This window comes from Paractinoplanes rhizophilus (assembly GCF_042664765.1).
Taxonomy (GTDB): Bacteria; Actinomycetota; Actinomycetes; order Mycobacteriales; family Micromonosporaceae; genus Actinoplanes; species Actinoplanes rhizophilus.
This window is the reverse complement of sequence record NZ_JBHTBJ010000006.1, coordinates 165630-278286: the sequence shown is the minus strand read 5'-3', so window position 1 is coordinate 278286 and position 112657 is coordinate 165630. Positions and strand designations below refer to the sequence as shown.

The 112657-nt window shown below is 72.4% G+C and carries 102 protein-coding genes (2 of these 102 only partly in view); 50 read left to right on the top strand and 52 right to left on the bottom strand.

Annotated features, from left to right (window positions below):
• Together ACFQS1_RS11975 and ACFQS1_RS11970 are read left to right on the top strand one after the other, a co-directional pair.
• On the top strand, positions 1-758 hold the 3' portion of the coding sequence (locus tag ACFQS1_RS11975) for a PAC2 family protein (RefSeq protein WP_378966940.1). Its footprint begins 112 nt before the window's first position; the window shows 758 of its 870 coding nt (coding positions 113-870); its start codon lies beyond the left edge, outside the window; its stop codon occupies positions 756-758.
• 82 nt (positions 759-840) lie between these two features.
• The gene (locus ACFQS1_RS11970; RefSeq protein ID WP_378966938.1) at positions 841-1632 is read left to right on the top strand and encodes a GntR family transcriptional regulator; all 792 of its coding nucleotides are present in this window, start codon (positions 841-843) and stop codon (positions 1630-1632) included.
• Positions 1633-1743: 111 nt separating this feature from the next.
• Here the strand turns inward: ACFQS1_RS11970 and ACFQS1_RS11965 are convergent, their stop codons facing one another.
• The gene (locus tag ACFQS1_RS11965; RefSeq protein WP_378966935.1) at positions 1744-2013 is read right to left on the bottom strand and encodes a hypothetical protein; all 270 of its coding nucleotides are present in this window, start codon (positions 2011-2013) and stop codon (positions 1744-1746) included.
• A gap of 243 nt (positions 2014-2256) precedes the next feature.
• Here ACFQS1_RS11965 and mshC point away from each other — a divergent pair, with 243 nt between their 5' ends.
• Positions 2257-3495, top strand: coding sequence for a cysteine--1-D-myo-inosityl 2-amino-2-deoxy-alpha-D-glucopyranoside ligase (gene mshC / locus ACFQS1_RS11960; RefSeq protein WP_378966933.1), 1239 nt, complete (start codon positions 2257-2259; stop codon positions 3493-3495).
• A 508-nt stretch (positions 3496-4003) separates the two neighbouring features.
• Here the strand turns inward: mshC and ACFQS1_RS11955 are convergent.
• The 4 genes from ACFQS1_RS11955 to ACFQS1_RS11940 all read right to left on the bottom strand — a co-directional run bounded on the left by ACFQS1_RS11955 (position 4004) and on the right by ACFQS1_RS11940 (position 7234).
• A complete protein-coding gene (locus tag ACFQS1_RS11955) occupies positions 4004-4819 on the bottom strand; it encodes an SCO1664 family protein (RefSeq protein ID WP_378966931.1) in 816 nt (271 codons plus the stop codon).
• Positions 4816-5406 carry a DUF3090 domain-containing protein gene (locus tag ACFQS1_RS11950; protein ID WP_378966929.1) on the bottom strand — a complete coding sequence of 197 codons (591 nt, stop codon included), beginning with the start codon at positions 5404-5406 and terminating at the stop codon, positions 4816-4818. Before ACFQS1_RS11950 ends, ACFQS1_RS11955 begins: the two co-directional genes overlap by 4 nt.
• 95 nt (positions 5407-5501) lie before the next feature.
• Positions 5502-6182, bottom strand: a complete 681-nt coding sequence (locus ACFQS1_RS11945; protein ID WP_378966927.1) for a histidine phosphatase family protein — start codon at positions 6180-6182, stop codon at positions 5502-5504.
• Complete coding sequence (locus tag ACFQS1_RS11940; RefSeq protein ID WP_378966925.1) at positions 6182-7234, bottom strand: LLM class F420-dependent oxidoreductase; 1053 nt, start codon at positions 7232-7234, stop codon at positions 6182-6184. The genes ACFQS1_RS11945 and ACFQS1_RS11940 overlap by 1 nt, the downstream gene beginning before the upstream one ends.
• Positions 7235-7345: 111 nt before the next feature.
• On the opposite strand from ACFQS1_RS11940, the gene ACFQS1_RS11935 reads away from it, so the two are divergent.
• Entirely contained in the window at positions 7346-8353 is a 1008-nt protein-coding gene (locus ACFQS1_RS11935; protein WP_378966923.1) for an aldo/keto reductase, read from the top strand.
• A gap of 86 nt (positions 8354-8439) precedes the next feature.
• Positions 8440-8631, top strand: a complete 192-nt coding sequence (locus ACFQS1_RS11930) for a DUF5703 family protein (protein ID WP_378966921.1) — start codon at positions 8440-8442, stop codon at positions 8629-8631.
• 29 nt (positions 8632-8660) lie between these two features.
• Here the strand turns inward: ACFQS1_RS11930 and ACFQS1_RS11925 are convergent, their stop codons facing one another.
• A complete protein-coding gene (locus tag ACFQS1_RS11925) occupies positions 8661-9332 on the bottom strand; it encodes a hypothetical protein (protein ID WP_378966918.1) in 672 nt (223 codons plus the stop codon).
• A 22-nt stretch (positions 9333-9354) separates the two neighbouring features.
• Positions 9355-10662: a M20/M25/M40 family metallo-hydrolase gene (locus ACFQS1_RS11920; protein WP_378966916.1), complete on the bottom strand. Its 1308-nt coding sequence runs from the start codon at positions 10660-10662 to the stop codon at positions 9355-9357.
• 63 nt (positions 10663-10725) lie between these two features.
• On the opposite strand from ACFQS1_RS11920, the gene ACFQS1_RS11915 reads away from it, so the two are divergent.
• Together ACFQS1_RS11915 and ACFQS1_RS11910 are read left to right on the top strand one after the other, a co-directional pair.
• On the top strand, positions 10726-11283 hold the full coding sequence (locus ACFQS1_RS11915; protein WP_378966913.1) for a hemerythrin domain-containing protein: 558 nt from the start codon (positions 10726-10728) through the stop codon (positions 11281-11283).
• Positions 11284-11383: 100 nt separating this feature from the next.
• Positions 11384-12376 carry a LysR family transcriptional regulator gene (locus ACFQS1_RS11910; protein ID WP_378966911.1) on the top strand — a complete coding sequence of 331 codons (993 nt, stop codon included), beginning with the start codon at positions 11384-11386 and terminating at the stop codon, positions 12374-12376.
• A gap of 29 nt (positions 12377-12405) precedes the next feature.
• On the opposite strand, the gene ACFQS1_RS11905 is transcribed toward ACFQS1_RS11910, so the two are convergent.
• A complete protein-coding gene (locus ACFQS1_RS11905; RefSeq protein ID WP_378966909.1) occupies positions 12406-14925 on the bottom strand; it encodes an ATP-dependent Clp protease ATP-binding subunit in 2520 nt (839 codons plus the stop codon).
• 132 nt (positions 14926-15057) lie between these two features.
• Here ACFQS1_RS11905 and ACFQS1_RS11900 point away from each other — a divergent pair, with 132 nt between their 5' ends.
• The 7 genes from ACFQS1_RS11900 to ACFQS1_RS11870 all read left to right on the top strand — a co-directional run bounded on the left by ACFQS1_RS11900 (position 15058) and on the right by ACFQS1_RS11870 (position 21555).
• Positions 15058-15441: a hypothetical protein gene (locus ACFQS1_RS11900; RefSeq protein WP_378966907.1), complete on the top strand. Its 384-nt coding sequence runs from the start codon at positions 15058-15060 to the stop codon at positions 15439-15441.
• A 105-nt stretch (positions 15442-15546) separates the two neighbouring features.
• Positions 15547-15711 (top strand): hypothetical protein, encoded by a 165-nt coding sequence (locus ACFQS1_RS11895; RefSeq protein ID WP_378966904.1) that lies wholly within the window; start codon positions 15547-15549, stop codon positions 15709-15711.
• 440 nt (positions 15712-16151) lie between these two features.
• Positions 16152-16412: a hypothetical protein gene (locus tag ACFQS1_RS11890; protein ID WP_378966902.1), complete on the top strand. Its 261-nt coding sequence runs from the start codon at positions 16152-16154 to the stop codon at positions 16410-16412.
• 1 nt (position 16413) lies between these two features.
• Positions 16414-17322 (top strand): hypothetical protein, encoded by a 909-nt coding sequence (locus ACFQS1_RS11885; protein WP_378966900.1) that lies wholly within the window; start codon positions 16414-16416, stop codon positions 17320-17322.
• Between the two features lie 131 nt (positions 17323-17453).
• Positions 17454-20081, top strand: a complete 2628-nt coding sequence (locus tag ACFQS1_RS11880; protein ID WP_378966897.1) for an FtsK/SpoIIIE domain-containing protein — start codon at positions 17454-17456, stop codon at positions 20079-20081.
• Positions 20082-20163: 82 nt separating this feature from the next.
• Positions 20164-20859 (top strand): hypothetical protein, encoded by a 696-nt coding sequence (locus ACFQS1_RS11875; protein ID WP_378966895.1) that lies wholly within the window; start codon positions 20164-20166, stop codon positions 20857-20859.
• A 525-nt stretch (positions 20860-21384) separates the two neighbouring features.
• Entirely contained in the window at positions 21385-21555 is a 171-nt protein-coding gene (locus ACFQS1_RS11870; protein WP_378966892.1) for a hypothetical protein, read from the top strand.
• A gap of 44 nt (positions 21556-21599) precedes the next feature.
• On the opposite strand, the gene ACFQS1_RS11865 is transcribed toward ACFQS1_RS11870, so the two are convergent.
• Both ACFQS1_RS11865 and ACFQS1_RS11860 read right to left on the bottom strand, forming a co-directional pair.
• The gene (locus tag ACFQS1_RS11865; protein ID WP_378966890.1) at positions 21600-22826 is read right to left on the bottom strand and encodes a cupin domain-containing protein; all 1227 of its coding nucleotides are present in this window, start codon (positions 22824-22826) and stop codon (positions 21600-21602) included.
• An 11-nt stretch (positions 22827-22837) separates the two neighbouring features.
• Positions 22838-23092 carry a BatC protein gene (locus ACFQS1_RS11860; protein WP_378966888.1) on the bottom strand — a complete coding sequence of 85 codons (255 nt, stop codon included), beginning with the start codon at positions 23090-23092 and terminating at the stop codon, positions 22838-22840.
• Positions 23093-23170: 78 nt separating this feature from the next.
• On the opposite strand from ACFQS1_RS11860, the gene ACFQS1_RS11855 reads away from it, so the two are divergent.
• Positions 23171-23911, top strand: coding sequence for a DUF72 domain-containing protein (locus tag ACFQS1_RS11855; RefSeq protein ID WP_378966885.1), 741 nt, complete (start codon positions 23171-23173; stop codon positions 23909-23911).
• On the opposite strand, the gene ACFQS1_RS11850 is transcribed toward ACFQS1_RS11855, so the two are convergent.
• The 5 genes from ACFQS1_RS11850 to secA2 all read right to left on the bottom strand — a co-directional run bounded on the left by ACFQS1_RS11850 (position 23886) and on the right by secA2 (position 29289).
• On the bottom strand, positions 23886-24758 hold the full coding sequence (locus ACFQS1_RS11850; RefSeq protein WP_378966883.1) for a DUF72 domain-containing protein: 873 nt from the start codon (positions 24756-24758) through the stop codon (positions 23886-23888). The genes ACFQS1_RS11855 and ACFQS1_RS11850 overlap by 26 nt on opposite strands.
• A gap of 68 nt (positions 24759-24826) precedes the next feature.
• Positions 24827-25243 (bottom strand): TraR/DksA family transcriptional regulator, encoded by a 417-nt coding sequence (locus ACFQS1_RS11845; protein WP_378966881.1) that lies wholly within the window; start codon positions 25241-25243, stop codon positions 24827-24829.
• 166 nt (positions 25244-25409) lie between these two features.
• A complete protein-coding gene (locus ACFQS1_RS11840; RefSeq protein ID WP_378966879.1) occupies positions 25410-26042 on the bottom strand; it encodes a nucleoside/nucleotide kinase family protein in 633 nt (210 codons plus the stop codon).
• 11 nt (positions 26043-26053) lie between these two features.
• On the bottom strand, positions 26054-26605 hold the full coding sequence (locus ACFQS1_RS11835) for a winged helix-turn-helix domain-containing protein (protein WP_378966877.1): 552 nt from the start codon (positions 26603-26605) through the stop codon (positions 26054-26056).
• Positions 26606-26997: 392 nt separating this feature from the next.
• Complete coding sequence (gene secA2 / locus ACFQS1_RS11830) at positions 26998-29289, bottom strand: accessory Sec system translocase SecA2 (RefSeq protein ID WP_378966875.1); 2292 nt, start codon at positions 29287-29289, stop codon at positions 26998-27000.
• 179 nt (positions 29290-29468) lie between these two features.
• Between secA2 and ACFQS1_RS11825 the strand changes: the two genes are divergently transcribed.
• The gene (locus ACFQS1_RS11825) at positions 29469-30203 is read left to right on the top strand and encodes an ATP-binding protein (RefSeq protein ID WP_378966873.1); all 735 of its coding nucleotides are present in this window, start codon (positions 29469-29471) and stop codon (positions 30201-30203) included.
• On the opposite strand, the gene ACFQS1_RS11820 is transcribed toward ACFQS1_RS11825, so the two are convergent.
• Both ACFQS1_RS11820 and ACFQS1_RS11815 read right to left on the bottom strand, forming a co-directional pair.
• A complete protein-coding gene (locus tag ACFQS1_RS11820; RefSeq protein ID WP_378966871.1) occupies positions 30200-31981 on the bottom strand; it encodes a hypothetical protein in 1782 nt (593 codons plus the stop codon). The genes ACFQS1_RS11825 and ACFQS1_RS11820 overlap by 4 nt on opposite strands.
• Before the next feature lie 81 nt (positions 31982-32062).
• Positions 32063-33151 (bottom strand): baeRF2 domain-containing protein, encoded by a 1089-nt coding sequence (locus ACFQS1_RS11815; protein ID WP_378966869.1) that lies wholly within the window; start codon positions 33149-33151, stop codon positions 32063-32065.
• 72 nt (positions 33152-33223) lie between these two features.
• Here ACFQS1_RS11815 and ACFQS1_RS11810 point away from each other — a divergent pair, with 72 nt between their 5' ends.
• Positions 33224-33745 carry a hypothetical protein gene (locus ACFQS1_RS11810; RefSeq protein WP_378966868.1) on the top strand — a complete coding sequence of 174 codons (522 nt, stop codon included), beginning with the start codon at positions 33224-33226 and terminating at the stop codon, positions 33743-33745.
• A 68-nt stretch (positions 33746-33813) separates the two neighbouring features.
• The gene (locus ACFQS1_RS11805; protein ID WP_378966866.1) at positions 33814-35295 is read left to right on the top strand and encodes a glutamate-cysteine ligase family protein; all 1482 of its coding nucleotides are present in this window, start codon (positions 33814-33816) and stop codon (positions 35293-35295) included.
• Here the strand turns inward: ACFQS1_RS11805 and crcB are convergent.
• From crcB to ACFQS1_RS11770, 7 genes are all read right to left on the bottom strand, one after another.
• On the bottom strand, positions 35292-35648 hold the full coding sequence (gene crcB, locus ACFQS1_RS11800; protein WP_378966864.1) for a fluoride efflux transporter CrcB: 357 nt from the start codon (positions 35646-35648) through the stop codon (positions 35292-35294). The genes ACFQS1_RS11805 and crcB overlap by 4 nt on opposite strands.
• Positions 35645-36148 (bottom strand): fluoride efflux transporter FluC, encoded by a 504-nt coding sequence (locus ACFQS1_RS11795; protein ID WP_378966862.1) that lies wholly within the window; start codon positions 36146-36148, stop codon positions 35645-35647. Before ACFQS1_RS11795 ends, crcB begins: the two co-directional genes overlap by 4 nt.
• 400 nt (positions 36149-36548) lie before the next feature.
• A complete protein-coding gene (locus ACFQS1_RS11790) occupies positions 36549-37892 on the bottom strand; it encodes a cobyrinate a,c-diamide synthase (RefSeq protein ID WP_378967052.1) in 1344 nt (447 codons plus the stop codon).
• 34 nt (positions 37893-37926) lie between these two features.
• The gene (locus tag ACFQS1_RS11785; RefSeq protein ID WP_378966860.1) at positions 37927-39543 is read right to left on the bottom strand and encodes a gluconokinase; all 1617 of its coding nucleotides are present in this window, start codon (positions 39541-39543) and stop codon (positions 37927-37929) included.
• 6 nt (positions 39544-39549) lie between these two features.
• Complete coding sequence (locus tag ACFQS1_RS11780; protein ID WP_378966858.1) at positions 39550-39885, bottom strand: VOC family protein; 336 nt, start codon at positions 39883-39885, stop codon at positions 39550-39552.
• A 66-nt stretch (positions 39886-39951) separates the two neighbouring features.
• Positions 39952-41175 (bottom strand): glycosyltransferase, encoded by a 1224-nt coding sequence (locus ACFQS1_RS11775; RefSeq protein WP_378966856.1) that lies wholly within the window; start codon positions 41173-41175, stop codon positions 39952-39954.
• A 28-nt stretch (positions 41176-41203) separates the two neighbouring features.
• The gene (locus ACFQS1_RS11770; protein WP_378966854.1) at positions 41204-41566 is read right to left on the bottom strand and encodes a nuclear transport factor 2 family protein; all 363 of its coding nucleotides are present in this window, start codon (positions 41564-41566) and stop codon (positions 41204-41206) included.
• 245 nt (positions 41567-41811) lie between these two features.
• Between ACFQS1_RS11770 and ACFQS1_RS11765 the strand changes: the two genes are divergently transcribed.
• Positions 41812-41967 carry a hypothetical protein gene (locus ACFQS1_RS11765; protein WP_378966852.1) on the top strand — a complete coding sequence of 52 codons (156 nt, stop codon included), beginning with the start codon at positions 41812-41814 and terminating at the stop codon, positions 41965-41967.
• 22 nt (positions 41968-41989) lie between these two features.
• On the opposite strand, the gene ACFQS1_RS11760 is transcribed toward ACFQS1_RS11765, so the two are convergent.
• Positions 41990-42673, bottom strand: coding sequence for a polysaccharide deacetylase family protein (locus tag ACFQS1_RS11760; protein ID WP_378966850.1), 684 nt, complete (start codon positions 42671-42673; stop codon positions 41990-41992).
• A 78-nt stretch (positions 42674-42751) separates the two neighbouring features.
• A complete protein-coding gene (locus ACFQS1_RS11755; protein ID WP_378966848.1) occupies positions 42752-44035 on the bottom strand; it encodes a citrate synthase in 1284 nt (427 codons plus the stop codon).
• Between the two features lie 164 nt (positions 44036-44199).
• Between ACFQS1_RS11755 and ACFQS1_RS11750 the strand changes: the two genes are divergently transcribed.
• From ACFQS1_RS11750 to ACFQS1_RS11725, 6 genes are all read left to right on the top strand, one after another.
• Positions 44200-45036, top strand: coding sequence for a universal stress protein (locus tag ACFQS1_RS11750; RefSeq protein WP_378966846.1), 837 nt, complete (start codon positions 44200-44202; stop codon positions 45034-45036).
• 32 nt (positions 45037-45068) lie between these two features.
• Positions 45069-47300: a putative bifunctional diguanylate cyclase/phosphodiesterase gene (locus tag ACFQS1_RS11745; RefSeq protein ID WP_378966844.1), complete on the top strand. Its 2232-nt coding sequence runs from the start codon at positions 45069-45071 to the stop codon at positions 47298-47300.
• 198 nt (positions 47301-47498) lie between these two features.
• Positions 47499-48281, top strand: coding sequence for an exodeoxyribonuclease III (locus ACFQS1_RS11740; protein WP_378966842.1), 783 nt, complete (start codon positions 47499-47501; stop codon positions 48279-48281).
• A 16-nt stretch (positions 48282-48297) separates the two neighbouring features.
• Positions 48298-49887: a PP2C family protein-serine/threonine phosphatase gene (locus ACFQS1_RS11735; protein ID WP_378966840.1), complete on the top strand. Its 1590-nt coding sequence runs from the start codon at positions 48298-48300 to the stop codon at positions 49885-49887.
• Complete coding sequence (locus tag ACFQS1_RS11730; RefSeq protein ID WP_378966838.1) at positions 49884-50897, top strand: cobalamin B12-binding domain-containing protein; 1014 nt, start codon at positions 49884-49886, stop codon at positions 50895-50897. Before ACFQS1_RS11735 ends, ACFQS1_RS11730 begins: the two co-directional genes overlap by 4 nt.
• Positions 50898-51167: 270 nt before the next feature.
• Positions 51168-51401: a hypothetical protein gene (locus ACFQS1_RS11725; protein ID WP_378966836.1), complete on the top strand. Its 234-nt coding sequence runs from the start codon at positions 51168-51170 to the stop codon at positions 51399-51401.
• A 120-nt stretch (positions 51402-51521) separates the two neighbouring features.
• On the opposite strand, the gene ACFQS1_RS11720 is transcribed toward ACFQS1_RS11725, so the two are convergent.
• The 5 genes from ACFQS1_RS11720 to gsmA all read right to left on the bottom strand — a co-directional run bounded on the left by ACFQS1_RS11720 (position 51522) and on the right by gsmA (position 60603).
• Positions 51522-52400: a LamG-like jellyroll fold domain-containing protein gene (locus ACFQS1_RS11720; RefSeq protein WP_378966834.1), complete on the bottom strand. Its 879-nt coding sequence runs from the start codon at positions 52398-52400 to the stop codon at positions 51522-51524.
• A gap of 69 nt (positions 52401-52469) precedes the next feature.
• Positions 52470-52853: a DUF6401 family natural product biosynthesis protein gene (locus tag ACFQS1_RS11715; protein ID WP_378966832.1), complete on the bottom strand. Its 384-nt coding sequence runs from the start codon at positions 52851-52853 to the stop codon at positions 52470-52472.
• A gap of 75 nt (positions 52854-52928) precedes the next feature.
• On the bottom strand, positions 52929-56879 hold the full coding sequence (gene hrpA / locus ACFQS1_RS11710; RefSeq protein WP_378966830.1) for an ATP-dependent RNA helicase HrpA: 3951 nt from the start codon (positions 56877-56879) through the stop codon (positions 52929-52931).
• A 202-nt stretch (positions 56880-57081) separates the two neighbouring features.
• Positions 57082-59391, bottom strand: coding sequence for an ATP-binding protein (locus ACFQS1_RS11705; RefSeq protein WP_378966828.1), 2310 nt, complete (start codon positions 59389-59391; stop codon positions 57082-57084).
• A gap of 60 nt (positions 59392-59451) precedes the next feature.
• Positions 59452-60603 (bottom strand): sporangiospore maturation cell wall hydrolase GsmA, encoded by a 1152-nt coding sequence (gene gsmA / locus ACFQS1_RS11700; RefSeq protein ID WP_378966826.1) that lies wholly within the window; start codon positions 60601-60603, stop codon positions 59452-59454.
• A 207-nt stretch (positions 60604-60810) separates the two neighbouring features.
• On the opposite strand from gsmA, the gene ACFQS1_RS11695 reads away from it, so the two are divergent.
• Both ACFQS1_RS11695 and ACFQS1_RS11690 read left to right on the top strand, forming a co-directional pair.
• Entirely contained in the window at positions 60811-61749 is a 939-nt protein-coding gene (locus tag ACFQS1_RS11695) for a phosphatase PAP2 family protein (protein ID WP_378966824.1), read from the top strand.
• Positions 61750-61988: 239 nt separating this feature from the next.
• Entirely contained in the window at positions 61989-62483 is a 495-nt protein-coding gene (locus ACFQS1_RS11690) for a general stress protein (protein WP_378967050.1), read from the top strand.
• Between the two features lie 669 nt (positions 62484-63152).
• On the opposite strand, the gene ACFQS1_RS11685 is transcribed toward ACFQS1_RS11690, so the two are convergent.
• Positions 63153-63944 carry an RNA polymerase sigma factor SigF gene (locus ACFQS1_RS11685; protein ID WP_378966822.1) on the bottom strand — a complete coding sequence of 264 codons (792 nt, stop codon included), beginning with the start codon at positions 63942-63944 and terminating at the stop codon, positions 63153-63155.
• A 224-nt stretch (positions 63945-64168) separates the two neighbouring features.
• Between ACFQS1_RS11685 and ppgK the strand changes: the two genes are divergently transcribed.
• A complete protein-coding gene (ppgK, locus tag ACFQS1_RS11680) occupies positions 64169-64951 on the top strand; it encodes a polyphosphate--glucose phosphotransferase (RefSeq protein WP_378966820.1) in 783 nt (260 codons plus the stop codon).
• A gap of 16 nt (positions 64952-64967) precedes the next feature.
• Positions 64968-65432 carry a PPOX class F420-dependent oxidoreductase gene (locus tag ACFQS1_RS11675; RefSeq protein WP_378966818.1) on the top strand — a complete coding sequence of 155 codons (465 nt, stop codon included), beginning with the start codon at positions 64968-64970 and terminating at the stop codon, positions 65430-65432.
• Positions 65433-65488: 56 nt separating this feature from the next.
• Here the strand turns inward: ACFQS1_RS11675 and ACFQS1_RS11670 are convergent, their stop codons facing one another.
• The gene (locus ACFQS1_RS11670) at positions 65489-66130 is read right to left on the bottom strand and encodes a hypothetical protein (RefSeq protein WP_378966816.1); all 642 of its coding nucleotides are present in this window, start codon (positions 66128-66130) and stop codon (positions 65489-65491) included.
• Positions 66131-66224: 94 nt separating this feature from the next.
• On the opposite strand from ACFQS1_RS11670, the gene ACFQS1_RS11665 reads away from it, so the two are divergent.
• The 5 genes from ACFQS1_RS11665 (at position 66225) to glgB (ending at position 74361) form a co-directional block, all read left to right on the top strand.
• Positions 66225-67007 (top strand): spermidine synthase, encoded by a 783-nt coding sequence (locus ACFQS1_RS11665; protein WP_378966814.1) that lies wholly within the window; start codon positions 66225-66227, stop codon positions 67005-67007.
• A gap of 116 nt (positions 67008-67123) precedes the next feature.
• The gene (locus ACFQS1_RS11660) at positions 67124-69088 is read left to right on the top strand and encodes an alpha-1,4-glucan--maltose-1-phosphate maltosyltransferase (RefSeq protein WP_378966812.1); all 1965 of its coding nucleotides are present in this window, start codon (positions 67124-67126) and stop codon (positions 69086-69088) included.
• Between the two features lie 31 nt (positions 69089-69119).
• Positions 69120-70889, top strand: coding sequence for a maltose alpha-D-glucosyltransferase (treS, locus tag ACFQS1_RS11655; protein ID WP_378966810.1), 1770 nt, complete (start codon positions 69120-69122; stop codon positions 70887-70889).
• A complete protein-coding gene (locus ACFQS1_RS11650; protein ID WP_378966808.1) occupies positions 70886-72214 on the top strand; it encodes a maltokinase N-terminal cap-like domain-containing protein in 1329 nt (442 codons plus the stop codon). Before treS ends, ACFQS1_RS11650 begins: the two co-directional genes overlap by 4 nt.
• Positions 72215-72255: 41 nt before the next feature.
• Complete coding sequence (glgB, locus tag ACFQS1_RS11645; protein ID WP_378967047.1) at positions 72256-74361, top strand: 1,4-alpha-glucan branching protein GlgB; 2106 nt, start codon at positions 72256-72258, stop codon at positions 74359-74361.
• A gap of 216 nt (positions 74362-74577) precedes the next feature.
• Here the strand turns inward: glgB and ACFQS1_RS11640 are convergent, their stop codons facing one another.
• Entirely contained in the window at positions 74578-75117 is a 540-nt protein-coding gene (locus ACFQS1_RS11640; protein WP_378966806.1) for a GNAT family N-acetyltransferase, read from the bottom strand.
• Between ACFQS1_RS11640 and ACFQS1_RS11635 the strand changes: the two genes are divergently transcribed.
• Positions 75110-75940, top strand: a complete 831-nt coding sequence (locus ACFQS1_RS11635) for a glycoside hydrolase family 16 protein (protein ID WP_378967045.1) — start codon at positions 75110-75112, stop codon at positions 75938-75940. The genes ACFQS1_RS11640 and ACFQS1_RS11635 overlap by 8 nt on opposite strands.
• Positions 75941-76058: 118 nt before the next feature.
• On the opposite strand, the gene ACFQS1_RS11630 is transcribed toward ACFQS1_RS11635, so the two are convergent.
• Positions 76059-76667, bottom strand: coding sequence for a nucleotidyltransferase domain-containing protein (locus ACFQS1_RS11630; RefSeq protein ID WP_378966804.1), 609 nt, complete (start codon positions 76665-76667; stop codon positions 76059-76061).
• Positions 76668-76772: 105 nt separating this feature from the next.
• Here ACFQS1_RS11630 and ACFQS1_RS11625 point away from each other — a divergent pair, with 105 nt between their 5' ends.
• The gene (locus ACFQS1_RS11625) at positions 76773-78713 is read left to right on the top strand and encodes a serine/threonine-protein kinase (protein ID WP_378966802.1); all 1941 of its coding nucleotides are present in this window, start codon (positions 76773-76775) and stop codon (positions 78711-78713) included.
• 33 nt (positions 78714-78746) lie between these two features.
• On the opposite strand, the gene ACFQS1_RS11620 is transcribed toward ACFQS1_RS11625, so the two are convergent.
• Both ACFQS1_RS11620 and ACFQS1_RS11615 read right to left on the bottom strand, forming a co-directional pair.
• A complete protein-coding gene (locus ACFQS1_RS11620; RefSeq protein WP_378966800.1) occupies positions 78747-81170 on the bottom strand; it encodes a Tex family protein in 2424 nt (807 codons plus the stop codon).
• On the bottom strand, positions 81167-82171 hold the full coding sequence (locus ACFQS1_RS11615) for a LuxR C-terminal-related transcriptional regulator (RefSeq protein WP_378966798.1): 1005 nt from the start codon (positions 82169-82171) through the stop codon (positions 81167-81169). Before ACFQS1_RS11615 ends, ACFQS1_RS11620 begins: the two co-directional genes overlap by 4 nt.
• Before the next feature lie 61 nt (positions 82172-82232).
• On the opposite strand from ACFQS1_RS11615, the gene ACFQS1_RS11610 reads away from it, so the two are divergent.
• Complete coding sequence (locus ACFQS1_RS11610; RefSeq protein WP_378966796.1) at positions 82233-82952, top strand: PP2C family protein-serine/threonine phosphatase; 720 nt, start codon at positions 82233-82235, stop codon at positions 82950-82952.
• Positions 82953-83030: 78 nt separating this feature from the next.
• Here ACFQS1_RS11610 and ACFQS1_RS11605 read toward each other — a convergent pair whose 3' ends face one another.
• Together ACFQS1_RS11605 and ACFQS1_RS11600 are read right to left on the bottom strand one after the other, a co-directional pair.
• Positions 83031-83381 carry a hypothetical protein gene (locus ACFQS1_RS11605; RefSeq protein WP_378966794.1) on the bottom strand — a complete coding sequence of 117 codons (351 nt, stop codon included), beginning with the start codon at positions 83379-83381 and terminating at the stop codon, positions 83031-83033.
• Between the two features lie 15 nt (positions 83382-83396).
• A complete protein-coding gene (locus ACFQS1_RS11600; protein ID WP_378966792.1) occupies positions 83397-83762 on the bottom strand; it encodes an MmcQ/YjbR family DNA-binding protein in 366 nt (121 codons plus the stop codon).
• Between the two features lie 507 nt (positions 83763-84269).
• On the opposite strand from ACFQS1_RS11600, the gene ACFQS1_RS11595 reads away from it, so the two are divergent.
• Entirely contained in the window at positions 84270-84515 is a 246-nt protein-coding gene (locus tag ACFQS1_RS11595) for a PspC domain-containing protein (RefSeq protein ID WP_378966790.1), read from the top strand.
• Here ACFQS1_RS11595 and ACFQS1_RS11590 read toward each other — a convergent pair.
• From ACFQS1_RS11590 to ACFQS1_RS11575, 4 genes are read right to left on the bottom strand one after another with little or no spacing between them, the layout of a single operon-like run.
• Complete coding sequence (locus ACFQS1_RS11590) at positions 84490-85338, bottom strand: cytochrome c biogenesis CcdA family protein (RefSeq protein WP_378966788.1); 849 nt, start codon at positions 85336-85338, stop codon at positions 84490-84492. The genes ACFQS1_RS11595 and ACFQS1_RS11590 overlap by 26 nt on opposite strands.
• On the bottom strand, positions 85339-85845 hold the full coding sequence (locus ACFQS1_RS11585; protein WP_378967043.1) for a redoxin domain-containing protein: 507 nt from the start codon (positions 85843-85845) through the stop codon (positions 85339-85341). It lies immediately after the preceding gene.
• Positions 85846-85862: 17 nt separating this feature from the next.
• Positions 85863-87338, bottom strand: coding sequence for an NADH-ubiquinone oxidoreductase-F iron-sulfur binding region domain-containing protein (locus ACFQS1_RS11580; protein WP_378966786.1), 1476 nt, complete (start codon positions 87336-87338; stop codon positions 85863-85865).
• On the bottom strand, positions 87335-88954 hold the full coding sequence (locus ACFQS1_RS11575) for a translation initiation factor III (RefSeq protein WP_378966784.1): 1620 nt from the start codon (positions 88952-88954) through the stop codon (positions 87335-87337). Before ACFQS1_RS11575 ends, ACFQS1_RS11580 begins: the two co-directional genes overlap by 4 nt.
• A 417-nt stretch (positions 88955-89371) precedes the next feature.
• Between ACFQS1_RS11575 and ACFQS1_RS11570 the strand changes: the two genes are divergently transcribed.
• The 3 genes from ACFQS1_RS11570 (at position 89372) to ACFQS1_RS11560 (ending at position 91312) form a co-directional block, all read left to right on the top strand.
• Complete coding sequence (locus ACFQS1_RS11570) at positions 89372-90178, top strand: hypothetical protein (RefSeq protein WP_378966782.1); 807 nt, start codon at positions 89372-89374, stop codon at positions 90176-90178.
• A gap of 53 nt (positions 90179-90231) precedes the next feature.
• Positions 90232-90777: a DUF305 domain-containing protein gene (locus tag ACFQS1_RS11565; RefSeq protein ID WP_378966780.1), complete on the top strand. Its 546-nt coding sequence runs from the start codon at positions 90232-90234 to the stop codon at positions 90775-90777.
• Positions 90778-90889: 112 nt separating this feature from the next.
• Positions 90890-91312 (top strand): ester cyclase, encoded by a 423-nt coding sequence (locus tag ACFQS1_RS11560; protein WP_378966778.1) that lies wholly within the window; start codon positions 90890-90892, stop codon positions 91310-91312.
• A 13-nt stretch (positions 91313-91325) separates the two neighbouring features.
• Here ACFQS1_RS11560 and ACFQS1_RS11555 read toward each other — a convergent pair whose 3' ends face one another.
• The gene (locus tag ACFQS1_RS11555) at positions 91326-92165 is read right to left on the bottom strand and encodes an alpha/beta hydrolase (protein WP_378966776.1); all 840 of its coding nucleotides are present in this window, start codon (positions 92163-92165) and stop codon (positions 91326-91328) included.
• Positions 92166-92191: 26 nt separating this feature from the next.
• Here ACFQS1_RS11555 and ACFQS1_RS11550 point away from each other — a divergent pair, with 26 nt between their 5' ends.
• On the top strand, positions 92192-92920 hold the full coding sequence (locus tag ACFQS1_RS11550) for a TetR/AcrR family transcriptional regulator (protein WP_378966774.1): 729 nt from the start codon (positions 92192-92194) through the stop codon (positions 92918-92920).
• A gap of 108 nt (positions 92921-93028) precedes the next feature.
• Here the strand turns inward: ACFQS1_RS11550 and ACFQS1_RS11545 are convergent, their stop codons facing one another.
• Positions 93029-96025: an NACHT domain-containing protein gene (locus tag ACFQS1_RS11545; protein ID WP_378966772.1), complete on the bottom strand. Its 2997-nt coding sequence runs from the start codon at positions 96023-96025 to the stop codon at positions 93029-93031.
• 18 nt (positions 96026-96043) lie between these two features.
• Complete coding sequence (locus tag ACFQS1_RS11540; protein WP_378966770.1) at positions 96044-98254, bottom strand: putative bifunctional diguanylate cyclase/phosphodiesterase; 2211 nt, start codon at positions 98252-98254, stop codon at positions 96044-96046.
• Between the two features lie 216 nt (positions 98255-98470).
• On the opposite strand from ACFQS1_RS11540, the gene ACFQS1_RS11535 reads away from it, so the two are divergent.
• Positions 98471-98944, top strand: a complete 474-nt coding sequence (locus ACFQS1_RS11535; RefSeq protein ID WP_378966768.1) for an Hsp20/alpha crystallin family protein — start codon at positions 98471-98473, stop codon at positions 98942-98944.
• Positions 98945-99034: 90 nt separating this feature from the next.
• Here ACFQS1_RS11535 and ACFQS1_RS11530 read toward each other — a convergent pair whose 3' ends face one another.
• A complete protein-coding gene (locus ACFQS1_RS11530) occupies positions 99035-99634 on the bottom strand; it encodes an SAM-dependent methyltransferase (protein WP_378966766.1) in 600 nt (199 codons plus the stop codon).
• Positions 99635-99727: 93 nt separating this feature from the next.
• Between ACFQS1_RS11530 and ACFQS1_RS11525 the strand changes: the two genes are divergently transcribed.
• From ACFQS1_RS11525 to ACFQS1_RS11505, 5 genes are all read left to right on the top strand, one after another.
• Complete coding sequence (locus tag ACFQS1_RS11525) at positions 99728-101557, top strand: diguanylate cyclase domain-containing protein (protein WP_378966764.1); 1830 nt, start codon at positions 99728-99730, stop codon at positions 101555-101557.
• Between the two features lie 66 nt (positions 101558-101623).
• Positions 101624-103291 carry a putative Ig domain-containing protein gene (locus ACFQS1_RS11520; RefSeq protein WP_378966762.1) on the top strand — a complete coding sequence of 556 codons (1668 nt, stop codon included), beginning with the start codon at positions 101624-101626 and terminating at the stop codon, positions 103289-103291.
• The gene (locus ACFQS1_RS11515) at positions 103288-103920 is read left to right on the top strand and encodes a hypothetical protein (RefSeq protein WP_378966760.1); all 633 of its coding nucleotides are present in this window, start codon (positions 103288-103290) and stop codon (positions 103918-103920) included. Before ACFQS1_RS11520 ends, ACFQS1_RS11515 begins: the two co-directional genes overlap by 4 nt.
• On the top strand, positions 103920-105443 hold the full coding sequence (locus ACFQS1_RS11510; RefSeq protein WP_378966758.1) for a ricin-type beta-trefoil lectin domain protein: 1524 nt from the start codon (positions 103920-103922) through the stop codon (positions 105441-105443). The genes ACFQS1_RS11515 and ACFQS1_RS11510 overlap by 1 nt, the downstream gene beginning before the upstream one ends.
• Positions 105444-105511: 68 nt before the next feature.
• Positions 105512-106681 carry a helix-turn-helix domain-containing protein gene (locus ACFQS1_RS11505; protein ID WP_378966756.1) on the top strand — a complete coding sequence of 390 codons (1170 nt, stop codon included), beginning with the start codon at positions 105512-105514 and terminating at the stop codon, positions 106679-106681.
• Positions 106682-106696: 15 nt separating this feature from the next.
• Here the strand turns inward: ACFQS1_RS11505 and ACFQS1_RS11500 are convergent, their stop codons facing one another.
• The 3 genes from ACFQS1_RS11500 to ACFQS1_RS11490 are packed head-to-tail and all read right to left on the bottom strand — an operon-like array spanning position 106697 to position 109068.
• Positions 106697-107791: a hypothetical protein gene (locus ACFQS1_RS11500; RefSeq protein WP_378966754.1), complete on the bottom strand. Its 1095-nt coding sequence runs from the start codon at positions 107789-107791 to the stop codon at positions 106697-106699.
• A 52-nt stretch (positions 107792-107843) separates the two neighbouring features.
• The gene (locus tag ACFQS1_RS11495; RefSeq protein WP_378966752.1) at positions 107844-108410 is read right to left on the bottom strand and encodes an HdeD family acid-resistance protein; all 567 of its coding nucleotides are present in this window, start codon (positions 108408-108410) and stop codon (positions 107844-107846) included.
• 13 nt (positions 108411-108423) lie between these two features.
• The gene (locus tag ACFQS1_RS11490) at positions 108424-109068 is read right to left on the bottom strand and encodes an NADPH-dependent FMN reductase (RefSeq protein ID WP_378966750.1); all 645 of its coding nucleotides are present in this window, start codon (positions 109066-109068) and stop codon (positions 108424-108426) included.
• 94 nt (positions 109069-109162) lie between these two features.
• Between ACFQS1_RS11490 and ACFQS1_RS11485 the strand changes: the two genes are divergently transcribed.
• Both ACFQS1_RS11485 and ACFQS1_RS11480 read left to right on the top strand, forming a co-directional pair.
• The gene (locus ACFQS1_RS11485) at positions 109163-110278 is read left to right on the top strand and encodes a WD40/YVTN/BNR-like repeat-containing protein (protein ID WP_378966748.1); all 1116 of its coding nucleotides are present in this window, start codon (positions 109163-109165) and stop codon (positions 110276-110278) included.
• Positions 110275-110571, top strand: a complete 297-nt coding sequence (locus ACFQS1_RS11480) for a MoaD/ThiS family protein (protein WP_378966746.1) — start codon at positions 110275-110277, stop codon at positions 110569-110571. Before ACFQS1_RS11485 ends, ACFQS1_RS11480 begins: the two co-directional genes overlap by 4 nt.
• 829 nt (positions 110572-111400) lie before the next feature.
• Here the strand turns inward: ACFQS1_RS11480 and ACFQS1_RS11475 are convergent.
• Positions 111401-112126 carry a dienelactone hydrolase family protein gene (locus ACFQS1_RS11475; protein ID WP_378966744.1) on the bottom strand — a complete coding sequence of 242 codons (726 nt, stop codon included), beginning with the start codon at positions 112124-112126 and terminating at the stop codon, positions 111401-111403.
• A 94-nt stretch (positions 112127-112220) separates the two neighbouring features.
• Positions 112221-112657, bottom strand: partial view of a DUF4142 domain-containing protein gene (locus ACFQS1_RS11470; protein WP_378966742.1) — the 3' portion only. The gene runs 340 nt beyond the window's last position; the window shows 437 of its 777 coding nt (coding positions 341-777); its start codon lies beyond the right edge, outside the window — the gene reads right to left on this strand; the stop codon is at positions 112221-112223.

Genomic DNA, 112657 nt, shown 5'->3' with positions numbered 1-112657 from the left:
AGGTCTGGGAAGCGCGGGAGATCTCGCGGATCGACCCCGAGGACTTCTACGACTTCCAGGTGAGCCGCCCCACCATCACCATGGCCGAGGGCGAGACCCGCAAGATCGAGTGGCCCACCACGCGGTTCACCGTGGCCAGCCCGCCCGGCGCCGACCGCGACGTCGTGCTGATCCGCGGCATCGAGCCGAGCATGCGCTGGCGCACGTTCTGCGAGCAGGTGCTCGAGCTCTGCCACAGCCTCGAGGTCAACCGGGTCGTGCTGCTCGGGGCGCTGCTCGCCGACGTGCCGTACACGCGTCCCCTGCCGATCAGCGGTTCCGCCAGCGACAACGACATCGCCGACAAGTACAAGGTCGTCCCCACCCGATACGACGGGCCGACCGGGATCGTGGGCGTGCTGCACGAGGCGGCCGGGCGCGCCGAGCTCGAGGCCCTGTCGTTCTGGGTGCACGTGCCGCACTACGCCAACAACCCGCCCTGCCCCAAGGCGACGCTCGCGCTGCTGAGCAGGCTGGAGGACGTGCTCGACCTGCCGGTGCCGATGGCCGAGCTGGCCGAGGAGGCCGACGAGTGGGAAAAGCGGGTGCGGGCGGCGGCCGAGCAGGACGCCGAGCTCGGCGAGTACGTGCGCGAGCTCGAGGAGCGGGTCGGCGACGAGGGGATCCAGCCGCTGACCGGTGACGAGATCGCCAGCGAGTTCGAGAAGTACCTGCGGCGGCGCGGCGGCTCGGCCGGCCCCACCGCCGGGTCCTGGTAAGCCTCTTCCGGCGTGTCGTTGCACGGCACGCCCCTTCGCTTGCGGCATCCTAGGAACCTAGGTGCTCTCCTGGAGGTCGGCGATGACCATCAACCCCGGCGCGGCGGAATTCCCGCATCGGCAGATCGCCGCGCAACTGCGCGAGCGGATCCGGCGCGGCGACTGGCAGCCCGGCGAGCGGCTGCCGTCGATCCCGGCCATGGCCGAGATGTTCGGCGTGGCCAAGCAGACCGTGCAGCGGGCCGTCGACCAGCTGCGGGTCGAAGGTGTCCTGATCACCAAGCCGGGCTCCGGGACGTATGTGCGCGGGACCCGGCGGCGGCTCAACCGGCTGTCCCGCGGACGCTACGGCGCCCACCGCGGCTACCACGCCGATCTGGCCGCCCGCTATCGGCAGCAGCTCGTCGCGGTGGGCCGGGAACCGGCGCCACCGGAGGTGGCAGATGCTTTCGGCGTACGGGACGGCACGGAGATGCTGGTCCGCCGGCACATCGTCCGCACCGACGACGCCACGGTGGAGCTGGGGGCGTCGTGGTTCCGGGTCGCCGAGACGTCGGGAACGTCCCTCGAGCGGGTCGAGGCCTTCGGGCGGCCGCTGTACCAGGAGGCCGAGGAGGCGCTCGGCAAGCGCTACACGTCGGCGACCGACACGATCAGCGCCCGGCAGCCGAGCCGGGACGAGGCCGAGATCCTGCAGATCCGGCCGGACACGCCGGTGCTGCACCTGTTGCACGTGGCCTTCGACGAGACGCGCAAGCCGATCGAGGTGGCGCAGGCGACCTGGCCGGGGCCGATGACGACGCTGACCGAGGAGTACCGGATCCCGGCGCCGACGCCCGATCCGGAGCCCGGCCCGGGGCTGGCGCTGACCTGACGCCGCCGGGCACGGGAGTCTCTGGCCGGCTCGGCGAACACGAGAAACCCGAGGGGCCTCGCGGCTCCTCGGGTTTTGTCGCCGGACTGCTTACCGCGGCTCGACGTCCTGCTACTGCGGCTCGACCTTGTCGCCGCCGAAGCCGCCCAGGTTGAGCAGGCCGAGGTCGATCAGCTTCCAGCTGTTGTGACTGTTGATGTCCGTGTGGTTCACGTAGGTGTAGTCGTCCCCGAAGTCGTGGCCGCCCCAGCCCCACCCGTCGTGGTGGCAGTGGCGGTTGTGGTGGTCGTGGGAGGGAGCAGCGTTGGCGGGTCCCGCGAGGGCGAGGCTCGCGCCGGTGGCCAGGAAGAGGCCAGCGAGGTACATAACCGGACGTCGCATGATGATTCCTTTCGGACGAAAGTATGACCTCGGTAATTCTGGACGTCTCGTCAGGAAATCGTGGCTATTTTCCGAAAAGTCCGACAAAGGTATTCTTTTCCCGTGTCCGGGGCACAAGCGGCGGTGAAGCGGCTAAGGTGCGCCGCCGCGCCCGGGGGGTCGGCACCGGTGCGGCGGGAGGCGCGGGGTGAGGTAAACCTCAGGACGAGCGTTCTGTCATAGGCGGTCGATAGGCTTCTGACCATGGACGCTTGGACCGGGCACGACGTGCCGACCCTGCCTGGTGACGCGGTGGCGCCGCGGCTGTTCGACTCGGCCCGCAAGGCCGTCGTGGCGACCGATCCGCAGGGCGCCGCGACGATGTATGTCTGCGGCATCACGCCCTATGACGCCACGCATCTCGGGCACGCGGCCACGATGATCGCGTTCGACCTGGTCAACCGGTTGTGGCGGGACGCCGGGTTCGACGTCCGCTACGTGCAGAACGTGACCGACATCGACGACCCGCTGCTCGAGCGGGCCCAGCGCGACGGCGAGGACTGGATCGTCCTGGCCATGCGTGAGACGGCCCTGTTCCGCGAGGACATGGAGGCGCTGCGGATCATCCCGCCGGAGCACTACGTGGGCGCCGTCGAGTCGATCCCGGCGATCGCCGGCCACGTCCGCGAGTTGCTGGCGTCCGGCGCGGCCTACACGCTCGACGACGGCACCGGCGATGTCTACTTCGCGATCGCCGCCGCGCCCTCGTTCGGTTACGAGTCCCACCTGTCCCGCGAGGAGATGGTCGTGCTCTCCCGCGAGCGCGGCGGCGACCCCGACCGGGCCGGCAAGCGCGACCCGCTCGACCCGCTGCTGTGGCGCGGCGCCCGCGACGGCGAGCCGGCCTGGGACGGCGGCGACCTCGGCCCGGGCCGCCCGGGCTGGCACATCGAGTGCGCCACGATCGCGCTGGGCCTGCTCGGCGACACGATCGACGTGCAGGGCGGCGGCAACGACCTGCTCTACCCGCATCACGAGTGCTCGGCGGCGCACGCCGAGGTGCTGACCGGGGCCCGGCCGTTCGCGAGCCACTACGTGCACGCCGGCATGATCGGGCTGGACGGCGAGAAGATGTCGAAGTCCAAGGGCAACCTGGTGTTCGTGTCCCGCCTGCGCGGCGACGGGGTCGACCCGATGGCCGTGCGGCTGGGCCTGCTCTCCGGCCACTACCGCGCCGACCGCGAGTGGGCCGACGACGTGCTCAAGGAGGGCGAGGAGCGGCTGGCCCGCTGGCGCGCCGCGGCCGCGGCCCCGAGCGGGCCGTCGGGCGAGGGGCTGCTGGCCGCCGTGCGCGAGGCGCTGGCCAACAACCTGGACGCGCCGTCGGCGCTGGCGATCGTGGACGCATGGTCCGAGGCGGCGCTGACCGCGACCGGCGACGACGAGTCCGCGCCCGCCCTGATGCGCACCACGGTCGACGCCCTGCTGGGGATCCGCCTCTAGACACCTCTTGCGCTGGGGATCTGGTGCGTGGTCACCGGGCAAGCGGCCCGTTGCGCTCATCCGCACCCCTCGTCAGCCCTGCCCCCAGGCATGGCCGGGCAACGCCGGCCCCTCGGCATGCGCAGGCAACACCGCTCTCGGCGTGCGCGGGCAAGCGCCGCGGGGCGATCTTGATGAATTGGCGTGCAGGTCGAGCCGATACTCACCATCCTTGCCCCGCGCCGCCAACATAGACGGATATTTCCGGCCACCCATCCCATACGGCGGACCAGTCGCCCACCAACCGGGCCACGGCGGTCGACAAGTGGAACGGAGTCCCACGCGGCGAGACCGTTCGCCACGTTGTGGGAACCCCCGCGCCCACTGGGACCACCTCCGCCCCAGGCTCAGGAACGCCGGCGCGCGCGGGTGCTCGAGCGGGTCGCCTCGACCCCGGCAGCCGCGCGGGAAAGGTGACCCGGCACATCAGCTCTGCCACGACGCTGCTGACCCCGTACCCGAGAAGCTCCTAGACCGGCGGCCAGGGAATGGCCGGCCAGTCCTGTGGCGGCTTGGGGAAGCGGCCACCGCGCAGCAGCCGGCGGATGCGCAGGCGGATGTGCTGGACCTCGGAGATGGTGAGGTGCTGCTCGAGGGTCTCGCCCAGGTCGGACTCGAGGCGGGCGGCCAGGTCGGACAGGACCTCGGTGGCCTCGGCGATCAGCGACTTGCCGGTCCAGCCCCAGAGGACGGTGCGCAGCTTGTTCTCCACGTGGAAGCTGACACCGTGGTCGACGCCGTGGATGGCGCCGCCGGCCGGGTAGAGGACGTGGCCGCCCTTGCGGTCGGCGTTGTTGATCACCGCGTCGAAGATCGCCAGGCGGGCCAGGCGGGGGTCGTCGGCGTGGGCCAGGGCGTAGGCGTCGCCGTCCTCGTCGCGGGCGTTGGCCACGGCCAGCCAGCCGGACGGCACGTCGTACGCGGGGACGAAGCCGATCAGGGACTCGGCGTCCTCGGGCTCGTCGATCCACAGCTGCAGCGCGCCGGGGCCCAGCGGTCCGTCGCGCAGGATCGTCGGCGGGACCAGGCCCCAGCCGGTGGCCTGCGAGACCAGGAAGGCCGAGACCTCGCGGCCGGCCAGCGTGCCGTCCGGGAAGTCCCACAGCGGGCGCTCACCGCGGACCGGCTTGTAGACGCAGCGGCGGGTCACGCCGGACAGGGTGATCTCGGCCCGCAGGGTCGTGTTGGAGGCGTCGACCAGACGGCCCTCGATCTCCATCCGGCCGTTGGCCAGCAGGTCGAGGGCTTCGCTCTCCGCCAGCGCGGCCGCGGGCTCGGCAGTCACCGGTGGTAGCCGTTGTGCCGGGGGCAGAGGTGGCCGGCCGGGTCGAGCGGCTGGCCGCACAGCGGGCAGGGCGGGCGGCCCGCGGCGACGACGCGGCGGGCGCGGTCGATGAACGCGCGGGTGGCCTCGGGGCTCAGCCGGACGCGGAGCCGGTCGAGGTCGTCGTCGGGCTCGTCGTCGTCATCCTCGTCATCGTCGTCGTCGGGAACGTCGGCGCCGAGCTCGATCTCGACCTCGGCCTCGCCGGCCTCGATCGCCTCGATCACCACGGTGCCGCTGTCGACGTCGAAGGCCAGGCCGAGCGTGCCGACCCGGAACTCCTCGTCGACCGGGGTGTCGAGCGGCTCGTTGTCGTGGCCGGAGAGCACCGGCGCGTCGGGCAGGTCGACCCCGAAGCGCTTGTTGGCCTCGATGAGCAGCTCCTCGAGCTTCTCGGCGAGCAGCGACACCTGCACCTTTTCCAGCGCGACGCTGATGACCCGGCCGCCGCCCCGGGCCTGCAGGAAGAAGGTGCGGTCGCCCGGCTCGCCCACCGTCCCTGCCACGAACCGCTCCGGCGGCTCGAACGCGTGCACCTGGTGGGTCATGGTGTCAACCCTATCGAGCCGCCGCCGGGATCGCTCACCCCGCGTGCCGCGGTTCGCCTAGGGCGCAACCGATGCCACCTGCCGTGACCGAACCGTCACTCCCCGGCGCCTCCGCCGACGGCGGCATCGGAGGCCGAAGTCGCGGCGGGCGCCGGAGACGGGACAAGCGACGACAGGCTCCCGCCCTCGTTGACCCGCACCACGAACGGCCGGGTCGGCGTGTACCGGATCACGCTGATCGAGGCGGGATCGGCCACGATCCGCTGGAACTGGTCGAGGTGCAGGCCGAGCGCGTCGGCGACGATGGCCTTGATCACGTCGCCGTGGGTGCACGCGAGCCAGAGCGCGTCCGGCCCGTGCTCGGCGCTGATCTTGACGTCCCAGCGGCGGATGGTGGCGATGGCGCGGGCCGACATGTCGGCCATGGCCTCGCCGTTGGGGAAGACCGCGGCGCTCGGGTGCACCTGGACCACCGGCCACAGCGGGTCCTTGGCGAGCTCCTTGAGCTCCTTGCCCTCCCAGTCGCCGTAGCCGCACTCGGTCAGCCCCTCGTCCGGGATGATCTCCGCGTCGGGCAGCGCGATCTGCACCGTTTGCCGGCACCGCGGCAGCGGGCTGCTGACCACCGCCTTGAGCGGCAGCTCCCGCAGTCGCGCACCCGCCTGAGATGCCTGTTTCGTCCCCAGGGAGTCGAGCTCGACCGGCCGGCGTCCGGCCAGCGTGCCGGTCGCGTTCGCCGTCGTCCGCCCGTGGCGCAGCAGCAGAACCGTGGCCACTACGAGGCCACGCCGGACTCTTCGTACGCCTCGGCCACGATCCGCAGGGTGTCGATCCCGCTCTTGAGGTCGCCGACGTACGGGCTGATCGACAGCGTGCCCACGCCCGCCGCCGCGTACTGCTTGATCCGCTCCTTGACCTGGATCTTGTTCCCGATGATCGAGGTGCGCTCGATGAACTCCTGCGGCACCGCCTCGGCCGCCTCGGCCTTCTTGCCGCTCAGGTAGAGATCCTGCACGCGGGCGGCCTCGTCCGCGTAGCCCATCCGCACCGCGAGCTGGTTGTAGAAGTTCTGCTCCCGGCTGCCCATCCCGCCCACGTAGAGCGACGCGTACGGCCGGATCACGTCGGCGCACCAGGCCAGGTTGTCGCCGATCACCACCGGCACGGTCGGGGCCACGTCGAAGCCGGTCAGGCCGAGCCCGCTCTTGGCCCGCCCGCGCTCGATGTGCTGCAGGTACTCCCCCGCCGCGTCGGGCGCGAAGAAGATCGCCAGCCAGCCGTCGGCGATCTCCCCGGCGAGCTCCAGGTTCTTCGGCCCGACCGCGGCCAGATAGATCGGGATCTTCGGCCGGGGCGGATGGAAGCCCAGTTTGAGCGCCTTGCCGGGGCCGTCCGGCAGGGGCAGCTCGTAGAAGTCGCCCTGGTACGACACCGGCTCGCGGGCGATGGCCATCTTCACGATGTCGACGTACTCCCGGGTGCGCTGCAGCGGCTTGGCGAAGCGGACGCCGTGCCATCCCTCGGAGACCTGCGGCCCGGACACGCCGAGCCCGAGGCGGAACCGCCCGCCGGAGAGCGCGTCGATGGTCGCCGCGGTCATCGCCGTCATGGCCGGGGTGCGCGCCGGGATCTGCATGACCGCGGCGCCCAGGTCGATCTGCTGCGTCTGGCCCGCGATCCAGGCCAGCATGCTGACGGTGTCCGACCCGTACGCCTCGGCCGACCAGGCGACGGCGAAGCCGAGCCGATCCGCCTCCTGCGCCATCGCCAGATGATCGGCGGGCGTGGTCCACGCCGCCTGATAGCCAAGGCCGAGTCCGAGCCGCACGAGTCCTCCCAAAGACTGATCCCCTGACCGGCAGCCTATCCACCCCGGCCGTCCGGTAACCGACCTGCCAGGAGCATTTCGCTACGGACACAGTCTGAATAAGGTTCACTCATGCAACAACGACCGCTCGGCCGAAGCGGGCTGGCGGTCTCCCGGCTGGCCCTCGGCACCATGACCTGGGGACGCGACACCGACCCCGACGACGCGGCCGCCCAGCTCAAGTTCTATCTGGAGGCCGGCGGCACGACGATCGACACCGCCGACGTGTACGGCGAGGGCGACGCCGAGTCGGTGATCGGCTCGCTGCTCGACCACCTCGTCCCGCGCGACGAAGTGGTGATCGCCACCAAGGCCGGCCTGACTCCGCACGGTTACCGCCGGCGCGACGGCTCCCGGGGCAACCTGCTGCGCTCGCTGGACGCGTCGCTGCGCCGCCTGGGCACCGACTACGTCGACCTGTGGCAGGTGCACGGGTACGACGCCGCCACCCCGCTGGAGGAGACGCTGGCCGCGCTCGACCACGCCGTCGCCAGCGGCCGGGTCCGCTACATCGGGGTGTCCAACTTCGCCGCCTGGCAGACCGCCCGCGCCGCCACCTGGCAGGCCGCCTACCCCGGGCGGGCCCCGATCGTCGCGGCCCAGATGGAGTATTCGCTGCTGGAGCGGGGCATCGAGCGCGAGCTGCTGCCCGCCGCGGCCGCGCTGGGCTTCGGCGTGCTGGCCTGGTCGCCGCTGGGCCGGGGCGTGCTCACCGGCAAGTACCGCAACGGCCGGCCGCTCGACTCCCGCGCCGCCACCGAGCACCTGGCGCCGTTCGTGCAGACCTACCTGGAGCCCCGCAGCTCCAGCATCGTGCAGGCGGTGGTGACCGCGGCGGCCGGTCTCGGCGTCTCGCCGCTCGAGGTGGCGATCGCGTGGGTGCGCGACCGGCCGGGCGTGGCCGCCCCGATCCTCGGCGCGCGCACGGCCGCGCAGTTGCAGGGCGCGCTGGTGAGCGAGGAGCTGACGCTGCCGGCCGAGATCGCGCGGGCGCTCGACGACGTGTCGGCGATCGATGTGGGCTACCCCGAGCGGGAGGGCGTCGGCTATCCGGCCGATCCGGCCGGGCCGGTTCTCTGACCTCGCCGCGGCCCCGCGATCCGCCCCTCGCGACACCCCGTGGCCGGGGGTGGTGCCCGGACGATCAGCGGCGCATATTAGACCGCATGGACTACGAATACGCGCCGCTGCGGTTGCCTTCGAATGTCGACAAGCTGACCGCGGCGGCGCAGCTCGCCATACAGGCGGAGTTCTCCGGCTGGGAGCTCGCCCGGGTCCAGCTCTTCCGGGACGGGACCCGCAAGGTGATGCTCCGCCGCAGGATCCAATCCACTCCGCAACCGGGGCTCAGTTACTAGAGCCCCGGTTGCCGCGTCATAACCGAAAATCAGTGGTTGTGGCCGGCGTGGTCCTCTTCCTCGTCCGGGAGGAAGGGGTGCTCGTCGAGCCTGCCCACCAGCAGGTCGCCGTCCTTCGGGGCGAACGGGCCGCTCCCGTCGGAGTCCTCGAACTCCTCCAGGTCGAGCGGCTCACCGATCTCGGTGACGGTCAGCAGGCCGTCCAGCGGTTCCAGCTCGGGGACGTCCAGCGACGACAGCGAGCCGTCGCCGGCCTGGAGCAGCTCCAGCACGGCCTCCCCGACGTTCTCCACCGCGCCGGCGTCCTCGTCGTCCGGCACCGAGTTGCGCCGGGCCACGTCGGCCACCCGCAGCAGCGCCGAGACGCTGGGCACGCGGTAGTCACGCCGCTGGCGGACGGAGACCACCTGCGGGTACGGGTCGGTGGACTCGGCCGGGTCGAAGCCGTCGGCGCCCAGGCCGAAGCGCTGGTCGGCCTCGTCGGGGTCGATCGACTCCACGTCCCACGGTGTCACCTCGCCGAACGCGTCGAGCAGCTGCTCGTCGTACGCGAAAGAGGCGTTGTTGAGAGCGACGTACGCCTGCCAGACGTCGTCGTCGTCGATGCGGCCGGCGGCCGCCTTGACCGCCGCGAGGTGCGCCCGCGCGGCCGCCACCACCTCGTCGAGGGCGGCGTCGAGATCCGCGTTCTGGTCGGTCATCGCTATGGGGTCCTTCCGGGAATCAGCTGTTTCGGAGGAGTCGGTCGAGCACACGCACGCCGAACTTTAGTCCCTCCACCGGAACCCGCTCGTCGATGCCGTGGAACAGCGCGGCGAAGTTGAGATCGGGCGGCAGGCGCAGCGGCGCGAAGCCGAAACACCGGATGCCGAGCGTCGAGAAGGCCTTGGCGTCGGTGCCGCCGGACATCAGGTAGGGCACCGTGCGGGCGCCCGGATCCTCGGCGCGCAGGGCCGCGCCCATCGCGTCGACCAGGTCGCCGCCGAACTCGGTCTCGACGGCCGGCTGCCGGTGGTTGTGCCCGATCTCGACCTCGGGGCCGATCACCTCGCGCAGCTGGGTGCGGAACTCCTCCTCGTGGCCGGGCAGGGTGCGGCAGTCGATCGTCGCCGAGGCCCGGCCGGGGATGACGTTGTCCTTGTACCCGGCCTCGAGGCGGGTCGGGTTGGCGGTGTTGCGGATCGTGGCGCCGATCAGGTTGGCGATCGGGCCGAGCTTGGCGATCGCGACCTCGGGGTCCGCCGGGTCGATCTCGATGCCCAGCGCGTCGCCGACCCGTAGCAGGAACTCGCGCACGGTCGGCGTGACCACGACCGGGAAGCGGTGGTTGCCGACCCGGGCCACGGCCTCGGCCAGCTTGGTCACCGCGTTGTCGTCGTGGATGAACGAGCCGTGCCCCGGCCGGCCGCTCGCGTGCAGGCGCAGCCAGTCGAGACCCTTCTCCGCCGTCTGCACCAGATACAGACGAAGATCATCATTGACCGTGTACGAGTACCCGCCGACCTCGCCGATCGCCTCGGTGCACCCGTCGAGCAGGTCGCGGTGCTTCCGGACGAGGAACTCGGAGCCGTACGTCATCCCGGCTTCCTCGTCGGCCGTGAACGCCAGCACGACGTCGCGCGGGGGCACGTAGCCGGTGCGGCGCCAGTCCCGGACCACGGCCAGGACCATGGCGTCGAAGTCCTTCATGTCGATCGCGCCGCGGCCCCACAGGTACCCGTCCTTCTCCTCGCCGGAGAACGGATCGACCGACCACTCGCGGGCGTCGGCGGGGACCACGTCGAGGTGGCCGTGCACGAGCAGGGCGCCGCGGGCGCGGTCGGCGCCGGGGATGCGGGCCACCAGGTTGGCCCGGCGCGGCGCCGACTCGTGCAACTCGTACGCGACGCCGGCCTCGTCGAGTCGCGCCGCCACGTACTCGGCGGCGACCCGCTCGCCGACGGTCGTCGACTGGTCGCCGGTGTTGGTGGTGTCGATGCGCAGCAGGTCACGGCAGATGCCGGTGACCTCCTCGGCGGCGGTGGTCTCCATCCGCCCTTCTTACCAGGTGTTTGGCGCATCGACGGGCCGGGTACCGGCGGGGCCGTGTCGTCAGTGAATCTTCCCCCGCTCCCCCCGGTCGGCGGCGGGACAACCGGCCGCAACGCCATCGACGTGCTGACCGAGCAGCACCGCGACCTCCTCGATCTCTGCGATCGGCTGGCCGCCGATCCGGCCGACCGCCGGGCGGCCGACGTGCTGATCGCCGAGCTTTCGCGGCATTTGTCGGCCGAGGAGCAGTACCTTTACCCCGCCGTCAAGGCCGCCGTGCCCGGCGGCGAGGACCTGGTGGCCCGCGAGCTGGCCGAGGACCGGGCGCTGCTGGTCGAGATGCAGCGCGGCACCATCGCCGACATTTCCGAGAAGGTGCGCCGGCACGTCGCCGCCGACGCCGAGGAGCTCTTCCCCGTGCTGGCGTCGATGGTGTCGATCGACGATCTGATCCGGGTCGGGAACCGGATCGAGACCGCCGAGGAGGCGGCGCCGACCCGTCCGCACCCGGGCACCCCGTCCACCCCGCCGTGGAACAAGATGGTGGATCCGGCGGTCGCGGTGGTCGACAAAATTCGCGACGCCGTCACCGGCCGTACCACGTACCTCAGCGATTTGTGACGTTACCGACGGGTTCGTTTACCGATTTGTCACAACTGTAGGATCTTTCACCAGGCAGCAGGGCTAGCCTTCGATGTCTTAAAGGTCCTAACGTCACGCTATGAACCTGGAGCTGCGCCATCTCAAGGTGGTCGTCGCCATCGCGGAGACCGGTAGCGTGACCAAGGCGGCGTCGCAGCTCGGGCTCGCCCAGCCGGCGCTGACCGCGCAGCTGCAGCGGATCGAGCGCACGCTCGGCGGCCCGCTGTTCGAGCGCGACCGCCGCGGCGCGCGCCCCACCGCCCTCGGCGAGCTGGTCCTCTCCCGCGCCCGCGTGCTGCTGCCCGCCATGAAGGGCCTGCAGGACGAGGCCGCCCGGCTGGCCGGCGCCTCCGGCACCGAGACCATGAGCCGCTACCGGATCGGGGCGCTCGGCGGCCCGGTCCTCGGCGGCATGGTCCATCGGCTGTCGATGGCCCAGCCCGATGCCCAGATCACCACCCACGCGTCGTACTACGTCGACGAGCTGGCCAACATGGTTCTCGCGGGCAAGCTCGACTACGCCCAGGTCGGCGTCTGCGGCGACGCGATCCCGTCGGCCGACTACGGCCTGGTCTGGCAGACGATCGCGGTCGACGCGGTGTGCGTGCTGATGCCCGAGGACCACCCGGCCGGCAAGGACGTCGACGTCGACCTGGCCGAGCTCGCCGACGAGCAGTGGGTGGGCAGCACCGGCGACGGCTGCTTCGCCGAGTGTTTCGCGGCCGCCTGCGCCCGGGCCGGCTTCACCCCGCGCCGGGTGCTCGAGACCGACGTGCGCGGCTGCGTCGACATGGTCGAGTCGGGCCTGGCGCTGGGCCTGTGCCAGCCGACGTTCCGGCCGCCGGCCAGCCTCACCCACCGGCCGATGCGCGGCGCGCCGCTGCGCTGGCGGCTGGTGCTGGGCTGGCACCCGGACTCCCCGGCCGCCCGCAGCGCCCCCAAGCTGATGGAGATGGCCCAGGAGTCGTACCAGGAAGTGGTGGCCCGCAACCCGTCGTACGTCGAGTGGATGGCCGGCTATCCGCACCTCGGCGGCTCGGAAACGGCACTGGCCCCGCTCAGCGGACGCTGAACAGGGCCAGTTCCCTACCACTCACTACGTCAGGCGAAGACGAGCCTGCCGTCCTCGACGTCCACCCGCACCGTCTGACCGGGCTTCAGCTCGGCCGAGAGCAGCAGCTTCGACAGCCGGTTGTCCAGCTCGCGCTGGATGGTCCGACGCAGCGGCCGGGCCCCGAACTCGGGCTGGAAGCCCTTGTCCGAGAGCCAGTCCACCGCCTCGGGGCTGATCTCGAGGTCGATCTGCTGGTTGGCCAGCCGGCGGCGGGTCTCACCCAGCATCAGCTCGGTGATCTGCCGCAGCTGGTCGGTCTCCAGCTGCCGGAAGATGATGATCTCGTCGATCCGGTTGATGAACTCGGGCCGCAGCTGCTCGCGCAGCCGCCGGTCCAGGCGCTCCTTCAGCTCCTCGTCGGCCGACGCCTTGGCGTCCGCCGCGCCGAAGCCGACGCTGCGCCGGGTGCCGCTGATGATGTCCGAGCCGAGGTTGCTCGTCATGATCAGCACGGTGTTCTTGAAGGACACCGTCCGGCCCTGGCTGTCGGTGAGCCGGCCGTCGTCGAGCACCTGCAGCAGGATGTTGAAGACGTCCGGGTGGGCCTTCTCGATCTCGTCAAGCAGGACCACGCTGTACGGGCGCCGCCGCACCGCCTCGGTCAGCTGCCCGGCCTCGTCGTACCCGACGTATCCGGGCGGGGCGCCGACCAGCCGCGACACGGTGTGCCGCTCCTGGAACTCGCTCATGTCCAGCCGGATCATCCGGTCCGAGTCGCCGAACAGCGCCTCCGCCAGTGACCGCGCCAGCTCGGTCTTGCCGACCCCGGTCGGGCCGAGGAACAGGAAGCTGCCCACCGGCCGGTCCGGGTCGCCCAGGCCGGCCCGCGACCGGCGCACCGCCTCGGCGACCGCCTCGACGGCGTCGTCCTGGCCGACCACCCGGTCGTGCAGGTGCCGCTCCAGGCGCAGCAGGCGGTCCCGCTCCTCCTCGGTGAGCTGGGCGACCGGGATGCCGGTGGCCCGGCTCACCACCTCGGCGATGTCGCCCTCGGTGACCTGCGGCACTCCGTCGCCGGACGGCGTCTGCGCCTGCTCCAGACGGGCCCGGATCTCGTTCATCTCGTCGCGCAGCTGCGACGCCTTCTCGTAGTTCTCGGCCGCCACCGCCTGGTCGCGGTCCCGGGTGAGCTGCTCGAGCCGCTGCTCGTCCTGCCGGGTGTCGGCCGACGGGGTCTTCACCCGCAGCCGCACCCGCGCGCCGGCCTGGTCGATCAGGTCGATCGCCTTGTCCGGCAGGAAGCGGTCGGTGATGTAGCGGTCGGACAGCTCCGCCGCGGCGTCGAGGGCCTCGTCGGTGATCCGCACCTGGTGGTGCGCCTCGTAGTTGTCCCGCAGCCCGCGCAGGATCGCCACGGTGTCCTCGACGCTCGGCTCGCCGATCAGCACCGGCTGGAACCGCCGGGCCAGGGCCGCGTCCTTCTCGATGTGCTTGCGGTACTCGTCGAGCGTGGTCGCGCCGACCACCCGCAGCTGCCCGCGGGCCAGGGCCGGCTTGAGCATGTTGGAGGCGTCCATGCCGCCGCCGTCGCCACCGCCGCCACCGGCGCCCACCAGCGTGTGGATCTCGTCGAGGAAGACGATCAGGCCGTCGCCCTCGTTCTGGATCTCGTCGATGACCTTGCGCAGCCGCTCCTCGAAGTCACCGCGGTAGCGGGTGCCCGCCACCAGGCCGGCCAGGTCGAGCTGGATGACCCGCTTGCCCTCCAGGGTCAGCGGCACGTCACCGTCCACGATGCGCTGGGCCAGGCCCTCGACGACGGCGGTCTTGCCGACGCCGGCCTCGCCGATCAGCACCGGGTTGTTCTTGGTGCGCCGGGACAGGATCTCCACGGCCTGCTCGATCTCGTTCGCGCGGCCGATCACCGGGTCGATCTCGCCGCGCCGGGCGAGCTCGGTGAGGTCCACGCCGTACTGCTCCAGCGTCGGCGTCTTCCCACTTCCGCCGGCCGATCCGCCGCGGCCCGGCCCGCCCGGCTGCGGCTCGCCGGCCTGCTGCTGCAGCGCCTGCGGGTCCAGCTTGCCGGCCAGCAGCCGGCCGGCCGCCGAGTCCGGGTTCAGGCCCAGCGCCATCAGGATGTGCTCCGGGCCGACGTACGAGGAGCCGAGCGCCCGCGAGATCTGCAGGCTGTCCAGCAGCGCCCGCTTGGCCTGCGGGGTCAGCGCGACCTGCTCCGGCGGGTTCTCCCGCACGCCCGCGGGGCGACCCAGGGCGGCCAGCAACTGGTCGGGGTCGGCGCCGGCGCGGCGTACGGTCTGCTTCATCGGCTCCTGCTGGAGCGCGCCCCAGAGAAGGTGGTCGGTGTCCAGGTCGGCCACGAGGCGATCGGGGTCGGCGAGCTCGGCGGCACGACGCGCGGCGGCGGAGAGCACCTCACGAGCATCGCCGCTCATGTACTTCGTGATGTCGATGCGCTGCTGCCGGCGCGGCTCGGCCGCTCCGAAGAAGCGCGCGAACAGGTCGTCCCAACTTCCGGGTCCACCCGGTCCGATCGGTCCGATGCTCATAAGTCTTCTTCTCCTGATCACCTAGCTCGTGTGCGGTGGGTTTACCCGCGCCGCACGACCCCTATCAGCGCCCTCCGGCATAGATTGATTCCCAGAACTCACGGAAACTTGACACGGGGAGACTCAACTCTCATGACGACCGTACCGCTCGTGATCGTCGACGGGGCCAACGTCGTCGGATCCGTGCCCGACGGGTGGTGGCGCGATCGCGCCGGTGCGGCCGTCCGGCTCCGCGACCGCCTGGCGGCGGTGCTCGCCAATGGCTTGCCGGACATCCCCGGGCCCGTCGAGGTCACCCTGGTCGTGGAGGGCAAGGCCCGGGACATCCCGCAGGCCGGCAACGGGGTACGGGTGGAGCGCGCGTCCGGCTCCGGGGATGACAAGATCGCCGATCTCGTACGGGACATCGCACCCACCCGGAGAACGATTGTCGTCACGGCCGACCGCGGGCTGCGCGACCGTGTCCTGGCCCTGGGCGGCGAGGTCCGCGGCCCGTCCAGCGTCCGCCGGGGCTAGTCTGTCCCGGTGAATGCCTCGGCCGCCCCCGATCTGTTGCGGCCGGCCGTGCCCCGTACCACTGCCGTTCAGCCTCTCCCGGCGGGCCGGTCCCCGGTGCGCTCTGTGTCCGAGATCACCACCGCTCGCCCGCCGCTCGGCATCACCTGCCACCAGCCCCCGTGGTCCCGGCGGGCCTCGGCGGCCGCCCTGCTGACGCTCGCCCGATGGGTCACGCCCCACCTGCCGCTCTACGGCAACGACCACGATCGCAGCGACTTCGCCCCCTGACCGCTCCCGGCCCTTCCCGCTCCCCTCGTTCCTTCTTTCTCCTAGCCGGGAGTCCGTAACGTCATGCCCGCAGCCTCCGCAGTCCTGCGCGCCCCTCAGGTGCCGCTCAGCGGCCGACCGGCCAGGTAGCACATCCCCCCGGCGCCGCGTGGCCGCCTGCCTGCTGGCCCCAGCCGGTCGGCGGTCCGCCGTGACTCAGTTTCATTCCCGTCGGATCAACGACACCGTGGCCCGGCGCGGGCCCGGCGCGGGCCACGCTTCGGGAAAGCGTCCGTACTGATCCGCGCGGCGCCGATCCGGTGGTCCGCACGGAGTCGATCCACTGTCCCGCACGGCGTCGATCCGCCGATCCGCAAAAGGGGTAGCGGGGACGGTGGGGCAGGAAGGGGGCAGTAGGCTGACGGCAGAAGTCGGGTTCCGCACAGCAGGAGGCTGCACGGGTGGCCAGTGTCGCCGAGGTCAAAGCGGCCGTGAATGCCGCGCTCCAGCAGGTCAGCGAGGGGCAGGCGGCGATCCAGGCGGCCCGGGAGAAGCTGGGCGAGGCCCAGCAGAGCCTGGCGGCGGCGCTCGACGGCAGCGGCAACGACGCGGTGAGCTCGGCGCACGCCTCGCTGTCGCAGGCCGACCAGTCCCTCGAGGAGTGCCTCGGCGCGACGTCGCTGGCAGTCGAGCAGGCCCAGACCTACACGGCCACCCTCTGAGATGTCGCTGATCCAGGATCTCGGCGCCCAGCTCCGCGCCACCTCCGACGAACTGCCCACCGGGCTGGTCACGGTGGCCATGGAAAAGCTGCGCGGCGCCACCGAGATCCTCATGTGGGTGCGCGAGACCTCGCAGGACCCGATGGGCGTGCCGCAGCTGGGCAACGCCACCGAGGCCGCCGAGCGGGCCGCCGCCGCGATCCGGGTGGCGCAGGACGCCATCGCGGCCTACCTTGCCGCGATCGGGCTCACCGGCGACGCGGCCGCCCCGCCCGACCGCGATTGGAAGGCCGGGCTCGAGCAGCGGCCCGAGGTGCGGCCGGAGGGCGGCGACGACAGCCCGCCGGCCGACCGGCTCGGCCCGTGGTGGCAGGCGCGGGTGGCGCAGCTGACCGGCGAGCCCGCGCCCAAGGACGACAGCGACCAGGCGGCGCCCGGCGGCCAGGCGAAGCCGGGGGGCGACACCGCCGACCTGCTGCGCCGGGTGGCCTCGGGCGTGCGCTCGGGCGACAAGGCCAAGGTCGGCCGCGACCTGCATTCGGCCGACGCGGCGACCGGGCTGGCATTGTCGGCGATGACCTCGCCGGTGCTGCACCGCCTGGCCGGCGACCTGCTCGGCCACGAGCCGCGGCCGGACGACTTCGAGCGCCTGCGCAGCGCGTCGGCAGGCCGGGTGCGGTCGCTGCTGCCGGGCACCTCCCCGGCCGTACTCGAAACGCTTCTCGCCCGGATCTGCCGGGTTCCGGTGCAGAAGGAGCCGGACCGGCCGGCCGGCCATCCGGCCGACAACGCCGTCACGGCGGGCGTGCTCACCGGGGTGCTCCTGGCCCGGCTCGGCCGCGACGCCTCGTCCCTCGACCCCAACGCCCCCGACCCGTTGCGCCGCCCCGAGGCCGCCGACGCCCGATGAGCTCGCCCCGCCGACCCCGCCCCGTCGCTCCGCCCCGAGACGGACGACGACCGATGACCTCGCCCCGCCACTCCCCACCCGTTGCGCCGCCCCCAGGCCGCCGACGCCCGATGAGAACGTGTTGATTCCCCATGGCTGAGTCGACCGCACAGCAGGTGATGGACATCCGGGCCGGGCTCTCGTACGCCCTCGGCGCGGCCGAGCAGGCCGTGGCCGCGGCCCGGGAGGCGCACGCGGCCGCGGTCACCCGCCGCGAGCGGGTGATGGCCGCCGCGAACGCCCGCCGCACGAAGGTGGCCGAGACGCTCGACGGGCGGATCCGCGAGATCGACGACCGGCATCGCCGGGATCTCGCCGCGTTCGCCGAGGCCGCCGCGTCCGCCGCCGACCGGGCCGCGCCGGGCGCCGCCGGCGATCCGTGGGACGACTGGCAGCCGACGCCGCTCGACAAGGCGGCCGAGCTGCGGGTGGGCCGGTTGCTGCTGCCGCATCCCGAGCCGGTGCCGGCGCTGGTGCCGCTGCTCGATCACGGCCACGTGGTGGTGCGCGGCGAGCGCCGCATCGGCGACGAGGTGGTCGCCGGGTTGCTGTTGCGGGCCTTGGGCACGGCCGCGCCGGGGGCGCTCACCATCACCGGGTACGACCCGGAGCACCTCGGCGGGGGCCTGGCGCGGTTCGCGACGCTCGCCCCGGCCGGCGTGCTCACCTTCGTCGGCCCGGGCGGGCTGGGCGCGCTGCTCAACGACCTGGTCGACCAGGTCCGCCGGATCAACGAGACGGTGCTGGCCGGCGAGTACACGTCGCTGCGGGAGCTGGCCCTCGCGACCCACCGGCGCCCCGAGCCGTGGCGGGTCGCGGTGCTGCTCGGTGCGGGTGAGCTGAGCCGTCCGGAGCAGACCCAACTGCAACGGCTGCTGCGTACGGGGGCGGCGGCGGGCGTCCACCTGATCATCCAGGGGATGCCGGTGCAGGCGGGCCCGGGTATCGAGTTCATCACGGCGACGGAGGGCGATCGCGCGCGGATCAGCAGCGCCGGTGCTCTCCCCGTACGGCTGGATGGTGGTCCTCCGCAAGCTGTTGTCGCCGCGGCCTGTCGCCGGATCGCCGAGGCCGTGGCGGCGGGTCCGGCGCCCGTTGCCCTGGACAGTCTGCTGCCGCAGCAGCTGTGGAAGGAAAGCTCCGCAACCGGGCTGACCGCTCCGCTCGGTGACAGCCCGCTCGGCGTCCCGGTCACGGTGACGCTGAGCGACTATCCCCCGCACGCCCTGATCGCCGGGCCGTCGGGCACCGGCAAGACCAACCTCATCTACGCCTGGATGGGCGCGCTCGCGGCCCGCTACTCCCCCGCCGAGCTGGCGTTCTACCTGCTCGACTTCAAGGAGGGGGTGTCCTTCGCCCGGTTCGCGCCGGGGCGGCGGGACCCGAGCTGGCTGCCGCACGTGCGGCTGGTCGGCGTCAACGTCAACACCGACCGTGAGTTCGGCCTTGCGCTGCTGCGTTTCCTCGGCGAGGAGCTGCGCCGCCGGGCCGACGCGGCGAAGCGGTACGAGGTGACGAACCTGGCCGAGCTGCGCGCCGAGGACCCGGCGGGCTCGTGGCCGCGCATCGTCGCGGTGGTCGACGAGTTCCAGGTGCTGCTGGCCGGCCGGGACGCGGTGGCGACCGAGGCCGTCGACCTGCTCGAGGACCTCGCCCGGCGGGGCCGCTCGCAGGGCATCCACCTGATCCTGGCCAGCCAGGACGTCTCCGGAATCGAGGCGCTGTGGGGCCGGCCGGCGCTGGTCGCGCAGTTCTCGCTGCGGATCGCGCTGCCCCGGGCCCGGCGCATCCTGGCCGAGACGAACACCGCCGCCGAGTCGCTGCCGCGCTACCACGCGGTGGTCAACGCCGACTCGGGCGCGCTCGAGGCGAACCGGATCGTCCGGGTGCCGGCCGCCGGCGACCGCGAGCGGTGGAACGCGCTGCAGCACCGGCTGTGGCGGATGCGCCCCGACAGCCAGGGCCCGCCGCGGCTGTTCGACGGCGACGCCCGCCCGCGGCTGGCCGACAGCCCCGACTTCCGGCGACTCGCCCCGGCCGAGGGTCAGGCGCCGGTGGTGCTGCTCGGCGAGACGATCGACGTGGCGGCCCGCTCGGCGCGGACCGTGCTGCGCCGCGCGCCCGGCCGCAACCTGGCCGTGCTCGGCACCCGCACCGAGGAGGCGTGCGCGGTGCTGGCCACCGCCGCCCGCTCGCTGGCCGCCCAGTTCCCGCCGGATGGCGCCGCCTTCTCGCTGCTCTGCCTCGACCAGGACGCCCGCCCGGCGGCCGAGGCGCTGCGCGACGAGCTGCCCGACAGCCCCCGCATGTTCTTCGCGGCCGACGCCGACTGGCTGCTCGAGGACGCCGCCAACGAGGCCGGCGCGACCTGGCCCAGCGACCGCCCGCACTTCATCCTGATCTACGCCGCCGACGCGCTGCCGGGCGGGAAGGCCGCCGCCGACCAGCTGCGGACCATCCTGCGGCAGGGCCCGGAGCGGCGCATCCACGTGCTCGGCTGGTGGCGCGGCGCGGGCCTGCTGCGCGACGCGCTCGGCGGGCCGTCGCCGCGCACCGACGCGATCGGCGCCTGGGTGGCCCTGGACGTGCACGGCAGCGAGCTCACGCCGTACTACCCCGGCGCCACCGCGCCGGTCTGGTACCCGCGGCCGTGGCGAGCGCTGCACTTCGACCGCTCGGTGCATCGAGGCGCCGAGGTGATCATCCCCTACGGACAATAAATTGAGACCTGTTCCCGACGGCCGAGACCGTCCGCATGGCCCGAGCGAAGCGCGACTCCAGGAAGGTCGTGACTGAGCCGCCATGAGCGACGTTCAACCGGCCGACTTCGAGACCGCCGACTACCGCAGCGTGCTGCGGCGGCTCACCACCCTCGACGAGGAGGCCGCCGACCTGCGCGCCGAGGCGCAGCGATGGCACGACGACCGGGTCGCCGCGGCGGACCGCGCGGTGGGCGAGGCCGACGACAACCTGGCCGCCACCGCCGAGGCGGTTTCGCGGACCCAGCGCGAGCTGGAACAGATAGACGCGCGGGCGCTGCAGCTGTGGGCCGATTACGTGCACAAGGTCGGCCCCCGCGCCGAGCGCTACGGCCGGACCATGCCCCCGGCCGCAATCCCCCGCCAGCGCGGCGACCGCGACGCGGCCGACTACCTCGAGGAGGTGGCCGCCAAGGTGCAGTACATAGCGCCGCCGCAGCCGATCAACTTCGGGGTGAAGGCGCTGTTCGTGCTCTTCGGCCTGGCCGGCGGCCTGGTCGGGGCGGGCGCGTTCCTCGGCCTGCGCGGCCTCGGCGGCACCGAGCAGACCGGCACCTGGCGGGACGCGATGCCGGTCGTGGCCCTGGTGGTACTGCTGGCCTGTCCGGTGCTAGCGGTGGTGGCGGCCAAGAAGGTGGCCGACCGCCGCAGCGCCGGCCTGGACCCCGCGACGGTGGCCACGGTCCTGGTCACCGGCTTGGTGTCGGCCGGCCTGATCATCGCCGCGGTGGGCCTCTAGCCCCCACGCCGCACCCCTCCGGCCTGCCCCTCAGCGCCGCGCCGTCGGCTGCCCGGCGCCGCGCCCTCGCGCGATCTTGATAACGCGCCGTTCCGGGCGAGCTGGAAGTCATCAACCTGCCGCGCCCTGCCCGGCGCCGCGCTCCTCGGCCTGCCCGGCGCCGCGCCGTCGTCTGCCCGCCACTGCGCCCTCGCGCGATCTTGATAACGTGCCGTTCCGGGCGAGCTGGAAGTCATCAACCTGCCGCGCCCCCACTAAGCCGCCGCCCGAGATATACGGATATTCCGGACAGACGATCCCATGATGTGAGCGCAATTCCACTAGCTAGGACGCAGCCGCCGGAATGCAGGACGTTGGTTCCGCTTCTTGAGAGTGCTCGCCACGACGCAGCATGGCAGTTACCTCGGGCTTGCAAAGCCCCGACACCCCGAGCCAAGTGGGTGATCTCCTCGCGACGGCACCCCCGGCAATATCGCGCCGATGGGTGGGGCGCAAGCGGGGTGTGCTTGCGCCCCACCCACCGGTGTGATCGCCTCCAGGCGCCGCCGCGAGGAGATCACCCACGCCCCCACCGCAACCATCGCCAGCAAGATCTCCGAGCGATGGCCGGGGTGGGGGGCGGAGCCCCGCGACTTTGATCTTCACCTGCGCGCCCCGCAGACCGCCCCCACCCCGGCGCTGGGCGGGGCCGAGTAGACCACCCGCGTACGACAAAAACGGGGCGCTGTCCACAGACGGGCTCAGGCCGGAGCTGGCGTCAGCACCGCCTCCCGCAACAAGCGCCGGGTGAGAACCAACCGGTCCTCGTCGCTGTCGAGCGGCAAGTCACCCACCCGCATCGGCCCGTCCGCGAGCAGGAGCTGCAAGGCCGGCCCGCACGACTGGGGGAAGCGCAACGTGCGGCCGGTCAGCCGGAGCACGACGTGGTCGGGGCCGTCGTCGGTCAGCCGCCAGCGCAGGCCCTCGCGGGCGGCGACCAGCGACGACGTGGTCAGGCCGGCGGCGAAGTCGAGCTGGGCGAGCGGGCTCAGCGGCGCGGGCCGGACGGCGGGCCAGTCGCGGGCGGCCAGCCGATCGGCGACCTCGGCCGGGTCGGCGCGGGCGAGCCAGTCGCGCAGCGCCTCGACCGTCTCGGTCAGCTCGGGCTCGATCGCGAGAGGGTCGGTGACGTCCAGGCCGAACGGGAGGGTGCCGCGCAGGCGGGCGTCGGCGGTGGCCATGGCGAGCAGCTCCTCGACGAGGGCGTACCGGGTCAGCGCGCGCACCCCGATGGTCAGGTGCAGCGAGCGGAACTCCTGGGCCTCGGCCGAGTGCAGCCAGCCACGCGGCAGGTAGAGGGCGTCGCCGGGGGCCAGCACCACGTCCATGGCCGGCGCGCCGAGCGCGGTCGCGGCCACCTCGTCGGCGCGGCCGCCCCAGGGCTGGCGCTCGAGCGGATCGGCCAGAACCGGTTCGTGGATGCGCCAGCGCTTGACGCCGTCGACCTGCAGCACGAACACGTCGTGGGTGTCGTAGTGGGTGTCGAAGCCCTGGCTGCCGGGCGGGGTCAGGTAGGCGTTGACCTGCAGCGGGCGGTTCAGCTCGGTGCCCAGGCGGCGGGTGAAGTGGATCAGGGGCGGCCAGATGCGGTGCAGGCCCTGCAGGACCAGGGTCGCGCCGCCGGCGTACAGGCGCATGACCTCCTCGTCGATCACCTGGTCGGCGACCTCGGCGCCGGCCCCGCCGGCGCCGGTGAAGCGGGCGGTGGGCAGCACCTTGCCCTGCTGGGCGACGCGCAGGAACGGGGTGCGCAGGCCGCGACGGCTGAGCAGCTCGTCGACGGCGTCCGGGGAGAGCAGGTCGGTGAACGGGCCGGTGTGCGACAGCAGCGGCGCGCGGCCCCAGTGCGCGGTGGCGAACTTGCCGGGGTCGAGGGAGACACAGCGGGCGAGCGCCGGGCGGGGTCCGCCCGGCGCGTCGGTCGTCATGGGCGCGATCCTCAGGCCGCGGGGCCGTCGGCGCCGCCGTCGTGACCGGCCGGGTTCGCGCCGCCGTCGGCCGGGCCCTCACCCGAGGCGCCGCCGTCCGCGCCGCCGTCGTGGCCGCCGGGGCTCGCGCCGCCGTCGGCCGGGCCTTCGCCGGTCGCGCTGCCGTCGGCGCCGCCGTCGTGGCCGGCCGGGTTCGCGCCGCCGTCGGCCGGGCCTTCGGTCGCGGCCGAGCTGGTCGAGGTGATGTCGTCGTCGCTGAGGGACATGGGAAGCTCCTATCTCGTGGACTCACCCGCTTACCCGGAGTTGATCGTGCATAACCGGGGTACTTGTCACATGTGTTGATGGTGGGTACCTCGGGCTGGCAGTACCGGGACTGGAAAGGCCGTCTCTATCCGGAGAAGCTGCCGCAGCGGCTCTGGCTGGAGCATTTCGCCGAGCGGTTCCGCACGGTGGAGGTCAACAACGCGTTCTACCGGCTGCCGGAGCGCAAGACGTTCGAGCAGTGGCGGGCACGGACGCCGGACGACTTCGTGGTAGCGGTGAAGATGAGCCGGTATCTCACCCACGTGAAACGGCTGCGCGAGCCGGCCGAGCCGGTGCAGCGGTTCCTGGACCGGGCGCACGGGCTGGGCGACAAGCTCGGGCCGGTGCTGATCCAGTTGCCGCCGACGCTCCCGGGCGATCCGGCGCTGCTCGAAGAGACGTTGAGCCGTTTTCCCGCGGCGACGAAGGTCGTGGTGGAGCCGCGGCACCCGACCTGGTTCACCGACGAGACGCGGGCGGTGCTGGAGAAGCACCGGGCGGCGTTGTGCTGGGCGGACCGCAAGGGGCGGCCGACCGGGCCGCTGTGGCGGACGGCGGACTGGGCGTACATCCGGATGCACGAAGGCCAGGCCCGGCCGTGGCCGCATTACGGGAAGGCGGCGCTACGGAAGTGGCTCGAGCTCGCGGGACAGTGCGATGAGACGTACGTGTATTTCAACAACGACCCGGGCGGCGCGGCCGTCACCGACGCCACCGAGATGATCGCGATGGCCCGCCGCCGAGGCGTCGAGGTCAGTCGGAGTCCAGCAGATCGATGAGCGTGGACGCGTTGCGCTGGGCATAGTCCGAGTAGCAATTGTTCATGAATACCTGCACTTGCCCGGCTTTATCCGACAAATCCCGCAGTTTCGGCGCCCAGGCCGCCAGCTCCTTGGCGGAGTACTCGTAACCGAACTTCTCGTGGATGTCCTTGCTGGTCCACTTGTCGGAATGGCCGTGGAAGCGGACGACGGCCAGGTCGGCGGTGGCGGCGACCACCGGCGGCACCGACGACTTGTGGCCCTGCGGCATGTCGACGCAGACGAACGGCAACTCGTGCGCGCGCAGGAAGTCCAGCGTCTCGGTCTGGTTGGCGCCCTCGAACCACGACGCGTTGCGCAGCTCGAACACCGCCCGCAACGGCTTGCACCGCTCGGCCACCTCGAGCATGAAGTCCTTGTTGGACCGGCGGATCCCGAACCAGGGCGGGAACTGAAAGAGCACGGCGCCGAGCTTCCCGGCCTGGGCGAGAGGGTCCAGCGCCGTCAAAAAACGGCTCCAGATCTCCTCGTACGCCTGGGGCGGCACATCGCCGGGATAGACGTTCTTCTTGTCCGTCTCGGGCCGCAGGTCCTTGTAGATCGCGGACACCTTGGTCGGGTGGCCGGTGAGCAGGCTGAACGCCTTGATGTTGAAGGTGAACCCGTCCGGCGTGCGCTGGGCCCACAGCTTGGTGGTCTGCTCGTTCGGCGGCCCGTAGTACGTCGCGTCGACCTCGACGATCGGGAACTGCTTCGCGTAGTACGCCAGCCGTTTCTCCGGCGTGTCCGCCGACGCCGGGTACCACCCCGAGGCCAGCAGCGTCCGGTCGGTCCACGACGCGGTCCCCACGACGATGTCGCCCATGGGATCACGCTAGCGCCGATGGCCGAGGTCCGCCGCCCGGCGGCGACGGACCTCGCGTTGCCCCTCGATCAGCCCGCCCGGCGCTCGCGGACCTGCTTGCAGTTGACACAGGTGGTGGCGGACGGGAACACCTCGAGCCGCTCCACCGGGATCGGGTTGTGGCACCCCTCGCAGTTGCCGTAGGTGCCGTCGTCGAGCCGCTGCATGGCGTGCTCGGCCTGCGTACGCCGGTCCAGCAGGGTACGCAACAGCGACGTGGCGGCGTCGCGCTCGGCCGTCTTGGACCCACTGTCGGCCTGGTCGTCGCCGGCGGCATCGCCGATCTCGACCAGCCGGAGCTTGTGGTTCTCCGCGAGGGCCTCCTCGTACTCGGAGTTCGCGTCGTCGAACCGGCCGCGCAGGATGGCCCGGATCTGCTCGACCTCCTCCGCGGTGCGCGATTTCGCGGCACCCTTGCCCGTGATCACCGCTCCATTGACGAGCATGCGCTCCCCTGCCCTTCCTCTGCCCCTGCCGGCGAGTCCCCCGGAGGGCGGACCATCGCACCGTGGTGCCGCCTGATACCCGCCGCCGGAGATCCCAAACTGGGGTCTCCGCTAAAAAAGTAACCGGAGCATAACTGTCAGTGGTCGCGTCCGCCACAGACTCGCGTCACCAACGTTGCTCGACCATCGCGGGGCGCTTCGGATCGTCGACCCGCAGCACGACGTCCGCGAACGAGGCGGGATCGACCTCCGCGGCGTACCGCTCGAAGGCCGGCAGGGTCCACTGCTGGTCAGGCGGGGTGCGGCGGCGCAGCGCGGCCGCCGAGATCTCCAGATGCACCGCGAAATCGAACGTCAGGCCGCCGCCCAGCAGCAGCGGGCCGCTGACCACGACGACCGCTCCGGGGGCCAGGGCGTGGTAAGGATCACGGGCCGCCCGGTCGGTTTCCGCGTTCCGGAGGCGGGTCAGGACGCGCCCGTCGCCGCCCGGGCCGGCCCGGTCGAGGACCTCGCGGGCGAGCCCGGCCTCGTCGAACCAGCCGGCGTAGAACGTGTCCGGGTTGTCCCGTCCGAACTCCAGGCGCAACGAGGCGGGCCGCAGGAAGTCATTCGTATTCACTCGTACGACCGGATGGCCGCGCAGCCGCAGCGGGTCGATCAGGGCGTCGGCGAGCCGGCCAGGCCCGGCGGCCTCGGGCCCGTCGATCGCCACCCGGAGGAAATTGTCGGGTTTCCGACGGTTCAGGTCGTCGGCCAACTCCTCGACGAGAACCTCGACGGACACCGGACGCACGCGCACGCCCGGAAAGGCTACTCGCGGCCGGCGACCACGACGCGGGCGTCGTCGGAGAGGCGGTAGCCGACCCCGTAGACGGTGGTGATGATCGGGAGGTGGCTGCCGAGCTTGAGGCGCAGGCGGCGGACGTGGACGTCGACGGTGCGCTCGCCGGTGTGCTCGTAGCCCCAGACGCCGGCCAGCAGCTGACCGCGGGTGAAGACCCGGCGGGGCCGCTCGGCCAGAAAGAGCAGCAGGTCGAACTCGAGCCGGGTCAGCGGCAGCGGCCGCCCGTCGAGCAGCACCTGCCGGGTGCCGGTCAGCAGGCGCACCTCGGGGCCGTTCGTGGCCTCCTGCCGCTCGACCGGCGCGGCCGGTTCGACGGTGATCGTGCCCTGGCTGATCTCGACGAGCTCGCGGACCGCCTCGATCAGCCGGTGGGCCTGCGGAGTGAGCCCGTCGGTGGTGAGCGGGATGGCGACCGTGACGGTCAGAGCCGGATCGGAAACGGGCCGGCGAGGCCCGGTAATGCCGCGTCCCCGACCGGTGAGTCGGTTGACACGAGGCGACAGCGCGCTTGCCGGCATGGTGAGTAGAGCCCCCTGATAATTGCATGGTCGGTAACCGTATATGACCGATCACCCTCCGTATATTCGCGGAGAATAATTCCGCCGAGGCCGTGGCTCGGTCAAGGCGGCAACCACAGTGTGGGAAAATCGTTCCACATCGGCTCTGACCCAGGGAAATGCATTCTGATAACTGTCTCTGACAGCCGGTTTAAGCGTGGCCCGACGGGCGATGTCCGTTCGGGCAAATGTGAGACCACCGCCACACGGGTGCGATTGTTCGGCGCCGCGGAGATCGACCCGCGACACTGTCCGAACCGAAACTCCGGGTGGTCCGGCACGACTTTCATTTCGTTGGAGAAGCAAAAATCCCGTGTGGCGTGCTCGACGCCACACGGGATCCGCGGAAAAGATCAGTTTCCGCCGGTCAGCCTGCGGCCCACGGCGGCGATCAGCCGGTCGAGCTCGGAGCCGAACGGGTTGTCGTGCACCAGGTAGGTCCAGGTGGCGCTGGGCCGCACGATCTCGGCCCGCTCCGGCTGCCAGCCGTCCGACAGGTCGGTCTCCTCGAACGTCTCGATGGTGCGCGCCTCCACCTTGGTCAGCAGCTCCTGGAAGGCCGGCACGGCGGCGCGGTGGAACTCGTCGAGCGGGTCGAGCTTGCCCAGCGCGCGCAGGTGCACGCCCTCGCGCACCTCCTGCAGCTCGGCCAGGTGCTCGGCCCAGAGCCGGTCGAGGTGATACAGCGCGATCGCCCGGGCCGCGTCGGACAGCACGTCCTCGTCGGTCTCCTTGGCCTTCTCGGGCGAGCGCTCGAGCAGCATGATCGCGGCGATCTCGGAGGTCAGCAGCCGCTCGCGGCGCTCGGCCAGCTGCAAGCGCTGCTGCTCGATCACGACGCTGTAGCGCCAGGTGTTGCGGTGGATCTCGTGGTTGACGCCCTCGGCGACCCGCTGGGCGTGCTCGACCGCGTACTCCACCTGGTCGTCGTGGACGACGCCGTCCATGTCCATCCGCGGCGAGGCGGGCAGGATGTCGCCGGCGTGCCGGGTGACCAGCTCGTCCTCGAGGCTCACGAAGAACACCGAGCCGCCCGGGTCGCCCTGCCGGCCGGCCCGGCCGCGCAGCTGGTCGTCGACGCGGCGGCTGTCGTGGCGGCCGGCGCCGATCACGTACAGCCCGCCCAGCTCGACGACGGCGTCGCGGTCGGCCTCGTCGCTGCCGCCGAGCCGGATGTCGACGCCCCGGCCGGCCATCTGGGTCGAGACGGTGACCGCGCCGAGCGCGCCCGCCTCGGCGATGATGGCCGCTTCCTCGGCGTCGTTCTTGGCGTTCAGCACGTTGGCCGGCACGCCGGCCGCGGCCAGCTGCTTGGCGAGCAGCTCCGACGCCTTCACGTCGAGGGTGCCGACCAGCACCGGCCGGCCCTTCTCGTGGGCGAGCTGGATCTCCTCGACCAGGGCCTCGTCGCGGGTGTCGTGCGCCGAGTAGATGCGGTCGGGCTCGTCCTCGCGGATGTTCTCGGCGTTGGACGGGATGACCGCGACCTCGAGCTTGAAATACTCGCGCAGCTGCTCGCCGACGTGCACGGCGGTCGCGGTCATGCCGCAGACCGTCTGGTACAGCGCGATGTACGCCTGCACCGTGATCGTGTCGAGGACCTCGCCCTCGGCGGTGGCGTTCAGCCCCTCCTTCGCCTCCACGGCGGCCTGCAGGCCGTCGGGCCAGCGGCGGCGCTGGGCGACCCGGCCGCGCATCTCGTCGATCAGCTCGACGGTGCCGTTGCGCACGATGTAGTCGACGTCGCGGTGCAGCAGGGCGTGGGCGTGCAGGGCCACGTTGACCGCGGACAAGTGCTCGACCTGGTCGTCGGCGTACAGGTCGACGCCGCCCAGCTTCTCCTCGATCTTCTTGAGGCCGGCGTCGGTGAACGCGACGCTGCGGCCGTCGTCGGCCACCTCGTAGTCCTTGCCGGCGCGCAGGTCGCGGACCAGCTCGGCGGCCTCGTGCACCGGGTCGGCCTCGGTGGTGATCGAGCCGGCCAGCACCATCGGCACGCGGGCCTCGTCGATCAGGATCGAGTCGGCCTCGTCGACGATCGCGGTGACCAGCTCGCGCTGCACCCGGTCCTCGACGTCGGTCACCAGCTGGTCGCGCAGGTAGTCGAAGCCGGCCTCGCTCACCGAGACGTAGGTGACGTCGGCCAGGTAGGCTTCGCGGCGCTCGGCGGGCGTGGACGCCTCGGTGACCCAGCCGACGCTGAGGCCGAGGAGCTTGTAGACCGGCGCCATCCACTCGGCGTCGCGGCGGGCCAGGTAGTCGTTGACCGTCAGGACGTGCACCGGGCCGTTGCCGAGGCGGACGTGCCCGTACGCCGCGATGGTGGCGGTGAGCGTCTTGCCCTCGCCGGTGGCCATCTCGGCGACCTTGCCGGAGAGCAGTGCCATCGCGCCGAGCAGCTGCACGTCGTACGGCCGCTGCTCGAGCGCCCGCCACGCGGCCTCCCGGCCGATCGCGCAGAGCTCGGTGAAGTCCTTCGCCTCGCCGGCGGCCGCGGTCAGCGCCTCGTCGTCGAGCTCGCGCAGCGCCTCCTCACGAGCGTCGATCGCCGGAAGCCGCTTGCGGAACGGCGCCAGGTCGACCGTTGTGCCCGGACGCTGCAGAAACTTGCGGAACCGGCTCTTGAGCCGCGTCGACACACCCATGGCGCGCAACGGTACTTCATTTTGCTGAGAGCCGTGTCACGACACCAGCTGATGCGGACCGCCGGCCCGAGGCTCGCCGCGGGCGCGTGCGGACAGTCGCGCCCGCGACGTTTGCCCCCCGGTGGTGCCGGGCACCAGGAATCTGCATCAAGAGGCCAGCGTGCGGGAAGGGAGCGGCGTTGCCCAGCCAGCTCGTCTGCCGGCCGGACCGGGAGCAACCCGTGGCGGTCCTGCGGCTCACCGGGACGCTCGACCCGGTCACGGGCGACGCGCTTCAGCAGGCGGTGCGGCGCAGCCTCGCTGACGAGCCCACCCGGCTGCTGCTCGACGTCACCGAGCTGAACGTCGGCGACCCGGTCGGGCTGGCCTCGCTGAGCGCCGTGATCTGCCAGACGGCCGCTTGGCCGGCCGTGCCGATCGTGCTGTGCGGCGCCTCGCACGAGACCCGGGCGGCCATCGAGGCCACGCCGGACTGCGCCGGGCTCGGCTACGCCACCGACTGCGACGCCGCCCTCAGCCAATACCGGGCCGAGCCGGAGCCCACGCGGGTGCGGGCCCGGCTGCGGCCGGTCCCCGACGCCTGCCGGCAGGTGCGGCAGCTCGTGACCCAGGCGTGCGAGGGGTGGCACCGATCGGACCTCGCGACCACCGCGGCGCTGATCGCCACCGAGCTCGTGGCCAACGTGGTGCGGCACGCCCACACGACGATGGAGTTCACCCTGGCCCTGCGCGACGGCCGGCTGCGCATCAGCGTCCGCGACGGCAGCCGCCGCCTGCCGAAGCCGGCGCAGCCCGGCCTGAGCTCGCCGGGCGGGCGCGGGCTGTGGCTGGTGCGGGACCTCACCGAGGCGTGGGGCGTGCTGCCGGTCTCGGACGGCAAGGTGGTGTGGACCCAGCTGGGCGCCGCGATCTAGTCGTTCGGCCCCTGCTCACCCTCGGTCAGCGGCCGGTTGAGCTGGCCCATCTGCGGCGGCTCGAGCGGCGGCCGGTTGCGGCGGGCGGTCCGGGCGGCCGGCTGCGGCGGCTGGTTGGGCGGCTGCTGTACGGCCGGCTGCGGCGGCTGGTTGGGCGGCTGCTGGGCGGTCTCCGGCTCCGCCGGTCCCCGGTTGGGACGGACGCCCAGGCCGCTGGGCTCGGCTTCCCCGCCACCGCCGAACCGGTTGCCGGCGGCGTGACCGGCCTGGTCTTCCGGCTGCCGGTCCGGCACCGCCGGCTGGCCCGGACCACTGGGCTGGGACGCGGCCCGGGGCTGGCCGAGGCCGCTGGGCTGAGACGCCGGCGAGGGCTGACCCAAGCCGCTGGGCTGGGACGCGGCCGAGGGCTGCCCCAGGCCGCTGGGCTGAGGTGCTGCCGACGGCTGACCCAATCCGCTCGGCGTTGCCGACGGCTGGCCGAGGCCGCTGGGCTGGGACGCGGCCTGGGGCTGACCCACGCCGCTGGGCTGAGGCGCTGTCGCGGCCTGACCCAAGCCGCTGGGCTGAGGCGCTGTCGTGGGCTGACCCAAGCCGCTGGGCTGGGGCGCGGCTGGGGGCTGCGTCGTCGGGGGCGCCTCGAGCGGGGAGGGTGGCTTGCCGATCATCGAGCCGTTGGTGGGCGCGGGCGCCGGGGCGGAAGCCGGAGGCATCGGACCGGGTGCGGCCGGCGGCATCGGGCCGGCTGCGGCCGGGGACGCCGGGCGGGCGGCGGGTGACGTCGGCCGGGAGTCGGAGGGCGGGGTCGCGGGGCGGACGGGCGAGTAGAGCGGAGCGTCGAGGGGACGGTCCTGGGGGTGATAGACGGGCGGGGCGGCGGCGGTCAGGGGGTCGGGCCCGGCCGGAGGGATAGCCGGCTCCGGGAGGCGCGGCTCGGCGTGGATCGAGGGAGTGAGACCGGTGGCGGGCCCGCCGGAGCCGAGGCCGCTGGGCGTCTCCAGCGGCGGCAGGTCGAGGGAGGCCGCGGTCGGCCCGGACAGGCTCGGCCCGGGCGGCTCGGCCTCGGCACGCGAGAAAGACGGTCCGGCCGCAGGGCGGGAGAACGACGGGTCGGCCTCGGCGCGCGGGAACGACGGCTCGGGGAGCGACGGGAACGACGGCTCAGGGAGCGACGGGGACGACGGCTCAGGGAGCGACGGGAACGACATGGACGCAGGAGGCGGAGAGGACGAGGGAGGCGGGGAGGACGGCGGGGGCGGGAAAGACTCCGGGGCGGACGGAACGGACAGGGACGGGCCGGCCGAAGGCGGCGAGATCGGGGGCAGATCGAGGCCCGGCGAGCTGAACGTCACCTCGACCGGCCCCACCGCGGGGTGGCCGCCGGAGGGGCCCGCCCACGGGGGCTGGTCGTCCGCCGGGTACGCGCCGGAGGAGCCCGCCCACGAGGGCTGGTCGTCCGGCGGGTAGGCGTCGGCGAGCGGGGCCGGCGGGGGCTCGATCGGGGAGCCGAAGGCCAGCGGGGACGCGAACGCGGGGTCGGTGCTCCCGGCGTACGCGAAATGCCCGCGCGCGGCCGTGACCAGCCCGGAAGCCTCGGCCAATCCCGCGGCCTCCACCACCTCGGCGGCGGACCGCCCGGCCGGGCAGGGCAGCGGCTCACCGCAGACCGGGCATTCCGTCATGCCCTCGCTGGGACCGGCGCCGCCGGCGTGCGCCGCCAGCATCTGCTGGGCCGTGCGTGCGAGCACGCTGTCCGGATCCACGAACGCCATCGGTGCCATGTCCTGCCCCCATCCCGCGGCTCCCGAGTCAAGTTCACCTTTCCGGGCGGCGGTTCGCGGGGTTTTCGGCAGATCGGCCGGTCAGGCGGCGGTCTCCCCGTCGCCGTAGCGCAGGATCGCGCCGATCCCGTGCGGCAGGTCGAGGTCGTCGGGGCCGACCAGCAGCAGGCCCGCGCCGGTGCCGACGACCGCGCGCAGCAGGGCCGCGTCGGCGCGCACCTGCACCGGCTCGACGCCGGACTCGCGCAGCGTGGCCGGGTCGGCGGCGATCAGCCGGGGGTCGCCGGGGCCGATCCACAGCCTGTCGGTCGACTCGGGGTGGTCGACCAGCAGCACCTGCTCGACCTGGCCGCGCCGGAGCCGGACCACCACGTCGGCCAGGCCGCCGGCGTGCGGGCCGGAGCCGAAGCGGTCGAGGGCGGCGCGGGTGTTCTGGTCGGCGACCTCGGCGACCGCCTGGACGGTGGCGTCGTCGAGCGCGGCCTCGCCGGCGTGCTCGGTGGTCACCACGCGGTCCCGCCAGCGTGGCGGCAGCTTGCCGACCACCAGCGGCACCTCGTGCGGGTCGCCCGCCACCACGACCACCTCGGCGCCGATCTCCGCGGCGGCGTCGGTGACCGCGGCCGCCACGTCGCCGGCGTTGCGCTTCCACGTCTCCTCGACCGCGTGCAGGTAGCGCAGGTGGGACCAGCCGCCCGCGCGCACCTTGGTGATCGGCCAGCTCTCGCCGCCCTCGACGCTGCGGCGCCGCGGCGCTCCCCCGCCGTCGATGGACTCCACCTCGCCGCCGCGGTGGCCGGCGAGCACCCGGACGTACGGCACCTCCTCGCCACGCTGTGCGACCAACGGCATCGCGTGCGGTAACGGCGCCCAGACCGCCAGATCGGCCGCCGGCGGCGCCGCCATCGTCTCGGCGTGCGCCACCCGGCCGGCGTTCGCGAAGATCGCGAGGCCGTACCGGCCGGGCTGGTACGGGTGGTCGCGGATCGCGTCGCCGACCGCGGCGATCGCGGCCTCGTCGGCGCCCTGGCTGGTCAGCGACTCGGACAGGGCCCGCCAGCGCAGGTCGATCTGCCGGTCGGCGTTCTCCTCGGCCCGGGTCGCGTCGAGGTAGACCGACGCCCAGGGGCCGTCGCCCGCGAACAGCGGGCGCAGATATGAGATGTCCATCCTCCTATTCACTCACGGTACGCATGAAGTTGCTCTCCGTACGATATGAAGACATCCAGGAGGTGATCCCCCATGGACGAGGTCGAGCTGTACCGCGAGCAGATCCTCCGGCACGTGAGTCCCGTCATCACCGGCCGGTTCGCCGGCTTCCAGGCGTCGTACACCCGCGAGGTGAAGGTCGGTCAGCCGCTGCTGATCCTGGTCTTCCTCGCCGCGAGCGTGGGCCGGCTGCTCGGCTCGCTGCTGCGGATGCGGCCCGGCCGGCGCAGCTTCAAGGAGCTGAAGAAGGGGCCCGAGTTCCTGGTGACCCCGCTACGGGTGCGCGACGACCTCGGGCAGACATACGAGGTGGAGATGCACGGCCACCTGCCGCAGTCGGCGCTGCACCGCGGCGACCTGGTGCAGCTGACCACCCGGCCGCAGAAGGACGAGCGGCTGCCGGTGCGGCTGATCCAGGTGGTCAACCTGACCACCATGCAGCCGCTGACCCCGCGCATCCCCACCACCTGGTCGCACCTCGGTCCCGCCCTGCTGCTGCAGGCGATCGCCGGGCTGCTGGTGATCCTGGTGGTCGTGGCGGCCTGGCTCTCCTGAAATCGCGTGTGTGGCGCCAACCTTCCCGGTGTGCGAACTTGGACTCACTCGAGAAGAGGTGGTGTGCCGTGGGCGAGGAAGTCGAGCAGACCAACTTCACCCGAGAGGACCGGGCCAAGTACCGTCACAAGATCCGCCGGAGCCTGGACGTGTTCGCCGCGATGCTGCGCGAGTCCCGCTTCGAGTTCGAGCGGCCGCTGACCGGCATGGAGATCGAGCTCAACCTCATCGACGAGGCCGCCGATCCGGCGATGCGCAACGCCGAGGTGCTGGGCGCGATCGCGGATCCCGATTTCCAGACCGAGCTGGGCCAGTTCAACATCGAGATCAACGTGCCGCCGCGGCGGCTGGCCGGCGACGAGAACGCCGACCTCGAGCGGACGCTGCGGGCCAGCCTCAACAACGCCGAGAAGCACGCCCGCGCGGTCGGCGCGCACACCGTGATGGTGGGCATCCTGCCGACCCTGCGCCGCGAGCACATGACGCTCGACGCCCTCTCCGCCAACCCCCGCTACAAGCTGCTGAACGAGCAGATCTTCGCGGCCCGCGGGGAGGACCTGGACATCCGCATCGACGGCGTCGACCGGCTCGCGGTCACCACCGACACGATCGCGCCCGAGTCGGCCTGCACCAGCACCCAGTTCCACCTGCAAGTCAGTCCCGCGCAGTTCGCGTCGTACTGGAACGCCGCGCAGGTGATCGCCGGCATCCAGGTGGCGCTCGGGGCGAATTCCCCGCTGCTGTTCGGCCGCGAGCTGTGGCGAGAGACCCGCATCCCGCTTTTCGAACAGGCCACCGACACCCGCTCGGAAGAGATCAGGGCCCAGGGGGTACGCCCGCGGGTGTGGTTCGGCGAGCGGTGGATCACCAGCGTGTTCGACCTCTTCGAGGAGAACGTGCGCTACTTCCCGGCCCTGCTGCCGATCTGCGACGAGGCCGACCCGGCCGAGATCCTGGAACGCGGCGAGGTGCCCGGGCTCAGCGAGCTGCGCCTGCACAACGGCACCATCTACCGCTGGAACCGGCCGATCTACGCGGTGGTGCGCGGCCGCCCGCACCTGCGGGTGGAGAATCGCGTGCTGCCGGCCGGTCCCACGGTGCTGGACACGCTGGCCAACGCGGCGTTCTACTACGGCCTGATCCGCAACCTCGCCGAAGCCGAGCGGCCACTGTGGACCCAGATGAGCTTCAGCGCGGCCGAGGAGAACTTCCACGCCTGCGCCCGGCACGGCATCGACGCCAGCGTGTTCTGGCCGGGGCTGGGCTACATCCAGGTGACCGAGCTGGTGCTGCGCCGGCTGCTGCCGCTCGCCCATCAGGGGCTCGAGCGGTGGGGCGTCTCCCCGGCCGAGCGCGACCGGCTGCTCGGCATCGTCGAGCAGCGCTGCCTCACCCACCGCAACGGCGCCGCCTGGCAGGTGCGGACCCTGCACGCGCTGGAGGCCGACGGCCTCGACCGGCAGGAGGCGCTGCACGAGATGCTCAAGCGCTACCTGCCCCCGATGCACGAGAACGTGCCGATCCACGAATGGGAGTACCCCGAGGCCTAAACCGCCTGCGCCAGCAGCAGGCCGAGGCCCGCCGCGCCCAGGCCGGCGACGACCGACGCGATCACGTTGACCAGCGCGTAGAAGCGGAAGCCGTCCTGGGTCAGGCGTAGCGTCTCGTAGCTGAACGTCGAATACGTGGTGAGCGCGCCGCAGAAGCCGGTGCCGAGCAGCGCGGTCCACGCCGGGTCGCCGGGCAGGCCGGCGAGAAAGCCCAGCAGCAGCGAGCCGGCCACGTTCACGCTGAACGTGCCCCACGGGAAGACCGAGTCGTGCTTGGCCTGGACGGTCCGGTCGGTGAGATAGCGCAGCGGGGCGCCGATCGCCGCGCCCAGGGCGATGAGGAGCAGGGTCACCGGCGTGCGCCCTTCACCGCGGCGCGGGTCAGGGCGGTGCCGGCCGCGACCGCGAGCAGCGCGCAGACGAGCGTCAGGGCCAGGTAGGACAGGGCCACCCAGGCGGCGCCGGCACCCGCGGCGCGCTGGATGTCGACGACGTACGTGGAGAAGGTCGTGTACCCGCCGAGAAGGCCGACCCCGGCGAACGGGCGCAGCAGCGGCATGCCGGTGACCACCTCGGTGATGACCACCATGAGGACGCCGATCAGGAAGCAGCCGGTCACGTTGACGACGAAGGTCGACCACGGGAATCCGCCGCTCTGATGCGGCCAGGCCTGCGCCACCAGGTACCGCGACAGCGCACCGACGACGCCACCCGCCGAGATTGCGCTCAGCACCGGCCACGGGCTCGGTCGCAGCTCGGCCTCGACGGCCGGCATGTGGAGATCGACATCGGAGTCCATCGGCGCCCTGGTGGCGCCGGATCTTTCCGCGTCGGCGAGCTCACGCTCCGTCACAACACCCTCCTACCCACCAGCATGATCCTGGCAGGGACCGTTGGCGTCGTCGCGGTTCACCCCGTCCGGCGGGATCGGCGGGCCCCACCGCCGGGTCAGAGTCTAGCGAGGTTCCGGGATCGAGGTCTGGTCCGTGGTCTGAGCTGGGTGTGCGCGACGCTTTGCTCTGCTTACCCGCGGGAAGCGTCCGGCCCGGCGGTCCGGCCGCGCACCGGCGGCCGTGACGAGGCCGCTAAGCCCGGATCACCCCGAAATGCCCGGCCACGATTTCGGCATCGGCGGCGACGACCGGAGCCCTGCTTACCGCAGGTAAGCAGAGCAAAGGGCAGCGCAGACAAGCACCCGCAGACAAGCGGAGCTCGCGTCTGCGCGGTGCAGGTCACGCCTTCGGCGTCGGACGTCATCGGCCCGCCGCTACGACGTTGCGGGCCAGCGCGGGAGCGCCCGCCCAGTGCAGGTGCAGGTAGGAAGCGTGCACGTGCGGCAGCGCGAAGCCCTCGGGGTCGGCGCCGCGCCACTGCCACGCCGCGCCGGCCGCCGGGGAGAGCAGCAGGCCCGAGCGGGGGTGCACGGCGGTGCGATGGAATTCGTACCCGGTGACCCTGGTCCCGGCCGGCGCCAGTGGGCTGTCGGCGAGCGCCACGGCGTCGCGGTAGCCGAGCGTCAGGGCCGGCGTCACCGCCCCGTCGGCGTCCAGGACGCCGCACATCGGGGCGTCGTCCAGGGTCCGGCACAGCCAGAGCAGCCCGGCGCCGCCGGCCACGATCGGGCCACCGGCCGCGGCCAGCGCGGCCACCTCCCGGCGCAGGGGCTCGTTGGCGGACAGCTCCGGCGCGTACGCCTCGGGAAGACCGCGACCCACCACCAGCCCGCGCGTGCCCGCCGGCAGTTTCTCGTCCCGCAGCGGGTCGACGACGATCACGTCGGCGCCCGCGGCCGTGAGCAGCTCGCGAGTCTCCGTGTCGGCGAACGGGAAGGCGGGCCCGCCGGCCAGCGCGAGCACCGGACGCCCTCCGATCGGCTCGCCGACGGCCGCCGACGGGCTCCACGGCTCGGCATGCAGCGGCGGGGCGGAGCGGGCGACCGCCGCCACCTCGTCCAGGTCGACCGAGGCCGCCACGAGGGCGGCGAGGGCGTCCACCGAAGCCCGGGCCGCGGCAGGGATCGGACCCGGGTCGCGGGCGGGCGCGGCCACCGCGCCGGCCTCGCGGATCGCACCCAGGACCGGGGTGCCGACCTCCTCGCACGCCTCGCGCAGCAGCTCCTCGTGCCGATCCGACCCGACCCGGTTGAGGATGACGCCGGCCAGGCGCACGCTGCCGAAGCCGCGGAACCCGTGCACCAGCGCCGCGATCGAGCGCCCCTGCGCGGCCGCGTCGACCACCAGCAGCACCGGCGCGTCGAGCAGGCCCGCCACCTGGGCCGTGGAGCCGGTGTCGCCCGCGCCGGCCCGCCCGTCGTAGAGGCCCGCCGTACCCTCGACGATCGCCAGCTCCGCTCCGGCCGCCCCGTGCGCGAAGAGCGGGCCGATCAGCCGCTCGCCGGTCAGCACCGGGTCGAGGTTGCGGCCGGGGCCGATGTAGCCCGGGCCGATGTGGCCGGGGCCGATGTGGCCGGGGCCGACCTTGAACGGCGCGACCCGCACTCCCCGCCGAGCGAACGCCGCCAGCAACCCGGTGGCGACCGTCGTCGTGCCGTGTCCCGAGGCGGGCGCGCCGATGACGACGCGGGGAACGCTCACCATCCGATGCCCGGCCGCCCCGAGTCGCTCCACTGCGTCACGCAGGCTCCTTCCGCCCGGAAGCCGATTCCCCGCCCCCGCTGACGCGCCCGGTGGCGTCGTCGGTGTGACCGGTGGTGACCGGCGTCTCCACCGGCGGGGCGAGCCGGTCGAGCTCCCGCACGATGTCCATGGTCGACATCGCCGCCTTCTCGATCAGCGGCCGCAGCTTGGCGTAGAGCGCGGCGTTCGCGGGGTCGGGCCGGGTCGGCTCGCCGATCGCGATCAGCGCCGCCGCGTGGTCCAGGTCGGGCAGCTCGCCCAGCGCGTGCAGCCCCAGCAGGCAGGCGCCCAGCGCCGTGCCCTCCGGCGTGTCGGCGATCGCCACCGGCAGGCCGAGCGCCGCCGCGAGCACCCCCACCCAGAGCTCGGACGCGGTCGAGCCGCCGGTCGCCCGGACCTCGGTGACCTCGAACCCCTCCGCCGCGAACGAGTCGCGGACCAGCGCGAGCTGCTGGCACACGCCCTCGACCGCGGCCCGCACGAGATGGGCGCGCCCGTGCTCGCGCCGCAGCCCGAGGTATGCCCCGCGCATCCCGGCTCGCCACCAGGGCGCCCGCTCGCCGAGCAGGTACGGCAGGCAGAGCAGGCCGTCGCTGCCCGGCGGCGCCCCCTGTGCCTCCATGAGCAGCGCGGCATCGCGCTCGTCGGCGTCCTCGCCCTCGGCGCCCGGCCGCTCGAAGCCGGACGCGAAGCTCTGCCCGGCCCAGCGCACCACCGACCCGGCGTTGTTGACCGCGCCCCCGACCACCCAGCGGTCCTCGGTCAGCGCGTAGCAGAACAGGCGCCCGTCCGCGTCCACCGTCGGCCGGTCGACCACGGTCCGCAGCGCCCCACTGGTGCCGAGCGAGACCGCCGCCACGCCGGCCGGGGTGGCGCCGACGCCCAGGTTGGCGAGCGGCCCGTCGGCCGCGCCGATGATCAGCGGGGTGCCCTCCGGCAGGCCGCCGAGGCCCGGCTTCAACTTCAGGATCGTGGTGGTCGGCACGACCTGGGCGAATTGTCCGGCGTCGGCCCCGGCGATCTCGAGCGCCTCCGGATCCCACCGCCGCGCGTGGATGTCGTAGAGCCCGGTGCCGGACGCGACCGACAGATCGAGCAGGAACGGCTCGTCGGTCAGCGCGGCCAGGACGAGCTCCTTGACCCCGCCCCACCGCGGCGTCTCCCGCAGCACGGACGGATCGTTGGCCCGCCACCACGCCAGCTTCGTCAGCGGCGACATCGGATGCACCGGCGTGCCGGTCCGCGCGTGCAGCCCCTTCGCCCGCCCCGACGCGATGATCTCGTCGCACTGCGCCCCGGCCCGCCCGTCGGCCCACGTGATCAGCGGCCCCAGCGGCGCGCCGCTCGCGTCCATCGGCACCAGGCCGTGCAGAAACGCGCTGAGACTGACCGCGACGACCCGGTCGTCCTGCGCCCGGCACGCGGCCGCCACGTCGGTCAGCGCCTTGACCGCCGCGTCCACCAGGTGCCGCGGGTCGAGCTCGGCCCGGCCCGGCGCCGGCACCGAAAGGGGATAGTGGACGCTCGCGTGCGCCCGCAGCCGCCCGTCCGCCCCCGCCGCGATGGCCTTGGTGGCCGTCGTGCCCGTGTCGATGCCGATCACCACGTCCACGGCGGCTCAGCTCACCAGGCAGAAAACGTGACCGTCGACATCGGTCAGCACCGCTTGCCGCTCACCCCACGGCTGGTCGGCCGGCGGATCGATGACGGTGGCGCCCGCCTTCTCCGCCGCGGCGGTCACCGCGTCCACGTCGTCGACCACGAAGCTCGCCGCCACCCCGGCAAGGCCCGGCGTAGGCGGCCGCCGATGCAGCATCACCTCCGGGTCGCCGAGCATCGCCACGTCACCGGCCCGGTACTTCTCGCCGAGCCCGAGCACGTCGCGATAGAGCGCGAGCGCCCGATCCAGATCCGCCACCGACACAATGATCCGCCGCACTCCACGCACCGTCATGAGTTCAACCTATCCGCCGCACGCGCCGTTCGCCGGGCCGCGCAGCGCACGGCAGGCGGTTCGCGCTCAACCGATCCAGTCGAGGATCGGGGCCGCCCCGTCCTCCGCGCCGATCCGCGCCGACAGCGCCTGCGCCCGCGCCGCAAAATGCGAATTCCCCAGGACCTGCCGCAGCGCATGCGCCAGCGACTCCACGCGCAGCGCCGGCATCGGGATCGGCCGGGCCGCCGCCCCGAGGTCGTGCAGCCGCCGCGCCCAGAACGGCTGGTCGGCCAGCACCGGCACCGGAACGGCCGGCACGCCGGCGCGTAGCCCGGCCGCCGCCGTCCCCGCCCCGGCGTGGTGCACCACCGCCGCCATCCGCGGGAACAGCCACGAGTGCGGCACCTCGCCGACGCCCAGCACGTCCGGGCCGGCCCCGGCGGCCAGCCCCGACCACCCCGCCTGCAGCACCGCCCGGACGCCGGCCCGCCGCGCCGCCGCGACGGCGATCTCCCCCAGCCGCTCGCCCTGCCCCGGCGCCATGCTCCCGAAGCCGATGAACACCGGCGCCGGCCCGTCCGCCAGGAACGCCTCGAGCTCGGCCGACGGGCGCCACGCCGGGTCCACCGGCGGCCACCAGTACCCGGTCACCCGCAACGCCGGCGGCCAGTCCCGCGGCCTGCGCAGCACCGCCGGGCTGAAGCCGTGGAAGGTCGGCCCCGCCCGCTCCTGCTCCCGGCGCAACGCCGGCAGGGCGATCCGCGACAGGCCCAGCTCGCGCCGCAGCTCGCGGATCGGCCCCGCGTACAACGACTCGGCCGCCTTGGCCGCCGCCCACCCCACGGCCAGATTGCCCCACGGGCCGAACGACCGACCGCCGGTCAGCACCGACCCGAACTCGCGCGTCGGGAACACCGGCTGCGGGAAGGCGCCAGCCCGCCGGAGCCCGTACGCGTCGGCCACCTGATGCCCGAGCGGCGCCACCATCGTCGACAGCAGCAGGACGGACGGCTGCACCGACGCCACCGCCGCCGCGATGCCCGGCCCCAGCGCGGCGATCAGCGGCCGGGCCAGCGTGAACTGCCGGGCCAGGGCCCGGGCGCTCAGGCCACCCACGGCGTGCGCCAGCGTGGCGCGCAGATCGCCGGGCAGCGGCTCGAAGCCGAGACCGGCCCGCTCCACCGCCGCCCGGAACGGCGCATGGGTGGCCACCGCGACCTCGTGCCCGGCCTGCCGGAACCGGACCCCGAGCCCGGTGTAGGGCGCCACGTCGCCGATCGAGCCCGAGGTGACGATCAGGATCCGCACGATCCCATCGTGACAGCCAGGGGGACAGCTAGCGGGACAGCCGGGCCGCCATCGCCTCGCCGAGCGCCTGCACCCCGCTCAGCGGGCGCACCATCACCGTGAAGTCGTCGATGCGGCCGTCCGCGTCGACGTGCAGGAAGTCGCACCCGGTCAGCGCCCGCTCGCCGATGCGCGCCTCGAAGACGAGCGCGGCGTCCGGGCCGGAGGCGATCTCCCGGACGTAGCGGAAGTCCTCGAAAACCGTGAACACCGCCCGCAGGATCACCTCGACGGTGGCCCGGCCCTGGTAGGGCTTGAACGCCACCGGGCTGTGGAACACGACGTCGTCGGCGAGCAGCGCGACGGCGGCCTCGATGTCTCCGGCCTCGACGGCCGCACGGAACTGACGCATGCCGGGAGTCTAGGAGAGCCGCACCGGCCGGGTGTGAAAGAGATCTAGCCTGTGGGGGTGCGATGGGCGGTGCCGCTGCTGGCGGTGCTGGGGATCGATCTGGCCGCCAACGAGCGGGCGGCGCCGGCCTGGCGGGCGACGGCCGTGGCGGGATTTCAGGCGCTCACCTGGCTCTGCCTGGCCGTGGCCACCGCCTGGCTGTTGCGGCGGAGGACGCCTGGAACTACTGGCACGAGTGGCAGCTGTTGTCCGGCCTGCCGCGTTCCGCGCTGTTCTCGGTGGCGGTGATCGACTCCGCCGGGCCCGACCTGGAGACCGGGGCGCTGGTAGGCGCCGCCCTGCTGGGAACGGCGCTGACCGTGCTGGCCTGCGCCCGGCTGAGCGCGGCCGAGCCCGGGTGAGCGCGGCGCGCTGGGCCGGGCGCTACGTCCGGGAGCGGGCGACCAGGTCGGAGACCGTGACGGCGCGCAGCGGCGGCAGAGCGGTGAGCAGTTCGTCGGTGGTGTCGGCGACGCCCTGGCGCTGCGGGCCGCCCTCGTGCAGGACCAGGATCGAGCCGGGGCGGACGCCGGGCAGCAGCGATTTCGCGATGCGCTCGTCGGCGGGCCCGCCCTTGTTGGCGGCGACCAGGGTGCCGAGCACCGCCCGCAGGTTCTGCTCGGCGGCCGTGCGCAGCATGCGCGGGGTGAAGACGCCCGAGCCGGGGCGGAACCAGCGGACCGGGCCGTACGGCGCCAGCAGCTCGGTGGTGCGGGCCAGGTCGAGCCGGAACCGGGCGTCGGGGATCAGCGCGGAGCGCTCGTCCCGCATCAGGTGGTTGGCGATCTCGTGGCCGGCCGCGGTGATCGCCGCGACCAGCCGCGGGTAGGCCTCGACCCGCTCGCCGAGCAGGAAGAACGTCGCCCTCGCGCGGTGCCGGGCCAGCACCTCGAGCAGCCGCGGGGTGGTGGCCGGGTCGGGGCCGTCGTCGAAGGTGAGCGCGAAGACCGGGTCGGCGGTCTCGACGTACCAGAGCACGCCGCCGGGGATCAGCCGGGAGACGGCGCGGGTGGCGGGCTCGCGCCAGCGGGAGACGACATCGGCCAGTGCGGTCGGCGTCGACGCCATGAACGAAGCGTACGAGAAGAAAAAGCGCACGGAAACGCCCCGCCGTAACCGGACGACGGGGCGTTTCCCGCGAATTGATCAGCGCTTGTCGATCGCGATGAACTCGCGCTCGGCGGAACCGGTGTAGAGCTGACGCGGACGGCCGATCTTGGTGGCCGGGTCGTTCATCATCTCGGTCCACTGCGCGATCCAGCCGGGCAGGCGGCCGATCGCGAACAGAACCGTGAACATCTTGGTCGGGAAGCCCATCGCCTTGTAGATCAGGCCCGTGTAGAAATCGACGTTCGGGTAGAGCTTGCGGCTGACGAAGTAGTCGTCGTTGAGCGCGATCTCTTCGAGCTGGAACGCGATGTCGAGCAGCGGGTCGGGCTTGTCCAGGGTGTTGAGCATCTGGAGGGCGGCCTTCTTGACGATGGCGGCGCGCGGGTCGTAATTCTTGTAGACCCGGTGGCCGAAGCCCATGAGCTTGACGCCCTTTTCCTTGTTCTTCACCCGGGTGACGAACGCGTTGACGTCGCCGCCGTCCTTGCGGATCTGCTCGAGCATCTCGAGAACCGCCGCGTTGGCGCCGCCGTGCAGCGGGCCGGACAGCGCGTTGATGCCGGCCGAGACCGAGGCGAACAGATTGGCCTCGGCCGATCCGACGAGGCGGACCGTCGAGGTCGAGCAGTTCTGCTCGTGGTCGGCGTGCAGGATGAAAAGCATGTCGAGAATCTTGGCGACCTCGGGGTCCACGTCGTATTGCACGGTGGGCAGGCCGAAGGTCATGCGCAGGAAGTTCTCGACGTAGTCGAGGGAGTTGTCGGGGTAGGGCAGCGGATGGCCGATGCTCTTCTTGTACGCGTACGCCGCGATGGTCGGAAGCTTCGCCATCAGGCGGATCCCGGAGATCTCGACCTGCTCGGGATCCTTGGGGTCGAGGGCGTCCTGATAGAAGGTGGACAACGCGGTGACCGCCGAGGAAAGAACGGCCATCGGGTGCGCGTCGCGCGGGAATCCGGAGAAGAACGAGCGCATCTCCTCCTGCAGCAGGGTGTGCACGCGAATCTTGTCGGCGAAGTCCTTCAGCTGCGTCGGGGTCGGCAGCGCGTCGTGCATCAGAAGATACGACACCTCGAGGAACGTCGACTTCTCGGCGAGCTGCTCGATCGGGAAACCGCGGTAGCGCAGGATGCCCGCGTCGCCGTCGATGTAGGTGATCGCCGAGGTCGTCGACGCCGTGTTCACGAAGCCCTGGTCGAGGGTGACGAAGCCGGTCTCCTTGAGGAGGGCACTGACGTCGATGCCGCCGGGACCCTCGACCGCCTCGCGTACCGGCATCGACAACTGGCCACCCGGGTGGTCGAGCTTGACATCCGTCATGTATTTCCCTCACTTCACCGGCAGATGTCCACAAGAATTTGTCGTTCACCGTAAACCCTCAACCTGAATGGGTCATCAGGTGGCCACCCGCTGAGGGATTGATCACGAAGAGTGGCGCCGAAGCATAGATAATGGTGCACAGTCTCAGTGCGGAGGTGAGACCGGTGCCAAACCCTGTGGTGGTCGGCGTGACCGGCACCCCGGCCGGGCTGGCCGCGGCGCGCCTGGCCGCCCGGGAGGCCGTCTCCCGCGGTTGCCGGCTCCGAGTCGTCCACGCGTTCACCTGGCCCAGTCATGGCCCGCCGGGCGCCGGGCTCGATTACGACGGCGCACGCCGGGCCGCCGCCCGGGCGGTCGACGAGGCGGTCGCCACTGCCCAGCGTTCCACACCCGGGGCGCGGGTGACAGGTCAACTCGTCGACGGGTTGCCCGATCGGGTCCTGTTACGCCTGAGCCGCACCAGTGACCTGCTGGTCCTCGGCGACGACGACCTGGCCACCACCCCCTGGCTGCCGCCGTCCTCGGTCCTCGTGCAGACGGTCGCCCGCGCGTGGTGCCCGGTGCTGGTGGCCCGTGGGCCGCGCCCGCCGCGCGGGGTGGTCCTGGCCGCCGTGGATGGTTCTTCCAACGGGATGCGGGCGCTGCGGCACGCCCAGGCCGAGGCGCGCCGGCGGCGGATCCCGATCGAGGTGGTGCACGTGGTGCCGGAGTTCGGCGGCCGGCACGAGGAGGGGGGCCGGGAGGTCCTCGCCGAGGCCGCGGCCGTCGCGCCGCAGGCCCGGGTGCGGCTGCTCGCCGGCGAGCCGGGGCCGACGCTGGTGCTGGCGTCGCGCCGGGCCCGGGTGATCGTGCTGGGCACCCGCGGCGGGCACGGCGGGTTGCTGGGGTCGGTCGCCCGGGAGGTGCTGCACCACGGCGCCTGTCCCTCGGTCTTCGTGCACGGCCGGTCCGCGCCGGCGCCCCGGTCGTCCCCCTCGACGCGGGCGGGCGCGTTGACCTAATTCTGGCGAGCCACGAGCCGATCTAACCGTTGATGACCGGATTGTGGCGGCTGTGGGCCCTTGGCGGGGCGGCGGCGACGGCCCTGTACCTGACCGACCTCTCTCCCGCCGTGAACAGCGCCTGCGCGCTGGTCGTCGGGGTGGGCACGGTCTTCGCCTGCTTCTTCGGCCCGCGCCGCCTGCGGGCCGAGCCGCGCGGGGCCTGGAACCTGATCGGGGTCTCCGCGTCGAGCTTCCTGGTCGGGATGGTCGTGCGCCCGTTCGTGACCGACGCCGGGCTGCCACTGATCTCGGACTGCTTCACGATCCCCGGCTACCTGCTGCTGTTCGCCTTCTTCTGGCGGCTGCTGCGGGCCCGGCAGGTGATGGAGCGGCACGTGGTGCTGGACGGCCTGATCATCTGCCTGGCCGGGGGCATCGCGAGCACGCTGCTGCTAGCCATGCCGGCCGTGGAGGTGGGCGGCCGCTCGGTCCTGGTCTCCGCCCTGGCCGGCCTGTACCCGCTGTTCGATGTCGTGGTGCTGATGATGGTGCTGAACCTGACCTTCACCGCGCGGGCCTGGCCGCTCTCGCTGCTGTCCCTGCTCGGCGGTATGGGCCTCATGCTGACCGGCGATCTCGCGTACGCGATCATCGGCCGTTCCGGCCACCTCTACACGTCCCCGCTGCTCGACGCTCCGTTCCTGATCGCGTACACGCTGCTCGGGGTCACCGCGCTGCACCCCTCGGCGGCCGTCCTGGGCCGCCCCGCCCGCCCGCCGGTCCCGGCCTGGTCGACCCGCCGGATGGCGCTGCTCATCCCGGCACTGGCCACCCCGTTCGTGCTGCTGCTGGTCGTCGGCGACACCGCGGACCGCCGGTTCGCGCTGGCCATCACCGGCCTGATGATCGTGACGTTGCTGCTGCTGCGGGCGGTGGCGGCGGTGCAGGCGCAGACCCGCGCCCAGCACTTCGCCGAGTACGCCGCCAACCACGATCCGCTCACCGGCCTGCCGAACCGGCGGATGATGTGCGACGAGATCGCCCGGCTCCTCTCGCTCGGCGAGGGCACCATCTGGGTGGCCCTGCTCGACCTGGACGGCTTCAAGTACGTCAACGACTCCTGGGGCCACGACACCGGCGACCGCCTGGTGATCGAGGTGGGCGAGCGGCTGCGGGCCCGGGTGCCCGCCGACGTCATGGTCGCGGCGCTCGGCGGCGACGAGTTCCTGCTGGCCTGCGCCGGCGACCGGCCGCGGGCCGAGCACCTGGTCGACCTGGTGCGCGCCTGCTTCGACCGCCCGTTCGTGGTGCGCGACGTCGAGCTGAAGATCAGCGCCTCGATCGGCATCGCCTCGGCCGGCCCGGACGGCGACGCCGAGGAGCTGATGCGCGACGCCGACACCGCGATGTACCAGGCGAAGTCCGCCGGCCCGGGCCATGCCACCGTGTTCGACCGGTCGATGCACGACCAGGTGCGCGAGCGCATCGAGCTGGAGGTCGCGCTGCGCCGCGCGCTGGGCGACGGCGAGCTCCGGGTGGCGTACCAGCCGCTGGTCCGGCTGGAGTCCGGCCGGCCGATCGGCGCGGAAGCGCTGGTCCGCTGGTCGCACGCCGAGCGCGGCCCGATCTCGCCGGCCGTGTTCATCCCGCTCGCCGAGGACGCCGGGCTGATCGGGGCGATCGGCACCTACGTACGGCAGGAGGCGCTGCGCCAGCTCGCCGCGTGGCGGGCCGACGGCACCGTCGCGGACGACTTCTATGTGTCCATCAATGTCTCGGCCCGGCAGCTCACCGACCCGTCGCTGCCGCTGATCGTCTCGGCCGAGCTGCTCGAGTACGGCGTGCCGGCCCGCTGCGTGGCCCTGGAGATGACCGAGACGGTGATGATGGACAGCTCGGGCGCCACCTCACGGGTCGTCTTCGAGCTGCGCGAGCTCGGCGTCAAGCTGCTGATCGACGACTTCGGCACGGGCTTCTCGGGGCTGGGCTACCTGCGCCGGTTCCCGGTCACCGGCGTGAAGATCGACCGCTCGTTCGTGATCGGGCTGGGCGCCGACGAGGAGGCCGGCGAGCTGGTCCGGGCGATCGTGGCGATGAGCCAGGCGCTGCACCTGAGCGTCATCGCCGAGGGTGTGGAGACCCGGGTGCAGCGGGACGCCCTGGCGGCCATGGGCGTGACCGACGGGCAGGGCTGGCTGTGGGGCCCGGCGGTGCCCCCGACGGAGTTCGCGGCACATTGGCACACGTCCGGAGCTGCGGCAACTCTCGCGGGCACCGAATGACCCCTTCCCTCCGCCCGTTCGGTCGGGCATCATTCGAGCCTCCCCCCAGTAACGCGCATCACACCCGGAGTTGCCGATGATGACCGCGATGGTCACCGTCCTGTTCGTGCTCACCGTCGGGCTCGCCGCGGCGCTCATGGCGGCGGTTCGCCGGCCCTGATGCTCCCGCCCCCGGCCGCGATGCGGCAGGCTGGGCAGATGCGCTTCGCGACGTGGAACGTCAACTCGGTCAAGGCCCGGCTCCCGCGGCTGCGGGAATGGCTCGCCGCCACCCGGCCCGACGTGCTGTGCGTGCAGGAGACCAAGGTCGCCGAGTTCCCCGACATCTCCGATCTCGGATACCGGACCGCACACTTCGGGCAGGGCCGCTGGAACGGCGTGGCCGTCCTGTCCCGGATCGGCCTCGAAGACGTGCGGCAGGGCTTCCCCGGCGAGCCCGGCTTTCCCGAGCAGGAGGCGCGCTACGTGAGCGCGCTCTGCGGCGGAATTCGGTTTATTTCGGTCTACGTCCCTAATGGGCGGACGCCGGACGATCCTCATTACACATACAAGCTCGCGTGGCTGGCCGCCCTGCGCGCCTCGCTGAAGGACGATCTGGCCGCGGGGCCGCTGGTCGTGGCCGGCGACTTCAACGTCGCACCCACCGACGACGACGTGTGGGACCCGGCGGTCTTCGTCGGTTCCACCCACGTCACCCCGCCCGAGCGGGAGGCGCTCGCCGCGATCCAGGATCTCGGCCTGCGCGACATCGTGGGCCGCCCGCTCAAGGGCGACCGGCCCTTCACCTACTGGGACTATCGGGCGGGCATGTTCCACATGAACAAGGGCATGCGGATCGATCTCGTGCTCGCCAGCCCGGACATCGCCGGGGAGGTGACCGACGCGGTGATCGACCGCGAGGCGCGCAAGGGCAAGGGCCCCTCCGACCACGCGCCCATCGTGGTCGACATCGAGCGCCCCGCAGGCGACGGGATACGCTGACGAGGAGGGAGGATCATTGACCGGGATCGCGAGCGAGCTGCGCACCGATGGGCCGGCGCCCGCCCTGCTGCGCGCCGCGCTCGACGCGACCGACGAGGCGGTCGTCCTCTGCGACGCCGCCGACGACTCGATCCTGCTGGTCAACAAGGCGGCGTCCGCCCTGGTCCCCGGCCTGTCCCCCGACCTGTTCCCGGCGTGCGCCGACACGTTCACCGCCACCCACGCCCGGCGGCACCTCGAGGGCCGGCGCCGGCCGCTGGCCCCCGGCCACTACGGCTGGTTCCTGCGCGATCGCACCCGCTCCACCATCCTCGCCGAGGCGGGGCGCCGGCTCTCCGGGTCGCTGCACCTCGGCCGGTGCCTGCGCACCACGGCCGAGCTCGCGGTCGCCCACCTCGCCGACGCGGCGGTCGTGCTGCTGCCGCCCGCGCTCCAGCGCAGCTCGTGGCTGCGCCTGATCGGCGACGGCCCGGTCGAGGAGGGCACCGTCGGAGAGGATTCGCTGTCCGAGGTTCCGGGCCTGACCGCGGTGCTCGACGGATTCCCGCCGATCCCCAGCCGCTGGGTGGACGCGTCGCAGGCGCCCGGCTGGCTCGGTCTCGGCCCGGTCGGCTGCGTGCTCGTCACCCCGCTGCCCGGCAACGCCGAGCCGGCCGGCGCGCTCGTCCTGGGCCGCCGGGACACCCCGTTCTCGGCCGAGGACGAGGAGCTCGCCCGGGTCTTCGCGGCGCGGGCCGGCGCGGCTATCTCGGCGGCCGCGCTCTACCGCGAGCAGGTGGAGACGACGGCGGTGCTCCAGGCCGACCTGCTGCCGCCCGCGCTGCCGCAGGCCGACGGATTCGAGCTGGTGGGCGCGTTTCAGGCCGCGCACGACGCGCTGCGGATCGGCGGCGACTTCTACGACGCGTACGGCCCGACCGCGTCCAGCGCCGACACGGTGATCGCCCTCGGCGACGTCTGCGGCACCGGCCCCGAGGCGGCCGTGCTGACCGGCAAGGTCCGCCAGACGCTGCGCGCGCTGCGCCTGGTCGACACCGGCCCGGCCGAGATGCTGCGGGTGCTCAACCAGGCCCTGCTGCAGTCCGGCCGGAACCGGCGCTTCGTGACCCTGGTGGTCGGCTCGGTGCGCCGGGCCGAGCACGGCCGGGTGCGGCTCACCCTGGCCAGCGGCGGGCATCCGCCCCCGCTGGTGCTGCGCGGCGACGGCAGCGTCGAGGAGGTGCCGGCCAGTGGCACGCTGATCGGCGCGGTCCCCGCCACGGTGGTGCGGCCGGCCGACGTCGAGCTGGCCCCTGGCGAGATCTGCCTGCTCTACAGCGACGGCCTGACCGAGGCGCGGGGCGGCCCGACCGGCGTCGAGCAGTGGGGCGAGCCCCGCCTGCACGCGGCGCTGGCCAGCTGCCTGGGGATGCCCGGCGCGGCCACGGTCGAGCGTTTGCGGCAGCTGGTCTCCGACTGGGTGCACGGCGGCGTGCGCGACGACATCGCGATGCTGGCGGTCCGGGCCCCGGCCCGCACCGCCCTGAGCCTGCGCGACGGCGGCGCCCCGACCCCGTCCCCGTTCGCCATCGACAACCGCCGGGGCCGCGGACGGTCCCGGGCATGACGGCGGTCGCCGCCGACGCCGAGCGCTACCTCCACCTGGTCGGCGACGGCGACGAGCAGGGCGCGGTCGAGGTCGTCGCCGGCCTGCTCGCCGCGGGCATGCCCGCCCAGCGCGTCATGGTCGACCTGATCGCCGCCACCCAGACCCGGGTCGGCGAGCTCTGGGCGGCCAACGTGTGGACCGTGGCACGCGAGCACGCCGCCACCGCGACCAGCGAGCGTGCCCTGGCGTACGTCGCGGCCCAATGCGCGGTGCGGCCGCACCGGGGCCGTATCACGATCGCCTGCGTCGACGGCGAATGGCACGCGCTGCCGGCGCGGATCCTCGCCGAGATGCTGCGCCTCGACGGCTGGCGGGTGGACTTCCTCGGCCCCAGCGTGCCCGGCCCGCATCTGGTCGCCCACCTGCACGAGACCGGCCCCGACGCGGTGGCGCTGAGCTGCATGCTGGCCACCCGCCTGCCCCGGGCGCACGCCGCGATAACCGCGTGCCGGGCGGCCGGCGTGCCGGTCATCGCCGGCGGCCGGGGCTTCGGCCCGGGCGGTCGCTACGCGCAGCGGCTGGGCGCCGACGTGTGGGCCGCCGACGCCGAGGAGGCCGTCGCCCGCCTGGCGTCGTCCGGGCCGCCGTCCTCGCCGGCGGAGCAGGATGTCCTCTTCGGCGACGACGAATACACGTTCGTCGTGCGCGAGCGCCCGTCGCTGATCGCCACCACGATGTCATCGCTGGCCGCGACGTATCCGGCAGTCCGGGCTTATGACCACCGGCAGCTGGACGCCACCCTCGAGGATCTCGGCCACATCGTCGACTTCCTGGCCGCGGCGCTCTACCTCCGCGAACCCGCCATCTTCACCGACTTCGCCGAGTGGACGGCCGCGGTGCTCCAGGCGCGAGGCGTGCCGCCGCCGGCTCTCCGGGCCGGCATTTCTTCCGTACGGGCGCAGCTCACCGACTTCCCGCGCGCCCGGTCCGTCCTCGACGCCGGGCTGGCTCGCCTGCCCGCCCGATAATTCGCTCGCGCGCCCGTGCGGGCCCGGCTACCGTGGTCCGCATGATCCTCTGATGCTCACCGGGCCGCGGTCGTGGCCCTCGCGTCCCGGTTCCGGGCGCTCCGGCGGGTTGTCCGCCGTGGAGACGCCGTCGTGCCGACGCCCGGAGCACTCGCCCTCTCTTCCCACGGCACCACCTTGCCCGGCACCGCCCTGCGCCGCGTTCGCCGGCCCGGCGCTGCCCGGCCCAGCAATGCCCTGGCTCCGCCGGGGCGCGCAAAGGAGGCTCGGATGACCACGCCCTTCTCCGTCCACGTCGACCGGGACGACCTCGCCAAGCAGGATTTCGCCGCCGCGCTGGCCCGTCCCGAGACGACCGGCGAGCCGGACGGCCGTTCCGGGGCGGCCGAGATCGGACATCACGGCGCCCGCGACAGCCGCCAGGCGGCCCTAGGCCGGTCCGAGCGCGACCACGCCCGCGTCGGTCCGGGCAAGTCCCGCTCCTACGCGTTCCGGCGAAGCTAGGAAGAACGGGCTCCACCCGCAGGTCGCAGCGGGTGGAGCCCGTTTCGCGTTCGGCGCCGAGCGCGCGGTGAGCCGGCCCATCCTCCGCCGGCCGGGACCGCCGAGGCCGCCGGGTCAGCCTCAGCCCAGTTCGGCGTACACGTCGTCGAGGAGGCCGTGGTACATGTCGGTGCGGTTGTTGAAGTTGGGGCCGCCGATGCGCAGCGGCAGGCTGTTGGCGATGGAGAGCGTGGACGGGATCGTGGCCTCCCCGCTCCGGACGCCGTCGACGTAGACGGCCAGCGACGTGCCGGCCCGCTGGCACAGGATCTTGTGCCACAGGCCGTCGGCGACCGTCGTGGCCGAGCGGGCGATGTAGGCGGTGGGCGTGCCGACGCCGACCGCGACGCACTGGGCGCGGCCGTTGGTCGCGCCGATCTGCATCTTCCACTGGCTGCCGGTGGTGGCCACGCCCTTCTGCATGATGTTCGCCGAGCCGATGACCTGGGCTCGCGTCAGGTGCACCCGGGCCGACCAGCGGAACAGCCTGGTCCCGGGGTTGAGATTGGCGTTGTCGGCGGCCTCGAGCAGCCCGCGCGGGCACGGCGTCGCGCCGGTCGGGCACGCGGCCGGGAAGGCCACGTACTTGCCGCCGGTCGCGCCGCCGACGAACTGGACGACCCCCTGGTCGGCGCCGCGGACGGTGAGCGCCACGCCGCGTCCCGACGTGTCGGCGACCCGCCCGGCGACCGCGCCCGCGTCGAAGTCCCAGCGAGCCACCAGTAGCGGCGCGCCCGGGGTGCCGGCCGGCGTGCCCGCAACGGGTGCGGTGACAGGTGCGGCAGCAGCAGCGGCAGCGGCAACAGGTGCGGCAGCGGCAGCGGCGGCGGGCGTGGCGGCGGGCGCGGCGACGGGCGCGGCAGCCGGTGGGGCGTCAGGGGAAGCGGCGGCGGCCGCCTGGGCGGTCGAAGCGGGAACGAGGAGCCCGGCCATCGCCGCGAGCGTGATTACGATCTTCATGCCTATGAGATCGCTCGTTGCCCGAATTGTTACCGTAAAACCTGAAATAGGAGGTTGCGAGGGCGCGGGTCAGAGCGCGCCGGCGTCGTCGGCGAGCAGGCAGACGGCGACCAGGCGCAGCACGTGCCAGTCGGTCGACTGCCAGTCGGCGGGGTGGGTGGGCGCCTCGCCGGCGGCGGGGACGAAGCGGCCGGCCCGGCGGGCCGCGGCGACGATCGAACGGGCGTACGCGGACAACGCCTCGGCGTCGATCGGCCGCTCCGCGCCGGCCAGGGCGTCGCGGACGGCGGCCGCGTGCTGGTCGACCAGGGCCAGCAGGCCCGGGTCGGCGAACGCGGCGGCCAAGCCGTCGACACCCACCCGCGCCATCATCTCGTCCAGCTGCGCGACGGCCGGGTCGAGGATCACGGCGTCGGCGGAAATCGGGGCGAAGGCGAGGAATTCGTTCGTCATGGCGAAGACGCTATGGGGTGCCGGGCCCGCCCGGAAGGGGGGTAACCCAACGGCACCCGAGCGCCTCCGAGCCCGCTACGCCGGGAGCTGATCCATCGCCTTGTAGATGCGTTTGTCGGAAATCGGGTACGCGGTGCCGAGGGTCTGCGCGAACAGGTTGATCCGCAGCTCCTCGATCATCCAGCGGATCTCGGCGAGCCCCTCGTCGGCCGGGCTGAGCGGCGGGAACTCGGCACGCAGCTCACGGTACTCGGCCTCGATCTCCTGGACCTGCGCCATGAGCTGCCGGTCGCGGCCGAGGTTGGACGCCACCCGGTCCAGCCGGTGGACCACGCCGCGCAGGTACCGCGGCAGGTGGTGCAGCTGCTTCCAGCCGGTCTCGGTGACGAAGCCGGGGTGGACCAGGCCCTTGAGCTGCTGGCGGATGTCGGCGAGCGCGGGGATCAGCTGCGGGTCGCGCAGGCCCTTCAGGCGCTGGTCCACGTCGTACGTCGTGGCCAGGACGGCCTGGACCTGGGCGACCACGCTCTCGACCGCCTCCACCAGGTCCTGCCGGACCGTGTCGCGCAGCGACGCGAACTCGATCGACGACCACACCGGCCCGCCGGCGTCGGCCACCAGCTTGTCGACCGCGGCGCCGGCGCAGTCGTCCAGCAGCTCCGCGATCGACCGGTACGGGTTCCCCCGGGACAGCTCGAGCTTGGCCCGGTTGTCGAGCCGCCCCTGCAGGAACCGGGCGGCCGGCGGCAGCGTGAGCAGGAGCAGCCGGCGCGTCCCGGCCCGCATGGCGACCCGCTGCTCGGGCTCGGACTCGAAGACCCGGATCGCCACGCTGTCGCCCTCGTCGACCAGGGCCGGGAACACCGTGACCTGGTAGCCGCCGCGAACCTGGGCCACGCGGCGGGGCAGCATCCCGAAGTCGTTGGTGGTGATCCCCCGCCGCTCGATGTCCCCCGCCGCACGAGAGATCGTCTGCTGCACCTTCGGCGCCAGCCGGCGCCGCAACTCATCAAGATCGCGCCCCGAGCCGAGCAGGACGCCCGATTCGTCGACCACCCGGAAGTTCATCCGCAGGTGCGCGGGGACCTCGGCCGGCTTCCAGGCGTCCCGCGGCACCACCGTCCCGGTCAGCCGCCGCAGCTCGTTGCCGATCGCGTCGGTGAGCGGACCGCGCCGGGCCGGTACCCGGTCGAGCACGGCCTCGGCCCAGTCCGGCACCGGCACGAAGTTGGTGCGCAGCGCCTTGGGCAGCGAGCGGATCAGGGAAATCACGACGTCCTTGCGAAACCCCGGCACCGACCAGCCGAAGTCCTCCGGGTCGAGCTTGTTGAGCAGCGCCAGCGGCACCTCGACCGTGACGCCGTCCGCCTCGGTGTTGGGCTCGAACTCGTACGTCAGCGGCAGCCGCACCCCGTTGGCCAGCCACGCGTCCGGGAACGCGTTCGGGTCGACCGTGTCGCGGCCCTCGTTGACCAGCAATTCGCGGGTGAACGTCAGCAGGTCGGGATCGTCCCGCCGCGCCTTCTTCCACCACGCGTCGAAATGCCGGGCGGTGACGACCTCGGCCGGGATGCGCGCGTCGTAGAGCCGGAAAACCGTCTCGTCGTCGACCGCGATGTCCCGCCGCCGGGCCCGGTTCTCGATTTCCTCGATCCGCTCCAGCAGGCGCCTGTTCTCGTCGAAGAACTTGTGGTGGGTGTCCCAGTCACCCTCGACCAGCGCGTGCCGGATGAACAGCTCCCGGCACAGCACCGGGTCGATCCGCGCGTATCCCACCCGCCTTCGCGGCACGATCGGAAGACCATAGAGCGTGACTTTCTCGTACGCCATGACCGCGCCCTGCTTCTTTTCCCAGTGCGGTTCCGAGTACGAGTGTTTGACCAGGTGCGGGGCGAGCTTCTCGGCCCATTCGGGCTCGATCCGGGCATTGACCCGCCCCCACAGGCGGCTGGTCTCGACGAGCTCGGCCGACATCACCCAGCGCGGTTGCTTCTTGAACAGCGCCGAGCCGGGGAAGATGGCGAACTTCGCGCCCCGCGCGCCGAGGTATTCGCGCTTGTCGGTGTCCTTGAGCCCGATGTGGCTGAGCAGGCCGGCGAGCAGCGCGGTGTGCACATGCTGCCCCTCGGCGACCTCCTCGCGGTCCTCCTGCAACGTCAGCCCGAGGGTACGGGCGACCTGCCGCAGCTGGGCGTAGATGTCCTGCCATTCCCGTACGCGTAAATAATTGAGGAATTCGGCGCGGCATAAGCGGCGGAACTGGTTGCCGGAAAGCTCCTGCTGTTTCTCGCGCAGATAGCGCCAGAGATTGAGGTAGCTGAAGAAATCCGACTCCTTGTCGGTGAACCGGGCGTGCTTCTCGTCGGCCTGCTGCTGCTTGTCGACCGGGCGCTCGCGCGGATCCTGGATCGACAACGCCGCCGCGATGACCATCACCTCGGCGACGCAGTTCTGCTTGTCGGCCTCGATGACCATGCGGGCCAGGCGCGGGTCGACGGGCAGTTGGGCGAGCTGCCGGCCGAGCGGCGTGAGCCGGCGCTCGTCGAGCGCGCCCAGTTCCTCGAGCAATTTGACGCCGTCGGTGATGTTGCGCTTGTCGGGCGGGTCGATGAACGGGAACTTCGCCAGGTCGCCGAGCCCCAGATTGGTCATCTGCAGAATGACGCTGGCGAGATTCGTCCGCAGGATCTCGGGCTCGGTGAATTCCGGCCGCGCGTCGAAATCCTCTTCCGAGTAGAGCCGGATGCAGATGCCGTCGGCGAGCCGCCCGCAGCGTCCCTTGCGCTGGTTGGCGCTGGCCTGCGAGACCGGCTCGATCGGCAGGCGCTGGACCTTGAGCCGGTTGGAGTAGCGGCTGATCCGGGCCGTGCCGGGGTCGATCACGTAGCGGATGCCGGGGACGGTCAGCGAGGTCTCGGCGACGTTGGTGGCGAGCACGACCCGGCGCTGGGTGTGCCGCTCGAAGACGCGATGCTGCTCGGCGGCCGACAACCGCCCGTAGAGCGGGACGATGTCGGTGGCGCGCAGGTTCCGCTTGGCGAGCGCGTCGGCGGTGTCGCGGATCTCCCGCTCGCCGGAGAGGAAGACGAGGATGTCGCCGTCGCCGTCGCGGCCGAGCTCGTCGACCGCCTCGGCGATGCCGTCGACCTGGTCCATCGGCTCTTCGGTGTCCCCATCCGACCGCCCCGCCACCACCCCTGACCGGACTGAAGACTCGTCCGCGGCGGTCTGGACCAGCGGCCGGTACCGGACCTCGACCGGGTAGGTCCGGCCGGAGACCTCGATCACGGGCGCGGGCTTGCCGTCCGGGCCGGCGAAATGCTCCGCGAAACGCTGGGTCTCGATCGTGGCGGACGTGATGATCAGCTTGAGATCCGGGCGGCGCGGGAGCAGATCGCGCAGGTACCCCAGGATGAAGTCGATGTTGAGGCTGCGCTCGTGCGCCTCGTCGATGATCAGGGTGTCGTAGCGGCGCAGCTGCCGGTCGTTCTGGATCTCGGCGAGCAGGATGCCGTCGGTCATCACCTTGATCATGGTGTCGTCGCCGACCTGGTCGGTGAAGCGCACCTTGTAGCCCACCGTCGAGCCGAGCGGCCGGTCGAGCTCCTCGGCGATGCGCTCGGCGACCGTGCGGGCCGCGATGCGCCGCGGCTGGGTGTGCCCGATCTGGCCGCGCACGCCGCGACCCAGCTCCAGACAGATCTTGGGAAGCTGGGTCGTCTTGCCGGAGCCGGTCTCGCCGGCCACCACCACGACCTGGTGGTCGCGGATAGCGGCGAGGATGTCGTCCTTGCGCCGGCTGACCGGCAGCGCCTCGGGATAGGTCACCTTGGGCACGGACGCGAGCCGGGACTCCAGCCGCGCGAAGGCCGCGTCGGCCTCCGCGGAGATCTCCGCGAGCACGGCCGCCCGGGCCGCCTCGTCGCGGATCTTCCTGGTGCCCTCCAGCCGGCGCTGGAGTCGCCGTTCGTCGCGGGGAAGGAGCTCGGCTAGCCGGGTGCGAAGCGCGGCGGGTGTTGTCGACATGGCGCAGCAAGAATAGGCATATCAGGCGCGCGCACGCCTGGTGATTATCGCCGCCCCAAGCCGTCGATCGCCGCCATCTCCGCGTCCGAAAGTTCAAATCCAGAAATATCGTGATTCGTACGGATCCGCGCCTCGGTCTTCGACTTCGGAATGACCACCACCTCGTGCTGGACGTGCCAGCGTCATGCCCCGCCGGCCGCATTCAGTCGTGTGGCACGGGTGAGCGCAGCCGGGCGGCGCTCGGGTCGCGGCCGGACGGGTCGGCGGCCGGCAGCGCGCTCATCCCCGGCAGGCGCGCCTTCTCCATCGCGGCCCGCCCGGCCAGCGCCCGCTCCAGCTTCTCGCGGGCCTTGTCGTCGTCCTTCTTGCGCGCCTTGAGCTTCATGTCCGACACCTCCAGGGTGAAGTGGAACCGCGTCCCGCCGCCGGGGTTGTCGGCGACACCGATCTCCCCGCCGTGGCGCTCGACGATCCGTTTGCAGATGGCCAGGCCCAGCCCCGTGCCGTCGTAACCGGCGGACGCGTGCGCCCGGTGGAACCTCTCGAAGACCGCGTGCTTCTCGGCGTCCGGGATGCCGATCCCGCGGTCGGCCACCTCGATCCGGGTCCAGCCGGTCCCGACCGGGGAGGCGGTCACGTCGACCCGGGCGGCGGCGCCCGGGCGCACGTACTTGAGGGCGTTGCCGATCAGGTTGTCGAGCACGTGCCGCAGCATCGCCGGGTCGGCCCGCACGGCCGGCAGGTCGCCGACGAACACCTCGGGCGCGGGGTCGTGCCGGGCCCGGTCCTGCACCACCTCGGCCACCAGCTCGCCCAGGTCGACCGTCTCGGCGGTGAGCGGCGCGTCGCGGGCCGTCGTGTACGCGAGCAGCGTGTCGATCATCCCGGCCATCCGTTGCACCGCCCGCTCGATGCGGTCGAGCGAGGCGCTCGGATCGTCGCCGTCCTCGAGCGCCTCCTGCGCCGCCTCGCAGTGCCCGCGCACCACCGTCAGCGGCGCCTTGAGGTCGTGCGCCACCACGCCCGCGAACACGGCGAGGTCGGACTCGTAGCGGCGGATGTCGGTGATGTCGTGGAAGACGGCGACCGCGCCGCGCTGCCCCGCGCCGGCGTCGAGCGGCCGCCCGTCGACGCTGATCACGATGCCGTCGGGCCGGGCCGGGTTGCGCACCACCATCTCGACGCCGCTGGCGTGCTCGCCGCGCAGCGCCCGCATCAGCGGCAGCTCGTCGAGCGGGAACGGCGTGCGCCCGTCCGGCCGGAACAGCCCGTAGTGCTCCTGCCAGGCATCCGGGCGATCGGCGTCGTCGGGCACCCCGAGCAGCTGCTTGGCGGCCGGATTGTGCAGCAGGAACCGCCCGTTCTCGTCGACCACGCCGACCCCGTCGCCGATGCTGGTCATCACCGCGCCGAGCAGCCCCGCCTGCCGCCGGCTCTCGGCCTCGGCGGCGCGCAGCCCGGCGGTCGCCTCGCGGACCCGGGCGACCGCCCGCTCCCGTCCGGTGGCGAGCACGTGGACCAGCCCGGCGAGGATGACCGTGATCGCCAGGCAGCCGCCCAGCACCGCGCCCGGCAGGCCGCTGTGCGCGCCGGGCAGGCGGCCGGAGTCGGCCCGGACGGTCAAAGTCCACTCCCGGTCGGCCACGTCGAGCAGGGACTCGCGCTCGAGGTCGGGCTCGCCGGGCGCGGGAAAGCGGGCGACGACGTGCCGGCTGCCGTCGGTGTTGTGCGCCCGCAGCGTCGCGTCGAGCTGCCCCTGGCTCACCGTGGCGAGTACGCCGCTGAGGAAGTCCTGCCCGCGCATGCCCAGCACGAGCCAGCCGCGGAACTGCGGGTCGGCGGCGCGCGGCCAGATCGGCGCGGTGAAGACGAACGAATGCTGCTGCCGCGCGGCCGGCAGACCGCGGTCACGCAGCAACACGTACGTGTCGGAGACGGTCGGCACGCTCATCCGGCGGGCGTCGGCGAGCGCGCCGGCCGGCTCGGCCGCGACGGCCAGGTCGAGCCCGTCGGGCCCGGGCGTGGTGCCCAGCCCGCGGGTGAAGATGGTGAAGTAGTGCTCGTCCCGGCCGGCGGCGGGCCGCAGCACCAGCCCGTCCGCGCCGCGCGAGCGCCACAGTCGCTGCATGGCCGGCGCCTGCGCCGTCGTCCCCGGCACGACGAAGGCGACGCTGGTGGCGCCGATCAGCGAGGCCGACGCGAGCGGCGCGGTGGCCGCGTCGAAGTCCTCCCAGGTGATCGTGTGGTCGGTGGCAAGGCCGGCCGCCGTGGCCGCGAGCAGCGAGCTGTACCGCTCGGTCTCGGTGCGCACGGCGGCGGCGGCCATCTCGGCGCGCTGGTCCATGACGCTGTCCGCGTTCTCCCGCTGGGCGGAGCGCACCGCGTGGACGGTCAGCAGCGTGGCGGCGATGCCGGCGACCAGCACGACCGCGGCGAGCCAGGATCCGGCCGATCGGCCGCGGCGCTCGTCCGCCGCGGCGGTAGCACTCCCCCGTCGCCTCACCAAACTCACCAATGCGAGCGTAATACGCAAATCACCCCCGCCGGCGCGATCGGCCGACGGGGGTGCTCACTACTTCCAGGTGTCGTACTGATACAGGTTGTACGAGGCCATCAGCGTAGTGATCTTGGTGAAGTAGTTCGGGTCGGTGGCGTACCCGGCCTTCCACACCTGCCAGATGAACTTGTTCGCGTCCCGGGTGTAGCTGAAGGCCGGCTTGTACCGGCTGTTCACCCGCAGGAAGTTGCCGTGGTCGCGGAACGAGCTCGCCATGTCGGCGTAGATCCGGAAGCTCCCCGTGGTGCCGAAGCACTTGCCGGCCTTGTCGCACTCGGTCGTGTGGTAGACGTGGCAACCCTTCGCGAGCGTGCCGTAGTTGCTGCCCTGGCACTTGATCCCGAAGTAGTTGCTGTCGGTGACCGAGAGGCTGCTACGCCCCCAGCCCGATTCGAGGATGGCCTGCGCGATCGTCACCGAGGGTGGCACGCCGTACTCCCGCCAGCCCTTCTGCGCGCCCGGCACCGCCGCCTTGATGAACTGCTCGGGCGTCGGGGCGACGATCGGCTTCATCGTCGCGCCGGGGCACAGGTGCAGCGTCGGCGTGACCACATAGGCGTGCGAGATGTAGCTGCCGTCGCTCAGCCGGTTCCACTGTGTGGTGGAACGAACCGTGCCGCTGACCATCGCGCCGACCACGCCGCACACGCCCTGCACCGTCGCGCCGGTCGCGATCGCGCGCTTGACCGGGTAGGCGGTCGACGGCCCGGTGCGGATGTTGACCGGGCCGTCGGCGCTGCGCACCTTCCCGACCTTGTAGGCCGGCTTGGGCGCCGGCTTCGCCTTCGGCTTGGGCGCCGGCTTCGGCTTCGCCTTCACCGCCGTCGTCCGGGTCGCGCAGGGTGCGATGGTCCGGCTGACTTTGAGGTACGCGTGCGACACGTACGAGCCGTTGCTGAGCCGGTCCCATTGCTTGGTCGTGCGCTGCGAACCCCGTACGGATGGGCCGTTGACCCGGCAGGTAGCCGTCACCTTCTGTCCGTTGCGCAAGGACCCGGTGGTTTTCGCGGTCAGCGACGGCCCGGACCGGGTCTTGAGAGTGGTGCGCACCTTGACGGTCGCCGTCACGCCGGCGGCCTCGGCGGCGCCGGGCGCCACGACCAGCCCCGCGCCGGCGGCCAGCGCCATCAGCGGCACCGCGAGCAGTCGGCGGGTGTTGAGCCCCATGAGCGTCCCTTCGTGTCGTCGTCATACGAAGGTCGCGACGGGGCGTTGCGGGCCGAGAGCGATGGCGGTTGCGCTTGGGTTGCTTGAGCGTGTCCGGTGCGCTTGGGTTGCTTGAAAAAGTGCGCGGTTGGGCAAACCGCTACCGTTCGTTCGCCGACTCGTTCGCCGACTCATTCGCCGTTTCGTTCGCCGAAGGGAGGACCGCCGATGACGGCCGTGGCGCCCCGCTCCACGACGTCCGCCGCCCGGACGTCCGCGACCTCCGCGCCCGGCGCGGGTTTCGTGCTCGCCCCGCTCGCGGTCGCCGTCGTGGCCGCCGCCGGGGTCGCGGCGATGGACGCCGTCTTCGTCCGCACCGCCACCGGCCAGTACGCCGACACCACCGCGATGCGCGGCGGCGACGTCCACCACGCCCGCGTGGTCGAGGTGCTCAGCCGCACGCTCAACGGCACCACCCTGGTGACGCTGGTGCTGGTGTGCCTGGTGGCCGCGGGCGTCGGCGTGCTGCGCCGCCGGGTCGACCTGGCGATCGGCGCGGGCCTGCTGGTGCTCGGCGCGAACGCCAGTTGCCGGCTGCTCAAGACCCGGCTCCCCCGGCCCGACCTCTCCGACTTCCCCGGCCCCAACTCGTTCCCCAGCGGCCACACCGCGGCCGCCGCCTCGGTGGCGTTCGCGCTGATCCTGGTGCTGCCCGCGGCGGTGCGCGGCATCGTGGCGCTGGCCGGCGCCGGCTACGTCACGGTGATCGGCGTGGCCACGGTCTGGGCCGAGTGGCACCGCCCCAGCGACGTCGCCGCCGCGGTGCTGCTGGTGCTCGCCTGGGCGGCGTTCGCGCTGTTCGTCACCCGCCTGTTCCGCCGCGTCGCCGTCCCCGGCGACCGTCCCAGCCGCCTCGTCACGGTCCCGCTGCTGGCGGTCTTCCTGGTCACCGGCGCGGCCGGCGTGCTGGGGCTGATCTCGGTGGCCATGAACGTTCGCATGTCCGCGGCCCTGGTCTCCAGCAGGTTCGCGTTCCTCGCCGGCTCGGCCGGCATCGCCGCCGCCGTGGCCGGTGGCTTCTTGATCTGGGTGTGGCTCGCGGCCCGCGGGTCCGCACCCACCAGCGCGGGCCGCCCGGCCCGCCGCGCAAAGGGAGGCGAGAAGTGACCACCCCATCGGACGGCACCCCCACCGCGCCGGGCACGGGCGCGGTGCCCGGCCCCGCCGCTACGCCCGGCCCCGCACCCGAGCCCGACCCCGCCGCCTCGACGGCCCCCGCGCCTTCTCCGGCGTCTTCTGGGCCTGCGGGCTCGGCAGCCGGCGGCTCCGGCGCCGTCTCGCCCAACCCCGGCCCGGTCCCGCCCGGCCTCGGGAATCCCGGCTCCGTCCCGCCCGGCCCGGCCGGGGTGCCGAGCCTGCCCGGGCAGACCCCGCCCGGCAAGGCGCTGCCCACGGTGGTGGTCGGCACCTACCCCGACTACGCCCTCGCCCAGCAGGCCGTCGACCACCTCTCCGACAACAAGTTCCCGGTCGAGCGGACCGCCATCATCGGCACCGACCTCCGCCTGATCGAAAATGTGCTGGGCCGGCTCACCACGGCCCGCGCGGCCGGCGCCGGCGCCGCCAGCGGCGCCTGGTTCGGCCTGTTCGTGGGCCTGCTGTTCGGCCTGTTCAGCAACTCCAACTGGTTCGCCGTGATCTTCGTCTGCCTGCTCATCGGCGCCGCGTGGGGCGCCATCTTCGGCGCCATCGCCCACGCCGCCACCGGCGGCCGGCGCGACTTCGCCTCGCGCAGCTCCCTGCAGGCCGGCCAGTACGCCGTCGTCACCGATCCGGAGGTCGCCGACCAGGCCCGCCAGATGCTCATCCAGCTGAACTGGCGCGCCTCCGGCGCCCAGTAGCCACCACCCGACCGGCAGCCCCGCCCACCCCCGGGCGGGGCTGTTGCGTTGCGCCTGATTCAGCCCGCGCGGGCTGTTTCGTTACACCGGGCCCGGCCGCTCGGGCGCACGAGCGGCCCGGCTCGCTCGCCGTCGCCACGTTGGGCCAACCGCCCACCCCGGAGCTGACGGGCGCTCACCTCTGCCCGCGAAGGCCCCGCCCGCGAAGACTTGTGAACCGCACGCCAAGCCACATCGCGGCCCCAAGGCACGGCGCGGCGAGCCGCAATCGGCGCGACCACCCGCGACCCACGGGCCGCAGACGGCGCAACCAGCCACGACCCGGCCAAGGCGACCCGGCCAAGGCGACCCGGCCCCGGGCGGGCGGAGACGGCGGAGAGCCCCGGCCGGAGCCGGGGCTCTTCTCTTGCGGGCGTCGGGTGGAGGCGGCCACCCGAGCCCTGGTCCGCGAACTTTTGGTCCTCGAAGCCCCTGCTCGCGAACGGCAACGGGGCCGGCCTGTCCCGCCCGTCCGGGTGGGGACCAACCGAAGCACGCGGGTCCGACACTTTTCGGTTTTCGTCCACAGTCGGCGCCGCGGGCCACCCCGCCCTCAATGGGTGGGGCGAGTTCAGCACGGGGGTGTGACAGAAAACGCGGGCTGTCCACCGGGCGGCGCCGACGACGGGGCTAGAAAGTCGCGCTCAGCTCGGTGCGCAGCTTGGTGAGGGCCTTGGTGAGCAGGCGGCTGACGTGCATTTGGGAGATGCCGATCTGGTCGGCGATCTGCGACTGGGTGAGGTTGCCGTAGAAGCGCAGGGTGAGGATCTTCTGCTCGCGTTCGTCGAGGGTGGCCAGGGCGGGGCCGAGGGCGACGCGGGTTTCGGCGAGCTCGTATTCGTGGTCTTCGCCGCCGAGGGTGTCGCCGAGCTCGGTGGTGCCGTCGGCGGAGATGGGGGTGCTCAGCGAGGTGGCGTTGTAGGCGCGGGCGCCTTCGAGTCCTTCGAGGACGTCTTCCTCGGTGATGCTCAGGTGGGCGGCGATGTCGGCGACGGTCGGGGAGCGGCCGAGGCTGTGGGTCAGGGTGCTGTTGGCCTCGGTGATGGCGAGGCGGAGTTCTTGCAGGCGGCGGGGGACGCGGACGGACCAGGTGCGGTCGCGGAAGTGGCGTTTGATCTCGCCGATGATGGTGGGGATGGCGTAGCCGGCGAAGTCGACGCCGCGGTCGGGGTCGAACTTGTCGACGGCTTTGATCAGGCCGACGGTGGCGGTCTGGATCAGGTCGTCGGTGGGCTCGCCGCGGCCGGAGTAGCGGTTGGCGAGGTGGCGGGCCAGCGGCAGCCAGGCCTCGATCGCGCTGTCCCGCAGTGCGGCACGGGACGGATGACCGGCCGGAATCGCGGCCAGGGTGCTCAGCATCTCGGTGGCGCTCTCCGCCACCGTGCTGTGGGTGGGTGCGGGGCGGGCGTACGTCGGGATCATGCCTGGTCCTCCATAGGCGGGCAGAGAGCCGTGCCCGCACGCGGCGACCGTTCAGTGTTTCCACGTTAACCAGAAAGCCTACCCCGAGCTAGCCGAAAGTATGAGTCATTCACGTCGAACGGCCCATCAGCACGGGACCGGAGTGAACCGCCCAGGGTTCGATGTCGGCCGCACGTGGTAAACAGCGGGGAACATCCGCGAACCTCCAGACGGGAAACAAAGGGATGGCCACTCTCGGCATCGACATCGGCGGCTCCGGCGTGAAAGGCGCACCGGTCGACACGGTGCGGGGCGACCTGCTCGCCGAGCGGTACCGCGTTCCCACGCCGCAGCCCAGCGACGTGACCAGCGTCGTCGAGGCGGTGGCCGAGGTCGCCGCCCAGTTCGACGGCTTCGACCAGGTCGGGCTCACGTTCCCCGGCGTGGTGGTGGACGGCGTCACGCGTACGGCGGCGAACGTGGACAAGTCGTGGATCGACGCGCCGGCCGCGAGGGTGTTCGCCGAGCGGCTCGGCAAGCCGGTCACGGTGCTCAACGACGCCGACGCGGCGGGGGTGGCCGAGGTGGCGTTCGGCGCGGGCCGCGACCAGTCCGGGCTGATCATGATGCTGACCTTCGGCACCGGCATCGGCAGCGCGCTCTTCCTCGACGGCGTGCTCATTCCGAACACCGAGCTGGGCCACCTCGAGCTGGACGGCAAGGACGCCGAGGTGCGCGCGTCCGACCGGGCCCGCGAGGCCGACGACATGAGCTGGGAGAAGTGGGCCGGCCGGGTGCAGGACTACCTGCGCCACGTCGAGATGCTGCTCTCGCCCCGGCTGTTCATCATCGGCGGCGGGGTCAGCAAGAAGTCCGACCGGTTCTTCCCGCTGATCGACATCCGGACGCCCATGGTCCCGGCGTCGCTGCTCAACAACGCCGGCATCATCGGCGCGGCGGTCACCGCCGAGCAGGCGGCCGGCGACCCGGGCGCGATCCAGACCGACGCCGCCGCCGCGCGCGTCTGAGCCGAGGAGACCGAGAGTGCCCCGCACCATCGCCACCACCACGACCGTCGACCGGGACGGCCTGCTGGAGTTCCTCCGGCCGCGGCACCACGCGATCCTGATGACCACCCGCAAGGACGGCCGCCCGCAGGCCTCGCCGAACACCTGCGGCGTCGACACCGAGGGCCGGATCGTCATCTCGACCTACCCCGAGCGGGCCAAGGCGTTCAACGTCCGCCGCGATCCGCGGGTGAGCGTGCTGGTGCTCTCCGACGACTTCGGCGGCGCCTGGGTCCAGGTCGACGGCACCGCCGAGGTGCTCGACCTGCCCGAGGCGCTCGAGCCGCTGGTGGAATACTTCCGCGTCATCTCCGGCGAGCACCCGGACTGGGACGAGTACCGCCAGGCCATGCGCGACCAGGGCAAGTCCCTGATCCGCGTGACGATCGACCGCTGGGGCCCGATCGCCACCGGCGGCTTCCCCGCCCGCCTCGCCGACTGACGAAGGACGACTTCCGAGCAGGACAACGGCGGGATTGCGCCCGTCGACGTCGAGGGCTAGGCGAAGCCGAAGTCCTTTTCGGTGCCCTCGACGTCGGCCTCCTGGGGCGCAATCCCCGCCGAGCCGGAGGCGAGGCCAGCCGGCTCAGCGTCGAGCAGGTAGAGCAGCGTGTCGCGGTGCAGCTCGGCGACCGGCTCGAGCAGGTCGGGGTGGCGCAGCAGCACCGCGGCCTCGCGGTCGCGGGCGTCCGGGGTGAGCAGGCGGCGGAACTCGGTGGGCAGGCCGCCGGCGCGGCGCGGCTGCGGGCGGGGACGGCCGTCGTCGTACGGGACGGCCGCGGCCACCGCGTCGACGCCGCGGCGTGCGAGGAGCGGGTCGGCGAGCAGGCAGGCCGCCCACGAGACGACGACCTCGTCGACCCAGGTACGCCAGCCCTCCTCCTCGGCGTCCTCGTCCTCGGGCTCGCTGCCGACGCGCCAGTCGAGCACCGCCGAGCCACCCGGGCCGGCGATGGCGACCAGGGCCGCGTCCATCTCGGTGGGGTACCGCAGCCAGGCGGCGACCGTGACGGCCTGGCGCGCCTGGAGCTCCGCCAGCGTGTGCGCGATCGTGTCGGGCGTGCCCGCCGGGTAGGCACGCGACAGCCAGTGCGTGCTGGCGGCGATCACAGGCGAGAGCTCGACTGACGGTCCGGCCACGAGGTGCTCCTCCGAGACAGGCGCGGAACCGGTCGGACCGCGTCAGGGGTACACCTCGGCGGGGCGACGGGCCGACTTGAGTAGGGTCACCGGGATGGGACCGCATGGCAACCGAGGCGCTCCCCTGCGCGCCCTGGTCGCCTCCGGCATCGCCGAGCTGCGGCCCGATCCGGCCCGGCCGCGGGGCTGGACGCTGCTGGTCAACGGCGTGCCGCAGTCGTACGTCGATCTGGCCGACCCGGGGCACCTGGAATTCCCCTACGAGATCCAGCTCGGCGCGGTCCTGCGGTTGTGGACCGGCACGGCCGTACGGGAAAAGATCTTGCATTTGGGGGGCGGCGGCCTGACGCTGCCCCGCTTCATCGACCATCTACGGCCCGGCGCTGAGCAGTTGGTCGTCGAGCGCGACCCGCAGATCCTGGCGATGGTCGAACGGAATTTGCCGTTTCCGGGGTCGATCGAGGTACGGCTCGGGGACGCGCGCACGGAGCTGGCGAAGGCGGGCAACGCCGAGTACGGCCTGATCGTCTCGGATGTGTTCGTCGGCGCGGCGATGCCGGAGAGCGTCGCCGCCGCGGGGTTCGCCCGCGACGCCCGGCGCGCCCTGCGCGACGACGGTCTGCTGGCGATGAATCTGACCGACGTGCCGCCGCTGGCGCGGACCCGGATCCAGGTCGCCACCGCGCGCACCGCCTTCGACGAGATCGTCCTGTACGGCGACGCGGACGTGCTGCGCGGGCGGCGCGTGGGAAACGTGATTTTGCTGGCCGGTAACGTGCCGATGATCAAAGCGGGCAAGCATGAGACGGTGCTCCGCGCCGACGAGCTCCGGATTTTCACCGGTGGTGCGAGACCGCTCCTGGACGAGCCGCGGTGAACGCGCTCCGGTAGGTTGGAAAGCACGGTTCGCGGCAGGTCCGCGGGGAGAAATATGCCCGGCGGCGGTCTCTGTTCGCCGCGCCTGTCCACGCCCGTCTGACTACGGTGGAGATCATGACCGGTCGTTTTCCCATCGAGGACGTGACGCCGTCGGTGTCCTGTGGCCGCTACCCCGCCAAGGCGGTGGTCGGCGAGCTCGTCCCGGTCTCCTGCGTGTCCTATCGCGAAGGACATCACGCGCTCGGCGTGAACGTGGTATGGCGCGGCCCCGACGGCGAGACGGAGCCGTTCACCCGCATGCGGCCGGGCGAGCCGGGCCTCGACCAGTGGCACGGCATGATCCGGCCGGACCGGGTGGGCCGGTGGACGTTCACGGTGGAGGCGTTCGAGGATCCGTACCGTACGTGGCGCGACGCGGTGGTCAAGAAGATCGGCGCCGGCCAGGGCCTGGAGGATCTGGCGAACGATCTGGCCGAGGGCGCCGACGTGCTCGATCTGGCGGTCAAGATCGTTCCCCAGGAGCACGAGGATCGGGTACGCGCGGCCGCGGCGGCCCTGCGGGACGAGCAGATGTCGCTGTTCGCCCGGGTCTCCCCCGCGCTCGACCTGGAGGATCTGCTCTGGCAGCACCCGGTGCGCCAGCAGGTGACCACGACCAGGTCGTACGCGATCTGGGTCGATCGCCAGCGCGCGCTGTACTCGGCGTGGTACGAGTTCTTCCCCCGCTCGGAGGGCGCCGAGATCGGCCCGGACGCGATCCCGATCAAGCACGGCACGTTCGCCACCGCGGCCGAGCGGCTGCCCGCGATCGCGGCCATGGGCTTCGACGTGGTCTACCTGCCGCCGATCCACCCGATCGGCAAGATCAACCGGAAGGGCCGCAACAACACGCTGGTCGCCCGGCCCGAGGACGTCGGCTCGCCGTGGGCGATCGGCTCCGACGAGGGCGGCCACGACGCGATCCACCCGCAGCTGGGCACCCTCGACGACTTCCGCGCGTTCATCCGCCGCACCGAGGACCTCGGCATGGAGGTCGCGATGGACCTCGCGCTGCAGGCCGCGCCCGACCACCCGTGGGTGAGATCGCACCCGCAGTTCTTCACCACCCGCGCCGACGGCACGATCGCGTACGCCGAGAATCCCCCCAAGAAATACCAGGACATCTATCCGATCAACTGGGACAACGACTACCGCGCGCTGCGCGACGAGATCTACCGCGTGGTGATGCACTGGGTGAACCAGGGCATCAAGATCTTCCGGGTCGACAACCCGCACACCAAAGCGGTCAACTTCTGGCAGTGGCTGATCCCGAAGGTCAAGGAGACCGACCCGGACGTGCTGTTCCTGGCCGAGGCGTTCACCCGGCCGGCCATGATGAACGGGCTCGGCAAGGTCGGCTTCACCCAGTCGTACACGTACTTCACCTGGCGCACGACGGCCTGGGAGATGCGCGAGTACATGGGACAGCTGCTGGCGTCGCTGGACTGGATGCGGCCGAACTTCTGGCCCAACACCCCCGACATCCTGCACGAGTCGCTGCAGCACGGCGGCCCGCCGATGTTCAAGATTCGCACCGTTCTGGCCAGCATGCTCTCCCCCTCCTGGGGCATGTACTCGGGGCTGGAGCTGTTCGAGCACGTCGCCCGGCCCGGCTCCGAGGAGTACATCGACAACGAGAAGTTCGAGCTCAAGCCGCGGGACTGGGCGGGCGCCGAGCGCAGCGGGCGGTCGCTCGCGCCGTACATCACCCGGCTCAACCGGATCCGGGCCGCCAACCCGGCCCTGCACTGGCTGCGCAACCTGCGCTTCCACGAGGTCGACAACGGCGCGCTGCTGTGCTTCTCCAAGCGGGACGCCGACAGCGGCAACACGGTGCTGGTCGTGGTGACCTTCGACGCCAGCAACGTGCAGTGGGGCAACACCACGCTCAACATGCCGGAACTGGGGCTGGACTGGCACGAGCGGTTCACGGTGGTCGACCAGATCACCGGCGCGACGTACGAGTGGGGCCAGCACAACGCGGTCCGCATCGACCCGTACGTCGAGCCGGCGCATGTGTTCGTGCTGCAACGCAATTGAGGTTTGGTTCAAGAACCTGCGGGTGGGGTAGGTGGGGAACGCGATGGACCTGATCGAGGAGCACGACCCGTCGGAGGGCAGCCACGTCGAGGACGGCGTGGTGGAGCATCCCACCGCGGAGGATTTCGGCCACGCGCGCTCGCTGCCCGCCGACGCGACCTGGTTCCAGCGGGCGGTGTTCTACGAAGTCCTGGTCCGGGCGTTCTACGACTCGAGCTCGGACGGCTCGGGCGACCTGCGCGGCCTGATCGAGCGCCTCGACTACCTGCAGTGGCTCGGCGTCGACTGCCTCTGGCTGCCGCCGTTCTACCAGTCCCCGCTGCGCGACGGCGGCTACGACATCAGCGACTTCTACCGGGTGCTGCCCGAGTTCGGCACGGTGGAGGATTTCGTGGCGCTGCTCGACGCGGCCCACAAGCGCGGCATCCGGGTGATCACCGACCTGGTCATGAACCACACGAGTGACCAGCACGCGTGGTTCCAGGAGTCGCGCCGTGACCCCGACGGGCCGTACGGCGATTTCTACGTGTGGAGCGACACCAGCGACAAGTACCAGGACGCCCGGGTCATCTTCGTCGACACCGAGGAGTCCAACTGGACCTTCGACCCGGTGCGCCGGCAGTTCTTCTGGCACCGGTTCTTCTCCCACCAGCCCGACCTCAACTACGACAACCCGGCCGTGCAGGAGGCGATGCTCGACGTCCTGCGCTTCTGGCTCGACCTGGGCATCGACGGCTTCCGGCTGGACGCGGTGCCCTATCTGTACGAGCGGGAGGGCACCAACGGCGAGAACCTCCCCGAGACGCACGCGTTCCTCAAGCACTGCCGCAAGGTGATCGACGACGAGTTCCCGGGCCGGGTGCTGCTGGCCGAGGCCAACCAGTGGCCGGCCGACGTGGTGGAGTACTTCGGCGACTCGCGCTCCGGCGGCGACGAGTGCCACATGGCGTTCCATTTCCCGCTGATGCCGCGCATCTTCATGGCGGTGCGCCGTGAGTCCCGCTTCCCGATCTCGGAGATCATGGCGCAGACCCCGGCCATCCCGGACAACTGCCAGTGGGGCATCTTCCTGCGCAACCACGACGAGCTGACCCTCGAGATGGTCACCGACGAGGAACGCGACTACATGTACTCCGAGTACGCCAAGGACCCGCGGATGAAGGCCAACGTGGGCATCCGCCGGCGGCTCGCACCCCTGCTGGAGAACGACCGCAACCAGATCGAGCTGTTCACCGCGCTGCTGCTGTCGCTGCCCGGCTCGCCGGTCCTCTACTACGGCGACGAGATCGGCATGGGCGACAACATCTGGCTCGGCGACCGCGACGGCGTGCGCACGCCGATGCAGTGGACACCCGACCGCAACGCGGGTTTCTCGACCGCGAATCCGGGCCGCCTCTACCTTCCGGCAAACCAGGATCCCGTGTACGGATACCAGGCGGTCAACGTCGAGGCCCAGCGGGACAGCTCGACGTCGCTGCTGAACTGGACGCGTACGATGCTGGCGGTGCGCCGCCGCCACGACGCGTTCGCGGTCGGCACGTTCCGCGAGCTCGGCGGGTCGAACCCGTCGGTGCTGGCCTATCTGCGTGAGCACGGCGACGACGTGGTGCTCTGCGTCAACAACCTGTCGCGCTTCCCGCAACCGATCGAGCTCAACCTGCAGCACTGGAACGGGTATACGCCGGTCGAGCTGACCGGGCACGTGAACTTCCCGCGTATCGGACAGTTGCCGTATCTGCTGACCCTCCCCGGGCACGGCTTCTACTGGTTCCAGCTGTGCAGGAGCGAGGAGAAGCAATGACGCTGCCCTTCGCCGAGTGGCTGCCGCAGCAGCGCTGGTACGCCGGCAAGGCCCGCACGCTGTCGTCGGTCAAACAGGCGTCGTCGACCAAGCTCGGCGACAACCTCGACCTGGTGCTCATCGACGTCGAGTACACCGACGGCAGCTCGGAGCGCTACCAGGTGATCGTGGCCTGGGACAACGGCCCGATCGCCGAGTTCAGCGGCGTGGCCACCATCGGCACCGTGGACAAGGGCACGGGCTACGACGCACTCTACGACCAGGGCGCCGTCCGGCACCTGCTGTCGCTGGTGGCGAGCGGCGGCACGATCGGCGACGTGGTCTTCGAGCCCGAGCCGGGCGCGGAGTTCCCCGGCGACGACTCGTACCCCCGGGTCTTCGACGCCGAGCAGAGCAACACCAGCGTGATCTTCGGCCAGGAGGCGATCCTCAAGGTGTTCCGCCGGGTGGCCGCCGGCATCAACCCCGACATCGAGCTCAACCGGGTGCTCGGCCGGCACGGCAACCAGCACGTCGCCAAGCTGCTCGGCTCCTTCGAGACCGCCGACAGCGGCGAGCGCTCGCCGCTGGGCATGGTGACCGAGTACGCGGCGAACTCGGCGGAGGGCTGGGCGATGGCGACCGCCTCGGCGCGCGACCTGTTCGCCGACGCCGAGATGGCCGCCGACGAGGTGGGCGGCGACTTCCAGGGCGAGTCCTACCGGCTCGGCGAGGCGGTCGCGTCGGTGCACGCCGACCTGGCCGAGGCGCTCGGCTCCGGCCCGGCGCCGTTCCCGCTGGACGCGGTGCTGGCCCGGCTGCGGCAGAACGCGAACGCGGTCAGCGAGATCCAGCAGTACGTGCCGACCATCGAGGCCCGGTTCCGCGCGATCGCCGGCACCGAGGTCACCGTCCAGCGCATCCACGGCGACCTGCATCTCGGCCAGGTGCTGCGCACCCCCGAGGCGTGGTTGCTGATCGACTTCGAGGGCGAGCCGGGGGTGCCGCTCGCCGAGCGCCGGCTGCCGGATTCACCCCTGCGTGATGTGGCCGGGGTGCTGCGCAGCTACGAGTATGCGGCGTACCAGTTGCTGGTCGACTCGGACGACGACGAGCACCTGGCGGCCCGGGCCCGGGAGTGGGTCGACCGCAACCGGGACGCGTTCTGCGACGGTTACGCGCACGCCTCCGGCACCGACCCGCGTTCCCAGGCGGCGCTGCTGGCCGCGTACGAGTTGGACAAGGCGGTCTACGAGGCCGCCTACGAAGCCCGTCACCGGCCCGGTTGGCTGCGGATTCCGCTGCGATCGATCAATCGGCTGGTCGGAAAGGAGTCACTGTCGTGATCGGCCACCCCACCCCCTCGCTCGCCGCCGACCAGCGCGCCATGAACGGCGTGGTGGCCGGCGACACGCACGACCCGCACGCCATCCTCGGCGCGCACCCGACCGGCGCCGTCACGGTGATCCGCACCCTGCGCAAGGGCGCCGAGAAGGTCGCGGTGGTGCACGAGGGCGAGCGGGTCGAGATGCTCAAGGTGCACGACGCCGGGATCTTCGCGGCCGAGCTGCCCGGCACGGTCCTCGACTACCGGCTCGACGTGGACGGGGTGGAGGTCGACGACCCGTACCGGCACCTGCCGACGCTGGGCGAGCTCGACCTGCACCTGATCGGCGAGGGGCGGCACGAGAAGCTGTGGCGGGTGCTGGGCGCGCAGCCGCGCGGCACCGGCGTGGGCTTCGCGGTGTGGGCCCCGAGCGCGCAGGGCGTGCAGGTGGTGGGCGATTTCGTGGGCTGGGGGCCGTACGACGGGTGGCCGATGCGGTCGCTCGGCTCGAGCGGGGTCTGGGAGCTCTACATCCCGGACGCGCACGTCGGCTCCAAGTACAAGTTCAAGATCCTCGGGCGGGACGGGGTGTGGCGCGAGCACGCCGATCCCCTGGCCCAGCACACCGAGGTGCCGCCCGCGACCGCCTCGGTCGTCTACTCGTCCGGCTACTCCTGGGCGGACGAGACCTGGATGCGGGAACGGGCGTCGAAGGCCTGGCACCAGGAGCCGATGAGCATCTACGAGGTGCACCTCGGATCCTGGCGGCCCGGCTTGTCCTACGTCGAGCTGGCCGACCAACTGACGGCCTACGTCACCGAGATGGGTTTCACCCACGTCGAGCTGATGCCGGTGATGGAGCACCCGTTCGGCGGCTCCTGGGGTTACCAGGTCACCGGATATTTCGCCCCCACGTCGCGGTTCGGCAATCCCGACGAGTTCCGGCATCTGGTCGACAAGCTGCACCAGGCCGGGATCGGCGTGATCCTCGACTGGGTGCCGGCGCACTTCCCCAAGGACGAGTGGGCCCTGGCCCGGTTCGACGGCACGCCGCTGTACGAGCACGGCGACTGGCGGCGCGGCGAGCACCCCGACTGGGGCACGTACGTCTTCGACTTCGGCCGCAAGGAGGTCCGCAACTTCCTGGTGGCCAACGCGCTCTACTGGTGCGAGGAGTTCCACGCCGACGGCCTGCGGGTCGACGCGGTCGCCTCGATGCTCTACCTCGACTACTCGCGCAAGGACGGCGAGTGGACGCCCAACCAGTACGGCGGCCGGGAAAATCTCGACGCGATCAGCTTCCTGCAGGAGATGAACGCGACCGTCTACAAGAACAACCCCGGCGTCGTCACGATCGCCGAGGAGTCCACCGCCTGGCCCGGCGTCACCCGCCCCACCCACCTGGGCGGCCTCGGCTTCGGCTTCAAGTGGAACATGGGCTGGATGAACGACACCTTGACCTACATGACCAAGGAGCCGATCTACCGGCAGTGGCACCACCACCAGATGACGTTCGCGACGGTGTACGCCTGGAGCGAGAACTACATCCTGCCGATCAGCCACGACGAGGTGGTGCACGGCAAGGGCTCGCTCACCGGCAAGATGCCCGGCGACCTCTGGCAGAAGCTCGCGAACACCCGGGCGCTGCTCGGCTTCATGTGGGCGTTCACCGGCAAGCAGCTGCTGTTCATGGGCGGCGAGATGGCCGACCTGCAGGAGTGGAGCGAGGAGCGCGGCCTGGACTGGGAGGATCTGGCCGACCCCCGGTTCGGCGGCGTGCAGAAGCTGGTCAAGGACCTCAACCGGGTGTACCGCGAGAGCCCGGCGATCTGGACGCAGGACACGTCGCCGACCGGGTTCCGCTGGATCACCAGCGAGGACTCGCAGCACAACACGTTCTCGTTCGTCCGCTTCGCGCCCAACGGCGACGTGCTGGCCTGCATCGTGAACTTCGCCGCCATCCCGCACGAGGGCTATCGCATCGGCCTGCCGCGCGGCGGCCGCTGGGCCGAGGTCATCAACACCGACAGCGATCTGTACGGCGGCTCGGGCGTCGGCAACCTCGGCGAGGTGACCGCCGAGGACATCCCATGGCACGGCTTCAACGCATCGGTGTCGCTCCGGGTGCCGCCGCTGGGCGCCGTCTGGCTCCGCTACCAGGCCTGACGCCGCCCCCGCCGGCCGTCCCGATCACCCCGGCCGGCGCTCGCCGCGGGGCGGCCCTGATGAGTTGCCGCGCGAGCCGAACCCCAACTCATCAAGCCCGCCCCGCCCCCCAGGACGGCGTTCGCGGCCCTGATGAGTTACCGCGCGAAGCGAACCCCAACTCATCAAGCCCGCCCGGCCCCGGGACCGCCCCCGCATCACCTCATAATGGAATTTTTACGTATCTTTCAGCCATTCGGTGGCGAGGAGTCCGAAGATCAGGTCGTCGGTCCACTCGCCCTTGAGGTAGGTCTGCTCGCGCAGCCGCCCCTCGAGGGTGAAGCCCAGCCGCTCCATCAGCGCCGCCGAGGGGGTGTTGCGGGCGTCGCACTCGCCGGTCACCTTGTGCAGGCCCTGGAGGCGGAACAGGCGGTCCAGCACGGCGCTCACCGCCTCGGTGGCGTACCCGTGCTTCTGATAGGGGGTCGCGAGGGTGAAGCCGACCTCGGCCTGCAGCAGGTTGTCGTGCAGATGCACGGCGACGTCGCCGATCAGGAGCTTGTCGGCGGCGCGCTCGATCGCCCACTGGAACCAGCCCGGCTTGCCGGGGTCGGAGGCCATGAAGTTGGCCACCGCGGTCTCGGCCCGCAGCAGCGGGAACGGCGCGTCCCAGGACTGGTACCGGGCGACGGCCGGGTCCGACCGGTACTCGGCCAGCACCGGGGCGTCGGCGGCCCGGAAACGACGGAGGAGGAGCCGTTCCGTGGTGATGAGCATCCGCCGAGGATACGGCGGGGTGCTCGCGGCCTCGCTGGCGCTCGCCGGGTGCTCGGGGGACCCGGGCACCCCGCAGTGGGCGGCCGGCGGCACCGAGAGCCCCGCGCCCGCGACCACGGCGCCGAAAAGCTGTGCCCCGCCCACCGCCCCGGCCGGCTGGGGGCCGCTCATCTTCGCCGACGACTTCTCCGGCACCCGGCTGGACCCGGCGAAATGGTCCGTCTACGACGATCCGGCCGGCCACGTCCCGCGCGATCCCACCCGGGTCACCGTGTCCGGCGGCGCCCTGCGGATCACCGGCGGCAAGGGCGCGGACGGCCGCGACGTCTCCGGCGGGCTGTCCAGCGACGTCAACTTCAAGTACGGCCACGTCGACGTCTGCTTCAAGGTCGACCGCGGCGCCGGCTACTCGGCGATCGTGCTGCTCTGGCCGGAGAGCGAGAATTGGCCGGACGACGGCGAGATCGACATCTCCGAGGTCAACCGCGGCGCCCGCGCCTACACCAACAGCTTCGTGCACAACCACCCGAACAACGACCGTCTCGGCCACACCACCCGCGCCGACTTCACCCAATGGCACGTGATGAGCGCCGACTGGACCCCCGAGCGGGTCACTTTCTACCTCGACGGCGAGAAGCAGTGGACGGCCGGCCTGGACAAGCGCACCAAGGGGCTGGTCCCGACCACGTCGCCCATGCACCTGACGATCCAGCTGGACCAGGGCTGCGACGCCTTCGTCGAGTGCCGCACCCCGGCCACCCCGGCCAAGGTCGTGATGCACACCGACTGGGTGCGGATCTATGCCTACCGGCCGGGCGTCTGAGCCAGCAGCCCGGCCAGCTGCTCGCGCATCAGCCCCCGGACCAGGACGGCGCGGGCGCGGATCTGCGGCTCGGTGAGCTCGACCCGCTCGCCGGCGCGGCGGCGGCGGATCTCCTTGGTCAGGTCGTCCGGGACGCCGAGCGACGGAGCCGGTCGATCGCCTCGCGCTTGGTGATCAGGCGGCCGGTCGCGATGGTGACGCCGGCCCGGGAGACGGTGGTGAGGCCGAGGTCGACGTGCAGGTCGGTGCGCCAGACCCGGGCCCGGCGGACGGCGCCGGTCCAGTAGCCGCGCAGCTCGGCGCGGGCGGCCTCGGCCAGCTCGGCGGGGCCGAGCGGGGGCACCAGCTCGGCCGGCGCCGGGCCGTAGACGGTGACGCCGAACTGATGCAGCTCGGCCCGGGAGATGCCGCTCAGCGGCCGGCGGAACATGCGCTCGTGCGCCCAGGTGACATGCTTGCGGCCGACATCCGAGATGTCCGGCAATGACACGTACGCGCAATGCAGTTTCGCCACGCCCAGGGTGCGATGCAGCGCGCGCAACGGATTTCGCCGCGCCCGCGTCAGCGGCGCGCCGACGACCGCAACCAGGTCGAGATCGCTGATCCCGGGCCGGTAGTCGCCGGAGCCGATCGAGCCGCCGGCATAGAAGGCCGCCACCCCGGCCATCTCCCGGATCGCCGCGGCGAAGCGGGGCACGACCGGGGCGGCCGAGAGGCGTTCGTCCATGGCATCAGCATGACGCTGTTCGGCCACAAAGGTCCGGGTGGCTCTACGTCGGCGGCGGCTCCGGCAGATAGAGTGACCTCGCCAAGTTCGGGGGGCGGGACGATCATGCCGGCGGAGACCACGGAGCCACTGCGCCCGTTCGATCCGCGCACCCTCGGGACGTACGAGATCGTCGGCCGGCTCGGCGAGGGCGGCATGGGCACGGTCTATCTGGCCCGCAGCGCGGCCGGGGTGCTGGTCGCGGTCAAGATGGTGCGCGCCGACCTGGCGCCCGACGACGAGTTCCGCCGCCGGTTCCGCAGCGAGGTGGCCAGCGCGCGGCTGGTCCCGCCGTTCTGCACGGCCGAGGTGCTCGACGCCGACCCCGACCACGACCGGCCGTACCTGGTGGTCGAGTACGTCGACGGGCCCACCCTGGCCGAGGTGGTCGAGGAGCGCGGCCCGCTGACCGCGGCCAACCTGCACAGCGTGGCGATCGGGGTGGCCACCGCGCTGACCGCGATCCACGGGGCCGGCGTGATCCACCGCGATCTCAAGCCGCGCAACGTGCTGCTCGCCCCCGGCAGCCCCAAGGTGATCGACTTCGGCATCGCCCGGGCCATGGAGGCGACCGGCGGCAACACGGCCGGCGGGCAGATGGTCGGCACGGTGGCGTACATGGCGCCGGAGCGCTTCGGCGACGGCGACGACCCGCTGACGCCCGCGGCCGACATCTTCGCGTGGGGCGGCGTGGTGGCGTACGCGGGAACCGGCCGCACCCCGTTCGCGGCCGACTCGCCGCCGGCCACCGCGGCCCGCATCCTCACCCAGCCGCCCGACCTGTCCGGCCTGACCGGTCCGCTGCGCGAGCTGGTCGGCCACGCCCTCGAGAAGGACCCGGCCAACCGGCCGAGCGCCCGCGAGCTGCTCGACCTGCTGATCTCCGGCCCGTCCCGCCCGGCCGCCGCCCGAGCCGCCCTGGCCGGCCAGCCCGACCTGCGCGCCGCCGCGGCCGAGGCCCAGGCGGTCACGGGCGTGGCCGCCGACGCGCCATCGGCGTCCGGCCCCGGCCCGGCCTCGGCTCCGGCCGGCGTCGCCGCGGCGAGCACCCCGGACATCGAGGCGGCCGCCCCGGCCAGCGCGATCCCGACCAGTGCGATTCCGGCCAGTGCCATTCCGGCCAGTGCCATCCCGGCCAGTGCCATCCCGGCCAGTGCCATTCCGGCCAGTGCTATTCCGGCCAGTGCGATGCCGATCAGCGTGCCGACCGGGCTGGTCGGGTACGACGAGAACTCGATCGTCACCGTGCCGATCTCGGACATGCCGATGCCGCCGCCCGGCCCGCCCCCGCCCGAGCCGGGTCGCCGCTGGTTCCTGCCGGCGGCGGTGGCGGCGCTCGTGCTGGCCGTGGCCGCGGGCGCGCTGATGGTCATCCTCGGCGGCCCGCCCGGCAAGGCGGCCGACGCGGTCGGGCCATTGCCGAGCTTCACCGGGCAGAGCCCGGCCGGCGAGTCGCCGATCATCGAGGACGACCTGAGCCGCCCGCGCTACTGGCAGGCCAAGGCGCTGCCCGCGGAGAAGGCCGACTGCGCCTTCGAGGGCGGCGCGCTGGTGGCCCGGCGCGCCGAGAAGGGCCTGTACCGCTGCGCCGGCCCCGAGGACGACGTCCCGGCCGACTTCCGCGCCGAGGTGAGCGTGCGGCTGCTGACCGCGGACAGCTGCGCGGGCGTGTGGTTCCGGTTCACGCCGTGGAAGGGCTACCTGATCCGGGTGTGCGCCGGCAAGATCTCGGTCGGCACCCACAAGTCGCCGGGCGGGGTCACCACGATCCGCTCGTTCCCGCTGGACCAGCCGCTCGTGGTGGGCGGCGCCCCGGCCCGGATCGCGCTGCGCGCCGTCGGCGCCGAGCTCCAGCTGGAACTCGACGGCTCGGCGGTGGGCACGGTCCCGCTGACCGACCCCGAGATCACCGGCGGCAAGCTGATGCTGGGCGTCTACACCGACGGCGGCGTGCCGCAGACCGGCCCGTACGAGGTCGCCTTCAGCAACGTCCGCATCTGGGGCTGAGGCCGGGCCCCGGAGAGGCCCGGCCCTCGAGCATCAATCCTTGATCAGGCCGGCCCGGCGCAGGGCCGCGGCCATCTCGTCGTTGACCGGGCCCTGCGGCTGGCGCTGGCCACCCTGACGCTGCCCGCCACGGTCGCCACGGTCGCCGCGCTGACCGCCCTGGCCGCCACGCTGCCCGCCGCCACGTGACCCGCCACCCGGAGCGCCGCCGCGCTGGCCGCCCTGGCGCTGCGGGCCGCCGCCCTGGCGCTGCTGCCCCGGCCGCCCGTCCTCGCGCGGCCGCCGCTGGGCCGGCTCGTCCGTCAGGCGCATGGTGAGCGAAATACGCTTCCGCGCCTCATCAACCTCAACAACGCGAACTTTCACGACATCGCCTGATTTGACGACCTCGCGCGGATCCTTGACGAACGTGTTCGAGAGCGCCGACACGTGCACCAACCCATCCTGGTGCACGCCGATGTCGACGAACGCCCCGAACGCCGCCACGTTGGTCACCACACCTTCGAGGATCATTCCCGGCGACAGGTCCGAGATCTTCTCCACGCCCTCGGCGAACGTCGCCGTGGTGAACTCCGGCCGCGGGTCCCGCCCCGGCTTGTCCAGCTCGCGCAGGATGTCGGTGACGGTCGGCAGCCCGACGGTGTCGGTCACGAACTGCGCAGGCCGCAGCGCCCGCAGCAGCGGCGAGTTCCCGATCAGCGACTTGATGTCCGTCTTCGCCGTCGCCAGGATCGTCCGGACCACCGGGTACGACTCCGGGTGCACCGCCGACGCGTCCAGCGGGTCGTCGCCGTCCGGGATCCGCAGGAAGCCCGCGCACTGCTCGAACGCCTTGGGGCCGAGCCGCGCCACCTTCTTGATGTCGTTGCGCGTCTTGAACGGCCCGTTCGCGTCCCGGTGCAGCACGATGTTCTCGGCCAGGCCGGCGCCGATGCCCGACACCCGGGTCAGCAGCGGCGCCGACGCGGTGTTGACGTCCACGCCGACCGCGTTCACGCAGTCCTCCACCACCGCGTCCAGCGACTTCGACAGCTTCGACTCGGAGAGGTCGTGCTGGTACTGCCCGACGCCGATCGAGCGCGGGTCGATCTTCACCAGCTCGGCGAGGGGGTCCTGCAGCCGGCGGGCGATCGAGACCGCGCCGCGCAGCGACACGTCCATGCCCGGCAGCTCCTGCGCCGCGTACGCCGAGGCGCTGTAGACCGACGCCCCCGCCTCGGACACCATCACCTTGGTCAGCTTGGCCTCGGGGTGCCGCTTGATCAGCTCGGCGGCCAGCCGGTCGGTCTCGCGGGACGCGGTGCCGTTGCCGATCGCGATCAGGTCGACCCGGTGCACCGAGGCCAGCGCGGCCAGCCGGTGGATCGACTCGTCCCACTTGTTCTGCGGCACGTGCGGATAGATCACGTCGGTGGCGACGACCTTGCCGGTCGAGTCGACGATGGCCACCTTGACGCCGGTCCGGAAACCAGGATCGAGACCCATCGTCGTACGGGTGCCGGCCGGCGCGGCGAGCAGCAGGTCGCGCAGGTTGGCCGCGAAGACCCGGACGGCCTCGTCCTCGGCCGCCTGCCAGAGCCGCACCCGCAGGTCGGCGCCGAGGTGGATGAGGATGCGGGTGCGCCACGCCCAGCGGACCGTGTCGATCAGCCAGCGGTCGCCGGGCCGGCCCTGGTCGCTGATGTTGTTGCGGCCGGCGATCCGGGCCTCGAAGTAGCCCTCGTCCTCCTCCGGATGCGGCTCCATCGTCAGGTCGAGCACATCCTCCTTCTCGCCGCGGAACATCGCCAGGATGCGATGGGAGGGCAGTTTCGCGTACGGCTCGGCGAAGTCGAAGTAGTCGGCGAACTTCGCCCCCTCGGTCTGCTTGCCGTCGCGCACCTTGGCGACCAGCCGCCCCCGGGTCCACATCTGCTCGCGCAGGTCGCCGATCAGGTCGGCGTCCTCGGCGAACCGCTCGATCAGGATCGCCCGCGCCCCGTCCAGCGCGGCGGCGTCGTCGGCCACGCCCTTCTCGGCGTCCACGAACGCCGTGGCGGTCGCGCGCGGGTCGAGCGTGGGGTCGCCGAGCAGCGCGTCCGCCAGCGGCTCCAGGCCGGCCTCGCGGGCGATCTGCGCGCGGGTGCGGCGCTTGGGCTTGTACGGCAGGTAGATGTCCTCCAGCCGGGCCTTGGAGTCGGCGGCGAGGATGGCCTGCTCGAGGGCGTCGTCGAGCTTGCCCTGCGAGCGGATCGACTCCAGCACCGCGGCCCGGCGCTCCTCCAGCTCGCGAAGGTAGCCCAGGCGCTCCTCGAGGGTGCGCAGCTGCGTGTCGTCGAGGGCGCCGGTCACCTCCTTGCGGTAGCGGGCGATGAACGGCACCGTGGCCCCGCCGTCGAGCAACTCGACCGCCGCGGTGACCTGGCCGTCGCGGACCCCGAGCTCGGAGGCGATGCGCTGATGGATAGCTGTCGTCACGCCGACGATTGTGACCGAGCCGCCCGGGGGTTGTCGCGCCACCCCGCATGATGATCACCCGAGCGGCGTCCGGAGAGGGCCCAGAGCGCCGCCTCGGTGCGCGACGAGGCGCCGGTCTTGCGGAGCAGATTCGACACGTGCACGGTCACGGTGCGCACCGAGATGCCCAGCGCCGACGCGATCTGCTTGTTGGCCATCCCCTCGGCGAGCAGGCCGAGCACCTCGCGCTCGCGGGCGGTGAGATCGATCCGGTCGGCCGGCGCCTCGAGCAGGGCGGCGCCCTCGACGGCCAGCAGCTCGGTCAGCCGATAGGGGTTGCCCTCGGTGCGCCGCCACACCGCCTCGGCGAGATCCGGCGACGACGCTTGCGACCCGTACACGTGCTCGAGAATCTGGCCGACCTCGGCCGGAAGCAGACCGCTCAGATGTTGCCGCACCGCGCCCGGACGGCCGGCCAGCCGGGCGAGCGTGCGCTCGGTGAGCCGCGGCGAGACGGCCGCCTCCGCCGGCTGGCTGGTGACCAGCAGCAGGGCCGGCAGGTCCGTCGTGGCGAGCTGGGCGATCAGGTTCAGGCTGGCGGGGTCAAGGGCATGAAGATCCTCCACCACGAGTACGGCCTCGGCCCGGCCCACGAGCCGGCGGACCGTGCTGACCGCGATGCGCAGCAGGGCGTCCGGAGTGTACCGCTCCCGGGGGACATCGGGGTCCTGTTTGAGCCACGACAGCGCGTCCGGCGGCACGCCGAGCCCGCGCGTGTCCCGCCCGGCCAGCACGGCGGCGAGCCAGTCGTACGGGGCCGGCGAATGCACCCGGGCCGTCCCGGTGAGCACGTTGGTCTCTTTGTGCTCCTGGAGGAACGCCGTCACCAGGGCACTTTTCCCAGTTCCGGACGCACCCGTGACAACCGCCGCGATCGGCTCGCGGTGCGCGCGCACGCGCGACCACGCCCGCCGCAACTCCGCCACCGCGGGCGCCCGCCCCACCATCGGCATCGCCATCATCAACACACACTACGTAGGAGGTACTAGAGACATCTCCTCAGGCCTTTGGCAGTCTTGTCACATGACGCTTGTCGTTCGGGCGGTCGCCGCCACCGATCAGGGCCTCGTGCGGTCCAACAACGAAGACGCGGTGTTCGTCGGAAACCGCCTCCTCGTGGTCGCGGACGGCATGGGCGGGCTGCCCGCCGGCGAGCTGGCCAGCGACATCCTGGTGCAGGCGCTCGGCGTGGTCGACGAGATGCCGGACGGCGGCGAGCCGCTGCAGGATCTGATCGCCGCCCTCACCACCGCCAACGAACGCATCGAGGCCGCCGTGGCCGACGACGACGCCCGCGACGGCATGGGCACCACGGTGACCGCCCTGATGCTCTCCGGCGAGCGCATGGCCGCGCTGAACGTCGGCGACAGCCGGTGCTACCTGGTCCGCGACGGCGAGCTGACCCAGATCACCAAGGACGACACGTACGTCCAGGCCCTGGTCGACCAGGGCGTCCTCAGCCCCGACGACGCCCGCCGCCACCCGCAGCGCGCGCTGGTGACGCAGGCGGTGCAGGGCGGCCCGTTCCGTCCCGCGGGCCGCATGGTGCCGGTGGCGCCCGGCGACCGCTTCCTGCTCTGCAGCGACGGCCTGTCCGACTATGTGGAGGACAGCGTGATCCTGCAAACTCTGCTCGACAACCCGGACCGCAAGACGGCCGCCGCCGAGCTGGTCCACCGCACGCTGGAGAACGGCGCCCCCGACAACGTGACGGTCATCGTCGCCGACATCGCCGAGGCGTAGCCCGCCACCCGCCCGGTGCACGCGCCGCCCGGCGTGCCCGCACACCGGCCGCGCGTCGTCACCCGCCCGCGGGTGGGCTCAGGGCGCGACCCAGCCGGCGCTGCGGCAGGCGGCGGTGAGGTCGTCGCCGGCCTTCTGCCAGCTCGCGCCGCCGTCGCTCGCCGCGTTGCCCATCGCGGCGGCCGTCTGCTGGATCGCCTTGTTGTCGGTCTTGCCGGACGAGCCCGTCACCTTGTCGGCCAGCGTCAACCGCTCGGGCTTGGTCTCGGCCTTCGCATATCCCGCCGCGAAGTCGTCGCAGGCCCGCTGCCCCGCCGCGTCGAGCCCGGTCTGCTGATCGCGATCTCGCGAGTTGCTCACCATGATCGCGATCAGGACCAGCGCCACGACCGCGACGACCGTGACCACACGCTTGGACGGCTTCTTCACACCCGTTGTTCTACCCTACTGTCCACCGTCGAGCGTCGCGATCAACGCCTTCGGCGCGACGGCGCGATAGGCGTCCGTGCAGACCTCGGCGATCTCGTCCCAGTCCGGATCCCGGTCGAGCCGCACGCCGATCCACCCCCGGTGCCCCACGTAGGGCGGCCGGAAGAACCGCTCCGGATCGGCCGCGATCAGCTCCTGCTGCGCTCCCGGCGGCGCCGCACACCACAGGTGCGGGAACTCGTCCTGGTGATGCCCGTCCACCATGAGATGCACGAAGCCCCGCTTCCCGCGCACGAAGAACGCCGGCGACCCATGACTGTTGCGCTCGGCGACCTCGGGCAGCCCCAGACAGATCCGCCGTACCCGCTCGTCGATCTCCACGCCCGCCTCCCTGCGCGATTCACCCTCCGGTGCTCGCCATCATGCCGGGCCGCGTGCCGGCCGCCCCACCATTCCCGGCCGCCCCACCATTCCCGGCCGCCCCACGTTCCCCGGCCGGCGCCGAGAACCGCTTGGCATCTTTAGGCTTGGTGGTTCGGCTCTGCCACGCGGTGCCCGGTCGCGGCTTCGTCCCGCTTGTCTGCGCGCTGCCTTTGCTCTGCTTCCTCGCGGTAAGCAGGCTCCGGCCGCTTCGGGCCGATGCGGGCGAAGCGGCCTCGTCACGGACGTCGGCGCGCGGCCGGGCCGCCCGCCTGGCGCGGGCGCTTCCGGTGAGTGAGCAGAGCAAAGCGTGGCGAACACCCAGCTCAGACCACGGAACAAACGGGCGGCGCTCGGGGTATGCCGGGGCCGCGGAACTCAGGGGCGCGTCAGGGCAGATCCCGATGCCGCCGACCGCCGGGAACGGCCACTCTTGACGTACCAACCAGCGAGAAAGCGAGACCCACAATGAACTCGGTGCACGACTCGATGTCCCGCCAGGGCCTGGTCCGGCCGCAGGAGGGGCGATTCCTCGGCGGTGTCTGCGCCGGCCTCGCGCGGCGCTTCGGGCTCGACCCGTGGCTCACCCGTCTTCTGTTCGTCCTGGTGCTGCTGGCCATCCCGGGCAGTCAGATCCTGGTCTACCCGATCCTGTGGATCCTGATGCCCGCCGAGAAGCCCGCCTACGTCAGCGCGTACCCGCCCGCCGTCTGATCCCCGGACGCCGCAAACCGAAAATCAACGGCCCGAGCACGAGTACGGCGAACAGCAGCGCGAACGTGAGCGGACCGGCCGTGTCCACCACCCCGGCCAGCCACCGCTGGACGCCTTCGGCCGCGGCGACCACCGGGTCGCGGCCGGCGAGCCGGAGGTCCCGGGTCAGCCGCAGCTCGTACCAGCCGTAGTAGGCGACGTAGAGCCCCGAGAGCACCAGGATCGCGCCGCCTGCCCGGGGCACCACGGCGAGCAGCCGCCGGGCCCGGGTGACGAGCGAGACGCGCAGCAGGGCCACCGCCACGGCGGTCACGCCCACCACGAGTCCCATCCCGGCCGCGTAGCAGACGTACCGCAGCAGGCCCTCGCCGATCGAGCCGGCCCGCAGGCCGGAGACCACGAGCGCGAGGAACGGCCCGGCGGCGCAGCCGAGCGAGGCGATCGCGTACGCCATCCCGAAGGCCACCATGGACCGGGTCGATCCGGTGAGCCGCGGCGCCCGTACGGCGGAAAATGCCGGAAGCGAGCCGCCCAGCGCGAGCCAGGCGCCGAGCCCGGCCAGGGCGAGGCCGAAGGCCACGGTGACCCACGGCAGGCGCGGCTGGATCTCCGCGGCGATCGGCGTCAGCAGCAGGCCGAAAGCGCCGAAGACGAGAACGTACCCGGCGGTGAGCGCGGCCGTGCACCGCAGCGCCCGCAGCACGGCCCGCCCGGGCGAGCGGCTCTCGGCCGAGATGAGGACCGACAGGTAGGCGGGGAGCAGCGCGAAACCGCAGGGGTTGACCGCGCCCATCATGCCGGCGGTGAGCGCGAGCAGCAGCATTCAGGCCACCATGGACCGGACCTGCTCGGTGAGCTGGAGGTCGTCCAGGTAGCCGGTCTTGAGGACCTTCCCGCCGGCGTCCAGGAAGACGTACGTGCTCTGCTGCGTGATCTTGAAGCGTTTCCAGATCGCGCCGGCCCGGTCGTCGAGGTGCGGGACGGCGCCGACGTTGAGATCCGAGACGAACTCGTGCATCGCCTTGTTGTCGCCGAGCCCGGCGATGCCGAGGATCCCGAGCCGTCCCCGATACTCCTGGGCGAGGTCGGAGATGCTCTGCGCCTCGCTCGCGCAGGTCGCGCACCAGGGGGCCCAGAACCAGAGGATCGCCGGCTTGCCGGCCATGGTGGCGGCGTCGAAGCGCGCCCCGTCAAGGGTCTTGCCGCTGAACCGCAGCGTGGCCGGGACCGCCGCCACGGTCCCGGCCGGTAAGGACGCGGGCGTGATCGGGGCGGAGTCCGGAGCCTCCGCCTTCGCCGCGCAGCCGCTCGCCATCGCCACGGTGATCATCGCCGCCAAGAGCTTTCTCAATGGGTGGCCTTGGCGTCGTCCAGCCGCAGCGCCAGGGCCGGGCACACGTTGACGGCCTTGCGGGCGCCCATCTCGAGCCACGGCGGCAGCGGCGTCTGCGGGAAGGCCGGGAAGCCGTTCGCGTCGAGCCGGATGATCTCGGGCGCGACCGCCGAGCAGAGGCCGTGACCGTCGCAGCGTGACCAGTCCAGCGCGAGCTTGCGGGCGCCGGTCTCGGCCGTGTAGGGCAGCGGCAGGATGCCGCGCACCGCCTTGCCGCAGCCCTCGCCGTTGGTGTGCGCGTCGACGTCCTTGGCGAACACCTCGAGCGCGGAGAGCGCGAACCGGGCCGTGCCGTCCGGGTGGCTGCACGCGCCGCGGCCCTTGACCACGCCGGCGGCCTGGCGCACGTTCTCGACCGCGTTGCCGCCCAGCGACACCAGGGTGACCGCGCGGGCCAGGTCGGGCAGGCCGAGCCGGCACGGGCCGCACTGGCCGGCCGACTCGCCGGCCAGGTACTGCACCACCTGGGAGACCTCGCCGAGCGGGCAGGTGTTCGAGCCGATCGGGATCAGCATGCCGGCGCCGAGCGTGCCGCCGACCTTGGCGAAGCCCTTACGGGAGATCGTCACCGTCCTGGCGGCCTCGGCGGTGATCCACTTGCCGTGGTACCCGCCGACCAGCAGGCCGGGGCCGATGTCGGCGCCGCACATGGCCAGCACGTCCATCAGCGGGGTGCCGCTGGGCGCCTCGACCACGGCGGGGTTGGTGGACGAGCCGCCGACGGTGAGCATCACCGTGCCCGGCTCCTCGGGGATGCCGACCGCGTTGTACTCCCACGGCCCGAGCCGGGCCGCGATCGCCAGCTGCGAGTACGTCTCGGCGTTGGACAGCAGCGTGGGCAGGCCCATCACGCCGTTGTCGCTGGAGCGGACCTTGCGGCCGGGCGGGATGTGGGCCTCGCCGTTGATGCCGCGGACCAGCGCGCCGCCCTCACCCGAGATGAACCGGTGCGGGACCGTGACGATCCGGGTCGGGCAGGGCATCCGCCGCTCGGCCAGGGCCGCGGTGATCGAGCTCTGGCCGATGCCGTCGTCGGCGATGCCGATGACGATCTCCTCGGCGTCCAGGGCGGCGGCCGCGAGCGCGGCGCCGTCCAGGATCAGGTGCGGCGCCCGGGTGAGGATCGCCTTGTCCTTCCAGGACGGCGGCTCGCCCTCGGTGCCGTTCACCACGATCACCGGCGGCAGGTCCTGCCGCCGGCAGGAGTCCAGCACCGCGCGCACCTTGCGGGCGAACGGGAAGCCCGCGCCGCCCCGGCCGCGCAGCTCGATCCGGTCGGCGAGCCCGATCAGCTCGCCGGACGAGAGCGCGGCGAACCCGCCGTGGACCTCCTGGTGGGCCAGGAGGTCCAGGCGGCCGTACTCGTCCATGCCCGCGGTGATCCGCGGAACACCGATCGCCGTGACCGGCGGAACCTGGGCGGTGCTCAATTCGCTTCCCCTCGCAGCTGCGACCAGTACTCGTCGTCAGCGACGTCGTCGTTCCCGCGGCCGCGGCCGCCGCCACGGCGAGCCCCCCGGCCCGCCGGTTCCTGCTCCTGCCGCCGCTGCCGGCGCGAGGCCATGTCGACCAGCGTCGGGGTCTCGTCGTCGTCCGCCAGGTCGACGAACCCGCTGCGGCTGTGCCGTCCCGAGTCGGCGCCGTCGATGTCGGCGCCCCGGCCGCGCCGTGCCCGGGGCGCATCCTCGATCTCGTCCTCGAAGCGCGGCTCGTAGCGGGCGCTGCGACGCGGCGGCTCGTCGTCGTAGCCGCGGCCGCCCCGGACCGGCGGGGGCACGTCGTCGTAGCCGCCCCGCGGCCGGGGGACGTCGTCGTAGCCGGGCTCGGCCCGGCGGCGCCCGCGCGGCGCGTCCTCGTACATCGGCATCGGCTCGTTGGCGGCGGCCCGCCGGCGGCGCGGCGGGGCCGGCTCGTCGAAGTCGTCGACCTCGACGCGGCGCATCCGGGCGGAGGTGTCGTCCATCTCGACCCGGCGCATGCGGGTGGAGGTGTCCTCCAGGTCGGGGCGGCGCATCCGGGCGCTGGTGTCCTCGAAGTCCGGGCGGCGCATGCGCGTTCCGGTGTCCTCGAAGTCGGGGCGGCGCATCCGGGTGGACGTGTCCTCGCCCGGGTAGCGGCGGCCGCGGACAGCCGGCTCGTCGTACTCGATCTCGTCCTCGATGCCACCGCGGCGCTGGCGCGGCGGCGCGGCCGGGGCGACCAGCTCGGCGCGCTGCTCGGGCGGCGGCGGCAGGGCGGCCGGCTGGAACGAGTCGACGACCGCGACCGGGCCCAGGACCTGCGGCTCGGGCTCGGGCTCGCGCCGGCGGGGCTTCTTCATGGCCGGGGAGGCGGTGGGCACCATGTTCCCGACCGGCTTCAGCGCGCCCGCGCCCGCGGTCGACGAGAAGTCCTTGTTGCGGTTGAAGCTGACCGAGAGGCGTACGGCCAGGCCGACCAGCACCGCGAGGACGCAGACGATGTAGCTGACGATGACCCACGGCTTCGCGGCGCGGCCGGCGGCGAGGCCGTGCACCAGCGCGATCGGCCACATCAGGTACGAGATCGAGTGGATGGCGCGCCACATCCAGGGCCGGCCGCGGCCGATGAAGCGGGACCGGGCGATACCCGTCCACATCACCAGGATCATGATCCAGCCGGACACGGTGCCGAAGCCGACGTAGGCCCGGTTCAGATGGCTGAGGAACGGGACGAAGATGTCGATCACCGCGATGTGCGACTCGGCGACCTTCGTCCAGACGTGGATGAACAGCGAGGTGACCGCGATCAGGCCGGTGGTGCGGTGGGTGGACTGCAACAGCACGCGTTGCCGGATCGACAGCACGAGCCGGTCGGTGGAGACCAGCCCGACCATGATGGTGATCGAGAGCGCCACGAGCGTGAGCACGCCCATGTAGAACTCCGCGTACATGAAGAAGTAGATGTAGCCGACGCGGCCGGGAGCGGTCATCATCGCGACCGCCCAGATCGCCGCGAGCACGCTGACGATCAGGATCAGGACGGCGCCCCGGGACGCCGGTTTGGTACCGGTAGCACCGACATCCACGGCCACACGATTGGCGGATCGCTGGTTGTTTCCTGTCCGGGCCATTGACTCCTCGTTCTCCGCAGCGGGTCACGTCCCGTTGGGCGTCGGGACGCCGGCATCCGTGGGGGATGCCCCGTGCTTCAGGCTCTGCGGGCAGGCTCCGGTCTCCCGGTTCCCGCCCATCCCCCATCTACGTGTGGCGGCGGGGTTCGGATGAACGTCTCGGGCCGAATTTGTCGGGCAGTTTCCACCGGGCCCGGCCACATGGCCCCTGAGCTGGGTGGACACCATGTGGTAACGGGCAACTAAGCAAAAAATAAGGTCCGTCGTAGAGTGACCCGGCGCACCGGCTGAACCTTTCGGCGTCCGGGCACGAACCATCTGGCGAGGATGTCAGGCGGCAGGTGCGAGCGCTTCTGCGAAGGAGGACGGATCATGCGACACCGGGCAGCCCGACAGGCACTGGTTGCCGCGTCCCTGACCTGCGTGCTTGCCGGATGGACGGCGCCGGCGTGGGCCGACGTCGACGGCTTCCGCGTGACCATCGGCCAGGCGCCGGGCACCATCACCATCGGCAAGCAGGCACGCACGCTCACGGCAGTCGTCGCCACCGAGCGGGAGCGGCGCTGCTTCCGGGTGCGCTGGACCCTCGTGATCAAGACCCAGGGGATCAGCCTCGACCAGATCCGGGTCAACCGCATTGAGAACGGGCGGAGTTTCCCGGTACGCGCCCAGTTGCGCGACGACGAGGCCCGGGTCGTCGACGCGCGGGCCGACCCGGGCCAGCTCTGCCGGAACCGGAAGGTCACCGGCCGCTGGGACATCTCGTTCGTCGGCCCCGACGACGGCCGGGTCACCTTCGAGGCGCAGGCGCTCGACGGCGGGCGCAAGCTGAGCTCGGCCGAGGCGAGCAGCCGGGTGGTGACCGCGGTCGCGGCGAAGCCCAGCGCCGGCCCGTCGGCCGCGCCGTCCCCGGACGAGGAGCAGGAGGCGGTCGCCGACGACCGGGCCGCTCCGGCCGACGACGCCACCTCGGCCGCGGCGCTCAACCCGGCCTCGGGCACGCCCAGCGCGCTCGGCCCCGGCCTGATCATCGGGGCGGTGCTGGTCTTCCTGGGCGTGGCGCTGCTGCTGCGGATCCGCACCCGCAACCGCCGGGAGGCGCCGGCCTGGCAGGCCGAGACCCAGGCCCTGCCGACGGGCTTCTCCTCGATGCCGCCGCCACGCCGCCGCCGGCGCTGAATTTTCAGTTAAGACTGTTTACTGATGCGCCCGCCGCGGGCTACCGTCGGCACATGCGCCGGACATCGATCCTCCTCGCTGCGCTCCTGGTGCTCGCCGGCTGCGGCGGCGCGCCGTCGTCGCCCTCGCCCGCCACGACCGCGGCGCACACCGGCGGGGCGGGGCAGCGGCATGCGGCGGCGGATGTCGAGTTCGTCCGCGCGCTGATCCCGCACCACGAGGCGGGGATCGCGCTGGCGCGGGCGGCGGCTTCGCGGCCGGCGGCCCGGACGCTGGCCGAGGCCATCATCGTCACCCAGCAGGACGAGGTCGTGCGGATGACGGCCTGGCTGCACGAATGGGGGGCGCCGGAGCCCGCGGCCCCGGGCTCGGCACCGGGCTCGGCACCGGCCTCTGCATCGGCTCCGGCCTCTCCCCCGGCCGATCCCGGTCACCCGGCCGATCCGCTGCGGGCGCTGATCGCCCACCAGCAGGAAGCGATCAAGCTGGCCCAGGCGGAACAGGCGAACGGGACGAACCCGGCGGCGCTGGCGTTCGCCCGGCAGGTGATCGAGTCGCGGGCGGCGCAGATCGAGCAACTGCGCGAGTATCTGACCTGAGACGTGCGTTCGGAGCGCCGGCTGGGTGGCGACTGTGGATCGGGTCACGGTATGCGTTCAAATGATCCACGATGGGTTGCCGTAGTGGGCGATTTCGCATAGAACTTCGTGCATGCGGCCCAGGGAGATCGCGGAGGCTTGGTTCGACATGTGCCGGGAGGGGGACGAGCGACGTTTTGCCGAACTGGCCACCGACGACTTCCTCTGCCACGGGCCGGGCGGCACGGGCGACCGGGCGACGTTCATCGACTGGCTGCACTGGTATCCGACCGCCTTCGCGGACCAGCGGCCCACCCTCGAGGACGTGATCGCCGACGGCGACCGGGTGGTGGCGCGCTACGTGGTGCGGTCCACCTATCGGGGCGGTTATCTGGATCTGCCGGCGCGGGGTCAGCACGTCGAGGAGACCGGGATCATCATCTACCGGCTGGCCGGCGGGCGGGTGGCCGAGACGTGGTTCGAGGGCAACGATCTCGAGGTCGCCCAGCAGCTCGGCGGCCGGGTGCAGATGCAACTGGACGACCGCTTCGGCTGATCCGCTCCCGGGCTCACGCGTGCGCCTCGAGCCAGGGCAGCAGGATCGGGAGGACCCGGTCGCTCCGCATGGCCGTCATGTGGTCGGCGCCGGGGACCGTCTCGACGGTCCAGCCGAGGGCGACCAGCTCGGCCCGGTGCTCAGCGAGGGGGCCGGCGATGTCCACGACCAGGTCGTCCCACTGCGACCCGTACGCGATGATGTCCTTCTCTCCCGCGAAAGCCAGGCGCGGGACGGTCAGCCCGGCGAGGGCCGCCCGCTCGTCGAAGTCCTGCAGCGACCCGTACATGGTCACGTACTGCAGGGTCTGGTCGGGCGTGCGGGTGAACGGGACGCTGTCCCAGTCGCCAGGGGTCGGCTCGCCGACCGGGGCGGGCGGGTCGAGCGCCATCCGGTGGGCGACCCGGGTGACGGCGAGCATCCCTTCGTAGGGACCGCCGAGCGGCGGGTAACCACCCATGGCCAGCGCGGTGAGCCGGTCGGTGCGGACGGCGAGCTGGAGGCCGGCCAGGGCGAGCCAGGAGTAGCCGTAGTAGGCGAACCGGCCGGCGCCGCCCGCGTCGGCGATGGCCAGCAGATCCGCGGCGAGGGCGGCGGGGGTCAGCGTACGCGGCTTGGGGTGCTCGGTCAGATGGGCCTCGTAGTCGGCGGCGATCACCCGGAGCCCGGCCGCCGCCAGGGCGGTGGCCAGGGCGTGCCCGGTGTTGGGCTCGCCGCCCCAGGCCCGGATCTCGTCGGCCGCCGGGCCCTCGAGCAGGCGGGTGCCGACCGGCAGCAGGACGGCCGGGTCGCCGGGAGAGCCCAGCACGGTGACGTCGATGATGGATCCGTCGTGCGTTCGCGCGGTAGCCACGCGAAACACTATACACTGTAAGGACTATGGTGACACCCAACGTCGAAGCGCACGTCCGCCGGCTCTGGCGGCATCGCGGCACGACCCTGCCCACCCCTCGTCGCGGGCCCCGGCAGCAGCTCGGCCTCGACGAGATCCTCGACGTGGCGGTCGCGCTGGCCGACGCGGAGGGGCTCGGCGCGGTCTCCACCCGGGCGGTCGCGTCGCGCTTCGGCAAGACGGCGATGGCGCTCTACCCCTACGTCGGCACCAAGGAGCAGCTGCTCGCGCTGATGCAGGACCACGCGTGCCCGCTGCCGGCCTGGACCGACCCCGCGACCGGCCTGGCCGACGATCTCGAGGCGTGGGCGCTGGCGTTCTTCGAGGTCCACCTCGCGCACCCCTGGCTCGCCGCGCTGTCGTGGGCCGATTCCGCACAGGGCCCGCACGAGCGCGATTGGATGGAACGCCTGCTGGGCGTCTTCGAACGCTGGGCGGTGCCGTCGCGCTTGCGGCCGCAAGCGATCACCATGGCGTACGCGACGGTGCGCGCCTGCGCGGAGACGGCGGCCGCCTATCGACGGCTCGGGTCGTCGGGCGCCGCGGCGTGGCGGGAGCGCGCCGAGGCGACCGCGGCGCTGCTGCCCGGCCTGCCGTCCCGCTATCCGCTCACCGCCGCGCTGCCGCCGCTGACGACGCAGTGGGCGGACGCGCCTCGCGCCGGGCTGGTGGCCGCCATCCGCCTGCTGGCGTCCGCGCTGGATGGCGCGCCCTGATCAGCTGCTGCCGCGCCGGTCCTGGACGCCGCTGTCCCCGGACCACCGGATCATGCCGGGCGCGCTCGAACGGATCGCCTGAGTGGCTCACCCGCCCGGCCGGGTGACTCACGCGTCGGCGGGCTTGTCCCGGTCGCCTGTGGCTTGCGCCAGTAGTGCGGCGAGGCCGGCGTTCCCGGCGGCCAGGATCTCCAGGCGCTGGGCCCGGTCGGAACGCCGCAGGCGGGCGAGCATCGCGGTCAGCGACGCGCTCGCCGGCGGGCTGGCCAGGATGGCCCGCAGGACCCGCGCCTGGAGGGCGTCGTCCAGGTCGGTGAGCGTCCAGACGAACAGCCGGGCCAGCAGACCGTCGCGGTTGCCGCCCAGGTCGGCGAGCTCGGGGGCGATCAGGCATCGGATGGCGAAGATCGATGCCCGGCGGTCGGCGTCGCCGATCACCCGCTCGACGACGGCCAGCACGTCCCGCGGGCGCAGGCGGGAGACGTCGGCCAGCAGGGAATGCAGCAGAACGGTGGCGGTGCTGCCGCCGGCGAAGTCCACCGCCGCCACGGCCACCGCCGCGCGACGGTAGGCGCGGGCCAGGTCCGCCGGGTTGTCCGTGCGGGCGGAGGTCAGCCACAGCTGGATCAGGCTGCGGGCGACCGATTCCCGCTCCGGGTGGGCGACGAAGGTGGTGATCGCCTCCGGCGTCTGCCAGAGCATCGGCTCGACCGCGTGCAGGAGGGCATCGTCGCTCAGGTTGTTGCTCAGGTGCATCGACTTGAGCGCGGCGTCCACCGGGAAGTTGCCGGCGTAGTCGTCCGGCCGCGGATGGCCGGGCGCGAAGCGGTTGGACCAGTCGGCGTCGATGGCTCCGACGCCGGCGCGGCCCGTGCCGAGGACGATGTCGCGGCGGCCCTCGTGCCACTCGCGGCGGACGGTGAGGTTTTCCAGGGCCTCCAGCCACATGCCGCTCGGGCAGGCGGCGCGCCATTGCAGGGCGGTTCCGCGCAGCCAGTCGGCGGGGTCGGCGGCCTGCGTGAACAGGTCGGAGGCGCGCAGCTCGCCGCCGCACGCCAGGACCAGCAGGACCAGGTTGAGCGAGTAGATGGACATCCAGTGGTCGATGCGCTTGTCGACGGGCTGGTAGCGGCTCGGGGTGAAGACCGGCCGGGTCACGGCCTGGGCGGTGCGGCGGACCAGGATGGCGCGGACGACGGCGCGCTCGTCGTCGCCGATCAGGCCCCGGACGAACGGCAGCACGGTGTTGCGGGCGGTCAGCGGGGTGAAACCGAGCAGGGCCTGGAGCGGGTCGTCCTCCTGGCGGTCGCGCAGGCGCAGGCCGCGGACCATCTCCTGGGCGGCGCTGAGCGGGGTGCGGAAGCCGGCCGGGCCGGCCGGGCGGGAGGGCGCGAGGTCGAGGGCGGCGAGGTCGTCATCGAGCTCGCGGGCGGTGACCCAGAGGCGGTTGCGGTTGAACATCGCGAAGGCGACCACGGCGAGGCGGACCAGTTCCTCCTCGACGAGCTCGGCGGTGCGGTCACCGTGGACTCTTCGCACCTCGCGCTCGGCGAAGCGGGTGAGCAGGCGCTCGTAGAGCTGGCCGCTGTCGAACGCGGCGGCGTCGTCGCGCAGGGCGTTGCCGTCGGCGTCGTAGAGGGCCAGCATCAGCAGCAGGAGCGGCTGCTCGGCCAGGCCGCGGACGCGGGTCAGGGCCTCGATGTCGAGCGGGGCCGGGAGGCGGCCGCGGTTGGCGGTGTTCCACACGTCGGCCCAGCGTCCGATCTGGTCGTCGTCGAACGGCTCCAGCCGCACCACCAGGGTGCCGCCGGGCAGCCGGGTCCGGTCGGCCACCGCGATCCGGCTGGTCACCACCACCGCGACCGGGCGGTCCAGGGTGGCCTCGCGCTCCTGGAACGCGGCGACCCGCTCGAGGAAGTCGGACTGGTGCAGGCCGGTCGTCTGGAGCAGCTCGTCGAGGCCGTCGAGCAGGATCACCGGTAGCGCCTCGCGGGACTCGCGGGCCAGGGCGGCCCAGGCGACGGTCTCGCCGATCGCGCGGCGCAGGGCGGCCTCCACCTGCTCCTGGACGTCGGCCTCGGCGGGTACGTCGCGCAGTGGCACCCGGACGACGAAGAAGTCGCTCGCCGGCAGCCGGGCCGCGAGGATCTTGGTGAGCGAGGACTTGCCCGCGCCGGGCTGGCCGAGCAGCAGCATCGGCGCCCCGGCCGCCTGCCCGGTGGTCAGACAGGTGGCGAGGAACGTGGGGAAGTCGGACCGGACGGCGGTGTCGGTCCACCAGGACTCCGCCGACGGGCGGGCGGCGGGGCCGACCTCCTTGACCCGGAAGTGCGGGTCGATGTATGCGTCGCCGAGCGGAGGAAGGACGAGGCGGTCGGCGTCGCCGCGGAACACCGGGCGGGACAGCTCGGCGCGGTAGACGCGCGCGAGGGCGGCGCGGTGGGCGCCCGGGTCGCTGCCGGAGGTGGCGCGCGACAGCAGAACTTCGAGGCGTTCCAGGCCGCGGGCCGACGCCCGGGCCTCGAGCTTGCCGGCCCAGATGGCGAACTCGGGGATCTGCTCGGCGAGCCGCCGATGCGCCCGGTCGTAGAGGTCGACCGCCCGGCCGATCATCCGAGGGTCGGCGGTCGCGGCGGCCCGCTCCCGATACCACTGGCGCAGGTCGTCGAGGAGGCGGTCGTAGGAGCGATCGGCCGACGGCATCGGAATTTGGCTCGTGACGAGGCGATAGATCATCGTCTCGCCGGGCGGGGCGCCGGCCGCCGAGAGTTGTTCGTCGCGGCTCGCGTCCAGGGACTCCCCGCGGTCGAAATCGTCCGTGGCATCGAAGAAGGCGGTCACGACCAGCACGGCGTGCGCGGCGAGGAGTCGCTGACTGCGGTCGTGGCGCCCCAGACCCCGTACGGAATCATTGATCTTGGCGCTCAGCAGACCGCTCAGCCGGGCCATCTCGGCCTTGGCGTCGAAGAAGCCGAGCGCGGCGTCGCTCCCGCCCAGCGTCGCGACGCTCAGCAGACCGCCCAGCAGGTTGTCGGCCGCGGTCGCGAGCGGGCCCTTGCCACCCAGGAGCTTGACCGCGTCGGCATAGGACAGTCCCTTCGGCATCAGCCCATTCTGGCCGACCTATGCCGCGGCCGGGACCCGCGCGAAGTCGGGGTCGGCCACCGGCCGGCCGTAGAGGTAGCCCTGCAGGTAGCGGTATCCCAGCCGGGTAAGCGCCGCCGCCTGCTCGGCGGTCTCGACGCCCTCGGCCACCGCGACCAGGCCGAGGCCGTCGGTGAGCCGGATGAGCGTCTCGGCGATGACCGCCTGCCGGCCGGCCGCGGTGACGTCGTCGACGAACGACTTGTCGACCTTGATGGTGTCGACCGGGACGGTCTGGAGCAGGCCGAGCGACGAGTGGCCGGTGCCGAAGTCGTCGAGCGCGATCCGTACGCCCAGCGCCTTCAGCTCGTGCAGCGCGGTCACCGCCGGGCCGCCCTCGAACACCGCCGTCTCGGTCACCTCGACGGCGAGGCAGGAGGCCGGCAGCCCGGTCGCGGCCAGCACCGACGCCACGAAGGCGGCGAAGCCGGGCCGGGCGAGCTGCTTGGCCGACACGTTGACGCTGACCCGGGCGGGCGCGTCGGTGCCGAGCTCCGCCCGCCAGGTGGCCAGTCGCAGGCACGCGGTCCGCAGCACCCACGCGCCCAGCTCGACGATCAGCCCGTTCTGCTCGGCGACCGGGATGAACTCGGCCGGGCTGACCATGCCCCGGACCGGGTGCTGCCAGCGCACCAGCGCCTCCACGGCGTGCACCCGCCCGGAGGGCATCTCGACGATCGGCTGGTAGACCATGTGGAACTGCCCGGAGTCCAGGGCGGTGCGCAGCTCGGCGCCGAGCCGCGCGAACGCGGTCGAGCGCTCGTCGAGCGCCTGGTCCCAGCGGCGTACCGTGACGCCGGCGACCTTCGCGGCGTGCATCGCCGACTCGGCCTGGCGCAGCAGCTCCACCGGGCCGAGGCCGGCGCCGCCGCTGAGCCCGATGCCGACGCCGACCAGCAGGTCGCGACCGTCGGCGCGGACCGGCGCGCGCAGCGCGGACACCATCTCCTCCGCCATCCGCTGCGCGTCGGCCGGGTCGGCGTCGGCCAGCAGCACCGCGAACTCGTCGCCACCGGTCCGGGCCACCAGCGCCCCGGCGGGCGCGGCGGCGATCAGCCGCTCGGCGAGGGCGGCCAGCACCTCGTCGCCGGCCGGGCGGCCGAGCTCGTCGTTGACGCTCTTGAACCCATTGAGGCCGAGCAGCGCCACCTGCGGGCACGCGGTCGCCGGGGCGTCACGCAGCTCCTGCTCGAGGCGGCGGCGGTTGGCCAGCCCGGTGAGATCGTCGGCCATGGCGAGCCGCTCCAGCTCGCCGGCCTGCCGGCCCAGCGCACGCATGAACTGCGCCATCCGGACGAAGACCAGCAGGAACAGCAGCACGGAGCCGACCGCGAGGGCACGCCGGTCGATGCCGTCGGCGCCGACCCCGGGCAGCAGCAGCAGGGCGGGCGCGATGATCGTGGCGACGCCGAACGCGACCAGCCGGGCCGGCCGCAGGCCCGAGCCGATCGCCGCGCCGGCCCCGGGCGACGTCATCGAGGGGTGCAGCGCGGCGGCGGCCCAGCCGAGGTAGGAGAGCAGGAACCCGACGTTGATCCATGGGATGTCGGCGTCCCAGTAGAGCGAGACCAGGGAGTAGGCGGTGTCGGCGGCGAGCACCAGCACCGCGGCCGCACCGATCAGCCGGGTGCTGGCGTTGCGGCCGCTCCCGCCGGTGAACAGCCGGGCGAGCATGGCCAGCAGCAGGACGTCGGCGGCCGGATAGGTGGTGCTGATCCATCGCTCGAGCATCGAGGTGGCCGACCCGGCCGCGACCGGGTGCAGCACGAAGACCCAGAACGCCAGGCCCAGCCCGACGGCGATGATCGCGGCCTCGATGAAGCCGGCCGAGCCCCGGCTGCCCCGCCGGCGCATGAGCAGCACCAGGCCGATGGCCACCGCCGGGTACGCGGCGAGGTAGAACACGTCGGCGAACGACGGGTACGGCTCCTCGTGCAGGACGAGGTCGTAATACTCGTAGACGAAGTCGCCCACCACCGAGACGAGCTGACCGGCGGCGAACCAGTACCACATGGCGGGCCGCTCCGGCCGGTGCAGGCGCACGCCGGCCAGGATGGCGAGCCCCGAGACGAGGCCGATCCCGTCGTAGGCGAACGTGGACGCCAGCGAGTCGGCGGGCAGCATGAAGTAGCCGATGATCGCCGCTGTCCCGACGGCGACCCACCAGTGCCAGATCCGCGCTTGCCTCACGTCCGTGTATCGGCCGCGCCCGCCGCCACATGAGGGACTTTTTTCGGGATTCGGCTTGGCACTCCCTCGCCAGGAGTGCTAAATAATGAGTTGTCGCTGCTGGTCGATCGCGGTGATGCACCGCGAGTCCCGCCGCAGCGGCCTCGGCAGAACCGATCTTTAGCCGAGCGCCACGGGTCCGCCGGAAAGCCCGGCGGACGGACGGAGGAGGTGTTCGTGGTGCTGACTTTCGATCCTTTCCGCGACTTCGACCGCCTGGCCGGCCAGATCCTCGGCGGCCCGCCCGTCGCCGGCGCCGCCACCCTGGCGATGCCGATGGACCTGTACCGGTCGGGTGACCACTTCGTGCTGCACTGCGACCTGGCCGGTATCGATCCGGGATCGGTCGACGTCAGCGTCGACAAGCGGGTGCTGGTCATCCGCGCCGAGCGCTCCGCGCGCACCGACGACGACGTGCAGTGGGTCCGCCGCGAGCGGCCGACCGGCACCTTCGAGCGACGCATCAGCCTCGGCGACGGGCTCGACCTCGACCAGGTCAGCGCGACCTGGCAGGACGGCGTCCTGACGCTCACCATTCCGGTGGCCGAGGCCGCCAAGCCGCGCCGCATCGCCATCACGACCGGCGCCGAGCGCGGCCCCGCTGTGGTCGAGGGCACCGCGGCCGAGACCCCCGCGCTCACCAAGCACTGACCCCCTCGCACCGGCGGGCGGGCGGGAGGTGCTCCCGCCCGCCCATCACAGCCGCGACCGCGTCAAGCGCATCGTCGGGACGAGCCCGCGTCAGGACCGGCGGAACTTCAGCACGTCCAGGACAAACCACTCGTCGTCGTGATGGATCACGGTTTCCAGGCGCTGCCGCAGCAACTCGTGGACGTGCGCGCCGTCGTACGTGCCGCCGCTGGGGTCCCGATAGTGCACCGCGACGAGCTCGCCGTCCGGCTCCAGGCGCTCGATGAGCCCGGTGAGCAGCTCGTCGAGGTCGCCGGCCGACAGGTAGTAGAGCAGGTCGCCGACGACTATCAGGTCGAACGTGCCGCCGGGCAGGTCGGCCGGCAGCACCGCCCGCTGAACCGTGACGTGCGGGAAGTCGCGCACCGCCGCGGCCGCCGTGCGCACCGCCTCGGGCACCGCGTCGACCGCGAGGATCTCGTCGCAGCGCGGCGCCAGCAGCCGGGTGAGCAGGCCGACCGCGCAGCCCGGCTCGTAGCAGCGGCGGTAGCGCTCGCGGGTCAGGCTGGCCGTGGTCACCGCGTATTTGCGCTGGTCGGACCACTTGGTGGCATTGTCCCAGGGGTCGGTCTTGGCCTCGTACATGCCTACGAAGTGGTCCAGCGGGACCGACCGGGCGGGCGGCCGCGGTGCGTCGTGCGCTCGTGTCACGGTCGGGATTCTGCCAGCCCGCCCGGCGGGGTCGCGGCTGGCCGGTATCGCACATGCGGCCCGCGGCGCGGCATTTCGAGAGATCATGACGGGGTGAGCGGCCGCACCTTCGGGATCCTGTCGCCCTTCGTCGGGGGCGATTACTACGGGGCGATCATCGAGGGGATCAACGCGGCGGCCGCGGACGGCGGCGACCGGATCATGGCGATCCAGACGCTCGACCCGGGCGCGCACAGCGCGGACCGGGCCGGGATCCCGGATTTCCGCAAGCCGTTGTCGTGGCGGCACCTGGCCGGGCTGGTGGTGCTGCCGGGTGCGGTGGACACCGCGTACGCGACGCAGGCGCGCGCGTCCGGCCTGCCGGTGGTCTTCGTGGCCCAGGAGGCGGACGGCAGCGGGTGCTCGGCGGTCCTGGCCGACAACCGCAGCGGCGTACGCGATGCCGTCGCCCACCTGATCGCCCACGGCCATGAGCGGATCGCCTTCGCCGGCCACCTCTCGCATTTCGATCTCCGTGAGCGGCACGAGGGGTACCGGGAGGGTCTGCTCGCGCACGGTCTCGCCCCGCGGCCCGGCCTGCTGTTCGAGACCGGCGACAACCACGAGAGCGGCGGCGAGGCCGTGGCGGACGCGCTGATCCGGGCCGGGATGCCGGCCACCGCGATCGTGCTCGGCACCGACCGCAACGCGATCGGCCTGGCCGCCCGCATGTCCGCCGCGGGTTACGACCTGCCCCGCGAGCTGGCGGTGGTGGGCTTCGACGACATCGCCGACGCCGCCTACATGCGGCCCAGCCTGTCCACCATCCGCCAGCCGCTGGACGTCCTCGGCACCACCGTCTATGAGCTACTCCTGGCCCTGTTATCCGATATTTCGCCACAAACGCGATACGTCACCACGGCGTTTGTCCGGCGCGACTCCTGCGGCTGCCCCGCTCAAGGGCTCCCGGTGTCGGAGCCGGCGGCGCGGGCGCTTTTCGGCCAGGTGCAATACCTGCAAGACAACCTCAACATCCAGTACGAGCTGGGCATCGAGCTGCTCGGCACGCACGAGCGCGACCCCCGGTCCCTCGCCTGGCTGGGCCAGACCCCGGCCATCGCCGGCTCCCTCGGCCTGTGGACGCCGGGCGACGAGACCCGCCTCGAGATCGTCGGCGACTTCCGGGCCGGCTGCGACACCGGCGCGGCCATCGGCGCCGACGAGTTCCCGCCGCCGCAACTCTTCGACAAGACCGACGGCCCGGCCGGCGACATCGTCTTCGTGGTGCCGGTGCGCAGCCGGCACCGCGACTGGGGCGTGCTCGCCGCCGTCGGCCGCATCCAGTCCACCACCCCGCCCGGCCGCGAGATGATGAACCAGTCCGGCGCGCTGCTGGCCGCCGCCCTCGACTACGAGGTGATGATGGCCGCGCTGCGCGCGCAGGAGGAGAGCCTGCGCAACGCGGCCCTGCACGACCACCTGACCGGCCTGCCCAACCGGGTGCTGCTCGAGGACCGGATGGAGCAGGCCGGGCTGCGGGCCGCCCGCCAGCCCGGCTACCGGTTCGCGATCCTGCTGCTCGACCTCGACGGCTTCAAGGCGGTCAACGACACCCTCGGCCACGCGGTGGGCGACCTGCTGCTGGTCGAGGTGGCGCGCCGGCTCACCGGCCTGCTGCGCAAGTCCGACACGGTGGCCCGCCTCGGCGGCGACGAGTTCGTGGTGCTGCTCGACGGCGCCACCGCGGTCCAGTCGGTGATCGCGAACATCACAGCGACCCTCTCCGCGCCGTTCTTCCTCGACGGCGAGCGGGTCGCGGTCGGCTGCAGCATCGGGGTCGCGGTGTCCGGCGAGGGCGGCGCCGACCCCGACCACCTGCTGCGCGAGGCCGACGCGGAGATGTACAAGGCGAAGTCCGCGGCGAAGCGCGCCAACTCGCGTTAGTTGTCCTAAACCCGCTCCCCCGGCTGCCGATGTGACGGTCAGCGAGGAAAAGGCCGGGAGTTGCGTGTGGGCAAGGAACGGGGCTTCAGCACCGTCGAGATGATCGTCGCGGTGGCGGTCGTGACCATCACCATGGTCGCGAGCGCCCCGTTCTTCGTGAACGGCCTGGCCGCCGTCGCCCGGCAGCGCTCCCGGCAGGGCGCGATCCAGCTCGCCGAGACCGCCATGGAACAGGTGCGCGGTCTCAAGGGCAGCGCGCTGCTGGCCGGCCGGAGCGTTATAGCCACCCAGGCGCAGTTCGATGCCGCCCTGAACGACAAGGCCATCCGGGATTTGGTCCGGCCGTACCTCAAGACGATGCAGGTGGCCGCCGACCCCACCCTGGAGGCCAGCTCGCAGCGCGGGGCCGACGCGCCGATCTCCACGTCGCCCCGGTACATCACCGTCGGGGGCACGGAATACCGGCAGAACATCTACGTCGGCCAGTGCGAGGTCTACCTGACCGGCACCAGCGAGTGCGTCTATCCGAAGGGCGCGGGCGCCCCGGCCGACCCCACCGACATCCTCCAGTTCTTCCGGGTGGTGGTGCTCGAGACCTGGACGGTCCGCGGCTGCCCGGGCGGCACCTGCAGCTACGTCGCCACCACGCTGGTGTCCCGCTCCTCCGAGCCGACGTTCGACTTCAACCGCCCGGCCCCGCAGGTCATGGCCAACAACCAGACCTGGTACCTGGGCGACCCGGTCTCGTACCAACTGAAGGCGCGCGGCGGTCAGCTGCCGAACAAATGGACGATCGGCGCGCTCCCGGCCGGCCTGGGGCTGCTCCCGAACGGGATGATCACCGGAACCGCGACCCCGGCCGGGGTGGTGGCGACCACGGCGACGGTCACCGACAAGGCGAACCGCAGCAACACCGGCCCGGTCACGTTCACCGTGGTCCGCCCGCCCGCTCCGGTGGTGCCGGCGAGCGTCACCAGCCGGGTCGGCGACGCGTACAGCCTGCCCCTGTCCGCCGTCGACGGCGTGGCGCCGTACTCCTCCTGGACCGCGACCGGCCTCCCGCCCGGCCTGCAGATCGACGCCGGCACCGGCGCCATCACCGGCACCCCGGCCACCGCCGGCGCCTACACCGTGACCGTCACCGTCGCCGACGCCAACCAGCGGACCGGCACGGCCACCTACTCGCACGTCGTCACCCCCGGCCTGACCCTGAACGGCCTGAGCGACCAGACGATCGACCTGAACTCGCAGCTCGACCTCACCGCGATCGCCGAGGGCGGCGACGGCACGTACACCTACAGCGCCGATGGTCTGCCGGACGGGGTGACGATCAAACCGAACGGCAAGCTCAACGGAAAGCCCAAGGAGTCGGGCCGGTTCCTGCCCACTATCACCGTCACCGACGGCAGCGGCGCCACCGCCAGCCGGCGGATCGTCATCATCGTGACCACCAGTGACTCGCTGGTCTTCACCGCTCCCGCGCTGACCGCGCCGGATCAGGCCACGGCCCGGGGCGTCGCGGTGGCGCTCCCCCTGACCACGAACGGGACGTTGTTCGGCCTGCCGCCCCTGCTGACCATCACCGGCCTGCCGCCGGGCCTGACGCTCAACCCGCTGACCGGGGTCATCTCCGGGACCCCGGCCACGGCCGGCGTCTACACGGTGACCGCGACGGCCGCCACCCTGGCCCCGCCGCGCACCAGCGTCCTCACCTTCACCTGGACGATCGTATGAGCGACGACGCGGCCGCGACGCCGGCCGACGAGGGCTACTCGCTGATCGAGGTCATCGTGGCCACCGGCTTCATGCTGATGGTGCTGATGATGGTCGCCGGCGGGCTCTCGCTGATCTACTCCGACTTCAACCGGGCCGACGAGCTCGGCAACGCGCGCGACCAGATCGGCAACAGCTTCCGCCGGCTGGACAAGGAGTTGCGCTACGCCACCTGGGTGAAGGCGGGCGGCCCACCCGGCCGGCCCTACTACCTGAAGTACGCCACCACGACCGACTGCCGGCAGTTGGTCTTCAAGGACCACACCCTGACGCTGTCGAAGTGGGCACCGGCCAGCACGACCGCGGGCGCGCCGACCACGATCGCCACCGACCTGACGGCGATCGAGGGCATCGATCCGTTCACCGTCTACGAGCCCGGCCAGCAGCCGTACGCCACGCCCAACTCGGAGGCCAGCGGCATCGGCGCCGGGGTCGGCAGCGAGTACGAGCTCGAGCACTACCAGATCCGGCTCCGGTTCCTCGGCCAGGTCGGCCGGACGAGCCTGCCGCTGGACGTGCTGTTCACCGCGCAGAACACCACCCGGAACACCCCGGAAAACAACCCCTGCGCCAACGGAGGGCTGTCCTGATGCGGCGTCCGATCTTCCGCGCCCCCTCGCTGCGCCGCGACGAGGGCTCGCTCCCGATGGCCATGCTGGTCGTCACCGTCGCACTGGCCCTCTCGGCCACGATGGTCCCGATCGTGGTCCGCCAGATCAAGAGCACCCAGAACTACGACCAGCGCGGCGCCGCGCTGGACGCCGCCCAGGCCGGCCTCGACGTGATGGTGGCCCGCGTGCGCGCCGCGTCCGACCAGGCGCAGAACGGCTATCTGGAGAACCTGCCGCCGTGCAACCTGACCGGGATCGTGGGGGCGACCGGCGGCGGCATCAAGTCCACGTACCGGGTCACGGTGACCTACCGCGACCGCAACGGCGATGACGTGGCCGCGTGTGCCGTCTACGACGTGCCCACCACCGCGATCGTCGAGTCGGCCGGCACCAACGGCGCGGTGACCCGGACGCTGACCGCCACCTACGTCTTCTCCACCAGCAACACCAACATCCCGGGCGGCCGGATCAAGATCGCCAGCAGCACCCTCGGCGAGCAGTGCCTCGACGCCGGGCCGGCGGCGAGCCCGCCGGCCGGGACCCCGGTCACCGTGCAGAAGTGCGACGGCAGCAGCGAGCAGCAGTTCGGGTACACCGCCGACCTGTACCTCCGGCTGATCTATTCGGAGTCGTCGGCCGCCCCCTCGGGCACCTGTCTGTTCGCCAACTCGACCCGGGTCAGCGGCACCACGCCGGTGGTCTTCCGGCCCTGCCCGACCGTGCGGACCACGAACTTCCAGTGGGCGCTCGACGGCAGCAGCGTCTTCCACGCCACCACCTCGGCCAGCAAGTCCGACGGCAGCTACTGCATGAACATCCGCACCCCCGGGTCGGCCACCGATCACGCCGTCGTCCTCGCCGGCTGCGGCGGCAACAGCACCAAGAACGTCTGGTACTCCGCGACCGGCGTGGGCGCCGGCATGGCCGGCGACGCGACCAACCAGCTGGTCAACTACAAGCAGTTCAGCCGCTGCCTGGACGTGACCAACAAGCAAACCGGCTCGGCATACATGATCGCCTGGTTCTGCAAGCAGGACCCGGGCGCCCTGGTCGACTTCAACCAGCAGTGGGTCCACCCGGTGCCGGTGCTGCCGGAGATCTTCAAAGACGGACCGATCATCGTCAACAACGCCAGCTCCAACAGCAACGCCAACAACAGCTCGCCCAACTACAACTACTGCCTGAAGTCGCCGGGGACCGCGACCTCGACGTCGTGGGTGACCGTGGTGTCGTGCAAGGACGCCGCGACCCAGGCCAAAGCGGAATTGACCTGGCGGGTCTACCACGACACCGGCGATTACGGCACGAGCTACCGGATCATGGACTACAAGAAGAACTGCCTGCAGCCCACCGAGCAGGGCACCGGCATCGCCAACAACTACCACTCCGACGGCACCAGCAAGATCCTGGTCGCCCCGTGCAGCACCGCCGACATCCAGAAGTGGAACGCGCCGGCCAACATCAACCAGCCGACGCCACTGGTCAACCTCACCGAGAAGTAGGCCGTAATCCCCCGCCCGCGGTACAGGTCTGTTCCACCCGGGGCCGGAGCGTGCCTACCGTCGGTGGCATGACAGTCGGTGAGCGGATCAAAGCACGGCGCCTCCTGCGAGGCTGGAGCGTCCGGTACGCGGCCAGCCGGGCCGGCATCTCGCACGCCACCTGGAGCCGGATCGAGCGGGGTCAGCAGGCCGCCGACAACCGGTTCGTGCTGGCGGACATCGCGGCGGCCCTGGAGTGCTCGTCGGCCGAGCTGGTCGGGGTGTCGGTGCCGGCGGCCGACCGGGAGGCGGTGGCGGCGCAGGTGGCCGTGCACGGGATCCGGCAGGCCCTGGTCGACATCGACCTGCGGGAACGCGCCGACCGCCCGGCGCCCCCGGTGGCCGAGCTGAGCCGTACGCTGGAATTGGTCGATGCCCTGCGCCGCGCGTGCGATTACGCCGGCGCCGGCCGTGTTCTGCCGGATCTTCTGCGGGCCGCGCACGCGGCCGCCGCCGGGCCGGAAAGGCCGGCGGCGCTGCGGATCCTCTGCGAGGCGGCGTTCCACGCGTCCGGCGTCGTGCGCAACCTCGGGCACCCGGCCGAGGCCTGGCTGGGGGCCGAACGATCCCGCGAGGCGGCCGAGGCGGCGGACGATCCGGTGCTGCTCGGGTTCGCCGCGTACGCGCGGGCCTGCGCTGCTTCGGCGTGCGGCTCCTATCAGCGCTGCCTCACGCTGGCCTCGGCCGCGATCGACGACCTGCGGCCGCACCTGTCCGGGCGCGGCGCCCTCGAGACGCTCGGCATCCTGCACCTGGTGTGCGCGGACGCGGGGCGCGGGCTCAAGCGCCTCGACGACAGCCGCGGGTGGAGCACGGAGGCGGCGGCGCTGGCCGGCCGGACCGGGGAGTCGGACGAGATGGGGCTGTTCTTCGGGCCCACCAACGTCAACATCTGGCGGGTGGCGATCGAGGTGGACGGCGGGGAGCCCGGTCGGGCCCTCGACATCGCGGGCGGCACCAACCCGGCGGTGATCGACGCGGCCTGCCGGCAGGTGTTCTACTACGCCGACGCGGCGCGGGCGCTGGCGCGGATCAAGGGCAAGGAGCGGGAGGCGGTCCGGTATCTGCTCACCGCCGAGCGGATCGCGCCCCAGCACCTGCACGCGTCGCGGCACGTCCAGGAGACGACCCGGGTGCTGCTCGAACGGTCGGGCGGGACGCAGTTGCGCGGCCTCTGCGAGCGGATGGGCGTGGCATGACCGATCAGGACGTTCTCAGCGCCGCCAGCGCCGGGCGATCAGCAGCCCGGTCAGCGCGGCGGCGGCGAGGAGGAGCACGCCGCCGGTGATCAGGGCGCCGGCCGGGAAGCGGTCCGATTCGCTCGCCCCTGTCCCCTGTGCGGCCGGCATCGCCGAGGGGCGGCTCGGCGGTGCCGGCTGGGTCCCCGGCGGCGCATCGCTCGCCGGTGCCGAGGTGGCCGGGGGCGCGGTCCGGCCGGCCAGCGGGTAGCGCAGCAGGTCGGCCTTGGTTCCGGCCGGCCGGCGGGACACCTCCGAGATGGTCAGCAGTGCGGTCCCGTCCGCCGAGTAGGCGACCGATTCGCCCTGCGGCTCGTCCGGCAGCGGGATCTGGCGGGGCTCGCCGGTCGTGATGGCGCGCACCACATCGCCACCGTCGACGTCAAATTCAAAGGCGTCCGCGTACGTCCGGAGCACCGCGTGCCGGCCGTCGGGGCTCACCGCGCCCCCGGTGATCACCAGCCGGCCGGCGAACGAGAACGGACTGCTCGTGGTGGTGATCGGCAGGGTGACCGAGCCGGCCCGCGCGAGCGGGGTCGTGCGCCCGGCGCGCAGCGCTCCGGCCGGCCGGTAGACGCCCGCCTCCCCCACCGTCTTGGTCACCACGATCGGCGTGCCGTCCGGCGCGATCAGCAGCGCCTCGGCGTTGTGCGCACCGTCCGGATAGGACAGCCGGAACAGTTGCGGCTTGCGGGCGCCCGCGGCCAGCCGCCAGAGGCCGATCGTCTCGCGCTCGGCGTCGTTGTCCCCGATGTCGCCCACCCAGAGCGTCCCGTCCGGGGCGAGGCCCAGGTCCTCGGTGTCCCGGGGGCGGGACGGGTAGCTCACCGTACGCGTCACCCGGCATTTGCCGTCGAGATAGAAGATCTTGCGAGCGGCCGGATCGTCCGAGCCGTCGTTGACCACGATGTATCCGGACTTGCCGGCGGCGAGGCCGGACAGTTCGGTCATCCGATGGTCGCCGACCCGGCACACCCGCTGCGGCGCCGCCAGCGCCGCCGCCGGCATGGCCGGCGTGAGCCCGATCCCCACCATTGTCGCGACAAATGCCGTCCCCGCTCGCAGCTTCATCGCGTCCCATTCCAGCAGACCCGGCCCACCCGCGTGCCGTGAGTGCCCAGGCTCAGGCGGGCAGCGCCCCCCTGGGCCGGGAGCGCAGCACGAGGACCAGCTGCACCGCCCCGAGCAGCAGCAGCCAGATGCCGGTCAGCACGACCAGCGTCTTCAGCGACGGCCCCGGCCAGATCAGCACGATCAGCCCGCCCAGGACCGTCAGGCCGCCGAGCACGCCCGCCAGCAGCCGGACCGGGCCGCTGTGGTGCCCGGCGAACGCCTCGATCAGCCCGACGATGCCGCCGATCAGCCAGGTCACCCCGATCAGCGTCGCGATGACCAGCAGCGACAGCACGAGGTGGCGCAGGCAGAGCACGCCGGCGATGACGAACAGCACGCCGATCACCCCGTGCAGCGCCCGGCTCGCGCCGTCGGCGGCGTGCGCGGTGATCGCGTTGACCAGATAGATCGCCCCGTGGAACAGCAGCCAGAGACCGAAGATGATGGCCCCGACGTAGAGCGTGGCCTGGGGCCACACCAGCATCATGATGCCGAGGATCAGGGAAACGGCGGCGCCACCGAGGGCGAGCCACCAGAGCATCTTTTCCGTTCGATCGGCCGAAAGCATTGTCGACATCAGAACCTCCCGACTACTCGCCAGGTCGCCAGATCTCCGCCCGCCAGCTGCGGAATGGGGTCGCGTCGTTCCGTTGCACCACAGGGTAGAGGCTGGACACCGCCTGCCACGAGGGCTGCGCGGACGGTTTCGGCGCCGCGAGGGCGCGCGTCATCGTCTGCAGCAGGTCCAGCAGCGCCTGGTGCAGGTGCGGGTCGGCGACCGTGCCGTGCGGGTCCATGGCCGACTGGGTGAGCGGGATCCGTACGCACGCCGCGGTCAGCACGTTGGCCCCGCAGTGCCCGAGCACCGTCTCCAAGGCCGCGCACGCCCCGTCGTCCTGGCCGGGCACGGCCACCGACAGCCACGCCGCGGGCTTGCCGGTGAGGTCGCCGCCGTCGACCAGCCAGTCGAGCAGGTTCTTGAGGCTGCCGGGGATCGAGCCGGCGAACTCGGGCGTGCTGAACAGCACCGCGTCGGCCGCCGCCACCTGCAACCGCAGAAACGAGATCGCGTCCGGTGGCGAATACTCCCCCGGCACGAAGGCCGGCAGGTCGCGCAGCCCGTCGAAGAGCGAGGCGCTGATCCCGGCCGGCGCGAACCGGGCAGCCGTGCGCAGCGCCGCCGTGTGCAGGGAGTCGGCCCGGGTGTTCCCCGAGATCAGCAGAAGGCGCGTCATGCCGGCGACGATACGGCTCCACCATGACGCCCAAGTGTCATGGCAGCGGGTGGCGGGGGTCACAATGTGCCCCACGTGAGGCACGATGGCAGGCATGACTTCTGTACGGCTGCTGGTAGGCACACGCAAGGGCGCGTTCACGCTGACCGCGGACGGCACGCGCAAGGACTGGACGGTGAGCGGGCCGCACTTCGGCGGCTGGGAGATCTACCACGTCAACGGCTCCGCGGCCGACCCCGACCGGCTGTGGGCGTCCCAGTCGTCGGGCTGGTTCGGGCAGATCATCCAGCGCTCCGACGACGGCGGCGAGTCCTGGAATCCGGTGGGCAACGACTTCGCGTACGAGGGTGAGACCGGCGACCACCTCTGGTACGACGGCAACCCCCGACCCTGGGAGTTCAAGCGGATCTGGCACCTCGAGCCGTCCCGCACCGACCCCGACGTGGTCTACGCCGGCGCCGAGGACGCCGCGCTGTACCGCTCGGCCGACGGCGGGGCCACCTGGAGCGAGCTGACCGCCCTGCGTACGCATGAATCCGGCCCCCGCTGGCAGCCCGGCGCCGGCGGCCTGTGCCTGCACACCATCCTGCTCGATCCGGCGAACCCCGACCGCATCTTCGTCGCCATCTCGGCGGCCGGCGCCTTCCGCACCGACGACGGCGGCAAGTCCTGGCAGCCGATCAACCGCGGGCTGCGCTCGGAACAGCTCCCCGACGAGGACGCCGAGGTCGGCCACTGCGTGCACCGCCTCGCCATGCATCCGTCCCGCCCCGACGTGCTGTTCATGCAGAAGCACTGGGACGTGATGCGCACCGACGACGCCGGCGGCAACTGGCGCGAGATCAGCGGCGACCTGCCCACCGACTTCGGCTTCCCGATCGCCGTGCACGCCCACGAGCCCGAGACCGTCTATGTCGTGCCGATCACCAGCGACTCCGAGCACTACGTCCCCGATGCGCGCCTGCGCGTCTACCGCAGCCGCACCGGCGGCGGCGAGTGGGAGCCGCTGACCAACGGCCTGCCGCAGGAGAACTGCTACGTCAACGTCCTGCGCGACGCGATGGCCGTCGACACCCTCGACGACTGCGGCATCTACTTCGGCACGTCCGGCGGCCAGGTCTACGGCTCCCCCGACGGCGGCGACTCGTGGCGGCCGATCGTCCGCGACCTGCCGCCGGTCCTCTCGGTCGAGGCCCAGGTGCTGCCGTGATCCGCGTCGTCCTGCCGCCCCACCTGCGCAGCCTGGCCCGGGTCACCGGCGAGGTCGCGGTGCAGGTGTCCGGCGAGGTGACCCAGCGCGTGGTGCTGGACGCGGTCGAGGAGCAGTACCCGATGCTGCGCGGCACGATGCGCGACCGCTCGACCGGGAAGCGGCGCGCCCTGGTGCGCTTCTTCGCGTGTTCCGAGGACCTGTCCAACGAGTCGCCGGACGCCCCGCTCCCCGACCGGGTGGCGTCCGGCGAGGAGCCGTTCCTGGTGGTGGGCGCCATGGCCGGCGGCTGACACGGCCACGTCGTTGTCCCTGATCGGCACCGGCGCCGCCCCGCTGTCGCACCACTGACCACCGCGCCCTGGCCCGTCGCGCTGCGCCTCACGATGGGCGCTGCCCCACGGATGCGCGTTGCCCGACGGATGCGCGCCGCCTCACGATGCGCGCCGCCTGACCATGGGCGCCGCCTCACGATGCGCGCCGCCTCACCATGGGCGCCGCCTCACGATGCGCGCCGCCTCACGATGCGCGCCGCCTCACGATGCGCGCCGCCTCACGATGCGCGCCGCCTCACGATGCGCGCCGCCTCACGATGCGCGCCGCCTCACGATGCGTGCCGCCTCACGATGCGTGCCGCCTCACGATGCGTGCCGCTCCCATGATGTGGTGCTCGCTTCCGGTTGGCGGGACCGGTTCTCACGTCGTGGCGATGCGTCCCGCCCGGTGGACGAGCGGGTCACTGCGTGAGACGTCGGGCGCGCGCGCGTCCAACTTATCCGGCTATTTCTGGCGGGAGTTGATCGAGCGGGACAGCGTTGGGGACTTCGCGTTCGCCCCGCGCCGCAAGTTATCAAGATCCAAACTCATCGAGGCACAACGGGCGCACAGGCTCAGCGCCCACGTGCGGAAGCTCGGCCGCCTCGATCGCGCTCGCCACCAGGTCGTCCGACGTCACATCGCGTCACGAGCCCCACCATCAGCGCGTCACGAGCCCCAGCATCAGAGCGTCGCGAGTCCCAGCATCAGGGCGTCACGAGCCCCAGCATCAGGGCGTCACGAGCCCCAGCATCAGGGCGTCACGAGCCCCAGCATCAGGGCGTCACGAGCCCCAGCATCAGGGCGTCACGAGCGGCCCGCGAAGAACGACACCGCCTCGGCGATGGCCAGGTCGGTCAGGGCCGGGTCGTGCCGGGCGCCGACGTCGCGCATGAAGGCGTGCTCGCCGCCCCGATAGATGTGCAGCTCCACGTCGTCCAGCCCGGCCGCGTACAGCGCCGACACGATCTGCGAGCGGGCCTCGGCCGGCACGTGCGGGTCGCGCGAGCCGAACACGACCATCAGGCGGCCGGTGACGTCGGCCGCGCGGGACAGCGAGTCGGCCACGTCCGCGCCGAGCGCGCCGTTCTGCAGCCCGGTCGGGTAGAAGCAGACCGTCGCCGCCACGCGCGGGTCGAACGCCGCCCGGAACGCCAGGTGCCCGCCGATGCAGAAGCCGGTCACGAACAGGGCCGTGACGTCGTCGCGCGCCGCCAGGTGGCCGAGCACCGCGCCGCGATCGGCGTCGAACGTCGCGGTGGGCGTCGCGGCCGCGCCGGCCAGGCCGGCCGCCTTGCCGGCGTCGTCGAACTCGAGCGCGACGCCCGCCAGCTCGCCGTGCGGATAGATTTCCGGTACGGCGACGACGAAGCCCGCCGCGGCGAAGCGCCGGGCCGTCCGCAGCGTCGACTCGGTCAGCTGGAAGATGTCCGTGTAGAGCAGGAGCCCGGGCCACGCACCGTCCCCGGCCGGCCGGATCACCCGGGTGCGGATGTCTCCGGCGACGGTCACGTCGTCCTCGCGTACCTTCATGCCGAGTGACCCTAGCGGCGCGCCCCGGGCGGGGGTGCGCATTTGCCGGCCGAGTCGCCGCGCGGCGTACCCGGAACGCCGCGCCCGGAGCGGGTCAGCCGTTGTAATACCGCGGCCGGTAACCGCGGCGAGTTCCCTTGAGAAGCTGGCGGGTCAGCAACGCGCCCGCGGCGAGCCCGCCGCCGAGCGCGGCCAGGATGACCGGCGTGTTCGACACCGGCGCCGGCGGCTGCGCCGGGCGGGCGGCCGCGGCCGGGGCCGCGCTGGTGGCGTTGGGCGCCGGCACCGTCGGCAGCGCCCGGTAGTCGACGATGTTGCTGGACTCGAGCAGCGTCAGGTGCGTCATCACGAACTGGTTGGCCTGCTGGGCGAGCCGCCGCACGGTGTCGTTGCGGGTGCCGGCCCGGATCGACGCGATCGCCGGGAAGATCTTGCCGTGCGCGGCGCGGAGCCGGTCGATGTAGATCTGGTCGAACTCCTCGAACTCGGCGTCGCGCATCTCCGCCAGCCACTTCTGCTGGTCGGCGTTGG

What these genes read in the sequence shown, in the direction of transcription:
- ACFQS1_RS11970 (WP_378966938.1), top strand. Translation starts at nt 841, where the DNA reads ATGACCATCAACCCCGGCGCGGCGGAATTCCCGCATCGGCAGATCGCC.
- ACFQS1_RS11965 (WP_378966935.1), bottom strand. Translation starts at nt 2,013, where the DNA reads ATGCGACGTCCGGTTATGTACCTCGCTGGCCTCTTCCTGGCCACCGGC.
- mshC (WP_378966933.1), top strand. Translation starts at nt 2,257, where the DNA reads ATGGACGCTTGGACCGGGCACGACGTGCCGACCCTGCCTGGTGACGCG.
- ACFQS1_RS11950 (WP_378966929.1), bottom strand. Translation starts at nt 5,406, where the DNA reads ATGACCCACCAGGTGCACGCGTTCGAGCCGCCGGAGCGGTTCGTGGCA.
- ACFQS1_RS11935 (WP_378966923.1), top strand. Translation starts at nt 7,346, where the DNA reads ATGCAACAACGACCGCTCGGCCGAAGCGGGCTGGCGGTCTCCCGGCTG.
- ACFQS1_RS11930 (WP_378966921.1), top strand. Translation starts at nt 8,440, where the DNA reads ATGGACTACGAATACGCGCCGCTGCGGTTGCCTTCGAATGTCGACAAG.
- ACFQS1_RS11925 (WP_378966918.1), bottom strand. Translation starts at nt 9,332, where the DNA reads ATGACCGACCAGAACGCGGATCTCGACGCCGCCCTCGACGAGGTGGTG.
- ACFQS1_RS11920 (WP_378966916.1), bottom strand. Translation starts at nt 10,662, where the DNA reads ATGGAGACCACCGCCGCCGAGGAGGTCACCGGCATCTGCCGTGACCTG.
- ACFQS1_RS11910 (WP_378966911.1), top strand. Translation starts at nt 11,384, where the DNA reads ATGAACCTGGAGCTGCGCCATCTCAAGGTGGTCGTCGCCATCGCGGAG.
- ACFQS1_RS11905 (WP_378966909.1), bottom strand. Translation starts at nt 14,925, where the DNA reads ATGAGCATCGGACCGATCGGACCGGGTGGACCCGGAAGTTGGGACGAC.
- ACFQS1_RS11900 (WP_378966907.1), top strand. Translation starts at nt 15,058, where the DNA reads ATGACGACCGTACCGCTCGTGATCGTCGACGGGGCCAACGTCGTCGGA.
- ACFQS1_RS11885 (WP_378966900.1), top strand. Translation starts at nt 16,414, where the DNA reads ATGTCGCTGATCCAGGATCTCGGCGCCCAGCTCCGCGCCACCTCCGAC.
- ACFQS1_RS11880 (WP_378966897.1), top strand. Translation starts at nt 17,454, where the DNA reads ATGGCTGAGTCGACCGCACAGCAGGTGATGGACATCCGGGCCGGGCTC.
- ACFQS1_RS11875 (WP_378966895.1), top strand. Translation starts at nt 20,164, where the DNA reads ATGAGCGACGTTCAACCGGCCGACTTCGAGACCGCCGACTACCGCAGC.
- ACFQS1_RS11865 (WP_378966890.1), bottom strand. Translation starts at nt 22,826, where the DNA reads ATGACGACCGACGCGCCGGGCGGACCCCGCCCGGCGCTCGCCCGCTGT.
- ACFQS1_RS11860 (WP_378966888.1), bottom strand. Translation starts at nt 23,092, where the DNA reads ATGTCCCTCAGCGACGACGACATCACCTCGACCAGCTCGGCCGCGACC.
- ACFQS1_RS11855 (WP_378966885.1), top strand. Translation starts at nt 23,171, where the DNA reads ATGGTGGGTACCTCGGGCTGGCAGTACCGGGACTGGAAAGGCCGTCTC.
- ACFQS1_RS11850 (WP_378966883.1), bottom strand. Translation starts at nt 24,758, where the DNA reads ATGGGCGACATCGTCGTGGGGACCGCGTCGTGGACCGACCGGACGCTG.
- ACFQS1_RS11845 (WP_378966881.1), bottom strand. Translation starts at nt 25,243, where the DNA reads ATGCTCGTCAATGGAGCGGTGATCACGGGCAAGGGTGCCGCGAAATCG.
- ACFQS1_RS11835 (WP_378966877.1), bottom strand. Translation starts at nt 26,605, where the DNA reads ATGCCGGCAAGCGCGCTGTCGCCTCGTGTCAACCGACTCACCGGTCGG.
- secA2 (WP_378966875.1), bottom strand. Translation starts at nt 29,289, where the DNA reads ATGGGTGTGTCGACGCGGCTCAAGAGCCGGTTCCGCAAGTTTCTGCAG.
- ACFQS1_RS11820 (WP_378966871.1), bottom strand. Translation starts at nt 31,981, where the DNA reads ATGGCACCGATGGCGTTCGTGGATCCGGACAGCGTGCTCGCACGCACG.
- ACFQS1_RS11815 (WP_378966869.1), bottom strand. Translation starts at nt 33,151, where the DNA reads ATGGACATCTCATATCTGCGCCCGCTGTTCGCGGGCGACGGCCCCTGG.
- ACFQS1_RS11810 (WP_378966868.1), top strand. Translation starts at nt 33,224, where the DNA reads ATGGACGAGGTCGAGCTGTACCGCGAGCAGATCCTCCGGCACGTGAGT.
- ACFQS1_RS11790 (WP_378967052.1), bottom strand. Translation starts at nt 37,892, where the DNA reads ATGGTGAGCGTTCCCCGCGTCGTCATCGGCGCGCCCGCCTCGGGACAC.
- ACFQS1_RS11780 (WP_378966858.1), bottom strand. Translation starts at nt 39,885, where the DNA reads ATGACGGTGCGTGGAGTGCGGCGGATCATTGTGTCGGTGGCGGATCTG.
- ACFQS1_RS11770 (WP_378966854.1), bottom strand. Translation starts at nt 41,566, where the DNA reads ATGCGTCAGTTCCGTGCGGCCGTCGAGGCCGGAGACATCGAGGCCGCC.
- ACFQS1_RS11760 (WP_378966850.1), bottom strand. Translation starts at nt 42,673, where the DNA reads ATGGCGTCGACGCCGACCGCACTGGCCGATGTCGTCTCCCGCTGGCGC.
- ACFQS1_RS11755 (WP_378966848.1), bottom strand. Translation starts at nt 44,035, where the DNA reads ATGACGGATGTCAAGCTCGACCACCCGGGTGGCCAGTTGTCGATGCCG.
- ACFQS1_RS11745 (WP_378966844.1), top strand. Translation starts at nt 45,069, where the DNA reads ATGACCGGATTGTGGCGGCTGTGGGCCCTTGGCGGGGCGGCGGCGACG.
- ACFQS1_RS11740 (WP_378966842.1), top strand. Translation starts at nt 47,499, where the DNA reads ATGCGCTTCGCGACGTGGAACGTCAACTCGGTCAAGGCCCGGCTCCCG.
- ACFQS1_RS11730 (WP_378966838.1), top strand. Translation starts at nt 49,884, where the DNA reads ATGACGGCGGTCGCCGCCGACGCCGAGCGCTACCTCCACCTGGTCGGC.
- ACFQS1_RS11725 (WP_378966836.1), top strand. Translation starts at nt 51,168, where the DNA reads ATGACCACGCCCTTCTCCGTCCACGTCGACCGGGACGACCTCGCCAAG.
- ACFQS1_RS11720 (WP_378966834.1), bottom strand. Translation starts at nt 52,400, where the DNA reads ATGAAGATCGTAATCACGCTCGCGGCGATGGCCGGGCTCCTCGTTCCC.
- ACFQS1_RS11715 (WP_378966832.1), bottom strand. Translation starts at nt 52,853, where the DNA reads ATGACGAACGAATTCCTCGCCTTCGCCCCGATTTCCGCCGACGCCGTG.
- hrpA (WP_378966830.1), bottom strand. Translation starts at nt 56,879, where the DNA reads ATGTCGACAACACCCGCCGCGCTTCGCACCCGGCTAGCCGAGCTCCTT.
- gsmA (WP_378966826.1), bottom strand. Translation starts at nt 60,603, where the DNA reads ATGGGGCTCAACACCCGCCGACTGCTCGCGGTGCCGCTGATGGCGCTG.
- ACFQS1_RS11695 (WP_378966824.1), top strand. Translation starts at nt 60,811, where the DNA reads ATGACGGCCGTGGCGCCCCGCTCCACGACGTCCGCCGCCCGGACGTCC.
- ACFQS1_RS11685 (WP_378966822.1), bottom strand. Translation starts at nt 63,944, where the DNA reads ATGATCCCGACGTACGCCCGCCCCGCACCCACCCACAGCACGGTGGCG.
- ppgK (WP_378966820.1), top strand. Translation starts at nt 64,169, where the DNA reads ATGGCCACTCTCGGCATCGACATCGGCGGCTCCGGCGTGAAAGGCGCA.
- ACFQS1_RS11665 (WP_378966814.1), top strand. Translation starts at nt 66,225, where the DNA reads ATGGGACCGCATGGCAACCGAGGCGCTCCCCTGCGCGCCCTGGTCGCC.
- ACFQS1_RS11660 (WP_378966812.1), top strand. Translation starts at nt 67,124, where the DNA reads ATGACCGGTCGTTTTCCCATCGAGGACGTGACGCCGTCGGTGTCCTGT.
- ACFQS1_RS11650 (WP_378966808.1), top strand. Translation starts at nt 70,886, where the DNA reads ATGACGCTGCCCTTCGCCGAGTGGCTGCCGCAGCAGCGCTGGTACGCC.
- glgB (WP_378967047.1), top strand. Translation starts at nt 72,256, where the DNA reads ATGAACGGCGTGGTGGCCGGCGACACGCACGACCCGCACGCCATCCTC.
- ACFQS1_RS11635 (WP_378967045.1), top strand. Translation starts at nt 75,110, where the DNA reads ATGAGCATCCGCCGAGGATACGGCGGGGTGCTCGCGGCCTCGCTGGCG.
- ACFQS1_RS11640 (WP_378966806.1), bottom strand. Translation starts at nt 75,117, where the DNA reads ATGCTCATCACCACGGAACGGCTCCTCCTCCGTCGTTTCCGGGCCGCC.
- ACFQS1_RS11630 (WP_378966804.1), bottom strand. Translation starts at nt 76,667, where the DNA reads ATGGACGAACGCCTCTCGGCCGCCCCGGTCGTGCCCCGCTTCGCCGCG.
- ACFQS1_RS11625 (WP_378966802.1), top strand. Translation starts at nt 76,773, where the DNA reads ATGCCGGCGGAGACCACGGAGCCACTGCGCCCGTTCGATCCGCGCACC.
- ACFQS1_RS11615 (WP_378966798.1), bottom strand. Translation starts at nt 82,171, where the DNA reads ATGATGGCGATGCCGATGGTGGGGCGGGCGCCCGCGGTGGCGGAGTTG.
- ACFQS1_RS11610 (WP_378966796.1), top strand. Translation starts at nt 82,233, where the DNA reads ATGACGCTTGTCGTTCGGGCGGTCGCCGCCACCGATCAGGGCCTCGTG.
- ACFQS1_RS11595 (WP_378966790.1), top strand. Translation starts at nt 84,270, where the DNA reads ATGAACTCGGTGCACGACTCGATGTCCCGCCAGGGCCTGGTCCGGCCG.
- ACFQS1_RS11590 (WP_378966788.1), bottom strand. Translation starts at nt 85,338, where the DNA reads ATGCTGCTGCTCGCGCTCACCGCCGGCATGATGGGCGCGGTCAACCCC.
- ACFQS1_RS11585 (WP_378967043.1), bottom strand. Translation starts at nt 85,845, where the DNA reads ATGATCACCGTGGCGATGGCGAGCGGCTGCGCGGCGAAGGCGGAGGCT.
- ACFQS1_RS11570 (WP_378966782.1), top strand. Translation starts at nt 89,372, where the DNA reads ATGCGACACCGGGCAGCCCGACAGGCACTGGTTGCCGCGTCCCTGACC.
- ACFQS1_RS11565 (WP_378966780.1), top strand. Translation starts at nt 90,232, where the DNA reads ATGCGCCGGACATCGATCCTCCTCGCTGCGCTCCTGGTGCTCGCCGGC.
- ACFQS1_RS11560 (WP_378966778.1), top strand. Translation starts at nt 90,890, where the DNA reads ATGCGGCCCAGGGAGATCGCGGAGGCTTGGTTCGACATGTGCCGGGAG.
- ACFQS1_RS11550 (WP_378966774.1), top strand. Translation starts at nt 92,192, where the DNA reads ATGGTGACACCCAACGTCGAAGCGCACGTCCGCCGGCTCTGGCGGCAT.
- ACFQS1_RS11545 (WP_378966772.1), bottom strand. Translation starts at nt 96,025, where the DNA reads ATGCCGAAGGGACTGTCCTATGCCGACGCGGTCAAGCTCCTGGGTGGC.
- ACFQS1_RS11515 (WP_378966760.1), top strand. Translation starts at nt 103,288, where the DNA reads ATGAGCGACGACGCGGCCGCGACGCCGGCCGACGAGGGCTACTCGCTG.
- ACFQS1_RS11510 (WP_378966758.1), top strand. Translation starts at nt 103,920, where the DNA reads ATGCGGCGTCCGATCTTCCGCGCCCCCTCGCTGCGCCGCGACGAGGGC.
- ACFQS1_RS11505 (WP_378966756.1), top strand. Translation starts at nt 105,512, where the DNA reads ATGACAGTCGGTGAGCGGATCAAAGCACGGCGCCTCCTGCGAGGCTGG.
- ACFQS1_RS11500 (WP_378966754.1), bottom strand. Translation starts at nt 107,791, where the DNA reads ATGAAGCTGCGAGCGGGGACGGCATTTGTCGCGACAATGGTGGGGATC.
- ACFQS1_RS11495 (WP_378966752.1), bottom strand. Translation starts at nt 108,410, where the DNA reads ATGTCGACAATGCTTTCGGCCGATCGAACGGAAAAGATGCTCTGGTGG.
- ACFQS1_RS11490 (WP_378966750.1), bottom strand. Translation starts at nt 109,068, where the DNA reads ATGACGCGCCTTCTGCTGATCTCGGGGAACACCCGGGCCGACTCCCTG.
- ACFQS1_RS11485 (WP_378966748.1), top strand. Translation starts at nt 109,163, where the DNA reads ATGACTTCTGTACGGCTGCTGGTAGGCACACGCAAGGGCGCGTTCACG.
- ACFQS1_RS11475 (WP_378966744.1), bottom strand. Translation starts at nt 112,126, where the DNA reads ATGAAGGTACGCGAGGACGACGTGACCGTCGCCGGAGACATCCGCACC.